The sequence below is a fragment of the Nitrospirillum amazonense genome (genome assembly GCF_007828045.1).
Classification (GTDB): Bacteria; Pseudomonadota; Alphaproteobacteria; order Azospirillales; family Azospirillaceae; genus Nitrospirillum; species Nitrospirillum amazonense_C.
Map to the genome: position 1 here is coordinate 167,218 of NZ_VITN01000006.1, position 112,619 is coordinate 279,836.

General features: G+C 68.7%; 94 protein-coding genes and 1 riboswitch (1 of these 95 running past the window's edge). Of the genes, 40 read left to right on the forward strand and 54 right to left on the reverse strand.

The annotated features are described in order from the left end of the window. Window positions 1-1,040 carry the 3' portion of an MFS transporter gene (gene tcuC, locus FBZ89_RS12305; protein ID WP_145750267.1) on the forward strand. Its footprint begins 247 nt before the window's first position, so the window shows 1,040 of its 1,287 coding nt (coding positions 248-1,287); its start codon lies beyond the left edge, outside the window; it ends in the stop codon at window positions 1,038-1,040. Window positions 1,041-1,084: 44 nt separating this feature from the next. On the opposite strand, the gene FBZ89_RS12310 is transcribed toward tcuC, so the two are convergent. From FBZ89_RS12310 to FBZ89_RS12320, 3 genes are all read right to left on the reverse strand, one after another. After that, window positions 1,085-1,366: a helix-turn-helix domain-containing protein gene (locus FBZ89_RS12310; RefSeq protein WP_145750268.1), complete on the reverse strand. Its 282-nt coding sequence runs from the start codon at window positions 1,364-1,366 to the stop codon at window positions 1,085-1,087. Further along, window positions 1,363-1,758: a type II toxin-antitoxin system RelE/ParE family toxin gene (locus tag FBZ89_RS12315; RefSeq protein WP_145750269.1), complete on the reverse strand. Its 396-nt coding sequence runs from the start codon at window positions 1,756-1,758 to the stop codon at window positions 1,363-1,365. The genes FBZ89_RS12310 and FBZ89_RS12315 overlap by 4 nt, the downstream gene beginning before the upstream one ends. 64 nt (window positions 1,759-1,822) lie before the next feature. Continuing rightward, window positions 1,823-2,434, reverse strand: coding sequence for a class I SAM-dependent methyltransferase (locus tag FBZ89_RS12320; RefSeq protein WP_246172147.1), 612 nt, complete (start codon window positions 2,432-2,434; stop codon window positions 1,823-1,825). A gap of 192 nt (window positions 2,435-2,626) precedes the next feature. Between FBZ89_RS12320 and FBZ89_RS12325 the strand changes: the two genes are divergently transcribed. Further along, a complete protein-coding gene (locus FBZ89_RS12325; protein ID WP_145750270.1) occupies window positions 2,627-5,338 on the forward strand; it encodes a glycoside hydrolase family 38 N-terminal domain-containing protein in 2,712 nt (903 codons plus the stop codon). Window positions 5,339-5,365: 27 nt separating this feature from the next. Here the strand turns inward: FBZ89_RS12325 and FBZ89_RS12330 are convergent, their stop codons facing one another. From FBZ89_RS12330 to FBZ89_RS12345, 4 genes are all read right to left on the reverse strand, one after another. After that, the gene (locus FBZ89_RS12330) at window positions 5,366-6,799 is read right to left on the reverse strand and encodes a sensor histidine kinase (protein WP_246172148.1); all 1,434 of its coding nucleotides are present in this window, start codon (window positions 6,797-6,799) and stop codon (window positions 5,366-5,368) included. Next, window positions 6,784-7,458, reverse strand: coding sequence for a response regulator transcription factor (locus tag FBZ89_RS12335; protein WP_145750271.1), 675 nt, complete (start codon window positions 7,456-7,458; stop codon window positions 6,784-6,786). Before FBZ89_RS12335 ends, FBZ89_RS12330 begins: the two co-directional genes overlap by 16 nt. A 108-nt stretch (window positions 7,459-7,566) precedes the next feature. Beyond that, window positions 7,567-9,060, reverse strand: a complete 1,494-nt coding sequence (locus tag FBZ89_RS12340; protein ID WP_145750272.1) for a Do family serine endopeptidase — start codon at window positions 9,058-9,060, stop codon at window positions 7,567-7,569. A 126-nt stretch (window positions 9,061-9,186) separates the two neighbouring features. Beyond that, the gene (locus FBZ89_RS12345; protein ID WP_145750273.1) at window positions 9,187-9,981 is read right to left on the reverse strand and encodes a DUF2076 domain-containing protein; all 795 of its coding nucleotides are present in this window, start codon (window positions 9,979-9,981) and stop codon (window positions 9,187-9,189) included. A 225-nt stretch (window positions 9,982-10,206) separates the two neighbouring features. Between FBZ89_RS12345 and FBZ89_RS12350 the strand changes: the two genes are divergently transcribed. From FBZ89_RS12350 to FBZ89_RS12375, 6 genes are all read left to right on the forward strand, one after another. Beyond that, window positions 10,207-10,971, forward strand: a complete 765-nt coding sequence (locus FBZ89_RS12350; RefSeq protein WP_246172149.1) for an RluA family pseudouridine synthase — start codon at window positions 10,207-10,209, stop codon at window positions 10,969-10,971. Between the two features lie 820 nt (window positions 10,972-11,791). Further along, on the forward strand, window positions 11,792-12,817 hold the full coding sequence (locus FBZ89_RS12355) for a glycosyltransferase family 2 protein (protein WP_246172150.1): 1,026 nt from the start codon (window positions 11,792-11,794) through the stop codon (window positions 12,815-12,817). 5 nt (window positions 12,818-12,822) lie between these two features. Further along, window positions 12,823-14,595 carry a hypothetical protein gene (locus FBZ89_RS12360; protein ID WP_145750275.1) on the forward strand — a complete coding sequence of 591 codons (1,773 nt, stop codon included), beginning with the start codon at window positions 12,823-12,825 and terminating at the stop codon, window positions 14,593-14,595. Between the two features lie 138 nt (window positions 14,596-14,733). Next, window positions 14,734-15,267 carry a molybdopterin-guanine dinucleotide biosynthesis protein B gene (mobB, locus tag FBZ89_RS12365; RefSeq protein ID WP_145750276.1) on the forward strand — a complete coding sequence of 178 codons (534 nt, stop codon included), beginning with the start codon at window positions 14,734-14,736 and terminating at the stop codon, window positions 15,265-15,267. Window positions 15,268-15,282: 15 nt separating this feature from the next. Then, complete coding sequence (locus FBZ89_RS12370) at window positions 15,283-16,518, forward strand: molybdopterin molybdotransferase MoeA (protein WP_145750277.1); 1,236 nt, start codon at window positions 15,283-15,285, stop codon at window positions 16,516-16,518. Window positions 16,519-16,594: 76 nt separating this feature from the next. Beyond that, window positions 16,595-17,686, forward strand: a complete 1,092-nt coding sequence (locus FBZ89_RS12375) for an alpha/beta hydrolase (protein ID WP_145750278.1) — start codon at window positions 16,595-16,597, stop codon at window positions 17,684-17,686. A 370-nt stretch (window positions 17,687-18,056) separates the two neighbouring features. On the opposite strand, the gene FBZ89_RS12380 is transcribed toward FBZ89_RS12375, so the two are convergent. The 8 genes from FBZ89_RS12380 to FBZ89_RS12415 form a co-directional block, all read right to left on the reverse strand. Then, window positions 18,057-18,386 carry a protealysin inhibitor emfourin gene (locus FBZ89_RS12380; RefSeq protein ID WP_145750279.1) on the reverse strand — a complete coding sequence of 110 codons (330 nt, stop codon included), beginning with the start codon at window positions 18,384-18,386 and terminating at the stop codon, window positions 18,057-18,059. 14 nt (window positions 18,387-18,400) lie between these two features. Then, on the reverse strand, window positions 18,401-19,444 hold the full coding sequence (locus FBZ89_RS12385; RefSeq protein ID WP_211115202.1) for a M4 family metallopeptidase: 1,044 nt from the start codon (window positions 19,442-19,444) through the stop codon (window positions 18,401-18,403). 110 nt (window positions 19,445-19,554) lie between these two features. Beyond that, window positions 19,555-20,202 carry a molybdenum cofactor guanylyltransferase MobA gene (mobA, locus tag FBZ89_RS12390; RefSeq protein ID WP_246172151.1) on the reverse strand — a complete coding sequence of 216 codons (648 nt, stop codon included), beginning with the start codon at window positions 20,200-20,202 and terminating at the stop codon, window positions 19,555-19,557. Between the two features lie 76 nt (window positions 20,203-20,278). Next, window positions 20,279-20,965: a YbhB/YbcL family Raf kinase inhibitor-like protein gene (locus FBZ89_RS12395; RefSeq protein ID WP_211115204.1), complete on the reverse strand. Its 687-nt coding sequence runs from the start codon at window positions 20,963-20,965 to the stop codon at window positions 20,279-20,281. Window positions 20,966-20,967: 2 nt separating this feature from the next. Next, on the reverse strand, window positions 20,968-21,810 hold the full coding sequence (gene hexR, locus FBZ89_RS12400; RefSeq protein ID WP_145750280.1) for a transcriptional regulator HexR: 843 nt from the start codon (window positions 21,808-21,810) through the stop codon (window positions 20,968-20,970). Window positions 21,811-21,948: 138 nt separating this feature from the next. After that, a complete protein-coding gene (locus FBZ89_RS31535) occupies window positions 21,949-23,073 on the reverse strand; it encodes a HupE/UreJ family protein (RefSeq protein WP_246172152.1) in 1,125 nt (374 codons plus the stop codon). Then, the gene (locus FBZ89_RS12410) at window positions 23,070-23,906 is read right to left on the reverse strand and encodes a DUF4198 domain-containing protein (RefSeq protein ID WP_186457320.1); all 837 of its coding nucleotides are present in this window, start codon (window positions 23,904-23,906) and stop codon (window positions 23,070-23,072) included. The genes FBZ89_RS31535 and FBZ89_RS12410 overlap by 4 nt, the downstream gene beginning before the upstream one ends. Beyond that, window positions 23,906-25,096, reverse strand: a complete 1,191-nt coding sequence (locus FBZ89_RS12415; RefSeq protein ID WP_186457321.1) for a hypothetical protein — start codon at window positions 25,094-25,096, stop codon at window positions 23,906-23,908. Before FBZ89_RS12415 ends, FBZ89_RS12410 begins: the two co-directional genes overlap by 1 nt. A gap of 281 nt (window positions 25,097-25,377) precedes the next feature. On the opposite strand from FBZ89_RS12415, the gene FBZ89_RS12420 reads away from it, so the two are divergent. The 5 genes from FBZ89_RS12420 (at window position 25,378) to FBZ89_RS12445 (ending at window position 35,819) form a co-directional block, all read left to right on the forward strand. Then, entirely contained in the window at window positions 25,378-27,903 is a 2,526-nt protein-coding gene (locus FBZ89_RS12420) for a hypothetical protein (protein ID WP_145750282.1), read from the forward strand. 91 nt (window positions 27,904-27,994) lie between these two features. Next, window positions 27,995-29,965 carry a GMC family oxidoreductase gene (locus tag FBZ89_RS12425; protein ID WP_145750283.1) on the forward strand — a complete coding sequence of 657 codons (1,971 nt, stop codon included), beginning with the start codon at window positions 27,995-27,997 and terminating at the stop codon, window positions 29,963-29,965. 19 nt (window positions 29,966-29,984) lie between these two features. Then, window positions 29,985-32,960, forward strand: a complete 2,976-nt coding sequence (locus FBZ89_RS31190; protein ID WP_211115205.1) for a patatin-like phospholipase domain-containing protein — start codon at window positions 29,985-29,987, stop codon at window positions 32,958-32,960. A gap of 169 nt (window positions 32,961-33,129) precedes the next feature. Continuing rightward, complete coding sequence (locus FBZ89_RS12435) at window positions 33,130-34,422, forward strand: NRAMP family divalent metal transporter (protein ID WP_145750284.1); 1,293 nt, start codon at window positions 33,130-33,132, stop codon at window positions 34,420-34,422. Between the two features lie 191 nt (window positions 34,423-34,613). Then, window positions 34,614-35,819, forward strand: coding sequence for a hypothetical protein (locus FBZ89_RS12445; RefSeq protein WP_145750285.1), 1,206 nt, complete (start codon window positions 34,614-34,616; stop codon window positions 35,817-35,819). Window positions 35,820-35,826: 7 nt separating this feature from the next. Here FBZ89_RS12445 and FBZ89_RS12450 read toward each other — a convergent pair whose 3' ends face one another. The 5 genes from FBZ89_RS12450 to cysG are packed head-to-tail and all read right to left on the reverse strand — an operon-like array spanning window position 35,827 to window position 40,619. Beyond that, complete coding sequence (locus FBZ89_RS12450; protein WP_145750286.1) at window positions 35,827-36,543, reverse strand: phosphoadenylyl-sulfate reductase; 717 nt, start codon at window positions 36,541-36,543, stop codon at window positions 35,827-35,829. Continuing rightward, window positions 36,540-37,052 carry a DUF934 domain-containing protein gene (locus tag FBZ89_RS12455; protein ID WP_145750287.1) on the reverse strand — a complete coding sequence of 171 codons (513 nt, stop codon included), beginning with the start codon at window positions 37,050-37,052 and terminating at the stop codon, window positions 36,540-36,542. The genes FBZ89_RS12450 and FBZ89_RS12455 overlap by 4 nt, the downstream gene beginning before the upstream one ends. After that, window positions 37,039-38,760 carry a nitrite/sulfite reductase gene (locus tag FBZ89_RS12460; RefSeq protein ID WP_246172153.1) on the reverse strand — a complete coding sequence of 574 codons (1,722 nt, stop codon included), beginning with the start codon at window positions 38,758-38,760 and terminating at the stop codon, window positions 37,039-37,041. The genes FBZ89_RS12455 and FBZ89_RS12460 overlap by 14 nt, the downstream gene beginning before the upstream one ends. A 52-nt stretch (window positions 38,761-38,812) precedes the next feature. Next, entirely contained in the window at window positions 38,813-39,115 is a 303-nt protein-coding gene (locus FBZ89_RS12465) for a DUF2849 domain-containing protein (protein WP_145750288.1), read from the reverse strand. A gap of 13 nt (window positions 39,116-39,128) precedes the next feature. Next, the gene (cysG, locus tag FBZ89_RS12470) at window positions 39,129-40,619 is read right to left on the reverse strand and encodes a siroheme synthase CysG (protein WP_145750289.1); all 1,491 of its coding nucleotides are present in this window, start codon (window positions 40,617-40,619) and stop codon (window positions 39,129-39,131) included. A gap of 539 nt (window positions 40,620-41,158) precedes the next feature. Between cysG and FBZ89_RS12475 the strand changes: the two genes are divergently transcribed. The 6 genes from FBZ89_RS12475 to dnaE all read left to right on the forward strand — a co-directional run bounded on the left by FBZ89_RS12475 (window position 41,159) and on the right by dnaE (window position 49,870). Beyond that, window positions 41,159-42,166, forward strand: coding sequence for a sulfate ABC transporter substrate-binding protein (locus tag FBZ89_RS12475; protein ID WP_145750290.1), 1,008 nt, complete (start codon window positions 41,159-41,161; stop codon window positions 42,164-42,166). A 163-nt stretch (window positions 42,167-42,329) separates the two neighbouring features. Beyond that, window positions 42,330-42,848 (forward strand): DUF2059 domain-containing protein, encoded by a 519-nt coding sequence (locus tag FBZ89_RS12480; RefSeq protein ID WP_211115206.1) that lies wholly within the window; start codon window positions 42,330-42,332, stop codon window positions 42,846-42,848. A gap of 133 nt (window positions 42,849-42,981) precedes the next feature. Then, the gene (locus FBZ89_RS12485) at window positions 42,982-43,491 is read left to right on the forward strand and encodes a DUF2059 domain-containing protein (RefSeq protein WP_145750291.1); all 510 of its coding nucleotides are present in this window, start codon (window positions 42,982-42,984) and stop codon (window positions 43,489-43,491) included. 296 nt (window positions 43,492-43,787) lie between these two features. Continuing rightward, a complete protein-coding gene (gene ahpC / locus FBZ89_RS12490; protein ID WP_145616703.1) occupies window positions 43,788-44,351 on the forward strand; it encodes an alkyl hydroperoxide reductase subunit C in 564 nt (187 codons plus the stop codon). Window positions 44,352-44,638: 287 nt separating this feature from the next. After that, window positions 44,639-46,201, forward strand: a complete 1,563-nt coding sequence (ahpF, locus tag FBZ89_RS12495; protein WP_145750292.1) for an alkyl hydroperoxide reductase subunit F — start codon at window positions 44,639-44,641, stop codon at window positions 46,199-46,201. 174 nt (window positions 46,202-46,375) lie between these two features. After that, a complete protein-coding gene (gene dnaE / locus FBZ89_RS12500) occupies window positions 46,376-49,870 on the forward strand; it encodes a DNA polymerase III subunit alpha (RefSeq protein WP_145750293.1) in 3,495 nt (1,164 codons plus the stop codon). A 66-nt stretch (window positions 49,871-49,936) separates the two neighbouring features. Here dnaE and FBZ89_RS12505 read toward each other — a convergent pair whose 3' ends face one another. After that, complete coding sequence (locus tag FBZ89_RS12505; protein ID WP_145750294.1) at window positions 49,937-50,512, reverse strand: hypothetical protein; 576 nt, start codon at window positions 50,510-50,512, stop codon at window positions 49,937-49,939. Window positions 50,513-50,880: 368 nt separating this feature from the next. Between FBZ89_RS12505 and FBZ89_RS12510 the strand changes: the two genes are divergently transcribed. Continuing rightward, window positions 50,881-52,200, forward strand: a complete 1,320-nt coding sequence (locus FBZ89_RS12510; protein WP_145750295.1) for an acetyl-CoA hydrolase/transferase family protein — start codon at window positions 50,881-50,883, stop codon at window positions 52,198-52,200. 7 nt (window positions 52,201-52,207) lie between these two features. Here the strand turns inward: FBZ89_RS12510 and FBZ89_RS12515 are convergent, their stop codons facing one another. Then, window positions 52,208-52,783, reverse strand: a complete 576-nt coding sequence (locus tag FBZ89_RS12515) for a MarR family winged helix-turn-helix transcriptional regulator (protein ID WP_145750296.1) — start codon at window positions 52,781-52,783, stop codon at window positions 52,208-52,210. 207 nt (window positions 52,784-52,990) lie between these two features. Beyond that, the gene (locus FBZ89_RS12520) at window positions 52,991-53,947 is read right to left on the reverse strand and encodes an MlaA family lipoprotein (protein WP_246172154.1); all 957 of its coding nucleotides are present in this window, start codon (window positions 53,945-53,947) and stop codon (window positions 52,991-52,993) included. Between the two features lie 438 nt (window positions 53,948-54,385). On the opposite strand from FBZ89_RS12520, the gene FBZ89_RS12525 reads away from it, so the two are divergent. Together FBZ89_RS12525 and FBZ89_RS12530 are read left to right on the forward strand one after the other, a co-directional pair. After that, window positions 54,386-55,159, forward strand: coding sequence for an EF-hand domain-containing protein (locus tag FBZ89_RS12525; protein WP_186457322.1), 774 nt, complete (start codon window positions 54,386-54,388; stop codon window positions 55,157-55,159). A gap of 114 nt (window positions 55,160-55,273) precedes the next feature. After that, on the forward strand, window positions 55,274-55,780 hold the full coding sequence (locus tag FBZ89_RS12530; RefSeq protein WP_145750298.1) for a TIGR00645 family protein: 507 nt from the start codon (window positions 55,274-55,276) through the stop codon (window positions 55,778-55,780). A gap of 90 nt (window positions 55,781-55,870) precedes the next feature. Here the strand turns inward: FBZ89_RS12530 and FBZ89_RS12535 are convergent, their stop codons facing one another. Continuing rightward, on the reverse strand, window positions 55,871-57,823 hold the full coding sequence (locus FBZ89_RS12535) for a tetratricopeptide repeat protein (protein ID WP_186457323.1): 1,953 nt from the start codon (window positions 57,821-57,823) through the stop codon (window positions 55,871-55,873). Window positions 57,824-58,028: 205 nt separating this feature from the next. On the opposite strand from FBZ89_RS12535, the gene FBZ89_RS12540 reads away from it, so the two are divergent. The 3 genes from FBZ89_RS12540 to FBZ89_RS12550 are packed head-to-tail and all read left to right on the forward strand — an operon-like array spanning window position 58,029 to window position 62,173. After that, window positions 58,029-59,528 (forward strand): glycosyltransferase family 9 protein, encoded by a 1,500-nt coding sequence (locus FBZ89_RS12540; RefSeq protein ID WP_145750300.1) that lies wholly within the window; start codon window positions 58,029-58,031, stop codon window positions 59,526-59,528. Window positions 59,529-59,543: 15 nt separating this feature from the next. Continuing rightward, a complete protein-coding gene (locus FBZ89_RS12545; protein WP_145750301.1) occupies window positions 59,544-61,025 on the forward strand; it encodes a glycosyltransferase family 9 protein in 1,482 nt (493 codons plus the stop codon). Then, complete coding sequence (locus tag FBZ89_RS12550) at window positions 61,022-62,173, forward strand: glycoside hydrolase family 99-like domain-containing protein (RefSeq protein WP_145750302.1); 1,152 nt, start codon at window positions 61,022-61,024, stop codon at window positions 62,171-62,173. Before FBZ89_RS12545 ends, FBZ89_RS12550 begins: the two co-directional genes overlap by 4 nt. Here the strand turns inward: FBZ89_RS12550 and FBZ89_RS12555 are convergent. Then, window positions 62,159-63,313 carry an FAD-dependent oxidoreductase gene (locus tag FBZ89_RS12555; RefSeq protein WP_246172155.1) on the reverse strand — a complete coding sequence of 385 codons (1,155 nt, stop codon included), beginning with the start codon at window positions 63,311-63,313 and terminating at the stop codon, window positions 62,159-62,161. The two genes, FBZ89_RS12550 and FBZ89_RS12555, sit on opposite strands and share 15 nt — an antisense overlap. Before the next feature lie 76 nt (window positions 63,314-63,389). Between FBZ89_RS12555 and FBZ89_RS12560 the strand changes: the two genes are divergently transcribed. Next, window positions 63,390-64,052, forward strand: coding sequence for a TetR/AcrR family transcriptional regulator (locus tag FBZ89_RS12560; protein WP_145750303.1), 663 nt, complete (start codon window positions 63,390-63,392; stop codon window positions 64,050-64,052). A gap of 69 nt (window positions 64,053-64,121) precedes the next feature. Here FBZ89_RS12560 and thiC read toward each other — a convergent pair whose 3' ends face one another. The 20 genes from thiC to FBZ89_RS12660 all read right to left on the reverse strand — a co-directional run bounded on the left by thiC (window position 64,122) and on the right by FBZ89_RS12660 (window position 84,286). Then, window positions 64,122-65,978, reverse strand: a complete 1,857-nt coding sequence (gene thiC / locus FBZ89_RS12565; protein WP_246172156.1) for a phosphomethylpyrimidine synthase ThiC — start codon at window positions 65,976-65,978, stop codon at window positions 64,122-64,124. Between the two features lie 173 nt (window positions 65,979-66,151). After that, window positions 66,152-66,262, reverse strand: a riboswitch (TPP riboswitch). A gap of 187 nt (window positions 66,263-66,449) precedes the next feature. Beyond that, window positions 66,450-67,793, reverse strand: coding sequence for a lysozyme inhibitor LprI family protein (locus FBZ89_RS12570; RefSeq protein ID WP_145750304.1), 1,344 nt, complete (start codon window positions 67,791-67,793; stop codon window positions 66,450-66,452). Between the two features lie 80 nt (window positions 67,794-67,873). Further along, window positions 67,874-69,211 carry a lysozyme inhibitor LprI family protein gene (locus FBZ89_RS12575; protein ID WP_145750305.1) on the reverse strand — a complete coding sequence of 446 codons (1,338 nt, stop codon included), beginning with the start codon at window positions 69,209-69,211 and terminating at the stop codon, window positions 67,874-67,876. A gap of 86 nt (window positions 69,212-69,297) precedes the next feature. Next, window positions 69,298-69,651, reverse strand: a complete 354-nt coding sequence (locus FBZ89_RS12580; RefSeq protein WP_145750306.1) for a cytochrome c — start codon at window positions 69,649-69,651, stop codon at window positions 69,298-69,300. 16 nt (window positions 69,652-69,667) lie between these two features. After that, window positions 69,668-70,882: a molybdopterin-dependent oxidoreductase gene (locus FBZ89_RS12585; protein ID WP_145750307.1), complete on the reverse strand. Its 1,215-nt coding sequence runs from the start codon at window positions 70,880-70,882 to the stop codon at window positions 69,668-69,670. A gap of 168 nt (window positions 70,883-71,050) precedes the next feature. Further along, window positions 71,051-71,356, reverse strand: coding sequence for a hypothetical protein (locus FBZ89_RS12590; RefSeq protein WP_145750308.1), 306 nt, complete (start codon window positions 71,354-71,356; stop codon window positions 71,051-71,053). 49 nt (window positions 71,357-71,405) lie between these two features. Next, window positions 71,406-71,837 carry a protein tyrosine phosphatase family protein gene (locus FBZ89_RS12595; RefSeq protein ID WP_211115207.1) on the reverse strand — a complete coding sequence of 144 codons (432 nt, stop codon included), beginning with the start codon at window positions 71,835-71,837 and terminating at the stop codon, window positions 71,406-71,408. A 203-nt stretch (window positions 71,838-72,040) separates the two neighbouring features. Beyond that, on the reverse strand, window positions 72,041-73,363 hold the full coding sequence (locus FBZ89_RS12600) for a Xaa-Pro dipeptidase (RefSeq protein WP_145750309.1): 1,323 nt from the start codon (window positions 73,361-73,363) through the stop codon (window positions 72,041-72,043). 375 nt (window positions 73,364-73,738) lie between these two features. Continuing rightward, window positions 73,739-74,149 carry an anti-sigma factor gene (locus FBZ89_RS12605; RefSeq protein ID WP_145750310.1) on the reverse strand — a complete coding sequence of 137 codons (411 nt, stop codon included), beginning with the start codon at window positions 74,147-74,149 and terminating at the stop codon, window positions 73,739-73,741. Beyond that, on the reverse strand, window positions 74,139-74,834 hold the full coding sequence (locus tag FBZ89_RS12610) for a sigma-70 family RNA polymerase sigma factor (protein ID WP_186457324.1): 696 nt from the start codon (window positions 74,832-74,834) through the stop codon (window positions 74,139-74,141). Before FBZ89_RS12610 ends, FBZ89_RS12605 begins: the two co-directional genes overlap by 11 nt. 215 nt (window positions 74,835-75,049) lie before the next feature. Continuing rightward, the gene (locus FBZ89_RS12615) at window positions 75,050-75,430 is read right to left on the reverse strand and encodes a flagellar export chaperone FliS (protein WP_145750312.1); all 381 of its coding nucleotides are present in this window, start codon (window positions 75,428-75,430) and stop codon (window positions 75,050-75,052) included. A gap of 80 nt (window positions 75,431-75,510) precedes the next feature. Beyond that, window positions 75,511-77,220, reverse strand: coding sequence for a flagellar filament capping protein FliD (gene fliD / locus FBZ89_RS12620; RefSeq protein ID WP_145750313.1), 1,710 nt, complete (start codon window positions 77,218-77,220; stop codon window positions 75,511-75,513). Between the two features lie 78 nt (window positions 77,221-77,298). Next, on the reverse strand, window positions 77,299-78,126 hold the full coding sequence (locus FBZ89_RS12625; protein ID WP_145750314.1) for a flagellin N-terminal helical domain-containing protein: 828 nt from the start codon (window positions 78,124-78,126) through the stop codon (window positions 77,299-77,301). Window positions 78,127-78,267: 141 nt separating this feature from the next. Next, on the reverse strand, window positions 78,268-79,182 hold the full coding sequence (locus FBZ89_RS12630; protein ID WP_145750315.1) for a flagellin: 915 nt from the start codon (window positions 79,180-79,182) through the stop codon (window positions 78,268-78,270). 11 nt (window positions 79,183-79,193) lie between these two features. Next, window positions 79,194-80,930, reverse strand: a complete 1,737-nt coding sequence (gene flgK, locus FBZ89_RS12635) for a flagellar hook-associated protein FlgK (RefSeq protein WP_145750316.1) — start codon at window positions 80,928-80,930, stop codon at window positions 79,194-79,196. 14 nt (window positions 80,931-80,944) lie between these two features. Further along, entirely contained in the window at window positions 80,945-81,472 is a 528-nt protein-coding gene (locus tag FBZ89_RS12640) for a hypothetical protein (RefSeq protein WP_145750317.1), read from the reverse strand. After that, window positions 81,469-81,831: a hypothetical protein gene (locus tag FBZ89_RS12645; protein ID WP_145750318.1), complete on the reverse strand. Its 363-nt coding sequence runs from the start codon at window positions 81,829-81,831 to the stop codon at window positions 81,469-81,471. Before FBZ89_RS12645 ends, FBZ89_RS12640 begins: the two co-directional genes overlap by 4 nt. Window positions 81,832-81,844: 13 nt before the next feature. Then, window positions 81,845-83,116: a flagellar hook protein FlgE gene (gene flgE / locus FBZ89_RS12650; protein WP_145750319.1), complete on the reverse strand. Its 1,272-nt coding sequence runs from the start codon at window positions 83,114-83,116 to the stop codon at window positions 81,845-81,847. A gap of 61 nt (window positions 83,117-83,177) precedes the next feature. Next, window positions 83,178-83,837 (reverse strand): flagellar hook assembly protein FlgD, encoded by a 660-nt coding sequence (locus FBZ89_RS12655; RefSeq protein WP_145750320.1) that lies wholly within the window; start codon window positions 83,835-83,837, stop codon window positions 83,178-83,180. A gap of 170 nt (window positions 83,838-84,007) precedes the next feature. Then, a complete protein-coding gene (locus FBZ89_RS12660; RefSeq protein WP_145750321.1) occupies window positions 84,008-84,286 on the reverse strand; it encodes a hypothetical protein in 279 nt (92 codons plus the stop codon). Between FBZ89_RS12660 and FBZ89_RS30865 the strand changes: the two genes are divergently transcribed. Then, window positions 84,285-85,976: a tetratricopeptide repeat protein gene (locus FBZ89_RS30865; protein ID WP_186457325.1), complete on the forward strand. Its 1,692-nt coding sequence runs from the start codon at window positions 84,285-84,287 to the stop codon at window positions 85,974-85,976. The genes FBZ89_RS12660 and FBZ89_RS30865 overlap by 2 nt on opposite strands. A 101-nt stretch (window positions 85,977-86,077) precedes the next feature. On the opposite strand, the gene FBZ89_RS12670 is transcribed toward FBZ89_RS30865, so the two are convergent. The 3 genes from FBZ89_RS12670 to FBZ89_RS12680 form a co-directional block, all read right to left on the reverse strand. Then, window positions 86,078-86,668, reverse strand: a complete 591-nt coding sequence (locus FBZ89_RS12670; RefSeq protein WP_186457326.1) for a MarR family winged helix-turn-helix transcriptional regulator — start codon at window positions 86,666-86,668, stop codon at window positions 86,078-86,080. Window positions 86,669-86,861: 193 nt separating this feature from the next. Further along, window positions 86,862-87,071 carry a cold-shock protein gene (locus FBZ89_RS12675; RefSeq protein ID WP_040849967.1) on the reverse strand — a complete coding sequence of 70 codons (210 nt, stop codon included), beginning with the start codon at window positions 87,069-87,071 and terminating at the stop codon, window positions 86,862-86,864. A gap of 296 nt (window positions 87,072-87,367) precedes the next feature. Continuing rightward, the gene (locus FBZ89_RS12680) at window positions 87,368-88,384 is read right to left on the reverse strand and encodes a patatin-like phospholipase family protein (RefSeq protein ID WP_145750323.1); all 1,017 of its coding nucleotides are present in this window, start codon (window positions 88,382-88,384) and stop codon (window positions 87,368-87,370) included. Between the two features lie 193 nt (window positions 88,385-88,577). Here FBZ89_RS12680 and FBZ89_RS12685 point away from each other — a divergent pair, with 193 nt between their 5' ends. The 3 genes from FBZ89_RS12685 (at window position 88,578) to FBZ89_RS12695 (ending at window position 92,207) form a co-directional block, all read left to right on the forward strand. Further along, complete coding sequence (locus FBZ89_RS12685) at window positions 88,578-89,306, forward strand: fumarylacetoacetate hydrolase family protein (protein WP_145750324.1); 729 nt, start codon at window positions 88,578-88,580, stop codon at window positions 89,304-89,306. A gap of 141 nt (window positions 89,307-89,447) precedes the next feature. After that, complete coding sequence (locus FBZ89_RS12690) at window positions 89,448-91,295, forward strand: ABC transporter ATP-binding protein (RefSeq protein ID WP_246172157.1); 1,848 nt, start codon at window positions 89,448-89,450, stop codon at window positions 91,293-91,295. 27 nt (window positions 91,296-91,322) lie between these two features. Then, on the forward strand, window positions 91,323-92,207 hold the full coding sequence (locus FBZ89_RS12695) for an alpha/beta hydrolase (RefSeq protein ID WP_145750326.1): 885 nt from the start codon (window positions 91,323-91,325) through the stop codon (window positions 92,205-92,207). On the opposite strand, the gene FBZ89_RS12700 is transcribed toward FBZ89_RS12695, so the two are convergent. Then, window positions 92,204-92,671 (reverse strand): GNAT family N-acetyltransferase, encoded by a 468-nt coding sequence (locus tag FBZ89_RS12700; protein ID WP_145750327.1) that lies wholly within the window; start codon window positions 92,669-92,671, stop codon window positions 92,204-92,206. The two genes, FBZ89_RS12695 and FBZ89_RS12700, sit on opposite strands and share 4 nt — an antisense overlap. A 160-nt stretch (window positions 92,672-92,831) precedes the next feature. Here FBZ89_RS12700 and FBZ89_RS12705 point away from each other — a divergent pair, with 160 nt between their 5' ends. Together FBZ89_RS12705 and FBZ89_RS12710 are read left to right on the forward strand one after the other, a co-directional pair. Next, the gene (locus FBZ89_RS12705) at window positions 92,832-93,056 is read left to right on the forward strand and encodes a hypothetical protein (protein ID WP_145750328.1); all 225 of its coding nucleotides are present in this window, start codon (window positions 92,832-92,834) and stop codon (window positions 93,054-93,056) included. A gap of 13 nt (window positions 93,057-93,069) precedes the next feature. Beyond that, a complete protein-coding gene (locus tag FBZ89_RS12710) occupies window positions 93,070-94,689 on the forward strand; it encodes a RimK family protein (protein ID WP_186457327.1) in 1,620 nt (539 codons plus the stop codon). Between the two features lie 70 nt (window positions 94,690-94,759). On the opposite strand, the gene FBZ89_RS12715 is transcribed toward FBZ89_RS12710, so the two are convergent. Both FBZ89_RS12715 and FBZ89_RS12720 read right to left on the reverse strand, forming a co-directional pair. Beyond that, window positions 94,760-95,143, reverse strand: a complete 384-nt coding sequence (locus tag FBZ89_RS12715) for a helix-turn-helix domain-containing protein (protein ID WP_246172158.1) — start codon at window positions 95,141-95,143, stop codon at window positions 94,760-94,762. Between the two features lie 2 nt (window positions 95,144-95,145). Next, window positions 95,146-95,442: a type II toxin-antitoxin system HigB family toxin gene (locus FBZ89_RS12720; RefSeq protein WP_145750331.1), complete on the reverse strand. Its 297-nt coding sequence runs from the start codon at window positions 95,440-95,442 to the stop codon at window positions 95,146-95,148. A 238-nt stretch (window positions 95,443-95,680) separates the two neighbouring features. On the opposite strand from FBZ89_RS12720, the gene secD reads away from it, so the two are divergent. Together secD and FBZ89_RS30870 are read left to right on the forward strand one after the other, a co-directional pair. After that, window positions 95,681-98,206 carry a protein translocase subunit SecD gene (gene secD / locus FBZ89_RS12725; RefSeq protein WP_145750332.1) on the forward strand — a complete coding sequence of 842 codons (2,526 nt, stop codon included), beginning with the start codon at window positions 95,681-95,683 and terminating at the stop codon, window positions 98,204-98,206. 362 nt (window positions 98,207-98,568) lie between these two features. After that, on the forward strand, window positions 98,569-99,261 hold the full coding sequence (locus tag FBZ89_RS30870) for a hypothetical protein (RefSeq protein ID WP_186457328.1): 693 nt from the start codon (window positions 98,569-98,571) through the stop codon (window positions 99,259-99,261). A 158-nt stretch (window positions 99,262-99,419) separates the two neighbouring features. On the opposite strand, the gene rnd is transcribed toward FBZ89_RS30870, so the two are convergent. After that, window positions 99,420-100,571: a ribonuclease D gene (rnd, locus tag FBZ89_RS12735; protein WP_145750333.1), complete on the reverse strand. Its 1,152-nt coding sequence runs from the start codon at window positions 100,569-100,571 to the stop codon at window positions 99,420-99,422. A 313-nt stretch (window positions 100,572-100,884) separates the two neighbouring features. On the opposite strand from rnd, the gene FBZ89_RS12740 reads away from it, so the two are divergent. The 4 genes from FBZ89_RS12740 (at window position 100,885) to FBZ89_RS12755 (ending at window position 105,679) form a co-directional block, all read left to right on the forward strand. Continuing rightward, complete coding sequence (locus tag FBZ89_RS12740) at window positions 100,885-103,044, forward strand: TonB-dependent receptor (RefSeq protein WP_145750334.1); 2,160 nt, start codon at window positions 100,885-100,887, stop codon at window positions 103,042-103,044. Between the two features lie 152 nt (window positions 103,045-103,196). Beyond that, window positions 103,197-105,017: an aspartate--tRNA ligase gene (aspS, locus tag FBZ89_RS12745; RefSeq protein ID WP_145750335.1), complete on the forward strand. Its 1,821-nt coding sequence runs from the start codon at window positions 103,197-103,199 to the stop codon at window positions 105,015-105,017. Window positions 105,018-105,141: 124 nt separating this feature from the next. After that, window positions 105,142-105,396, forward strand: coding sequence for a type II toxin-antitoxin system ParD family antitoxin (locus tag FBZ89_RS12750; protein WP_211115208.1), 255 nt, complete (start codon window positions 105,142-105,144; stop codon window positions 105,394-105,396). Then, window positions 105,389-105,679 (forward strand): type II toxin-antitoxin system RelE/ParE family toxin, encoded by a 291-nt coding sequence (locus FBZ89_RS12755; RefSeq protein WP_145750336.1) that lies wholly within the window; start codon window positions 105,389-105,391, stop codon window positions 105,677-105,679. The genes FBZ89_RS12750 and FBZ89_RS12755 overlap by 8 nt, the downstream gene beginning before the upstream one ends. A gap of 71 nt (window positions 105,680-105,750) precedes the next feature. Here FBZ89_RS12755 and FBZ89_RS12760 read toward each other — a convergent pair whose 3' ends face one another. Then, entirely contained in the window at window positions 105,751-107,904 is a 2,154-nt protein-coding gene (locus FBZ89_RS12760; RefSeq protein ID WP_186457329.1) for a TonB-dependent siderophore receptor, read from the reverse strand. A gap of 311 nt (window positions 107,905-108,215) precedes the next feature. Here FBZ89_RS12760 and FBZ89_RS12765 point away from each other — a divergent pair, with 311 nt between their 5' ends. Next, complete coding sequence (locus FBZ89_RS12765) at window positions 108,216-111,143, forward strand: M16 family metallopeptidase (protein WP_145750338.1); 2,928 nt, start codon at window positions 108,216-108,218, stop codon at window positions 111,141-111,143. Between the two features lie 15 nt (window positions 111,144-111,158). Next, entirely contained in the window at window positions 111,159-111,656 is a 498-nt protein-coding gene (locus FBZ89_RS12770; protein WP_145750339.1) for a DUF1579 family protein, read from the forward strand. A gap of 22 nt (window positions 111,657-111,678) precedes the next feature. Here the strand turns inward: FBZ89_RS12770 and FBZ89_RS12775 are convergent, their stop codons facing one another. Beyond that, window positions 111,679-112,356 carry a GGDEF domain-containing protein gene (locus FBZ89_RS12775; RefSeq protein ID WP_246172159.1) on the reverse strand — a complete coding sequence of 226 codons (678 nt, stop codon included), beginning with the start codon at window positions 112,354-112,356 and terminating at the stop codon, window positions 111,679-111,681. Window positions 112,357-112,619 lie beyond the last annotated feature (263 nt).

Sequence of the window (112,619 nt, forward strand, 5' to 3'; positions counted from 1 at the left end):
AGGGGCGGCGCGACGGCCTGTTGCTGACCCTGGGCCTGATGTCGGTGGGCACCATCACTATCGCGCTCATGCCGGGCTACGCCACCATCGGCCTGTTGTCGCCCCTGCTGGTGCTGCTGGGCCGTCTGGTGCAGGGCCTGTTGGCGGGGGTGGAACTGGGCGGCGTTTCCGTCTACCTGTCGGAGATCGCGACGCCGGGCCACAAGGGTTTCTACGTCAGCTGGCAGTCGGCCAGCCAGCAGGTGGCGGTCATGGTGGCGGCGCTGATCGGCGTGGCGCTGACCTTCTACCTTCCACCCGACACCATGCAGGCCTGGGGCTGGCGCATCCCCCTGGTGGTGGGCTGCCTGATCGTGCCCTTTCTGTTCCATATCCGCCGGTCCCTGACCGAGACGGAGGTCTTCCTGGCGCGCAAGCACCGGCCCACGGTGGGGGAAATCCTGGCCTCCCTGGCGGCCAACTGGGGGGTGGTGCTGACGGGTGTGGGCCTGGTGCTGATGACCACCGTGTCCTTCTATTTCATCACCGCCTACACTCCCACCTTCGGCCGCGACGCCCTGCACCTCAGCGACATGGACGCCCTGCTGGTGACCTTGGCCGTGGGCGCCAGCAACCTGTTGTGGCTGCCCCTGTCCGGCGCGCTGTCCGACCGCATCGGGCGTCGGCCCATCCTGGTGGCCTGCACCGTGCTGGCGCTGGCCACCGCCTATCCAGCCTTGAGTTGGCTGGCCGACGCGCCCAGCTTCGGCCGCCTGCTGGGGGTGGAGCTGTGGCTGTCCTTCCTCTACGCCTGCTACAACGGCGCCATGGTGGTCTACCTGACCGAAATCGTGCCCGCGGCCGTGCGCACGGCGGGCTTTTCGCTCGCCTACAGCCTGGCCACGGCGGCCGGCGGCTTCACCCCCTTCGTCAGCACCTACCTGGTGAAGCACGGCGGCAACGCCGCCATGCCGGGCCTGTGGCTGTCGGCGGCGGCGTTCTGCGGCTTGGTCGCCGTGCCGGTCAGCGCGCGCTTCGCCAAGCGGCATGCGGAGGGGTGAGTGGGGAGGGCGGTTTGCCGGGCAAACGGTGGCCGGGAAACCACTCAAGCCGCTTCCAGGATGGTCATCTCAATGCGCAGGCCGGCGGCGCTGGCCATGGTCACCAAGGCGTCCAATCCGAAGAGGTCGATCTTGCCCCGCACCAAATCGGAGATGCGGGGCTGCGTCACGCCGAAGGCCTTTGCGGCTTCCGCCTGGGTCAGGCCCTGGCGGGTGATGTAGTCCTTCAAGGTCATCGCCAGTTTCGAGCGGAGCTTCATGTTCTCAGCTTCGGCAGGCGTGTCCTCCAAGGCGTCCCAGACGCTGGAGAAGCGCTCGTCGGTCATGTGCGTTTGCCTTTCCGTTCGTCAGCCTTGTGGCGTTTGAGCCGATCAACGAGGGTATTGTAGCGGTCCCTCGCTATTGCGACGTCCGCCGGATCCGTCTTCTGGGATTTTTTCTGGAAACAATGCAGCACGTAAATGGCGTCTTCGAACTTCGTCACGTAAAGCACGCGGAAGATGCCGGCCGGGTCGTTGATCCTGATTTCCTGAACGCCGGGGCCGACCGTTTTCATCGGCTTCCAATCATCTGGCAATCTTCCATGCTGAAGACTGTCGATCTGGTGACCCGCCTCCCTTTTTGCGGCCAAAGGGAAGCTCCGTAGCGCCTCCAGGGAATCTCCCAGGAACTCCACATCTTTCGGGGTGCTTGGTTGACGGGTCCCAACGTCTCTCATGGATGTGTTTATATAGAATCTTGTATATCGCGGCAAGGGGAGGCCCGGCCGCCGCCACCGAAGGCTACCGCCCCCGCGCCAGCCACACGGTGTGCCGGCCGCAGTCCGGGTCCTCGGCGCGATAGTCCACGACGTCGAAGCCGTGCGCATCCAGCAGGGCGCGGTATTCGGCCGGGTCCAGGCTGGCGTGGTACAGCGGTTCGCCGGCATAGCGGCCCATGGCCACGCCGTGGCGGGGGCCGCTGGTGAACATCAGGGCTGCACCGGGCAGGGCGTGTCCTTGGAAGGTGGCGAACAGGGCCCGCTGGTCGTCGAAGTCCAGGTGGAAGAAGCTGTTCCAGGCCAGGATGCCGGCGTAGCGCTGGCCCAGATCCAGCCCGCGCATGTCGGCCAGCCGCCAGTCCTGGTCCGGCATGCGGTCGCGGGCCAGGTCCAGCAGGGCGGGCGCGGCGTCCACGCCGGTGACGGCGCGGCCCCGGGCCACCAAGTAGCTGGCCATGGGATCACCCCCGCCGCAGCCCAGGTCCAATATCGGTCCGGGCGGCGCCAGGGCCAGGAAACGGTCCAGCCAGGGGCCCTCCATGTCGGGGCGGTGCCGCTGGCTGGCCTGGCGGTCGGCCTCCCACGCCAGGCCGTGGCGCCGGTACAGGTCGATGATGCGGTCGGCGTCGCTCATGATCTCGTTCCGGGAAACGGGGTAGCGTTTATTGGGTACGTCGGCCGGGCAGGGGTGCGGTTCCGTGCGGCGACGCTGGATATCCTGAAGGTAGAGCTGCAATAAATTAACAGAATATCGACTCTGGGTTGTGGTCTGCTGGTCAGGATCAGACGCCCCGAAGAGGGCGCCGTTTGGCGGTGGAGGCCCCCCATGTCGATTTCGCCCTACACCCTGTATCTCGACCAGTCAGCCCACCTGGACTGGGACTGGCTTTACACCTTCGAACAGAACTTCTGGTACTACAAGTATGGGCAGGGGGTGAAAGCCATCCTGGACCAAGCCATCGCCAATGTGTCCGCCCCCACGGTCGATGACGTCACCTATTATTACACCATCTGCGAAATGGGGTATTTCAAGCGCTACATCGACGTTTCGCCGGACCAGGTCAGCGCGCTGCAGCAGGTGCTGGAGAGCGGCGACACCTTCCAGGTACTGGGCGGCGGCATCACCTCGCCGGATTGCCTGGTCTGCGCGGGGGAAGCCTTTCTGCGCAACTACCTGATGGGCCATGTGTGGCTGTCACAGGCGCTTCCCTTCATCACGCCCAAGCCGCACTGCTGGATCCCGGACGATTTCGGTCAGGATCCGGAACTGCCGGTGCTGACCCAGGCGCTGGGCTTCACCGGTATCGGTTTCTCCCGCCTGCCGGGAAGCAACAGCACCTGCCCGGTGCCCGACCCGACCCAGTCGCCCGCCGGCCAGGACTGGCCGGCCACCCATTTCGACTTCACCTGGCAGGCCTCGGACGGATCGACCGCCATCACGCATTGGATGCCCGACAGTTACGCCTTCGGCAACCAATTGGGCAGTCCCGCCCAGGCCACCCAAATCTCGCTGTTCACCAACGCCTATTTGCCGACCCAGGACAGCGACCCGGTCCAGTACGGTGCGGCGGCCACCCCTTATCTCTACATCCCCATCGACAACGATTTCAGCATGCCGCTGACGGGGCTGCAGGCGGCCGTCACCCAGTGGAACGACAACCAGGTGTTCGGCGGCGGCGCCCAGGCGACCAACACGCAGGTGACGCTGGGCACGTTCGATACCTTCATCACCCAGCTGCGGCAGAACCAGGACAGCTATCCTCTGCCGCTGTTGGCGCCCTACAACGGCACACCGTATTGGACCGGCTATTACGCCAGCCGCATGGCGCTGAAGACGCTGCACAACCGGGCACTGCGCGCGCTGGTGGCGGCCGAGGTGTTCGGGCTGCTGACCCGGCCCAACGACACCACCTACAACAACGCCCTGCCCACCGGTTTCTGGGACGATGTGGCGGCGGCCTGGATGGCCTTCCTGCCCAGCACGCATCATGACTATGTCTGCGGCACGGCCAACGACGCCGTCTACGCCACCGAACAGCTGCCCCTGCTGCGCGGCGTGGCGGGGACCGCCGCCGGCCTGCGCGCCACGGCCCTGAACGCCCTGGCCTCGATGATGGCGCCCAGTGACGAGACCTATCCTGTGCTGGTGGCCAATTCCCTGGGTTTCGCCCGCACGGGCCTGGTCGCCATATCCGACGTGGCCGTGCCCGGCCTGGACCAGGTCACCTTCGACGGCATGCAGGGCGCGGCCCAGATCTCCTCGGAGGGGGAGATGTTGTTCATCGCCACGGTCGACAGCCTGGGCTATGACGCCAGCGGCAGCCTGTCCGCCGCCGTCTCCAGCGGGGCTGGGACGAAGGGCACGCCCCCCGTCAGCATCACACCGGCCACCAGCGGCGGCGGTTACGTGCTGCAGAACGACTATCTGATCGCCACCATTTCGCCCGCCGCCAACTGGGGTGTGGAATCGCTGGTCGACCAGTCGACCAGCACTGACATTCTGTCCGGCACGGGCAACGACATCGCCTTTTACGCCGACGGCGGCGGCCTCTACCAATTCGGCAACGAATATGTGGACGGCGACTATCCTTTCCACATCGACACCGGCGTCACGGTCGCCACCTCCGGCCCATGCCTGGGCGCCGTGATATTGGAGACGGGGCCCGTGCGGGTGCGGCTGCGCACGGTCGTGGCCTACACGGTCAACGGCGCCACGGTGCGCTATAGCCGTGATTATGAACTGGTGGCCGGGGAACCCTTCCTGCGCATGGTCACCACGGGGCCGGCGCCCTCCCTTTATTCCGTCATGACCCGCTTCCCCCTGTCGGCGGCGGTGACCGGCCTAGTGCATGGCACACCCTATCATTGGACCAGCCAGCAGCCGCTGCAGAACGGCAAGGGCCAGCCCTTCTGGGGACCGCCCACCTTCCAGGCCACCCATAACTTCGTGCTGCCCCAGGACCAGGGCGGCGCCACCCTGGCGGCCCTCTACCATGGAGGCATTCCGGCCTGGGCCTATGACGCGGACGGCGCGCTGATCGGCTGCCTGATGCGCAACACGCCCACCAGCGGCGGCCACGGCGCGGACGGGACGGACACCGCCGTCCACACCCAGGCCTATGCGCTGCGAGTGCCCAGTGGTTTGGGCACGCCGGACAGCGGCGCGCCCTTGCAGGAGGCGCTGTCGTACAACACGCCGCTGCAGGGCGCCCTGCTGCCCAGCAAGACCGGGGTCACCAAGGGCCTGCCCAGCCGGGACAGCGTCGCCACTGTCACCACCGGCACCGCCATCCTGACCGCCGCCAAACCCGGCAGCTTCGCCGCCAATTCGGACAGCGTCGTGCTGCGGCTCTACACACCCGCCAACCAGTCGCAGGACGTCGCCCTGGCGCTGGGTGCCGGCCTGGCGCCGTCGCAGGCGGTGGCGGTCACGGCGGCGGAGGGGCCATGGACGGGCCCCGACCAGGGGGTGATCCTCAGCGGGGGGACCGTCACCCTGACGATGACCAACGCCCTGGCCACCCTGCAGCTCACCTGAGGCCGCCGGTTCCCCGGGTGGGACACCTCACCCCACCGGCAGCAGCAGCTGGGCCTTCAGGCCCGGGCCGTTGTCGCTCAGCACCAGGGTGCCGCCGTGGCGCTGGGCCACCGCGTCCACCAGGCTGAGGCCCAGGCCGCTGCCGGGGCGGGCTTGGTCGCGGTCCAGGCGGAAGAAGCGCTCGCGCACCCGCTCGCGGTCCTCCGCCGGGATGCCGGGGCCGTTGTCGGCCACGGTCACCTTCACGCGGAATGGGCCATCGGCGGTGACGGTCAGGCTGACATGGCCACCCTCGGGCGTATATTTCAGGGCGTTGTCCAGCAGGTTGGCCAGCGCCTGGCCCAGCAGCTGGCGGTTGCCCTGGACCGTGGCGGCCGGGCCGGTCGCCTCCACGGCCATGGTGAAGGTGATGCCCTGGTCCTCCGCCACCGCGTCGTACAGCTCGCCGGTGCTGAGCGCCAGGGTGTCCAGCGGCACGGGGGCGATGGGCAGGTTGCCGCCCGACTCCACCTCGGCGATGGCCAGCAGGGCGCGGAAGGTGGCCAGCAGATGGTCCACCTCCTCGATCGCGGCCTCCAGCACCTCGCGCGGGTTCTCCACCGTGTCGTGCATCAGGGCCAGTTCCAGGCGCGTGCGCAGGCGGGTGAGGGGGGTGCGCAGGTCGTGGGCGATGCCTTGGCTGACATGGCGGATGCCGGCCACCAGCGCTTCGATGCGGTCCAGCATGGCGTTCAGGGTGTGGGCCAACTGGTCGAACTCGTCGCCGCTGCCCGTCAGGGGCACGCGGCTGACCAGCATACCCTCGCGGATGGCCTCCGCCGTGCGGGTCACGCCGTCCAGGCGGCGCAGCCAGACGCGGCTCATGGCCAGGCCGCCCATCAGGCCCAGCACCAGGGCCAGGCCCATGCTCCAGCCGATGACGCGCTCCAGCCGCTCGCGCAGCACCCGCACCTCGCCCAGGTCGCGGCCCACCAGCACGCGATAGCCGCCAGGCAGGACCGCGATCAGGGCGCGCACGTCGCCGGGCCGCACCTGGCCGGTGCTGGGATCCTTCACCGGCAGGTTGGCCCATCCGGCCTCATCCACGCCCTTGGGCCAGAACTGGTTGCCGGCCAGGGTGGCGCCCGAGCCCGCCGACAGGATGTAGATGGAGGAGGCGTTGCCCATGCCGCGTTCGTTCACCGCCTCCGCCAGGCTGGCCATGCCGCCGGTGCGGTAGCGGTCGGCCAGGGCCTGCATGTCCTCGCGGATGCCGGTGTCGGCCTGGCCCGCCAGGAAGCCCGCCGTTGACCAATAGATCAGCCACAGCACCAGCAGGACGGAGCCGATGAACAGCCCGAGATAAATCAGGGCGAAGCGGAAGGTGGTGGTGCGCAGCAGCCGGCCCAGATGGCGGTGCCGGTCGGACGGCAGGTCGCCGCCCGCCGCCTTTGACGCCGGGCGTTTCAGGGACGTAAGCAATACCCGGCCCCCCGCACGGTCTGGATCAGGGGCTGGTCGAAGCCCTTGTCCACCTTCTGGCGCAGGCGCGCGATGTGCACGTCGATGACGTTGGTCTGCGGGTCGAAGTGATAGTCCCACACCTGCTCCAGCAGCATGGTGCGCGTCACCACGCTGCCGGCGTTGCGCATCAGGCATTCCAGCAGCTGGAACTCGCGCGGCAGCAGGTCGATGACCTTGCCGTCCCGCTTCACCGTGCGGGCCAGCAAATCCATCTCCAGGTCGCTGACCACCAGCTTGGTGGCCTGGGCTTGCGGTGCCGCCCGGCGGCGGCCCAGGCTTTCCAGCCGGGCCAGCAGCTCGGAAAAGGCGTAGGGCTTGGTCAGGTAGTCGTCACCCCCCGCGCGCAGGCCGGTCACCCGGTCCTCCACGCTGCCAAGGGCGCTCAGCACCAGCACGGGCGTGTCGTTGCCGGCGGCGCGCAGCAGGCTGACCAGGGACAGCCCGTCGCGGCCGGGCAGCATGCGGTCCACCACCAGGGCGTCGTAATGTTCCGCCCCCGCCAGGTACAGCCCCTGCGTGCCATCGGGCGCATGGTCCACGGCGTGCCCCGCCTCCTTCAGGCCTTTCAGCATGTACGCGGCGGCCTGGGCGTCGTCCTCGATGACTAGGATCTTCATTGGGCGGGAACCTGGGTTGGAGAGGCGCTAGACAAAGGGCCGGGCGGTGGTGTTCCGCCCGGCCCCGTCAGGTCTTCATGGATCGGGACTTGGCATCCCGGAGAGGCATCAGCCCTTGGGGGTGACGGGCAGGGGCAGGAACATCTGCTGGTCGCCGCGGCGGACCAGCAGCAGGACGGACTTGCGGCCGTCCTTCTTGGCCTTTTCCACCTGGCTGTTCACGTCCGCCGGCGCCTTCACGCTCTCGTTGTTCACGCTGGCGATGATGTCGCCGGGACGCAGGCCCAGCTCGTCCTTGCCGGGATCGACGATGACGACGCCCTGGGCGTCGCCGTCCAGGCCCATGCGCTCCCGCGTGCGGTCGTCCAGCTTGCCCAGCTTCAGGCCGGCCACGGAGGCGTTGTCACCCTTGCCGTCCGGCGAGGTGGAGCCGCCGGGGCCGTTGTCCTTGTCGCCGCTGGGCGCCTCGCCCAGCTTCACGGAGACGGTGACGGCCTTGCCGCCGCGCAGCACGCCCAGGTCCACGGTCTTGCCCGGGTCGATGCCGGCCACGTTGCGGGCCAGGTCGCGCTGGTTGTCGATGGACTTGCCGTTGATGCTCTGCACCACGTCGCCCTGCTTCAGGCCGCCCTTCTCCGCCGGGCTCTTGGGCGAGACGGCGTTGATGATGGCGCCCTTAGGCTCCTTCAGGCCCAGGCTGTCGGCGATCTCCGGCGTCACGGCCTGCAGGGTCACGCCCAGGTAGCCGCGCTGCACATGGCCGGTGGCCTTCAGCTTCTCGATCACCGGCTTGGCCACGTTGGACGGAATGGCGAAGCCGATGCCGACCGAGCCGCCGGTGGGCGAGAAGATGGCGGTGTTGATGCCGATGACCTCGCCATTGGCGTTGAAGGTCGGGCCGCCGGAATTGCCCTTGTTGATCGAGGCGTCGATCTGCAGGAAGTCATTCAGGTTGGCGGCGTCGATGTCACGGCCGCGGGCCGAGACGATGCCGGCGGTGACGGTGCCGCCCAGGCCGAAGGGGTTGCCCACGGCGATCACCCAGTCACCCGGGCGCATCTTGTCGCTGTCGCCGAAGGCCAGGGCCTGCAGCGGCTTCTTGGGCTCGACCTTCAGCAGAGCCAGGTCCGACCGCTCGTCCTGGCCCACGATCTTGGCCGGTACGTCGTCGGTCTGGTCCTGGAAGTGCACCTTTACCTCGTCCGCGCCCTCGATGACGTGGCGGTTGGTGACGATGTAGCCGCTGGGGTCGATGACGAAGCCCGAGCCCAGGGCCGATTCGATGCGGGGGCGGCCGTTGCCGCCGCGGCCGCCGGGCAGCGCCTCGTCCGGCAGGCCGAAGTGGCGCATCATCTCCTGCAGTTCCTGCGGCACCTGCGGCGTCGTCACCTTGTGCGCGGCGGTGATGGTCACCACCGCCGGCGTCACCTTCTCCACCAGGTCGGCGAAGCTGGGCAGGGAGGCCGGGCTGGCGGCGTGGGCGGTAATGGCGGCCGGCGGCGCCACCAGGGCGGTGCCGGTCATCAGGCCGATGGCCAGCGCGGTGACGGCCAGACGGGGAAAGCGCTTCTTGGCGGTGCGAACGGTGGGCAGGGAGGTCATGGTCTCAAGCTCGCTTTCACGAAGATATTTCTTGGTCTTTTGGCGTCCGGAACCCGCCCGGGCGGGCCGGGTCCCGTGGGATCAGGTCAGGGAATTGCGGCCGGATTGCGGATCGGCCGGCAAGGCTCAGGTATCGATGGAGCCATCGTCGAAACCGCCGTCGTCGGCGCTGTCGTAGCTGGCGTCCTGGTACCCGCTGTTGTCGTCGCGGTAGTTGGCATCCTGGCGGCCGGAGTCGTAGCGGTCGCCATTTTCGTTCACGCCATTTTCGTTCACGATGGTCTCGTTGACGGTGGTGTTGTTGATCACCGTTTCCTCCACCCGGTCGCCACCGTAGCCGGCACCCCAGGGGGAACCGCCTCCGAAGCCGCCGCCCCCGAGGCCGCCATGGCCGCCCCGGAACAGGGATTCCACCGCGTCGGCCGCCAGCACGCCGCCGGCGACGCCGGCCATGGTCTCGAACATGCCGCGCATGAAGCTGCGGGGCTGGGCGTAGGCGGGCGGCGCGCCGTAGGTGGGCTGGCCGTATGCCGGCTGCGGCGCGGCGTAGGCCTGGCCGTAGGGCGGCTGGGGCTGCTGCTGCGCCGGATAGGAGGACTGGCCCCAGGGGCCGGACGCCTGACTGGCGGGCTGCCCCGAGGGTTGGTTGAACGACTGGCCGCTGGACTGGCCGGTGAAGGGCGGGGGCCCGCCCTGCGGCCGGCTGGCGGCGTTCTGCTGCAGGTCGGCCAGGCGGCGTTGCGCGTCCACCAGCGCCTCCTGCTGGGCCAGCAGGGCCTGGGCCATGATGTAGGGCAGGGCGGGCTGGCGCGACAGCGCCTCACCCACCAGGCGGTCCGATTCAGGGTCGCGGGGCATGCCGTCCAGTCGGGACACACGCGCCAGCAGGGCTGTCAAATCTTCGCGGTCCTTCGGGGTCATGATGGTTCCTCGACTGCTTTCCTTTGTTACCGTCTTAACACGGCGGCCCAACTAACATGGGGCGATCATCGCCCGCCGCAACGAGGATGATCATGGTCGGGACAGACTTTCCAGCCCGTGGCAGCAGGATTAAGTTTTTTTCATGAGGCGGCGGGCCTAAAGCGATAGGGGCGCCCCGTCCTTTTGACTTGTCGAGGGTGTCTTCTTGGGGCATGCCGTCTGCCCATGGCCATCATGCTCCCCCTGGCGCCGCCCGCCTATACGCCTGACGAGATGCGCGCCCGCGTCCTATACCAGGACGCCGACGTCCTGGTCGTGGACAAGCCCTACGGCCTGCCGGTGCATTACGGCACCAAGTCCACCGACCATCTGGAACGCTACCTGCCCTGGCTGGTGGCCGAGGGGGCGCCGGCGCCGCGCTTGGCCCACCGCCTGGACAAGGACACCACCGGCTGCCTGGTGCTGGGCCTGAACGAGACGGCCTCCACCCGCCTGGGAAAGCTGTTCCTGGCGGGCCGCGTGGGCAAGCGCTACTGGGCGGTGGTCAAGGGCCGGCCGGAGACGGCGGAGGGCCGCATCGAGCTGCCGCTGATCAAGCGTCCGGTGCCGGGATGCTCCCGCATGATGGTGGATCATGAGGAGGGCAAGCATGCCCTGACCGAATGGCGGCTCATGGCCACCGGCACCGATTCGGACGGGCGGGTCCTGTCCTGGCTGGAGCTGACGCCGCGCACCGGGCGCATGCACCAGCTGCGGGTGCATTGCGAGGTCATGGGCTGGCCCATGCTGGGCGATCCCATCTATGGGCGTGACTGGCGGGTGGAAGGCGGTCGCGACCCGGCACCGGCCATCCCGCTGCACCTGCACGCCCGCTGGGTGGCCTTGCCGTGGTGGGCCCCGTCTGAGCCGCCGCTGGAGGCCACGGCGCCGTTGTCCCCGCACCTGGCGGCAACCTTCCAGCGCGTCGGATTCTCCGTCGGGAACAACTGACCGAATGCCACGACGGGTTGGCGCGGGGGGCGGCGTATAAGCACTGTCGCCGGCGTCGCCCGGCGGCCAAATAGAGAAAAGGTCGGTGGCATGGCACCACCGACCCGAGGTTTGGAAGGAATTCAAGACAGGACGGCAGCAGGCCGCCTTGGCTTGAGGTAGATCCACTACGCGACCGGACAGGCCAGGACGCCGGCCCGATCTCCGCAGGTACGGGGAACGTCCGCCGGGCAGGGTGGTCTAGAACCCCAGCCCGGGTACTTGCCGGCGCCGTTCCCGCCCTCTCGGTTGGGGCAGAAGGGACGGGAAGTCGCTCGCGGTCTAGAACGAGCGGGCGCCGGTGCCACCAGCCAAGGAGACGGCGCCGCGGGCGGGGGGTTGGGGCTCCCGTCCGGGGCTGTCGCCGTCTCCATCGGCTGGCGACAAGGGGATAGTGCCACGCCAAGCTGACCGCATCCTGACAAGGATGCCGGGCATAACGATTTCCAGGCGGCGTCACATTTTTGCCCTTCGGTCGTGCCATAAGCCGCTATAAGCCATCGCCGTGCCCCGCCGGCACCCTGCCGTTCCCGCCGATTCCGACTCCGCCGCCTTCGAGGGGCGCCCTGCTTGACTGTAGACGGGGCGTTAACCTTCCTGGGATAGGGTTGTCGCCGCGGGGGAACGCCCTGGGCGCCCGCGGCGTGGCTATTTGGGGTGCCGTTTGGCGCCGTTTGCGTCCGGAACCCTTCCGCATCGCCGCGGATGATGCGATAGAGTTTCGTGAGGCGGACGCCGCTGCATGATCACGTTGTCAGAACCCGAGTCAGATACCGCTCCCATGTTGACCTCCCTCTCGGCCGCGTCCGGTTCAAAAGCGCAGCAGGCGGCGGCACCTGCGGCCAAGCGCCTGTCCATCGTCATCCCCATGCATAATGAGGAAGGCAACCTGGCCACCCTGTTCGAGCGCCTGGTCCCGGTGCTGGACGGCATCGGCCTGCCGTTCGAAATCATCTGCGTGGACGACGGCTCACGCGACGGCACCTTCGCCGCCCTCAGGGGCCATCAGGCGCGCGAACCCCGGTTGAAGCTGCTGCGCCTGTCGCGCAACTTCGGGAAGGAGGCGGCCATGTCCGCCGGCCTGCGCCACGCCATCGGCGACGCCGTCGTGCTGATGGACGGTGACCTGCAGCACCCCCCCGAAACCATCGCCATTTTCGTGGAGCAGTGGCGCCAGGGCATGCAGATGGTTTATGGCGTGCGCGCCAGCCGGTTGACCGACCCGTGGCTGCGCCGCTTCCTGACCAAGATCTATTACCGCCTGCTGGACAACCTGTCCGAGGTGACGCTGCCGCGCGGCGCCGGTGACTTCCGCCTGCTGGACCGCAGCGTGGTTGACGCCCTGAACGCCATGCCCGAGCGCAACCGCTTCATGAAGGGCCTGTTCAGCTGGGTGGGGTTCCGCCAGGTGGCCGTGCCGTTCGAGGTGGCGCAGCGCCACGCCGGCGCCACCTCCTTCAACTTCTGGCGCCTGTTGCGCTTCGGCCTGGACGGCGTCGCGTCCTTCAGCAACGTACCCCTGCGTGTCTGGTCCTGGCTGGGCATCGCCCTGTCGGTGCCCTCCTTCTTCTATGGCCTGGTCATCATCACCAAGACCATCATGTTCGGCCGTGACACGCCCGGCTACGCCTCGCTCATGGTGGCGGTCCTGTTCCTGGGGGGGGTGCAGCTCATCGGCCTGGGCGTCCTGGGGGACTATCTCGGCCGCGTCTTCACCGAGGTGAAGGGTCGCCCGATGTACCTGGTAAACGAGAAGGTGGGCTTCGATGACGCGCCACTCGCGGGTGGCGCCGGGGGGCATCCCTGACCTCCATGCCCCTTCTCCGTTCCCCTGACGCCTCGGCCGCCGCCCGTCCGCACACCGCCCCCGCGGCGCCGTCTATCGGTACCCGGTCCATCGGTGCGGGACCCATCGGCGCTGGACGCATGGTGCCGGCCGGCGCGCGGCTGGGTCCACCGCTGTGGCGGCGGCTGTCGCCCTGGGACGTGGCCTTCTGGCTGGTCATGGCGGTGGCGGTCGCGGCCGTGTCCTGCACCTTCCCCGACTTCGGCATCACGTTTGACGAGCCGCTGCACGTGGAATACGGCCAGCGGGCGCTGGAATGGTATGCCTCGCTGGGCAAGGACCGCGCGGTCCTGGAATTCCAGAACCTCTACCTCTACGGCGCCCTGTTCGACACGGTCGAGGCGCTGTTCGAAAACCTGCTGCCGCTGGATGTCTATGCCACCCGCCGCCTGATCGGCGGGCTGACCGGGCTGCTGGGCGTGCTGGCCGTGCGCCGCATCGCCAGGGATATCGCGGGGAAAGAGACGGGGGCGCGCGCCGGGCTGATCGCCGGCCTGTGCCTGCTGCTGATCCCCGACTGGTGGGGCCATTCCTTCGCCAACCCCAAGGACGTGCCCTTCGCCGTCGCCGCCGCCTGGACCCTGTCCTGGCTGGTGCGGGTGGGCCGCAGCCTGGACACCGACGCCAAGGGGCCATCCCTGGGCTCCGTCGCCATGCTGGGCCTGTGCTTCGGCATGGCGCTGGGCATCCGTGTGGGCGGCGTGCTGCTGGCCGGGCCCATCATGCTGACGCTGCTGGCCCATCTGGCCAAGCGCGTGCTGGCCGGTGACGGTGCGCGGCAGACGGGTGCCGAGGCCTGGCGCCTGGTGCGTCGCCTGTGGATCGCTGTTCCCATCGCCTATGCCGTCATGATCGCCGCCTGGCCGTGGGCCCAGGTGAACCCGCTGCGCCACCCCATGGAAGCGCTGGCCGAGTTCTCCAAGTTCCCCATGGATTTCACCTTCACCTTCGCCGGGGTGCAGGTGCGCACCACCAACCTGCCCTGGTGGTACCTGCCCGTGGGCTTCGGCGTGAAGCTGCCGGAGGTGGAGCTGCTGGGCCTGGCCGCGATCGTGGCCTTCGGTGCCGTGGCCGCCCTGCGCCGGCCCTTCCCGGCGGGCGTGCGCCTGGACGGCGTGGCGCTGACCACCGCCGTGCTGCTGCCGCCGGCCGCCGTGGTGGCGACGGACGCCGTGCTCTACGACGGCATCCGCCACATGCTGTTCCTGATGCCGCCCCTGGCCACGGCCGCCGGCCTGGGCCTGAACGGCCTGCTGACGCGCCTGCCCCTGCGCTGGCCGCGCAATTTCTGGCTGAACCCCTTCATGGCCGCGCTGCTGGTCGCCTGCGCGGCCGTGCAGGTCGGGTTCATGGCCCACCTGCATCCCTATGAGACCATCTGGTTCAACCGCTTCGTGGGCGGCGTGCGCGGCGCGGCTCCGAAGTTCGAGCTGGACTACTGGGGTAGTTCCCTGTCCGAGGCGGCCAAGCGCCTGACCGACACCATGGTGAAGCTGGAGGGCCCGCAGGCCTTGACCCAGCCCTACCGCATCCGCGTTTGCGGCCCGCCCACGTCGGTGTTCCACTACCTGCCGCCGGCCTGGAAGCCGACGCGCCGCAACACCGGCCCGGTCGATTTCTACCTTGCCTTCACCCGCTGGGCCTGCAAGGAAATCCCGGCGGGCCAGGACATCGTGCGCATCGAGCGCGATGGCGAGGTGCTGGCCTATGTGCGTGATTTGCGGGAGCCGCCGCAGTAAGCGAGGCGGCCCCCAAGGCCGCCGGCCCGGACCGGCCAGGTCCGTGAGCCAAGGCCACGGATGTGGCCGCCCGGCGCCTGAGGGCATTTGACCGATCAGGATCAAATGCCGACGCGTGTGAAAGGGAAGGATCGCCAGATGAAACTGTTCGGCCTTGCGGGGTGGAGCGGTTCGGGCAAGACCACCTTGATGGTCCAGCTGATCCCGGAATTGGCGGGGCGCGGCTATGGCGTCTCCACCCTCAAGCATGCCCACCATGATTTCGACGTGGACCAGCCGGGCAAGGACAGCCACCGCCACCGCACCGCCGGCGCCACCGAGGTCTTGGTGGCCTCGTCCCGGCGCTGGGCCCTGATGCATGAACTGCGCGGGACGGCCGAGCCGACGCTGGCCGACCTTGTCGCCAAGCTGTCGCCCGTGGACCTGGTGCTGGTGGAAGGGTTCAAGCGCGACCCCATTCCCAAACTGGAGATCTGGCGGGCGGAGAACGGCAAGGCGCCGCTGTTCCCGGACGATCCGACCATCGTGGCGCTGGCCGCCGACGATCCGCTGCCGGTGGAGGTGCCGGCGGGCTTGCGGCGTTTCCCCCTGGACGCGGTGGCCGACATCGCCACCTTCATCCTGGCCCATGTCGGCCTGCCCCCGATTGGCTTGCCGTCCCGGGCGGACTGAGGAACGGCCATCCCCATGCCAGGCGCCGCCGACTGCTACCCCGACACCTTGCTCAGCGTTGACCAGGCGCGCGATCGCCTGTTGCGGGCGCTCGGGCCCGTCACGGGGGTGGAAACGGTGGCGCTGGATGCCGCCGACGGCCGTGTCCTGGCCCGGGACGTGGTGGCGGCGCGCAGCCTGCCGCCCTTCGCCCAGGCCGCCATGGACGGCTATGCCCTGGACCACCGCGATGTCGCCGGGGCGGCGGGCCCCGTTCGCCTGCCCCTGTCGGGCCGGGTCGCGGCGGGGGATGCGCCCGGACCCCTGGTGCCCGGTACCGCGGTGCGCATCTTCACCGGCGCGCCCTTGCCCGATGGCGCCGACACCGTGCTGATGCAAGAGGATGCGGACCTGGACGGCGACGTCCTGCTGGCCCCGCGCGGCCTTGCCCCCGGCCGCCATTGCCGCGCGGTGGGGGAGGATATCGCAGCGGGCGCGGTGGCGCTGCCGGCCGGGCGCCGCCTGTCGCCGGCGGCCGTGGCGCTGGCCGCCGCGCTGGGGGAACGGGTCCTGGCGGTGCGGGTGCCCCCGACCGTCGCCCTGCTGTCCACAGGGAACGAGGTGCGGCCCGCCGGCGCCCCCTTGCCCCCCGGCGCCATCCATGACGCCAACGGCCCCCTGTTGACCGCCCTGCTGTGCCGCCTGGGTTGCCGCGTGGTGCCGGCCGGCATCGCCGGCGATGATCCCGCGGCCCTGGCGGCCACCCTGTCCAGTCTCACGGCCGACCTGATCCTCAGCAGCGGCGGCGTCTCCGCCGGGGAGGAGGACCATGTGAAGGCGGCGGTGTCGGCCCTGGGCGGCATCGATTTCTGGCGCCTGGCCCTCAAGCCGGGCAAGCCGTTGGCGTTCGGCCATGTCGGGAACACCCCCTTTCTGGGGCTGCCCGGCAACCCGTTCGCCGCCTTCGCCGCCTTTCTCGCGCTGGGCCGGCCGTTGGTGCAGCGCCTGTCGGGCGAAACCGTCGCCGATCCGCCCCGCATCACCGTGCGCTGTGGCTTCGCCCATGGCCGCGCGCCGGGCAAGCGCGAATACCTGCGCGTGGTTCTGCGGCAGGAGGGCGCCGACACCGTGGCCTACCTGGCCGGCGCCGGCGGCAGCGCCGCCCTGTCGTCCCTGGCCCTGGCCGATGCCGTGGCGGAGGTGGAGGAAGCGCGCGACAGCCTCCGGCCCGGCGATCCGCTGACGGTCATCCCCCTGCACGGGCTGTTCTGAGGGCGGCGCCAAGTAAGCGCTATGGTATCGATGTCATTTCCCCTATCCTGTGGCAAAACAAGCCCAGGGAGGGGACATGACCAGGACGACATACATCCATGCCATCGCACGCGCCGGCCTTATGGCGGCGGCATTGCTGTTCAGCGGGACGGCCCAGGCGGCCGATGCCCCGCCCTCACCCGTGGGCGCGGATGGCAGCGTCACCCTGCCGCTGGCGCCCGGCAGCCTGGTTCTGCCCTTCTCCTCCTACGCGTCGCCGGAGGCGCGGGACTGGTTCAAGCGCTATGCCGACGTGCATGCCCCGCCCATCACCGACGTGCCGGCCAGCCGCGCCTTTTACGATCGCATGAACACCGACCGCGCCAACCGGCTGCGGGCGCTCTACCCCGTCACCGTGACCGACCAGACCATGGGCGGCGTGCCCACCCAGGTCGTGGCGCCGGCCAAAGGGGCGGCGGTGGCGGACCGGGTGCTGATCAACCTGCACGGCGGCGCCTTCCTCTGGGGGGCGGGGGCCGGCGGGTTGGTGGAGGCGGTGCCGGTGGCGGCCCTGTCCAAGATCAAGGTGGTGACGGTCGATTACCGCCAGGGGCCGGAGCATCGCTTCCCCGCCGCCAGCGAGGATGTGGCTGCCGTCTACAAGGATCTGCTGAAGACCTACAAGCCGCGGAACATCGGCATCTACGGCTGTTCCGCCGGCGGCATCCTGACGGGGGAGGCGGTGGCCTGGTTTCAGACCCACGGCCTGCCCCGGCCCGGCGCCATCGGCATCTTCTGCGCCGGCGTGCTGGACGGCGGCGGTGATTCCCAGGCCTGGTCGGCCCTGTACGGCGGGCAGCTGCCGGGCCCCGGCCTGCGCCTGATCGACCTGCCTTATTTCCAAGGCGCCAACGTCCAGGATCCGCTGGTGCTGCCGGGCGTGGCGCCGGAGGTGCTGGCCAAGTTCCCGCCCACCCTGCTGATCACCGGCACGCGCGACTTCATGCTCAGCGACACGCTGCGCAGCCAGGATCTGTTGGAACGGGCCGGCGCGCGGACGGAGCTGCACGTCTGGGACGGCATGGTCCATTCCTTCTTCTCCGACCCCGAATCGCCAGAGGCGCGGGCCGCCTACGACGTTATGGCCCGCTTCTTCACGCGGGAACTGGGCCGGCCGAACGACAGGTAAGGCCCGGCGAAAGGGCTCAGGCGACCAGGGCCAGCAGGGCCAGCAGCAGGAACAGGGTCTTGCGCAGCATCGCGGGGTATCTTTCGTCCGGCTCGGGCCTTCGTCGTGCATCCTATGGGTAAGCGGATCGGCTCCAGTCCGCCACCCTTGGTGATGGCGCCGAGCATGCCGGTGAATAGAGGCGGCCGCAACCTGCCGCGCGTGCGCTACCCTGTTGGTTGCCTGTGACAATTTGGTGGTCGAGGCTTGGTGGTCGAGGCCTGCCGGCCCATGCCCGGCCCTCCTGTTCCTCGGTTGCGGACAGGGAGTGGTCGACAGGAGGCGGGGGTGCACCCTACCGCGCGTGTCGCGTCAGCTTGTTCGCCTGGATTCAGCGCTTATGCCGCAGCACCCAGCCGGCCAGCTCATCCAGCGGAGCGGGGTGGCCGTCGCCGTCGCGGAAGTGCACGGTGGTGCTGTGGTCGGGCCAAGCCACGGTCAGCTGGGTTTCCAGGGCGTCGGGGTGGCCAGGGGCGGGGAAGGCGGCGGGCTGTGACGCGAGGTCGGCCGCCTGCACCAGGTGCAGCAGGGCCTGGCGGTCGGCCGCGTCCAGGCCCGCGACCTCCACGCTGATCTTGGGGCGGCGCAGGGGGAAGGCCATGCCGCCCTGGCGCTGGCATTCGATGAGGACGGGCGGCGCCGGGGTCTGGTCGGTGCTCATGGCGGCAGCATGGGTTAAAGCCCCACGGCCGTCCAGGCGTCGTCCACCGCCTTGGTGGCGGCGTCGCCGTATTTCCGCGCCACGTCGCGTGTCGCGGCCGCGGCGTCCTTGAACTCCGACCACAGTTGCAGGCGGGTGGTCAGGGCCTCGTACCAGATCGGGCCCGCCGTTTCCCAGGCCTGGCCGCCCAAGGCGGTGGCGGCCAGGTAGAAAGCGTGGTTGGGGATGCCGGAATTGATGTGGACGCCGTAGTTGTCGTCGGGGCCGCTGTAATAGTCCTTCATGGTCGCCGGCTGCGGGTCCTTGCCCAGGGTGGGGTCGTCATAGGCGGTGCCGGGCGCCTTCAGGGACCGCAGGGCCGTGCGGTTGGTGCCCGCCTTGGGGATCAGCAGGCCCTCGCCGATCAGCCAGTCGGCCGTATCCGCCGTGTCGCCGGCGGCGTACTGCTTGATCAGCGATCCGAAGACGTCGGAGAAGGATTCGTTCAGGGCGCCCGACTGGCTGGAATAGGTCAGCCCGGCGGTGAACTGGGTGACGCCGTGGGTCAGTTCATGGCCGATGACGTCCAGGCACTTGGTGAAACGGTCGAAGATCTCGCCATCCCCGTCGCCATAGACCATCTGCTGGCCGTTCCAGAAGGCGTTGTCGTAGTCGGTGCTGTAGTGCACCGTGGAATCCAGGCGCATCCCCTTGTCGTCCACGGAGTTGCGCTTCATCACCTCCAGATAGAAATCATAGGTCTGGCCGGCGTAGGCGTAGGCCTCGTTGACGGCCACGTCCTGGCCATCCGGCTGCCCCTCGGACCGCACCAGCGTCCCGGGCAGGTCGCCGCCGTGCTGGGCGTCATAGACGGTGCGCTGCTTGGTGCCGGTGCCCAGGCCCGCAAAGGCGAACTGGTTCATGCTGGCGCGCATGCCGCGCAACTGCCCCTGGTGATAGAGGTTGTGCAGGGCCCGCTTGCGCATCGTCGGATCGCTGGCGTTGGTGGCCACATGCTCCATCATGTGCGGCGGGATGATGAAGCAGACATGCGGGGGGCAGCCGGCGTGCTGGCACATGGGGCGGGCCTTTCAGCGCTGGATCGTGGGAACCAGCGTGGCACCGCGCGCGCGATGCCGGAATAGCCGCCAATGATATATCCACGCCCCGATCGGCGCCCGGATCGGCCCTATCCCTGCATCGGGGGGGCTAATCCCTTGGAGAGAAAGGCCGCCGCCGCGTCCAGGTCGGCGGGGGTGTTGACGTTGAAGAAGGGGTCGATCGGCTGGACCGGGAAGTCCACCAGAGCCAAGGGCTGGCGGGCCAGGAAGGCGCCGACCTTGCGCAGATCCTCCCCCACCAGCGCCTGGCGCAGGCGGCCGGCCAGGCCCACGGGCCACAGCGCCACCACGGGATGCCGCCGCCCGCCCGAGGTGGCGCAGGCCACCCCATCCGGGGCCACCGCGCCCGCCAGGCGCGCGGCCAAGTCCAGGGGCAGGAAGGGGCAGTCGGCCGGCACGCTCAGCACGTGGGTATGGCCGCCCTGGGTGCCGGCGTATTCCAGCCCCGCCAGCACGCCGGCCAGCGGGCCGGGATGTCCCGCCACGCTATCGGCCAGGACGGGCAGGCCCGCGTCGCGATAGCGGTCGGGGTCGCCGTTGGCGCTCAAGGCCAGGGCCGACACCTGCGGGGCCAGGCGCCCGCGCACATGGGCCAGCAGGGGCCGGCCAGCCAGGTCCAGGCGCGCCTTGTCCACCGCCTGGACCTCATCGCCGCCGAAACGGCGGGCCAGGCCGCCCGCCAGAATCAGGCCCAGAATATCGATCGTTTCGCTCACGGAATGTAAAACGCGGGGATGTCGGCGACGGTGATGCGGATGGCGGCCGTCACGGCCAGGCCGTCCCGGGCCTGGGTCATTTCGGGGTGTCTCCCGGCGCCGGCTCCGCCGTCTTTCCCGGCGCGGGCTTGGCCTCGGATTTCGCCGGTTCCGCCTTGGGGGGCGGTTTTTCATCCGCCGGCTTGGCCTTCTCCGCTGTCTTTTCCGGCGCCGCCTCGAAGCGGGGGGACTTGGCCAGCAGGCGGCCCTTGTCCAGCGCGTGGGTCAGCACCAGCGATTCCAGGGCGCCCGCCGGCTGGTCCGGGTTCAGGTCCAGCGTGTCCTTGTTCAGGGCGTAGAGGGTGAAGACATAGCGATGAGTCTGCCCCGGCGGCGGGCAGGGGCCGCCATAGCCCTTGGGCCCGAAGTCGTTCAGCGCCTGCACCGCCCCCTTGGGCAGGGCCTTGCCGTCGGCCGTCCCGGCCCCGGCGGCCAGGCTGTGCACGCCGGCCGGGATATTGAACACCATCCAGTGGCGGAAGCCCTTCTTGACGTCCGCATCCATGATGATCAGGGCGAAGCTCTTGGTCGTCGGCGCCTCCCCGCCCCAGCGCAGGGCGGGGGAGAGGTTCCTGCCACCGCAGCCGTCGCGGTCCCAGGCCTGAGTCTGGGTCAGCGTGCCGTCGGTCGCCAGGTCGGGGCTGCTCAGCCACATGCCGGCCTGCGCCGCGCCCGCCGCCAGGCCGGCGGCCAGGGCCGAGGCTATCGCCAGGCGGCGCCTCATGCTCACACCCGTTCCGACAGGCGCCGCTCGCGCAAGGGGCGCTTCACCCGGGCCAGGTTCTCACCCATCGCGGTGCCCTGGCGCAGGGCCACGGCCACCTGCAGCACGTCGATGACGGCCAGGTGCGACAGGCGCGAGGTGCGCGGGGTGTAGATGCTGGTGTCCTCATCCACGTCCACCAGCAGGGGCACGGTCGCCCGCTCCGCCAGCGGCGACCCGCCCGAGGTGATGGCCACCACCGGCGTCCCGCCATCCAAGGCCAGATCGACGGAGCGCAGCAGTTCACGCGTGCGGCCGGTGTGGGAGATGGCGATAACGGCGCCCTCCGACCCCAGGATGCTGGCCGCCATGGCCTGCACATGCACGTCGCTGTGGGCGATGACCGGCACGCCCAGGCGGAAGAACTTGTTCTGCGCGTCCTGCGCCACGATGCCGGAGGCGCCGAAGCCATAGATCTCGATACGCCGGGCGGCGGCCAGGATGTCCACGGCCCGGCTGAGGTTTTCCGTGTTCAGCTGGTTGCGCATGCGGGAGAAGGCGCTGATGGCGCGGCCGATGACCTTGGCCGCCACCTCCGCCACCGGGTCGTCGGGCATCAGGTCGGCATCGACGAAGGGCGTGCCCGTGGCCAGATCCTGCGCCAGGCGCAGCTTGAAATCCTGATAGCCGCTGCAGCCGATGGAACGGCAGAAGCGCACCACCGTGGGCTGGCTGACATCGGCCTCGCGCGCCACCTCCGCCACCGAGGCGGTGACGACGGCATGCGGCCGCTTCAGGACGATTTCCGCGATCTTGCGTTCCGACGGACGCAGACCGTCCATCATCCCGCGTATGCGACCCAGCATGAAGCTAACCCCCGACCTGCCGATGCGTAGATGAAGGAACAGAGCGCGCCGCGACGGCGCGGTTCCTTCCCATTGTAGTGAAATTACCGGAAATGACGCATCCGTGTCACGCGTGCCGTGGCACCGGTTCCATCAGAGTTAAAGGCCGACCGCCCGCTGCACCGTCCAGAACAGGCCGGTGGCGGCGATGAGGGAGGAGGCGGGGATAACCACGCGGCGGCGGTACCAGGGCTGGTCCTTGTTCCCCCCTGAAACGCACACGAGAGCGACGGCGCCATAGGCGGCGGCGATGATGGACAGCTGCGCCAGTTCTATCCCGACATTGAAGCTGACCAGGGCGGGGATGACGTCGCGCCGGGCCAGGTGCAGGTCGGCGAGCGCGCCGGCGAAGCCCATGCCATGCAGCAGGCCGAAGCCGAAGACCACCAGGGGCCGCCAAGGCGTCAGCCGCGCCGTCAGGATGTTCTCCACCGCCACATAGGCGACCGACAGGGCGATCAGCGGCTCCACCACCCGTGCGGGCAGGCTGATCACGCCATACATGGTCAGGCCCAGGGTGACGGAATGGGCCAGGGTGAAAGCCGTGACCTGCACCAGGATGGAGCGCAAGCGGGTAGTCAGCAGGAAGATGCCCAGCACGAACAGGATGTGGTCCAGCCCTTCCGGCAGGATGTGCAGGAAGCCCAGCTGTAGGTACTGCGCCGCCAGCCGGGGCCATGAGATGGGGGCGGCGTTGGCGGCCAGGGCGAAGGGCGGGCTGGCGGCATCGCCCTCCAGCCATTGGGTCTGCGGCGCCCCGCCGGCGGCATCGGTGAAGACGACGCCATAGGTGCTGTAGACCAGGCCGTAGCGCCAGGTGATGGTGCGCGCGCCGGGTGGCAAGGGGCCGCTGGCCCGCAGCACCACGAAGGCCGGCAAGGTGATGTCGCTGGGCATCTCCACCCGTTCCACCACCACCGTGGCCGGCATGGGGGCGCCGTCGGCCCTGAGATCCACCTGGGCGGCGATGGCGCCGGCATAGGGCGGCAGCAGGGTCTGCACCCGGTCCGCCGTCAGGTCGCGGCTCAGCGGCCCGCCGCCCGCCGCCTCCAGCTTGTTCACCAGGGCGGTGGGGGCGGTGGTGATGGTGGCGGACCAGGTGTCGCCCGGTCCGACGATCAACTGCACCTGGGTGGTGCCGATCTCATGCGCGTGGGAGGGTTGGCCCAGGCGCAGCGCCAGCAGCAGGCCCCCCAGCAGCAGGGTACACTGCCAGCGCCTCATGGCTGCGCGCCCGCGCCGCCGCCGGCGGGGCCCGGCCAGTCGAAGGTCAGCGAGGCCCAGTGGCTTTCCCAGTCCCGGTGATGCAGCCAGTGGGCCAGGGTGCCCGCCCGGACCATGTGCACCGACCGGATCAGCCACACCCCGCCCTGGGACAGGGGGAACGCGAAGGCGCCCTGGGCGTCGCTGCGCGTGGCCAGGCGCGCGGCCGGCTGGCCCCACAAATGCGCCGTGACCACGGCCCCCGCCACCGGTTGGCCCAGGAACAGCACATGGCCGCGCATCGGGCCGGCCCCCGCCGCCGTGGGGTCGGCGTCGGGCACGATCTCATAGGTGTAGCCTTGAGGTTGGGTCACCGCCGGGTCGGCCTTGGTGCCGGCCAGCAGGGACTTGGCGTAGCGGTAGAAGCATTCGCGGCCCGGCCGGGCGCTTTCCCCCAGCCGCTCCCGCTCCGCCACGATGCCGTCCAGGCCGTATTGGCGCAGATAGGCGGTGAAGCGCTCGGCCGGCAGCTCGATATAGCTGCCGCCGCCGGTATAGCCGATCAGGGCGGTGGTCCGGCCGTCGGCGCGCAGGAAGCCGGCCGGGTCGATGTTGTCGGCGCCGCCCACCGCCTGCTCCTCCCCCGCCTGGCGGACGAAGAAGCGGTCGATCAGGCTGGCGGTGCGGGGCACCGGGTCGCCGATGAAATTCTCCCCCACCCGCAGGCCCACGGCCACGGCGGTGCCGGGGCCGGGGCGGAAGGTGGAGGGCTCGATCCAGAAATCATGCGCCAGGGCGCCGGCGGCCCAGCACGTGGCCGCCAACCCGATCAGCGCCCCGCGCAACGCGACCATCAGGCGTCGACCCGGCGCCACCACCAGCGCAGCAGATGCCGGAGCAGCAGGCGGATGATCTCCACGATCCCCCAGCTGACCAGCAGCAGCACGATCACGCCCAGGATGACCCAGGGCAGGACGCTGTGGGCGTTGGACGGTGCCGGCGTCTGATCGGGCCATTGCGGCGCCAGATAGGGCCATTCGGCGGAGAAGGGCTTGTCGTTCACCGTGGCGCGTGGCCAGGGCCCCTCGATGAAGGAAATCTCCTGCAACAGGCAGTCGCCGAAAGCGCAGGTCTGCGCCACCACGTCGTCGGTCAGCAGGCGGCCGTTGGGGTAACCGACGGGGAAGCGGTCGGTGTAGACCATGACATCGGGTTGCAGGTCGTAGGGCCGCAGCTGCAGGGTGAACTGCAGGAAGTCGGCCGCCGCCACCGCCCACCATTCCTTGGCGCTGTGCAGGTAGTTGTAGATGTTGTCCAGCTTGGCCTTGCGGGTCATCAGCGCCTTCAGCTGGTCCTTGGGCGGCATCGTGTTGATGAAGCCGAAGCGCGGCAGCTGGGTGCGGATGGACCGGCCGACATGGTCGATTTCCGTCCCACCCTTGGCGGTGGTGCCCCACAGGATGAAGTCGTGCTGGTCCGCCGGGAATGCGGTCTTCGGGATGCGCATCACCATGGCGATGACGTTCTTCTTGAAGAAGCGCGGGAAGATGAAGGGATCGTCGCGCACGCCGAAGTAGGTCTTGATCTTGTCGGTGTCCTTCAGCCCCGTGTAGGTGACGCTGTTCACCGTCACGTCGTCCTGCAGCTTCACCTTGATGGTGACGTCGGGGTGGATCTGGTCGGGCACCAGCACCGTGCCGCCATAGCGGGCGCGGATGACCGGGTCCTGGAAGGACACCGGCGTGGTGAGGTCCATGTGGATCTCATAATCGTACGGCGCCAGGTCGTAGGGCTTGGGCGCCAGCAGGGCGCGGTTGACGTCGAAGATCAGGATCATGTCGTCCCCGTCCGGGTAGAAGAACAGATCCGTGATATTGGCCGTCGGGTCGGTCAGGTTGGTCGGGTCGGCATGGTCCGACGCGCGCCCAGGTTGTGGGGTTGCCAGGCCCAGGCATGCAACCAGCGCGAGACCGGCCAGCCGCGCCCTCGGCAGCGCTTTTTCCAGGATGTTCAGGCCCGTGGCCCTGTTGAAGATGCGCCCCATCGTCTCCCTCCGTTGTCCCGCCAGTTTCGCGTGATGCGACATATCACATTGATTTTGAACGAAAATTAAGCCTGTTCGGAAGCTGTGCGCTATCGGAAGGGTTACGCCCTTCCTAAGGGTGCCCCTACACTTTAGGGGTGGAGCCCGACTATCAAATTCGAGATAAACGGTGCAACAACAGGTATTATATTTCCTGTAGGTTGTATCTTTGGCTTGAGACTAGTTGGCCTAGGATATAATGTCCAGACCAACGAACAACTTTTCAGGGCGCGAGGTGGGGCATGGCGCGGATCGGTCTTGGGGTCTTTGCGACCCTGGTGGCGGCGGTGCTGCTGCTGTCTGGCTGCGGTGACAAGCAGGTGAAGGATGAGGCGATGCGGGCCGATCGGGCCGCCGACACCTTCCCGGCCGCCGACGAGGACTATTTCAAGGACATGGACGGCGGCGTTCAGCTGAAGCCGGATGAGGTCAAGGGCCGCAACAACTGGGTGGTGTGGACCGGGGGCAACGACCGCTTCTGGGATGCCATCACCAACAGTGCCTTCGGCAACTTCGACCTGCTGAAGACCATTTCCAGCTATAAGACTTTGGCCTATGGCCGCCACAACCGGTTCGAGCAGCTGGGCCTGATGAACGAGCCCTGCTTCGTGGAACCGAAGGATGGCTCGAAGGACCCGTACGGTCTGTGGCTGGATCAGCGGGTGAGCGTCAAGGACGACCCCAACTGTCCCGACGACCCTTTCGCCAATGAGAAGAAGTATCCCGGCGTCAAGATCGGTGCGCGTGGCGTCACCGTGCCGGTGGGCTCCTTCTACGGCTATCCCACGGGTATCGTCGGCCTGCGCCTGTTCCCCAATCCCGACTTCGACGAAAAGGCGAAGAAGCATTGGGACGCGGAGAAGTATTACAACGACCCCGACTACTACAACGACAAGAACCTGGTCCGGCCTTACCGCGTGGGCATGGCCTGTGGCTTCTGTCATGTGGGGCCCAGCCCGACCCATCCCCCGGCCGACCCGGAAAACCCGAAGTGGGAGAACATGAGCGCGGTGGTCGGCGCCCAGTATTTCTGGATCGATCGCATCTTCGGCTGGAACTACGGCAAGCCGGGCTCGCCGGAGCGCAAGACGAGTGAGCAGAACTACCTGATCCAGCTGGTGCACACCTCGCGCCCCGGCGCGCTGGACACCTCGCTGGTCTCCACCGATTACATCAACAATCCCCGCACCATGAACGCCGTCTATGGCCTGCCGTCCCGCGTGCAGATCGCCAAGGAGCGGGGGCAGGAAACGCTGAGCGGGCCCGAGCTGAACAACGAGTTCCTCAAGGGCAGCCTCGACGGCAAGCAGGTGATCACCCCGCACGTGCTGAAGGACGGTTCCGACAGCGTGGGGGTGCAGGGGGCGCTGAACCGCGTCTTCATCAACATCGGCCTGTTCAGCGAGGAATGGCTGCGCCACTTCAACCCGTTGTTCGGCGGCGTGCCCAACACGGCCATCCAAATCGAGGTGGGCCGCAAGAACTCCAGCTATTGGCAGGCGACGGAGGCGCAGACGGGCTTCCTCGCCGCCTACTTCCTGAACGCCGACATCGCGAAGGGCCACAAGCTGGCCGACGCGCCGGGCGGCAAGGAACTTATGACCGCCGGGCCCGCCACCCATCTGGAGCGGGGCAAGGAGGTGTTCGCCGAGACCTGCGCCGGCTGTCATTCCAGCAAGCAGCCACCGGTGCCCAAGGAAATCGACTTCAAGACCTGCAACGGCCCCAACTACCTGGCCTGCTGGAACCAGTACTGGGCTTGGGTGAAATCGGACGAGTTCAAGGCGCAGATGAAGGAGATGGTGAAGGCGCCGGACTTCCTGGAAGGAAACTATCTTTCCACCGACATGCGGGTCCCGGTGACCCTGCTGCAGACCAACGCCTGTAGCCCGCTGGCCACCAACGCCATCGCCGGCAACATCTGGGACAATTTCTCCTCCACCTCCTACAAGCAGCTGCCGTCCGTCGGCACCATCAAGATCCACGACCCCTTCACGGGTGAGGAGAAGGACTACGTCATGCCGGCCGGCGGCCGCGGCTACACCCGTGTGCCCTCGCTGGTGGCCCTGTGGTCGACGGCGCCCTACCTGGTGAACAACACGGTGGGCTGGCCCGGTGGGTCATTCTACGCGCAGCAGCCACTGCCGCCGCCGCCGCCCAACCAAAAGCCTTATTACCCGTTTAATCCGTTGGACCCCTCGGTCGGGGAGCGCGTGAAAACCTTCGAGGTCTCGATCCGGCAGATGCTGTGGCCCGAGACGCGTCCCCACGACAAGCTGCTGGGCGACAAGGGGGTGTTCCTCATCGACCGCACCAGTGTCGGCAGCTATCTGAAGGTGCCCGGCGGCTACCTGCCCGGCTTCCTGAAGCCGCTGCTCAGCCCGCTGCACCGCTGGCTGCCCAGCATCTTCGGTGACGGCGACCTGATGGTGGGGCCCATCCCCAAGGACACGCCGGTCAACCTCATCTCCAACACCGAGCTGTACAAGGACGACGCGACCCTGGCGGAGAACCTGCCCCGCTATGTCCAGCTGCTGCAGCTGCTGAAAAAAGCGACCCACGACTTGTCGCAGCTGCCCAAGAACGCGACGGACGAGGAGGCGCGCAAAGTGTTCGCCAACCTTCGGAAGCCGCTGCTGGACTTCAGCAAGTGCCCGGATTTCGAGGTCAATCGCGGCCACTACTTCGGGACCAGCTTCACGTCCGAGACGACGGCGCTCAGCGACGACGACAAGGAAGCGCTGATCGAGTTCCTGAAGACCTTCTGACCACCCCGCCCTTCAAATCCCGTCCGGCCGCGTGCTCCGCGGCCGGCGGTTGGGGGCGGCATTCCCACGGGCCAGGCATGGGGGACAGGCTATGGCAGATGTAAATGAGGCATCCGTTCAATCCGCTCAGTACGATTTCATCGTCGTCGGTTCCGGCGCCGGCGGCGGCACGGTGGCGGCCCGCTTGGCGGAGGCGGGGTATTCGGTGCTGGTGTTGGAGGCGGGCGGAGACCCGCGCAAGTCCCATGGGGGCGATCCCTATTATCCGAACGAGAACCGTTTGCCGGACGATTACGACGTACCGGTACTCCACGCCTTCGCCTCGGAAAACACGGGCATGCGCTGGGACTTCTTCGTGCGCCACTACAGCAACCAGGCGGTGCAGACCTCCGACCCCAAGTATAGGGCGGTGTATCCACCGCTTGACGGACGGCCGGTCGATGGCGTCCTCTATCCCCGCGCCGGCACGCTGGGGGGGTGCACGGCGCATAACGCCCAGATCATCATCTATCCCAATAACGAGGACTGGCAGTTCATCGCCGACCTGACGGGCGACGTCAGCTGGCACCCCAAGGCCATGCGGCGGCTGTTCCGCAAGCTGGAGAACTGCCACTACCGTTGGTTCTACCGCCTGCTGTACTGGCTGAGCCTGGGCCTGATCAATCCGTCGGGCCACGGCTTCCGGGGCTGGCTGCACACCCAGAAGGCCATCCCGCTGCAGGCGCTGGGCGACAAGCCCTTGATCCAGGGCTTGCTGGATTGCGCCAAGGCCGTGCTGCAACGCGACCCCAACCCCGACCAGGGCTTCGAATGGCTGCTGGAGGGGGAGGGGGATGCGAACGACGTTCGGTTGGTGGACGCCGACGCCTTCGGCCTGCGCTACGTTCCCCTGTCCAACCGCAACCATGCCCGCACCGGCACGCGCGAGCGCCTGCTGGAGGTGGCCGAGAAGCATCCCGACCGGCTGCATATCGAACTTGATGCCCTGGTCACCCGCGTCCTGTTCGATGAGTCCACAGACGGACCGCTGGGGGGCGAGCCGCGCGCCATCGGCGTGGAATATGAGAAGGGGGAGAAGCTGTATTCCGCCTCCTTCGCCCAGGGCACGGGCGGGGAAAAGCGCGCCGTCTACGCCAAGCATGAGGTCATCCTGTCCGGCGGCGCCTTCAACACGCCGCAACTGCTGATGCTGTCGGGTATCGGGCCCAGGGAAACGCTGGAGAAATTCAACATCCCGGTGCGGGTCGACAGCCCCGGCGTGGGCCGCAACCTGCAGGACCGGTACGAGGTCGGCGTCGTCAACGAGATGACCACGGACTGGGAGGTGCTGAAAGGCGCCAAGTTCGCCGCCGGCGATCCCCAGTACCAGCAATGGAAGGAAAAGCGCGAGGGCGTCTACACCACCAACGGCGCCGTGCTGGCCGTCACCAAGCGCTCGGCACCCGAGCGGCCCATGCCCGACCTGTTCTGCTTCGGCCTGCTGGGTGAATTCCGCGGCTACTACCCCGGTTATTCCAGCCTGTTCCCGGAGCATCTGAACATGCTGACCTGGGCGGTGCTGAAGGCCCACACGCTGAACCGCGGCGGGGAGGTGACCCTGCGGTCGGCCGACCCGCGCGACACTCCCTACATCAATTTCCATTACTTCGAGGAAGGGACCGACAAGTCGGGCGAGGACCTGGACAGCGTGGTGGAGGGCATCCGCTTCGTGCGCGCCGTCACCAAGCAACTGTACGACCAGGGCATCGCCAAGCAGGAACTGCTGCCCGGCCCCGACGTCCAGACGGACGAGGAGTTGAAGCACTTCGTGCGCACCCACGCCTGGGGGCACCACGCCTCCTGCACCTGCGCCATCGGCAGCGCCACCGGGGGTGGCGTGCTGTCCAGCGATTTCCGTGTCCATGGGGTCAAGGGTTTGCGGGTGGTGGACGCCTCCGTCTTCCCGCGCATCCCCGGCTACTTCATCGTCAGCGCCGTCTACATGATCGGCGAGAAGGCGGCCGAGGTGATCATCGAGCAGACCCGTTGCCAGCCGAACCGCCGCCATCAGGCGCGGGCGTGAGATTCAGGGGGCTAGACCAATGACCAATCCGCTCAGCACCATCGAGGTTCTGCGGGCCGAGGCCGAGAGCATCCATGGCGACCACGTGCTCGACGGGGTGCAGGACGAGGACCTGACCCTGGCGCTCAACAATCTGGAATCCACCGCCCTCTGCCTGTCGGGCGGCGGCATCCGCAGCGCCACCTTCGGCCTGGGCGTCATCCAGGCGCTCGCCGCCCGGCCCCGGCCCTGCAAGGACTTCCGCCTGCCGCCGCCGGACAAGGCGCTGTTGGGGCAGTTCAACTACCTCTCCACCGTCTCCGGCGGCGGCTATATCGGCAGCTGGCTGTCGGCCTGGCTTTCCCGCCAGCCCTATGCCGACGTGCTGCCGCAGCTGAACACCCGCGGCCATGATGTCAGCGCCGTTGAGCCGACGGCCATCGGCGACCTGCGGCGCGACAGCAACTACCTGACGCCCAAGGTGGGCCTGGTCTCCGCCGACACCTGGGCGGCGGCGGCCATGATCCTGCGCAACCTGCTGCTGAACTGGGTGCTGCTGATCCCGCTGTTCCTGCTCAGCCTGGTGGTGGTGAAGCTGGCGGCCGTGGGCGTGGCCTGGCTGTCGCACCCCTTCGGCGACCAGAAATACGGCCTGGCCCTGTTCATCCTGGCGGCCATCTCCCTGGTGCTGGTCCTCATAGGACTACGGTTCACACTCCGTGCCATGAGGCTCAGCGGCACGGCCAGTCCAACGCAGGGCCAGTTCCTGAAAGGCAATCTGTTGCCCATGTTCCTGGGTGGCGTCGCCTGGACCGGGGCGCTGGACACCACCATCGGCTATCAGTTGCTGATCGTCACGCCGCTGGCCGACCTGCTGGTCTTCGGCGGCATCCTCGGCTTTGTCGTCTATGGCGCGGCCCAGCTCATCACCCTGCTCACGACGGGGGAGCTGTTCACCGCGCTGCTGGATCTCAAGCGTTGGGCGCGGCTGAAGCACCGCACCACGTGGGGCTGGCTGGTGGCGGGCATCGCCTACGGCGCCTTCCTGGGCTTTGGCGCCCATATCATCGGCTCCGGCGGCGACCCGGCCGTGCGCCTGTTGCTGCTGCTGCTGTTCGCGCCGCCGTGGTTGCTGCTGTCGCAGTTGATGGCGGAGACCTGCTACGTGGCGCTGACCAGCAACACCCCCCGCTCGGATGAGCAGCGCGAGTGGTTCGCGCGGTCGGCGGGCTGGTACCTGGCGACCTGCATCGCCTGGATCGCCGGCGTGGCCCTGGCCCTCCTGGGGTCGTGGACGGCCGGCCAGGTGGAATTGGGCACGCAGGCCCTGTTCGACTGGCTGGTGGCCGGCGGCGGCGCCACCGCCATGGTCGGCTGGCTGACCGGCGGCAGCGGCCGCACCTCGGCCCAGTCGTCCAGCCAGTCCCCCAACCGCAGCCCGGTCGCTATCGCCTACAATGTGGCGGCCAGCCTGTCGGCCCCGCTGTTCTTCGCCCTGCTGCTGGTCCTGGGATCGGCCATCATCGATCTGGTGGTGCTGCGGGACTCCCTGTTCGCCTACCTGATCTCGTACGGCAACTATCTCATCCTGCCGGACAGCACCGGGTCGGTGGTGTTCCAGAGCGGCATGGTGGAGGCGCAGGAGCGTGGCATGGTGGTGCCGCTGCTGCTGATCGCGGGGGCGATCCTGGGCATCATCGCCCTCTTCGCGTCCAAGTACATCAACATCAACCGCTTCTCCCTGCACGGCCTCTACCGCAACCGCCTGGTCCGGGCCTTCCTGGGGGCGTCGCACATCGGCCGCAAGCCGGACCGCTTCACCGGCTTCGACATGGATGACAATCCGACCATGCAGTCGCTGTGGCCGGCGAAGCGCGAGGACCGGACGGGCGACAACTGGCGGCCCTTCCATGTCCTGAACACGACCTTGAACGTCATCTCCACCCGCAATCTGGCGTGGCAGCAGCGCAAGGGCATGTCCTTCACCATCACGCCGCTGCACAGCGGGGCGGCGTCGCTGTGCCCCCTGCTGGATCAGCCGGGCGGCACGCTGGTGGCGTATCGCGGCGCCTTCCGTCCGTCGTCCAAGTACGGCGGGTCGTCGCACAGCGGCCGGCGGTTCCGCCTGTGGCCCTTCGCGCGCCAGCCGAAATGCCCCCCCCGCCCGGAGGATGATCCCAGCAACCCGGGCATCTCGTTGGGCACGGCCATGGCCATTTCCGGCGCCGCGGTGGATCCCAACGCGGGCTATCACTCATCGCCCACCGTGTCCCTGCTGCTGACCCTGCTGAACATGCGGCTGGGCTGGTGGCTGGGCAATCCGGCGCCGGTGGGGGACAAGTCCTGGTACCGCAATGGCCCGCCCACGGCGGCGGCGCCCCTGGTCAAGGACGCCTTCGGCCTGACGACGGACGACCAGCCCTATGTCGCCCTGTCGGACGGCGGCCACTTCGAGGATCTGGGGCTGTATGAAATGGTCCGCCGCCGCTGCCGCTATATCGTGATCAGCGACGCCGGCGAGGATCCGGACTTCACCTACTCCGATCTGGGCATGGCCGTGCGCAAGATCGGCATTGACTTCGGCATCCCCATCCGCTTCCACGAACTGCAGAAGATGCAGCCGCGCCCGGCACCGGGGGTGACGCTGACCGATGTGCCCTATCACGCCATGGGCGTCATCGACTATGCCATGGCCGACGGGCCGGCGGCCAAGCCGGGCATCATCCTGTACGTCAAGGCCAGCTTCCATAATTGCGACGAGGGGGCGGGGGTCAAGGCCTATGCCAACAGCCACCCCACCTTCCCGCACGAGTCCACCACCGACCAGTGGTTCTCCGAATCCCAGTTCGAGAGCTACCGGTCGCTGGGCTTCCAGATCATGGACAGCATCCTGGCGGAGGCCCAGGGCTGCGCCACCGATCTCGCCACCCTGAAGCAGATCATGGACAGCCTGGCGGAAGCGGCGCTGAAGGAAGAGTGTGAGGAGTGTGATCCGCCGATCCTGCAGGGCGCCTGAGTGGCCTAGCCGGGAAGCACGACGGAACAAGGCATCTTCGCTGCATCTTTTAAAGGGCGGGGCGGGTTGGCACGTGGGACGTGCGGCCCGCCTCCGTTTCTAAAGGACGGCGGGGAGGCTAGCCTTGGACACTTTGGAGCCGGGATCGGCGCCATCCGAAACCACACCTGTGCTTGAAGATCGGCCGGCGGGGGGCGGGCCGCCGAAGAAGCCCCGCACCATCTGGCAGTGCCTGGGGCCCGGCCTGGTCACCGGCGCCTCCGACGACGACCCCAGCGGCATCGCCACATATTCCCAGGTGGGGGCGCAGTTCGGCTACGGCCTGGCCTGGACCCTGATCCTGACCTATCCGCTGATGGCGGCGATCCAGGAAATCAGCGCCCGCATCGGCCGGGTGACGGGCCATGGCATCGCCGGCAACCTGCGCCGCCATTACCCGCCGCTGACCATCAACGCCATCGTCTTCCTGCTGGTGGCGGCCAACGTCATCAACATCGGCGCCGACCTGGGGGCCATGGCGGCGGCCCTGGGCCTGCTGATCGGCGGGCCGCAATGGCTGTATGTCCTCCTGTTCGGGGGGGCCTCGGCCGCGCTGCAGATCCTGGTGCCGTACTGCCGCTACGTCTCCATCCTGAAATGGCTGACGCTGTCGCTGTTCGCTTATGTCGCCACCGTGCTGGTGGTGCCCATCCCCTGGGCCGAGCTGGGCCGTGCGGTGATCCACCCGCCCATCTCGTTGAAGTCGGAGTACCTGGTGGCCGTCGTCGCCGTCTTCGGCACCACCATCAGCCCCTACCTGTTCTTCTGGCAGGCGGACCAGGAGGTGGAGGAGGAAAAGGGCGATCCCGGGGCCCAGCCCCTGAAGAAGGCGCCGGAACAGGCGCCGGACGAACTGCGGCGCATCCGGCTCGACACCTACATCGGCATGCTGCTGTCCAACGGCGTGGCGCTGTTCATCATCATCACCACCGCCGCGACCCTGCACACCCATGGCGTCACCGACATCCAGACCTCAAGCCAGGCGGCGGAGGCGTTGCGCCCCATCGCCGGCACCTTCGCCTTCGCCGTCTTCGCCTTGGGCATCATCGGCACCGGCCTCCTGGCCCTGCCGGTGCTGGCGGGGTCGGCAGCCTATGCGCTGGGCGAGGCGCGGCGCTGGCCGGTGGGCCTGGCGCGGCCCTGGCACAAGGCCAAGGCCTTCTACGGCGCCATCTTGCTGGCCATGGCCGTGGGCTCGGTCATGAACGTCATCGACATGGACCCGGTGAAGGCCCTGTTCTGGAGCGCGGTGGTCAACGGCCTGGTGGCTGTGCCGGTGATCGTCATGATGATGCGCATGGCGGCCAAGCGCGAGATCATGGGCGACTTCGTCCTGCCGCCGGCCTTGCGTGTCCTGGGCTGGGTCTGCATGGCCACCATGGCGGTGGTGGACACCGCCATGGTGGTGACCTGGGTGATCTAAGGATCACCCGTGCGCCAGCTTCAGGCCCGCGATGCCGGCCACGATCAGGCCGATGCAGGCCAGGCGCAGGGCCGTCGCCGGTCGATGCAGCATGGCCGCCGGCGACCTGAATGGCAAGATCGCAAAAAAGAGAAAGACTTCCGGTAAATATATCTCTTTAATTGAGGCCTGGCAGGGGGAGGGGGCAGGCCATGAGCGACGGAACGGACACGCAAGAGGGTGACGATGGGCCAGGTACGGCCAAGGCCGACACGCGCGACCATCGGCGGTGGGAGGAGTGGCAGGATGATGTCCGCATCATGCTCGGTTACGCCGCCGGCCGGGGCTTGGCGCTGGAGCGGGCGGTGATCGACGCGGCGGTGCGCGTCACCGCCACGCCGCCCGAGCATCTGAGCCTGGAGGACAAGCAGGTATTGTGGGGGACCTACCAGGCGCTGTCGGTGGTGATCGCCCCGGCCACCAGCGGCAGCCTGCGCCATATCCGCGAATTCCGTCGCGAACTGGGTCTGCTGGGGTGGTGGCGGTCGCTGACCCGTGCCGGCCTGGTGCAACGGACCATACGCAGCGGCGTCCTCTGGCTGGTGGGCGTGGCCCTGGTGACGGCCATCATCCAGATCCATGCCGCCAACGGCACCAACCTGCTGGCCCAGACCGGCGTGCGCAAGCTGCTGTTCATCGAAGGGGTGGCGGCGGAGCGGCCCTTGGCCGGCAGCCCGGCCGCCGTCCAATCCGCCGCGTCCAGCCCGTCCTCCCCCGGCGGCGCGGCCACGGTCGTGGACCAGACGGCGGAGGAGCCGCTGGTGCAGCTGCGCCAGCAGGCGGCGGCCAAGCTGCTGCGGCCCTGGATTTGCAGCCTGCTGTCCCGCGCCGTGACGCTCAGCTTCGATGCCCACGGATACTGCCGCGCGCGCGAGCCCCATGCCGACACGGACGCCCCGCAGGAGGAGCCGAACATCATCCTGATGCATACGGTGGAACTGGCGTGGAACGCCTGCACGGCCCTGACGCTGTACGTGCTGCCGGCCCTGTTCGGCCTGCTGGGGGCCTGCGCCTACATCGCGCGGGTGTTGACGGAGGCAGTGGTCAACGCCTCCTTCATGCCGCAGCTGGGCTTCCGCATGGTGCTGCGGCGGGCCCTGGGCCTGACCCTGGGGCTGGCCACCGGCCTGTTCTACAAAAGCGTCATGGCGACGATAGAACCCACGGCCACCGCCCAAATCTCCCTGCTGGGCGCGGCCTTCCTGGCGGGCTACAGCGTGGAGGCGGTTTTCGCCATGTTCGATGCCGCGGTGGACAAGCTGCGCGAGGTGTTCAAACCGCGCGACGCCGCCTCGCGCCCCGCCGCCCTTGGGCCCGCCGCCAGCCCGCAGGCCGCGCCGAAGGAGGCCCAAGGCTGAGACGGGATCAGTTGGAAGGGGCGGCCACGGCGGACAGCGGCAGATGGATGCCGCATTCCGTCTTGCCCATGCCGGCCCAGCGGCCGGACCGCACATCGTCGCCGGGGGCGACGCGGTCGGTGCAGGGCATGCACCCGATGGACAGATAGCCGTCGGCCTCCAGCGGGTGGCGCGGCAGGTCATGGCGGTCCAGATAGGCCACCAGATCGTCGCGGTCCCAGTCGGCCAGCGGGTTGATCTTCAGCCGGCCCTCGGCCACCTCGATGGTCACCAGGCTGGCGCGGGTGCTGGCCTGGAAGCGCTTGCGGCCCGTGATCCAGGCGCCGAAGCCTTCCAGCGCGCGGTTCAGCGGCTCCACCTTGCGAAAGTGGCAGCAGGCGTCCGGATTGTTGCGCCACAGCAGGCCGTCGGCGTCGCGCGTCGCCACATCCTCGGGCAGCGGCTTGATCTCCCGGGCGTCGGTCAGGCCCAGCCGCGCCACCAGCTCACGGCGGTAGCGCAGCGTCTCGCCGAACAGCTTGCCGGTGTTCAGGAAGATGACCGGCGTGGCCGGATCGATCTCCGCGACCATGTGCAGCAGCACGGCCGATTCCGCCCCGAAGGACGAAACCAGCGCGATCTCGCCCTTCAGCTCCCGCGTCAGCAGGGGTTCCAGCAGCGCCGGGCCCGTCAGGCCGGCATAGGTCCGGGCCAAGTCGGCCGCCCGGTCGCCAGTCGCGGTCACGCTGCGTGCTCCGTCTTCTTGTGGCGGGCCAGGCGCGCCATGGACAAAGGCCCGGCCACCGACACCTGGTAGGCGGTGCTGATCTCGGCCAGGGCATGCGCCCACAGCGCCGGATCGCGGCCTTCGGGGATTTCCACCTGGGTCACGCCACAGCGGACCAGGGCCAGATATTGGTCGGGCAGGGTGTGACCCACGGCGCGGATGATGCCGCGATAGCCCAGATGCTCCCGCAACTCGCGGGCGATGGTGAAGCCGCGCCCGTCGCGGAACTTGGGGAAGTCCAGCGCCACCAGGGCGAAGTCCGCCAGGTGGTCGGCGATGTCCTTGGGGTGTTGGCTGCTGGCCAGGAAAATGCCCAGGCCGCCGTTGCGGCCCACCAGGCTGGCGCGGTCCTTGTGGAACCGGGCCAGGCTGACGATGACCGGCACGTCCGCCGCCGGCAGGGCGTCGTCATCGCCCAGGCGCACCCAGGCGTCGTCGACCAGCTTTCCGGAGTCAATGAGCGGCATAGACCTTGTCCTTGAACGGGGTGTGACCGATGCGGGCCAGGGTGTCGAGGAAGCGTTCCCCGTCCTGGCGCTGGTCCAGATAGACGCCGACCACGGCATCGATGGCGTCGAGCGTCTCATCCGCCGACAGGGCCGGGCCCAGGATGTCGCCGATGGCGCCCGCCTCGGCGGCCGAGCCGCCCAGCGTCAGCTGGTAGGCCTCGACCCCCTTCTTGTCGACGCCCAGGATGCCGATGTGGCCGACATGGTGATGGCCGCAGGCGTTGATGCAGCCGCTGATCTTGATCTTCAGCTCACCGATGTCATGCTGCCGGTCCAGATCCGCGAAGCGCTCCGAGATGCGCTGGGCCAGCGGGATGGAGCGGGCGTTGGCCAGGGCGCAATAGTCCAGGCCAGGGCAGGCGATGATGTCGGTGATCAGGCCGGAATTGGCCTCGCCGAAACCGATGTCGGCCAGCGCCTTCCACAGGGCCGGCAGGTCGTCCTGGCGGACATGGGCCAGCACCAGGTTCTGCTCGTGCGTCACCCGGATTTCGCCGAAGCTGTAGCGGTCGGCCAGGTCGGCGATGACGTCCATCTGATCCGCCGACACGTCGCCCGGGATGCCGCCCGCCGGCTTCAGGGTGATGGTGGCGATGGCGTAGCCGGGCTGGCGGTGGACGGCGACGTTGGTGCGGACCCAGCGGTTGAAGGCCTGGTCCTCCAGCCGCGCGCGGGCCAGGATGCCGGAGATGGGCTCCAGCGCCTCATAGGGCTGGCTGGCGAAGCGGGTGCGGATGCCGTCCAGGATGGCCGGCTCCAGCCGGTACTGGGCCACCGGCATGCGGGCGAACTCGGCCTCCACCTCATCGCGGAAGGCGTCGATGCCCAGCTCGTGCACCAGGATCTTGATGCGCGCCTTGTAGATGTTGTCGCGCCGGCCATAGGCGTTGTAGACGCGCAGGACCGCCTCCAGATAGGCGATCAGCTCATCCTCGGGCAGGAAGTCGCGCAGCTTCTTGGCGATGAAGGGGGTGCGGCCCAGGCCGCCGCCGACATAGACCTCGAATCCGACGGTACCATCAGCGCCGCGCTTGGCGATCAGGCCCACGTCGTGGATGCAGATGGCGGCGCGGTCGGCGCTGCTGCCGGTGATGGCGATCTTGAACTTGCGCGGCAGGAACGAGAATTCCGGGTGCAGGGTCGACCACTGGCGCAGCACCTCGGCATAGTGGCGGGGGTCCACCACCTCGTCGCTGGCCACCCCGGCGAACTGGTCCGAGGTGACGTTGCGGATGCAGTTGCCGCTGGTCTGGATGGCGTGCATGTCCACCTCGGCCAGCAGGTCCAGGATGGCCGGCACGTCCACCAGCTTGATCCAGTTGAACTGCAGGTTCTGGCGGGTGGTGAAGTGGCCGAAACCCTTGTCGTACTGCCGGGCGATGCGGCCGAACTGGCGTACCTGGCGGCTGGTCAGGATGCCGTAGGGCACAGCGATGCGCAGCATGTAGGCGTGCAGCTGCAGGTACAGGCCGTTCATCAGGCGCAGCGGCTTGAACTCGTCCTCCGTCAGCTCCCCGGCCAGGCGGCGGGCCACCTGGCGGCGGAACTGCTCCACCCGCTCCTTCAGGAAATCGCGGTCCACCTGGTCGTAGTGGTAGATGCCGGCGTGGCTGGACAGGCCGTTGGCGGGCGGGTCGATCTGGCGGGCGGCGGCGGTGGGGCTCATGATGCAAGCTCGATATGGTCTTAATTCATGCGGGAATTGGGGTGCGCCGCCGTCACGCCGCCGTGGGAATGGCGTCGATGCTGGGGCCGGCGGCGCGGATCCACTCCCGCGTCTTCAGGGGGCGGGGACCGGTGGCTTCCACCACCACGTCCACGGCGTAGGGCTCCACCACCTCCTGCCGGGCGGCGGACGCGCGGGCGATGCCCAGGGCCGCCTCCGCCGAGGACGCGTCGGTTTGCACCTGGGCATCGGCCACCCGGATCGACCAGTCGCCGGCGGCGGTCAGCCAGACGACGGCGCCGTCCTGCAGGCGGTTGGCGGTGACGACCTTGGGGGCGTCGGTAACGCGGGCCATGGTGCGGTTCCTCTCAGACGGCGGCTTTGAAACCCGTGCCCGGGGGGATGTCCGCATCGCGGCCCGGAACGGGAAGGGTGGTCAGGATGTCGGTCGCGACCTTGGCGGGATCGGCCAGCGTCACGACCTCCCCCACCAGGATCAGGGCGGGGCCGGTCAGGCCGGCGGCCAGGGCTCCCAGCCGATCCAGCGACCCTACGATCAGGGTCTGGTCCGGCCGGGTGCCATTCTCGATCACCGCGACCGGGGTGCCTGGCGCCTTGCCGGCGGCGATCAGGCGATCAGCCACCAGGCTGGCCTTGCTCAGGCCCATATAGATGGCCAAGGTGTGGTCCAGGCGCGCCAGGGCCGTCCAATCGATGACGGGTTCCGACGGTGATCCATCGCCCTGCCCGCCGTGCGCGGCGCCATGCGCCGTCACCAGGGTGATGCCCTGGGCCAGGCCACGATGGGTCAGGGGAATGCCGGTGGCGGCGGCGCAGCCCACGGCGGCGGTGATGCCGGGCACCAGCTCCACCGCCACGCCAGCGGCGCGCAGCACGGCCATCTCCTCACCACCCCGGCCGAAGATGAAGGGGTCGCCGCCCTTCAGCCGGACGACACGGTGGCCGGCCTGGGCCTCGCGCACCAGCAGGGCGTTGATCTCATCCTGGCTGACGGTGTGGCAGGACTTGGACTTGCCGACATAGACGCGGCGGGCGTCGCGGCGGACGTAGTCCAGGATGCGGTCGTCCACCAGCTTGTCATGCACCACCACGTCGGCATTCTGCAGCACGCGCAGGGCGCGCAGGGTCAGTAGATCCGGGTCGCCCGGGCCGGCGCCCACCAGGGCGACGGCGCCGCCTTCGGCAGCGTCGCCGGCGGCGTCACCGGCATTCAGGGACTTCACCAGTTGCTCGTGCGCGCCAGCCTCGTCCCCGGCCAGGAAACGCTGGGCGATGGGGCCGTCGATCACCCGCTCCCAGAAGCGGCGGCGCGCGGTCTCGTCGGATTTCACAGTGCGGACGGCGGTGCGGAAGCCGTCGAGGAAGGTGGCCAGCCGTCCCAGGCCCGGTTCCAGCGCCGCCTCGACACGGGCGCGCAGGCGGCGGGCCAGGACGGGGGAGGTGCCGCCGGTGGAAATGGCGACCGTGACGGGGCCCCGATCGACGATGGCTGGCATGATGAAGGTGGACAGGGCAGGGCGGTCCGGCACGTTGACCAGCAGGCCCCGGGCGCGGGCGAGGTCGGCCACCTGGGCCGCCTCATCCTCACCCTCGCCGGCGGCGAACACCAGGGTGACGCCGTCCAGATCATGGGCGGCGAAGGGGCGGCGGCGCACCTCGGCGGCCAGCACGCCCAAGTCGGGATGAACCTCGGGCGCCACCACCACCAGGCGCGCGCCCCGGCCGTCGCCGCCCGCGCCCGCCACCAGGCGCGCCTTGCGCAGGGCCAATTCCCCGCCACCGACGATCAGCACCGTCTGGCCGGACAGCGTCAGGAACAGGGGGAAGGCGGCAGGCATTGTACGGAATATTCCTGTGAAAGACTCAATGTTCTCTCATAATGTGTTCGTAAACGACATGTTTGTCGAGGTTCAAGCATCCTGGCATTCGGATAGCCCCAGGCCCCGCGCCACGGTTGGGGTGGCGGCCTCGGATTATGGAAAACCATTTCCCTTCAAGCTTCTGTGACAAAATTGCGGGAAGGGCGACGGTGACGGCGCGGAGAACGGATGGTGGGCCGCAACACTGCCATGCGCCGACATGGTGTGATCTGCTTTCAATTCCACAGCGGCGTTTTGGCTAATTGGTGCGGATCCAGGCAAGGCCTTGGCCTGGCGGCGCAATCGGGCGCCAGGGAATCAGGGCGCCTCATAATAACATAAATTATTTGTTATTAATGTTTCGGTTGACACAGATTGCGGTGTCGTTTGTCATGGGCGTCAACAGCGCGGGTGGGGTGCGATGTCCTGTCGCAGGGACGACGTCTTCCTCCGCCGGGGCCCCGGGGTCAGGACATCGGACTCCGGGCCGGGGCTCGCACTACCTAGGGGGAATCCGAATGCATCGCAGAACACTATTGACCGCCATGGCGGGTGCCGCCGGCGTGGCCCTGCTGGGGTCGGTGCGTGCGCGCTCCGCCTCGCAGTTGCTGAACGTCTCCTATGACCCGACGCGCGAGTTCTACAAGGAATACGCCGACCTGTTCGCCAAGGAATGGGCCAAGGCCTCGGGTGGTGACCAGGTCAGCGTCAACACCTCGCACGGCGGGTCGGGCAAGCAGGCGCGCGCCGTCATCGATGGGCTGGAGGCCGACGTGGTCACCCTGGCGCTGGCCTACGACATCGACGCCATCGTCGAGAATGGCGGCCTGATCGATAAGGATTGGCAGAAGCGCCTGCCCTTCAATTCCACGCCCTACACCAGCACCATCGTGTTCCTGGTGCGCAAGGGCAACCCCAAGGGCATCAAGGACTGGCCGGATCTGCTGAAGCCGGGGGTGGAGGTCATCACCCCCAATCCCAAGACGTCCGGCGGCGCCCGCTGGAACTACCTGGCGGCCTGGGGCTACGCCCGCGCCAAGGGTGGCGACGCGGCGGCCCGCGACTTCATCAAGGCGCTGTTCAAGAAGGTGCCGGTGCTGGACACCGGCGCGCGCGGCGCCACCACCACCTTCGTGCAGCGCGGCCTGGGCGACGTGCTGCTGGCCTGGGAGAATGAGGCCTACCTGGCCATCCAGGAACTGGGCCCGGGCGAATTCGAGCTGGTGACCCCGTCCGTCTCCGTCCTGGCGGAGCCGCCGGTCGCGGTGGTGGACAAGGTGGTGGACCGCCACGGCACCCGCCGGGTGGCGGAGGCCTACCTGCAGACGCTGTACACCCAGCCGGCGCAGATCCTGGCCACCAAACACTTCTACCGCCCGCGCGACCCGGTGGTATTGCAGGAGGTGGTGAACAAGTTCGCCAAGGTGGAACTGTTCGACATCACCAGCTTCGGCGGCTGGCACGACGCCCACAAGGCCCACTTCGCCGACGGCGGCAGCTTCGACCAGCTGTACCAGCCGGGCTGAACCGACGCGCCATCGCGGCACTGATCAGCGACGCCGCCGTCCGGGATGCCGGGCGGCGGCGTTTGCCATTTAGATGTAGACGGCCGTCCCCGTCTTCCGGACCCCGCCTTCCCGGCGCTAAACTCGCGGGCATAAAGCCCGCAGGGCACGGGGAAGGGGAGGAATGGGAGTGCGCAAGGAAATCGCCGCTGGCGTGGCCGGCCTGTGCATGGTCATCATGATGTGGGCTGGATCCGGCCTCGCCCAGTCCCCCACGCCCAAGGCCCTGGAACTGGCCCGGGCCTTGGCGGACAGGGTCAACGCCGACGACCTGATGCAGCAGGTCCTGGGCGCCACCGTCCAGCCGCTGACCTTCAACCTGAAGGCCGCCAACCCGGGACGCGAGGCCGATGTCGATGCCCTGTTCGAGCACACGCTGCTGCCGGATTTCCGCAAGGCCATGGCGCCGGTCATCGACGGTTACGCCCAGGCCTACGCCGCGCGCTTCACCGAGGCGGAACTGGCGGCCATCCTCGCCTTTTACGATTCGCCGGCGGGGGCCAAGATGCTGAAGGAGATGCCGGGCCTGCAGCAGCGGGGCCGCGCCCGGGCGCAGGCCGTCCTGCCCCAGGCCCTGGGGCCCGTGCTGGGGAACTTCGTCACCGCCTGCAAGGGTAAGGGCCTCACCATTCCCCAAGGGTGATCGGCGGCCCCTACCGATGTAATCTTCCCTGCGACATTCAGCCATAAGTGGCGGTTGGCCATCGCGCCGCGCGGGGCGACGGGGTAGGCTGGCGGCGCTGAATCCAGCATCACCAGAAGGGGAAAGCGCTTTGTTGAAGGGAATTGCCGCCGGCCTGGTCGGCGCGTGGGTCGTGGTGGCCACTCCGGCCTTCGCCCAAAACGCCGGTACGCCATCGCCGAAATCGTTGGAGCTGGCGCACAAGCTGATTGAGAAGACGCACGCCGGCGACCTGATGCAGCAGATACTGCCCGTGGCCATCGATCCCCTGGTGCAGAAGCTGAAGATCGCCAACCCCGGCCGGGAAGCGGACGTGCAGGGCCTGGTCGACAAGCGGCTGCTGCCCGATTTCAAGAGGGCCCTGGCCCCCATGACCGACGCCATCGCCACGACCTATGCGGAGCTGTTCACGGAAGCGGAGCTGGAGCAGGTGCTGGCGTTCTACGACACGCCGGCCGGGGCCAAGCTGATCACCCAGATGCCGCTGGTCATGCAGCAGACCATGGCCAAGTCCAGGGCCATGGTGCCGCAGGTGATAGGCAAGGTGATGAATGACTTCATCGCCACCTGCAAGGGTGAGGGCCTGACCATCCCCCAGGGGTGAGGGGCTTAGCGATGGCGCTTCACCGCCGCTGCTTTTAAGATGGGACCCGGCCGGCCCGCACCGGTTGGTCCGGGCCATCGCCCATGCCAAGGGGTGGGCCCCATCGCGCATCGCGACGCTGGCATGCTGCGACTGCAAACAGCTCTCAATTTTTATAATTGGAATTATTCTAAGATGCCGGTATGGTCCTGTTCGTCGGTAGGGCGAACGCCGCGGGGCCTCGGATGGGGATCGCGGCCGGGGCGCCCCGCCGAAACCAACCGCTATTCATTAATTCAACAGCCAAGGAATTAACGATGTCCCTCATCAATACCGAAGTGAAGCCCTTCAAGGCGACCGCTTACCACAACGGCAAGTTCGTGCCCGTGACCGAAGCCGACCTGAAGGGCAAGTGGTCGGTGGTGGTGTTCTACCCGGCCGACTTCACCTTCGTGTGCCCGACCGAGCTGGGCGACCTGGCTGACAACTACGCCGAGTTCAAGAAGCTGGGCGTGGAGATCTACGGCGTGTCGACCGACACCCACTTCGCCCACAAGGCCTGGCACGACACCTCCGACACCATCGCCAAGGTCGAATACCCGCTGGTCGGCGACCCGACCGCCACCCTGGCCCGCAACTTCGACGTCCTGATCGAGGAAGAGGGCTTGGCCCTGCGCGGCACCTTCGTGATCAACCCCGAAGGCCAGATCAAGCTGTGCGAGATCCACGACAACGGCATCGGCCGTGACGCCGGTGAGCTGCTGCGTAAGGTGAAGGCCGCCCAGTACGTCGCCGCCCACCCCGGCGAAGTGTGCCCGGCCAAGTGGACCGACGGCGCCGAGACCCTGAAGCCGTCCCTGGACCTGGTCGGCAAGATCTGATCCCCCGGGATTTGATCCGCATCCGTTGATGCCGGGACCGGGACGGTGACATCCCGGTCCCGTCCGGGGGCCTCATCCGCCCCCGGACGCCCCGGGCCTGTTGCCTGGGGACTTAGCACCGGGCCCGCGACTCCGCGAGAGGCGCGCCCGCTTGAACAGTCCGCCTGTGACATTACGTTTCAAATCGCACCTGGCCGCCGCATCCCGGCGCCGGTGACCGCCCCCTCCTTGCCCGCCCTTTCCCCCAATCGCCCTTTCCCCCAATCTCCGCCAGAAAGCCCGCCCCGATGTTGGACGCCAATCTCAAGACCCAATTGAAGGCCTATCTGGAACGGGTGAAGCAGCCGATCGAGATTGTTGCTTACCCGGACGATAGCGCCACCTCCCGCCAGATGATGGAGCTGCTGGCCGATATCGCCGAAGCCTCCGCCCTGGTGAACATCAACGAGAACGTGGACGGCGCCGGCCGCCGCCCGTCCTTCACCGTCAACCGCCCGGCCGGCGACATCGGCATCCGCTTCAGCGGCCTGCCCATGGGCCACGAGTTCACCTCGCTGGTGCTGGCGCTGCTGCAGGCCGGCGGCTATCCGCCCAAGGTCAGCGACGAGGTTATCGCGCAGATCAAGGCCATCGAGGGCGACTACCACTTCGAGACCTTCATCTCGCTGACCTGCCACAACTGCCCGGACGTGGTGCAGGCCCTGAACCTGATGGCGGTGCTGAACCCCCGCATCCGCCATGAGATGATCGACGGCGGCGTCTTCCAGGACGAGGTGACCAAGCGCCAGATCATGGGCGTGCCGGCCATCTTCCTGAACGGCGAGCCCTTCGGCCAGGGCCGCATGGATCTGGAGGAGATCCTGGCGAAGCTGGACACCAGCTCCGTCGCCCGCGAGGCCGCTAAGATCGACGCCAAGGATCCGTTCGACGTGCTGGTGGTGGGCGGTGGCCCCGCCGGCGCCGCGGCCGCCATCTACGCCGCCCGCAAGGGCATCCGCACCGGCATCGTGGCGGAGCGCTTCGGCGGCCAGGTCATGGACACGCTGGGCATCGAGAACTTCATCTCCGTCACCGCGACGGAGGGGCCCAAGCTGGTGCGCAGCCTGGAAGAGCATGTCCGCACCTATGAGGTGGACATCATGAACCAGCAGCGCGCCAAGGCGCTGGCCACGGTCGACGGCCTGCACGAGGTGACGCTGGAAAGTGGCGCCAAGCTGAAGGCCAAGGCCCTGATCCTGGCCACCGGCGCCCGCTGGCGCGAGATGAGGGTGCCGGGCGAGGAACAGTACAAGACCAAGGGTGTCGCCTTCTGCCCGCACTGCGACGGTCCGCTGTTCAAGGGCAAGCGCGTGGCGGTGATTGGCGGCGGCAACTCCGGCGTCGAGGCGGCCATCGACCTGGCCGGCATCGTCGCCCACGTCACGCTGCTGGAGTTCGACAACCAGCTGCGCGCCGACGCGGTGCTGGTGACCAAACTGAAGAGCCTGGCCAACGTCACCATCCTGACCCAGGCCCAGACCACCGAGGTCACGGGCGACGGCAACAAGGTGAACGGCCTGGTCTACAAGGACCGCGCCACGGGTGAGACGCACCGCCTGGCGCTGGAGGGCATCTTCGTGCAGATCGGCCTGCTGCCCAACACCGACTGGCTCCGCCGCACGGTGGAGCTGACCCAGCGCGGCGAGGTGATCGTGGGCCACCATGGTGAGACCTCCGTCCCCGGCATCTTCGCCGCCGGCGACGTCACCACCGTGCCCTACAAGCAGATCATCATCGCCATGGGCGAGGGTGCCAAGGCCTCCCTGGGCGCCTTCGACCACCTGATCCGCAGTTCCGTCCAGGCCGCCTGAGTCGCGACGGCCTGAAGTACAGCGCCCACCTGGGGTGGAGTCGGCCAACGCCGGCGCCCTCTCCAGGTGGGCGTTTTCATTGGGGGAATCGGGGTTGCCGACAGGACAGGTGACGCGGCCTTCACGGCCTTCGTAAACTACCCACCTCACCCCTGTCCCGGACCATCCGCCCCCATGTCCCATCCCGGCTTCATCCACCTGCGCACCCACTCCGCCTATTCGCTGTCCGAGGGGGCGATCAAGGTGAAGGAGCTGGTGAAGCTGTGCACCAAGAACGCCATGCCGGCGGTGGCGGTGACGGACACTGGCAACCTGTTCGGTAGCCTGGAATTCGCCATGGCGGCGTCGGACGCGGGCGTGCAGCCCATCGTCGGCTGCCAGATGTGGATCGGCCGCTGGGGTCCCGCCGCCACCACGCGCGGGGCGCAGCGCCCCGGCACCTTCGGCGCCGACCAGCTGGTGCTGCTGGCCCAGAACGCCACCGGCTACGCCAACCTGATGGAGCTGATCAGCAAGGCGTACATGGAGACGGAGCCGGGGCTGGAGCCCCAGGTATCCATGGCGGCGCTGGACGGCCACAGCGACGGCCTGATCGCGCTGACCGGCGGCATCCACGGCGGGGTGGGGCGCCTGCTGCTGGAGGGCCAGGCACCGGCCGCGGCCGAGCTGCTGCTGGACCTGAAGCGCCTGTTCCCCGGGCGCCTCTATGTCGAGCTGATGCGGCATGACAAGGACAGCCCCATCGGCCGGGCGGAGCAGCGCATCGAGGGCGCGCTGATCGATCTCGCCTACGCGCACGATTTGCCGCTGGTGGCCACTAACGATTGTTACTTCGCCACCGCCGACATGTACGAGGCGCACGACGCCCTGCTGTGCATCGCCGATGGCGCCTTCATCATGCAGGACGACCGCCGCCGCCTGACGCCCGACCACTACTTCAAGAGTGCGAAGGAGATGCGGGAGTTGTTCGCCGACCTGCCGGAGGCGGTGGACAACACGGTGGTGGTCGCCCAGCGCTGCGCCTACATGCCGCGCAAGATCAACCCCATCCTGCCCAACTTCCCCACCGTGGAAGGCCGGACGGAGGCGGAGGAACTGCGCGCCCAGGCCCATGACGGCCTGACCTTCCGCCTGAACCGCTATGTCTTCACGGCGGAGATGGGGGAGGAGGAGAAGGCGGACACGGAGAAGCGCTACCGCGAGCGCCTGGACTATGAGCTGTCCGTCATCGAGCGGATGAAGTTCCCCGGCTACTTCCTGATCGTGTCGGATTTCATCAAGTGGGCGAAGGACAACGGCATCCCCGTGGGGCCGGGCCGTGGCTCGGGCGCCGGCTCGCTGGTCGCCTGGTCGCTGCTGATCACCGACCTGGACCCCATTCGTTTCGGCCTGCTGTTCGAGCGTTTCCTGAACCCTGAACGCGTGTCCATGCCCGACTTCGACGTGGACTTCTGCCAGGATCGCCGTGACGAGGTCATCCGCTACGTCCAAGCCAAGTACGGCCATGACCGCGTGGCCCAGATCATTACCTTCGGTAAGCTGCAGGCCCGCGCCGTGCTGCGCGACGTGGGGCGCGTGCTGCAGATGCCCTACGGCCAGGTCGACCGCATCTGCAAGATGGTGCCCAACAACCCGGCCAACCCCGTCACCCTGCAAGAGGCGCTGGACGGCGAGCCGCTGTTGCAGGAGATGCGCCGCCAGGATGAGACGGTGGACCGCCTGATCGGCGTGGCGCTGAAGCTGGAAGGCCTGTACCGCCACGCTTCCACCCACGCCGCCGGCGTGGTGATCGGCGACCGCCCGCTGGACCAGCTGGTGCCGCTGTACCGCGATCCCCGGTCGGACATGCCGGTCACCCAGTTCAACATGAAGTATGTGGAACTGGCCGGCCTGGTGAAGTTCGACTTCCTGGGCCTGAAGACCCTGACCGTGTTGCAGAAGGCGGTGGAGCTGATCCGGCCGCTCAATCCCGACCTGGACCTGCTGAATCTCGACCTCTACGACGAGAAGACCTACAGGCTGCTGGGCCGGGCCGAGGCGTCGGGCGTGTTCCAGCTGGAAAGTTCGGGCATGCGCGACGTGCTGCGCCGCATGAAGCCCAACCGCATCGAGGACATCATCGCGCTGGTCTCGCTGTACCGGCCGGGCCCGATGGACAACATCCCCAAGTACATCAAGGTCAAGGACGGGCAGGAGGAACCCGACTACATGCATCCTTCGCTGGAGCCCATCCTGAAGGAGACCTTCGGGATCATGGTGTACCAGGAACAGGTGATGCAGATCGCCCAGGTGCTGGCCGGCTACAGCCTGGGCGGCGCCGACCTGCTGCGCCGCGCCATGGGCAAGAAAATTAAAGAGGAGATGGAGAAGGAACGCTCCAAGTTCGTCGATGGCGCCACGGCGCGCGGGGTGGACGCGGACCAGGCGGGCCTGATCTTCGACCAGGTGAACAAGTTCGCGGGCTATGGCTTCAACAAGTCGCACGCCGCCGCCTATGCCCTGATCGCCTACCAGACGGCCTACCTCAAGGCCAACTACCCGGTGGAGTTCATGGCCGCGTCCATGACGCTGGATCTGGGCAACACCGACAAGCTGAACCAGTTCCGCCAGGAACTGGACCGGCTGAAGATCAAGCTGCTGCCGCCGGACATCAACCGGTCGGGCGACATCTTCCGCGTGGAGATGCTGCCCAGCGGTGAGCGCGCTGTGCGCTACGCCCTGGCGGCGGTGAAGGGCGTGGGCGGGCCGGCCATGGCGGCGGTGGTGGCGGAGCGCGATGCCAATGGCCCTTATCGCGACCTGTTCGACTTCGCCCGCCGCCTGGACAACAAGGTCATCAACAAGCGCCAGCTGGAGAATTTGGCCGCCGCCGGCGCCTTCGACAGCCTGGTGCCCAACCGTCACCAGGTTCATTCCGCTATCGAAATCATGTTGCGTTACGCCCAGGCCGAGGCGGCGGAGCGCGAGAGCGGCATGAACAGCCTGTTCGGCGCGTCCGCCCCGCTGAAGGCGCCTGAGCTGCCGCGCGTGGTGGATTGGGAGCCGCTGGAAAAGCTGCGGCACGAGTTCGAGGCCATCGGCTTCTACCTGTCGGCCCACCCGCTGGATGCCTTCGCCGCCCCCTTGGCCAAGCTGAAGGTGGTGCGTTTCGCCGACCTGCCGGGCATCGTGGCGCGCGGCGGCGGATCCACCCGCTTCCGCATGGCCGGCATCGTCGTCGCCCGGCAGGAGCGCACGGCCAAGAGCGGCAACCGCTTCGCCTTCATCGGCATGTCGGACGCCTCGGGTGTCTATGAGGTGACGCTGTTCTCCGAGGCGTTGGCCCCGGCGCGGGAGCATCTGGAGCCGGGCAAGGCCGTGCTGATGACGGTGGACGTGCAGCAGAACGGGGAGGAACTGCGCCTGACCGGCAGCGGCGTTCAACTGCTGGAGGACGAGGTCGCCAAGGTCGCGTCCGGCCTGCGGGTGACGCTGAAGGATCAGGCGCCGGTGGAAGGCCTGCAGACGGTGCTGAAGCGCCTGCCCGCGGGCCGGGGCAAGATCCACCTGATGGTGGAGATCGATCGGCTGGAGGTGGAACTGGTGCTGCCCCAGGCCTACCAGATCAGCAGCGCCAGCCGGTCCGCCCTGCGTTCCATCCCCGGCGTCATCGATGTCCAGGACATCTGATTCCCATAAATGAGAAGGGCGGCCCCGACTTGGGGCCGCCCTTCGCGCGCCAGACATGGAACAAGATTAATTCATGGCGCCCTGCATGGCGCCGGCCTCACGCTGGCTGTCGGTCACGCCGGGCAGGGCGCACATGGTGCTGACCTCGACCCAGCCGCCCTGGCCCTTGTCGCTGACCGGGGCGTCGCCCTCGCCGGCGCGCATGGCGGACTTGATCACCCACTGGCCGCCCTGGCTCTCGACCCAGGTGTCGATGCCTTCCACCCGGCCCTTGCCCTGCGGCATGCCGAACACCACCGGGGCGGTCCACACGCGCGGCTCCGTGCCCTCCAGGCAGGTGGGCTTGGGCACGGTGTCGCCCGGCTTCATCGCGGTGTTCACCTTGCCGGTGCCGGTCGAGATCATGCCCTTGGGCCGCACGATGTAGGTGCGGCTCTCGGTGCTGTAGGACTGGGAGGAGGTCGTGGTGGTGGTCGCCGGGCCGATCATGCCCTCGTCACCCATGGGGGCGGGCGGCGGGGAATTGGCCTCGGGCGGGGAAATCGTGTCGTTCGGGGTGTCGCCCGGGTTCATGGCGGTCTGGGCCAGGGCCGTGCCGCCGATCAGACCGGTGGCCAACAGCGTGGCCGCAAGCAAATGCATCCGCATGTCCATCTCCTTCGTCTTCGATCAGCCGGACCCGCATGGGGCGCGCCGCGTGTGCCTTAACCCCAAAGACCAGGGGAAGGTTCCCGCAATGCCCAGGGCGGCGGGAAGGCGGCGCCATCAACCGGGATCAGGGTCCGGTCTCGGTGAAACTTAGTGCTTCGATACGCGGGCGTGGATAATACTCAAGTTTGCCCTGCGGTTACTTGTGCCGCCGGATTGTGTCCGCGATTGGGCCGAATCTGGATGGTGATGGGGCTTGTTTGTTACAGCGGCTGGCCCGGTGGCGGGGACCGGTGAAAACCGGGTGGCGCCGGCCGGGCTTCATGCCAGGATGGTCCGAATAAGCCGGACGGGAGGATGAAATGGGACCATACGCCGAGGCCTATGCCGCACGCCGCATGGCGGCGGAGGCGGCCGTGGGCCTGATTCCCTCCGGTTCCCGCATCGCCATGGGCCTGGGCGTATCGCAGCCGCCGGCCCTGCTGCGCGCACTGGCCCGGCGGGCCGAGGCGGGGCAGGTGGGTGAGATCTCGCTCTACTATCTGTTGGCCTTCGCCAACGCCGCCCCGCTGCTGCGGTCCGACCTGCGCCACCGCGTCCGGCCGGTCAGCCTGTTCCACGGCGGGCTGGAACGCGCGCTGGACAGGGAGGCGGGGTCGCACGACCTGCCGGTCGTGGATTTCATCCCCACCGCCTTCAGCCAGGCGCCACACGTCCTCAGCCGGCAGGTGGACGTGGATGTGCTGCTGACCACCGTGGCGCCCATGGACGCGGAAGGCTGCTTCAGCCTCGGCACCAACACCGACTACGCCCTCGCGGTATCACAGAGCGCCCGCCAGGTGATCCTGGAGGTGAACCCGGCCATGCCGCGCACCCTGGGGAACTGCCGTATCCCCCTGGACCGGGTGACGGCGCTGGTGGAGAACCCGGTACCCCTGCTGGAGGTGCCGCCCGCCAAGATCAGGGAGAATGACAGGGCCATAGGCCGCCTGATCGCGGGCCTGGTGGAGGATGGCGCCTGCCTGCAGATGGGCATCGGTGCCCTGCCCGACGCCGTGTGCGCCGCCCTGCACGACCGCCGGCACATGGGCATCCACACCGAACTGATGACCCCCGGCCTGGCGGAGCTGATGCGCCGGGGCGCGGTGGATAACAGCCGCAAGGCCATCCATGCCGGGCGGACGGTGTTCACCTTCGCCATGGGGGACCGGGCGCTGTACGACTTCCTCGACGGCAACCCGGACTGCGAGGCGCAGCCGGTGGACTATGTGAACAACCCGGCGGTGATCGCCCGGAATGACACCGTGGTCTCCGTCAACGCGACGCTGGAGGTCGACCTGCAGGGCGCCTGCAATTCCGAATGCCTGGCCGGTTGGCAGTACAGCGCCGCGGGCGGGCAGCTTGACTTCGTGCGCGGCGCCTCGGCCTCGACGGGCGGCAAGTCCATCATCGCCTGCCACTCCACCGCCGCCGGCGGCACCGCCTCGCGCATCGTCCCGCGACTGACGGGGCCGGTGACGACGCCGCGCAACGATGTCCAATACGTCGCCACCGAATTCGGCGTGGTGAACCTGCGCGGCCTGACGCTGGCGGAGCGGGCCCGGGCGCTGATCGGCATCGCCCATCCCGACTTCCGCGAGGGGCTGGAACGGGCGGCGCATGCCGCCGCCCGGGGGTGCTAGCAGGCGCTTACGAGGCTTTGGCCGGCTCCCCGGTCCCTGCCGGCGGACCGATCTCCTCCGGCGTGGGATCGTAGGCGTTGACGTGGGGGATGCGGGCCTGCAGGCGGCCCAGCAGGTTGATCAGGGTATCGACCTCGCGCGGGCTGAGGTCGGCCAGCAGGCGCCGCTCCCGCTCCAGCGCCATGACCAGGATACGGTCGTGCAGATCGCGGCCGGCCACGGTCAGGGCGGCCTCGCGGCCCCTCGGCTCCGCCGGGCGGAACTGGATCAGGCCGCGATCCTCCATCAGGGCGTAGCTGCGGCTGACGGCGGCCTTGTCCATGCCGATGATCTGGCAGATGCGGGCGGCGGTGCACCATGGCTCCGCCACCAGGTGGACGATGATGCGCCACTCCACCACCCCGATGCCGAAATGCTTGAAGTACAGGCGCGAGGCGCCGCTGGACAGCTTGTTGGCGATGGAATTCAGGAAGGCCGGGACATAGCGCTCCATATCCAGCTTGGGGCCCATATCAGGGGGGCCCATATCCAGGGGCAGGTTGCTGACCGGCAGCGCCAGCGGCTGCGGGCGGGGAAGGGGCATGGTGGGTCCTGTCCTCATGCGCGACCCCGTCTTCGGGGGGTCTTGTTCCCACTAATGCCCGGGGTGTGGCGTCCGCGTCGTCCCATCCCCAGGCTTGTGATCACAATGACCTTGGCACCATGGGCCCAAATGCACAAGGCCTGGTGCGCGGATAGAACCATGCACCAGGCCTTGAGGATTAAGCGGGTTTAGCCCGAATGGGAGGGCTTACTTGCCATCGTAGTCCGGGATGGACGGGAACTGGTCCGGGTCCGTCTTGCCATTGCGGATGTAGTTGTTCTGCCGCTGGCGGTACAGGGAGCGCATGGTGGCGTAATAGTCCACGCTGTTGCGCTTCATGTCGTCCAGCACGTCCAGGTACTGGGCGCGCAGGTCAACGGCATAGACGCCGGTGCGGGTGTAGCTGGCCCAATCGTCGTGGGTGTTGCTGAGGTAGCGCGACACGGGGTCGCCATAGGCCTCGACGCCGAAGCCCACGGCGTCACGCAGGGTGGAGGAGCCCAGGACGGGCAGCACCAGGTAGAAGCCCTCGGGCACGCCCCAGACCGCCAGCGTCTGGTCGAAGCTCTCATACTCGTAGGTCAGGCCGTGGTCGCCCGCCACGTCGATCAGGCCGCCCAGCCCGATGGTGGAATTGATGAGGAAGCGCTCGGTGGCGACCTCGGCGCCCTCCCAGTCGCCCTGCAACAGCTTGTTGGCCAGGGTCAGGGGGGAGCGTAGGTTCCATAGCACGTTGCGGATGCCCGTCTGGGCGAAGTCCGGCATCACCGTGCGGTAGACCTTGGCGGCGGGGCGCAGCAGCACCGTGTCCACGCCCTCGTTAAACCAGAAGATGGCGCGGTTCATGCCTTCCAGCGGGTCGTTGGCGTCCTCCTCCTGGGCGGCGGCGATGGCGGCACGCGCCTCCGCCGTCTTGGCCTCGGCCACCTCGGTGCGGGCGCCGTCTCCGTCCGGCGCGGGGGCGTCGGCGGGGGCATCGGCGGGGGCGTCGGGCGTAACCGCCGCCTGCGGCGGCTGCGGCAGGGTTTCCTGGGCGTGGGCGCCGATGGACAGCGGCATGGGCAGGGCCAGCATGCCCAGCAGGGCGGCGGCCTTCAGGCCCAGGCGCTGGTGGGACCGGGCGGAAACGGTGGTGGACGCGACGGGGGAACCGGGACGCAGCATCGGGGGGATGCCTCCAGCAGCGGGATAGGAACGGCCGGAACCGGCCGGAGGGGCGGGACGCCGACTGGACGGGGCATACGCGCCCCGCTCAATGCGGATGGGACGACGCGATCCTATCTCGCCGCCACCAACTTAACCATAACGGCGCGCCCGCCCGGCAAAAATGGGAAAATTAGGCGCCCTGTTGCCGCGTGCGCATGGCGGCTTTGCCATTTAGGGGGCGTTGTAAAAGCCTTGTTTACCAACGGGGCAGGCCAAATCATGCTGTGGACGGTCTGCATTGCCGCGCGAAGCCCGACAGTTTGCGGGGCTTCACGCGTGCAAGGGCCGGATTACCCGCGCCGGTCCGGTGCCGGCGTCCCGTGCCGCCCGGGGCCGGCGACGGGGCCCGGGACGGTTTCAGGACAGCGCGTACCGCGCAACATGAAGGAACACCCGATGCATCGCCACCCAGCACTTCGCCGCACCCTGATTCGCCCGGCCCTGCTGGGCGCCTTGGCGCTGGCGGCGGCGTGTTCCAGCCACAAGACCTTCTACACGGTCACCACGCCCCTGGGGCAGACGCTGGGTCGCACCACATCGGAGGACGCGGCCAAGGTGTCGCTGCGCGCCTGGTTCAACCGCGTGGACAGCAACCAGGACGGCAAGCTGTCGCGAGAGGAATTCCAGGCCGAGGCCGACGCCGTCTTCACGCATTACGACCTGAACGGCGACGGCGCCCTGAACGTGACCGAGCTTGAGAAGGTGCGGAGGGCCGACCGCATGGCCCTGATGGGGCATGGTGGTCCAGAGGGCGGCCCCGAGGGCGGCCCCCATGGCGGGCCTGACGGGGGACCCGGCGACGCCCCGGGCGCCGGTCCCGAGGGCGCCCCGCCTGACGCCCCTCCCGGCGGCGGTCGCGGGCCGGGCGGCATGGGTGGGGGCATGGGCGGTGGCGGCCGGGGTGGGGTCGACCCCATCATGGCGGCCGACACCAACCTGGACTTCCGCGTGACGCGTGATGAGTTCCGCGCCTATGCCCGCGCCCTGTTCGAGGTCATCGACGCCAACCACGACGGCCAGCTGACCGTCGAGGAGATTGAGAAGGTCGACCTCAGCACCCAGGAGCCGGGCGGCGGTGGCCGGGGCGGCATGGGCGGCGGCATGGGTGGGGGCGGCCGGCATGGCGGCGGTCGCGGCGGCATGGGGGGTGGTGGTCCCGGCGGGATGTAGGTCCCGGCACCCTCTCAACGAAGGCGGTCGAAATCGGCCGCCGGAATCGGGTAATGTCGTCGCCGATCAAGCATTTGGCCGCCCGCCGGGCGGTCGCCCTTCGGAAGGACGCCCATGGACCGGTGGATCGAAAGCGTGCTGTTCGCCAGCCGCTGGCTGCTCGCCCCCCTCTATCTTGGCCTGGTGGTCGCCCTGCTGCTGCCCCTGGCGGGCTTCGTCCATGAGCTGTGGGAATTGGTCAATCACCTGGCCAGCGCCACCTCGCATGAGATCATCCTGGGCCTGCTGTCGCTCATCGACCTGTCGCTGATCGCCAACCTGGTGCTGATGGTGATCTTCGCCGGCTATGAGAACTTCGTTTCCAAGATCAGCGTGGCCAGCCACCACGACCGCCTGGAATGGATGGGCGAGGTGGATTTCGGCGGGCTGAAGCTGCGCCTCATCGCCTCCATCGTCGCCATTTCCGGCATCCAGCTGCTGCGCGCCTTCATGAGCGTCAGCGACTACAGCGACCGCGACCTGATGTGGTCCACCGTCATCCACGTGGTGTTCGTCATGTCCGGCGTGCTGCTGGCCCTGATGGACTACCTGACGGAAAAGGCCCACAAGCTGGGGAATTGATACGCTGACGCTGGTTCCTTGTATCTGGAACTAAGCCCTGTCTTGTGAGGGACTGGAACTGCGAGGGGACCGGTGGCCACCGGTCGGGGCCTACAGCGGCACAGGATGCGTGCCGCTGGGGGTGTCGGGGGCTGGGCGTGCCGATTCCTGTGCCTTCAGGGCGGCCACCACCTGGCGGATGACGGGGGCCCAGTCGCCCTGCCGTTCTTGCCGGAACAGGCGGGTGGCCGGGTACCAGGGGGTGTCCTGGCTGTTCAGGCGCCAGCGCCAGTCGGGGGCGTAGGGCAGCAGCAGCCAGACGGGCCGGCCCAGCGCCCCGGCCAGGTGCGCCACCGCCGTGTCCACGGTGATCACCAGGTCCAGCCCGGTCAGCAGGGCGGCGGTGTCGGTGAAGCCGTCCAGCGCCACATCGGCCACGCCCAGGGCCGCCAGTACCCCCTCATCCCCCCGCCGGCGGTCGGCCTGCACCGGCCACAGCGTCACGGGCAAGGCCGCCAGCGGGCCGGCCAGGTCGGGCAGGGACATGCTGCGCAGCCGGTCGGCCCGATGCCTGGGGTTGCCGGACCAGGCGAGGCCGACATTGAGGGCGCCGGCGCCCAGCCGTCCTCCACCCAGCCGCCCTGCCCAGGCGCGAACGCGATCGGCATCGGCCTTGAGGTAGGGCGCCGGCATCGCCAGCCCGGCGGCATCCTGAATGCCCAGCGCCGCCGGCAGGCTCATCAGCGGCACATGCAGGTCGAAGGCGGGCAGGGGGCGCCCCCGCGCCACCACGTCCACGTTGCTATGAACCAAGCCGTCGCGCATCAGGGCCAGCAGGGGCGGCTGCACCTCCAGCACGACGCGGCCATCGCCGGGCAGGCGGCTCAGGAAGCGCACGAATTGCAGGGTGTCGCCCAGTCCCTGCTCGGCGTGCACCAGCAGGGTGCGCCCGGCGAGATCCTCCCCCCGCCATTCGGGTACGGCGAAGCCCCGATCGGCCAAGTCCTCGACCCCGCCGCGCCAGCGCCAGGCGTAGGCCGGCCAGCCCCGCGCATCGTCGCCGGCCAGCAGCCAGGCCAGCGCCTGGTTGAAGCGCACCACGCCGTTGTCGGGGGCCAGCGCGGCCGCCTGGGCATGGACGGCCCGCGCCTCCGTGACTTGGCCTTGCTCCGCCAGGGCCTGACCCAGGTTGGACAGGCAGGTCGCGTCATCGGGGGCCAGGGCCACGGCACGGCGATAGCTGTCCACCGCGGCCGCCCCCTGTCCCGCCAGTTGCAGGGCGGTGCCCAGGTTGACGTGGACATTGGCGGCGTCGGGTGCCAGTTGGGCGGCGCGGCGGTGCAGGGCCAGCGCCTGGTCCACCTGGCCGTCGGCCTGCAGGGCCAGGCCCAGGTTGGTCAGGGCGTCCGGCCAGTTGGGCGCCAGGTGCAGGGCGCGGGCGTAGGCGGCCATGGCCTCCGCCCTGCGGCCCTGGTCGGCCAGCACGTTGCCCAGGCCCAGGAAGGCCGGGGCGTTGTCGGCGTCGCGGCGGATGGCGTCGGCATAGGCGGCCAGGGCGGCGGCCGTGTCGCCGGCCGCCTCCAGCGCCATGCCCAGGGTGACGCGGACGTCGGCGTCGGCGGGCTTCAGGGCGGCGGCCATGCGGAAGGCGGCGATGGCGCCGGGCAACTGGCCAAGGGCTTGGCGCGACAGGCCCAGGCGCAGATGCGCGTCGGCGTCGCCCGGTTGCAGGAACAGGATGCGCTGATAGGCGATGACGCTGTCGGTCAGGTGGCCCAGGGCGTGGAAGGCGTCGCCCAGGGCGCGCAGGGCCGGGATGTTGCCCGGCTGGGCCGCCGCCACGCCGGCCAGCATCTCCGCCCCCTCCACCAGGCGCCCGGTGCGGCAGAGGATGACGCCCAGCAGGTGCAGCACGGCCGTCTCGTTGGGCAGGCGGCGCAGGATGGCGCGGCACAGCCTTTCCGCCTCATCCAGGCGGCCGGCACGGTCATGGTGCTGCGCCTGCCCGAACAGGGCCGCCAACTCCGGCGACACCATCAACCGTTCCTTGGATACCGCCGTCATGTCGTCGCCCCCCGAGTCCCCGATGCTGGCACTGTGGCGGGAAGTCGGACGGCCCACCACCGGCGGGGCGGCGGCCACCCTCCGCGCAAATACCGCGCCTGTTTTGGCGGCCCCGTCCGTGTAGCTAAAATTGAATCTATTTTTGCCGGTACCACCTGGGGGCACCACCCGGGGGCGGGGCGCCGGCTGACCCGTGGGGGCGGCGATGCTGAGCAGTCTGGCGATAACGGCCGGCGGGGTGGAATCCTTCGACTTCCGCTTTTCCACCGGCGCGCTTACGCCCAACGACATCCTGGACAGCGCCACCACGCCCCCCGGCCGCTATGTGTGGGAGGTGGCGCGCCGCACCCTGGCCGCCTGTCCCGCCGCCGACGCCGTGGTGGTCAGCAACCCCATCCTGCCCATCCGCGCCAGCCGCCTGGCCAAGCTGGTGCTGCCGGGCGGGCCGTTGCCGGCCCCGGCGGTGGTGACGGACGAGGGCACCTTCCCCATCGCCTACATCCTGCCGCGCCGACTGCTGGCTGAGGGCCTGGGCCGCTTCCTCTGCCTGCTGTCGGTCAGCCGCTCCGCCGCCGACGCCCAGTTGCTGTCGCGGCTGACGGGGGGCGGTTTCGTGCCCCGACGGCCCACCCCCCTGCGCGCCATCGGGTCCCTGCCGGAAAGCACGCCCCAGGGCTTCGTCCTGGGGGATAACCTGGAGGCCTGGCTGGTCCAGTGCGTCAACGCCGTGAAGCTGATGCGGGCGCGGGACGATTGGCGCGACCTGCCCTTCGCCGCCCACCACCCGGGCCATGCCGGCGACGTGCTGTTCTTCAGCCTGGCCTCGCGCCTGGTGCCGGACGAGCATCTGGCCTTCCAGTCCCAGGTGGTGTGCCGGGCCTATCTGGACATCTTCCAGGACTGCGGCAACCGGCTGGCGCCCATCGTGCTGGACATCCCGCCGGCGCCGCGCAACACCGACGTGGGCGACGGCCGCTATTTCATCGACAGCCTGGCCCACCTGCCGCCGGGCGTGGATGAGGAGACCTTCATCGTCTTCTCCCGCTATTCCAAGGCCTACGCCAAGTCGCCCTTCAACCTCATCGACCATGCGCGGTTCAGCCTGGGCGACCCGGTGTCCACCGTCGCCGACACGCTCTATGCACGCCCGCCCGCCGTCCAGCACCGCCCGGCACCCCTGCCGCCCGGCGGGCCCGTGCGGGTGCTGATGCAGCTGACCGGCGGCTGGGACCTCAAGACCTATCCGGCCCGGGACAGGCGCGTGCTGATCCGTGCCCTGACCGATCTGGGCTGCGCCGTGACGGTCATCGATCTGCCCGACGCCGCGGCCGACGGCGCCACAGTGGTCACGGCCGGCAGCACCAGCGCGTTGAAGGCCCTGCTGGCCGACCATCACGTCTTCCTCAGCGTCGACAGCTTCCCCCTGCATTTCGCCAGCCAGATCCTGGGGCATCCCACCGTCGCCATCTTCGGCTGCACCGCCCCCGGCAATTCCGATGCGCCCCGGCGCCCGGGCTACCGCCTGCCGGCCCCCGCCTTGCCCTGCGGTCCCTGCGGCTGCCTGGATTATTGCCCCGTGCTGATGACCCGCGACTGTGCCAACCAGCCCCCCCCGGCCCAGCTGGTGGCCGCCATCCTGGAGGTGGCGGCCGAGGTCTACGGCGCCGGCCCGCCCTCCGTCCTGGGCCTGGGCGACGCGGCGTAGGAAGGGGCAGGGGCCATGCTGGGCGGTGTCGCGATCACCGGTGGGCGGATGGAGGCGTTCGACTTCCGTTACTCCATGGGCTGCCTGTCGTGGGGGGAGCTGCTGGACAGCGCCACCTCACCCCCCGGCCGGTATGTGTGGGAGGTGGCGCGCCGCACCCTGGCGCGCGTGCCCGGGGCCGACGCGGTGGTGGTCAGCAACCCGCTGCTGGCCTCGCGCGGCGCCCGGCTGGCTGACCTGCTGCGCGGCGGCGACACGCTGCGCTGTCCCTGCGTGCTGACGGACGCGGAGACCTTTCCCGTCGCCTACGTCCTGCCGCGCGCCCTGTTCGACCAGGGCCTGGGCCGCTTCCTCTGCCTGCTCTCATCCAACCGGGCGGCGACCGACGCGCAGCTGCTGTCGCAACTGACCGGCCAGATCGTGCCCCGGCGCCAGACGCCGCTGAAGCCGCTGGTCCCGCTGCCCAAGATCACCGCCCAGGGCTATATCCTGGGCGACAACCTGGCCGCCTGGCGGATGCAATGCGCCGATGCCGTGCGGCTGATCCGCACGCGGGCGGACTGGCGCCGGCTGCCTTTCGCCGCCCACCACCCGGGCCATGCCGGCGACGTGCTGTTCTTCAGCCTGGCGTCGCGCCTGGTGCCGGCGGGCCATCTGATCTTTCAGCGTCAGGTGGTCTGCCGCGACTATCTGGACATTTTCCACGACTGCGGCAACCGGCTGGACCCCATCGTGCTGGACATCCCGCCGGTCAGCCGCACGGGCGAGGTGTCGGACGGGCGCTATCACCTGGACAGCTTGGCGCACATCGACCCGGCGGTGCGGGCCGGCACCTTCATGGTCTATTGCCGCTTCTCCAAATCCTATTCCCGCACGCCCTTCAACCTGGTGGACCAGGCGTGCTTTGCCCTGGGCGATCCGGTGGCGACGCTGGACGACACCCTCTACCGCCGCGCCCCCGTGGTGGTCAGCCGCTGCGCCCGGCCGCCGGCCCCCTTGCGGGTGCTGATGCAGCTGTCGGGCGGCTGGCCGCTGAAGGCCTATCCCGGCGCCCAAGCCCGCGTGCTGGTCCGCGCCCTGGCGCGCCTGGGCTGCGCCGTCACCGTGCTGGACGCGCCGGACCTGGCGGCGGACGGCGCCACCCCGGCCACGGCGGGCAGCACTGGGCGGCTGGCGGCCCTGATCCGCGACCATCATGTCATGGTCAGCGTCGACAGTTTCCCCCTGCATTTCGCCAGCCAGATCCTGGGCCATCCCACCGTGGCGGTGTTCGGCCCCACCTTTCCCGGCAATTCCGACGCGCCCCGGCGCGCGGGCTATCGCCTGCCCACGCCGGCGCTGCCCTGCGCCCCTTGCGGCGGCTACAAGGCCTGCCCGCTGGACAATGGACCGGTATGCGGGAACCACCCGGCGCCCGCCGACCTGGTGGCCGCCGTCCTGGAGGTGGCGGCGGAGGCCTATGGCACCCCCGTCCGTGAAAGAGGAGACGCGGCATGATCCCGCCCCTGAACCTGCGCGTCCTGGCCTTCTTCGACGCCCGCTTCCAGTCATCCGGCCCGCTGTGGCAGGCGCTGGGCGGCGGCGATCCCTGGGCACGGGCGCTGGACGCCTATCCCGCCCGGCGCCACCACAGCCCGTTGCTGCAGCCGGGCAAGGTGCTGGGGCGCTACGATCTGGCGGACGCGGCCGGCGCCGGGCGGGTGGTGGCGGTGGCGCGGGCCACCGGCATCGGCGGTTTCGTCCTGGACTGCCACCGGTTTAAGGGCGGTTACCTCACGGGGGCGGAGTGCCTGGACGCCTGGTGCGATGACGATTTCGGCCTGGCCTTCCGCTGGACGCCGGCGCCGGCGGAAGACCCGGCCTCCGATGCCGCCACCCTGATGGCGTCCCTCGCCGGTTTCAGCCCCCTGTTGGCCGACGGCCGCCAGCTGCTGGTGGTGAACGAGCCCTATACGCTGACCGACCCGGCGGGCACGGTGGCCTTGCTGCGCCGGGCGGCCGACGCCGCCGGCCTGGGCGGCCTCTACCTCGTCGCCACGGCGGCGGAGGCGCGCGGCGGCTTGCTGGACGCCGGCTTCGACGCGCTGCTGGATCCCGGCCCGGCGCAATGGCGCTCCTGCAAGCCGGCGGAACTGCTGAACGGCTATACCTTCCTGCAGGCGGAGGCGGGGCAGGCCGACAGCGGCATGTTCGACGACACCATCATGAGCTATGCGCAGTTCGTGAACAGCCGCATGATCGACCGCCCCAGCCGGGGCAAGGTCTTTCCCCGCGTGGTGCTGGACTTCGCCGACTGGCCCGACCATCCCCAGGGCGGGGCGACGCTGTTGGCCAGCACCAGTTCCGTGCTGTACCGCCGCTTCCTGGCCGGGGCCATGGCCCATGTCGCCCAGCATTTTCCGGAAGCGGAGCGGCTGGTCTTCATCGACAGCTGGAACCATTGGCGCCGGCGCAGCCAGATCGAACCCACCACCCAGTTCGGCAGCACCGTGCTGGATGAGACCGCCAACGGCATCCGCCAGGGCGGCTACGTCGCCTTGACCCGGGTGGGCGAACCCACCCCCGGCCGCGCGCCCGGGGTGGATTACGACGCCATCGCCGCCCTGTGCCGCCAGATCGAGGAAGATCTGTCAGCCTTCCCCTGAGGCATCCCGGCGTGAGAAGGCGCCGGCGAAGAAGTCGAGCAAGCCGAAGGGCGCGCTGTCGCCCAGGCAGAGATCCAGGATGCGGTGCGCGCCGGTGGCGGCCGCCGCGCTGCGCGGGAACATCACGAATTCATAGGCGGCCAGGGCCGCCTCTATATCACCCGGGTGCGCCGCGATGGCCTGCGCCAGCTCGGCACCGTCCAGCATGGCCAGGTTGGCGCCTTCCCCGGCCGGCGGGGCCAGGTGGGCGGCGTCGCCCAGTAGCGTGACGCCCGGCACGCGGGGCCACTGGTGGCCGCTGGGCAGGGTGTGCAGGGGGCGCGGCACCGGTGGCGTGTCGCTGTGGGTGATCAGCGCGGTCAGCGCCGGCGCCCATCCGTCGAATTCCGCAGCGAGCCGTGCCTTCGCGGCGGCCGCGTCACCGAAGTCGATGGCGGCGATCCATTCGGCCGGCCGCCTCAGACCGATATAGGCGTGCAGGGTGCCGCCAGGCTCACGATGGGCGAAGATACCCCGGCCCGGCGTCATGGCGAACAGCGCTCCGCCGCCCACTGCCTGGGCCGTTGCCGGATATCGCGCGTCGGCGTCGAATAGATAGGTGTCAATGAAGGTGGCGCCGACATAGGCGGGCGTGGCGTCCGACAGCAGCGGCCGGACCTTGGACCAGGCGCCGTCGGCCCCGACCAGCAGATCGGTGGTCACAGTCGATCCGTCCGTGAAGCTCAGCGCGTGCCGGCCGTCGCCCAGCGCCGCGACGCCGGTCAGCTTCCGGCCCCACCGGACGGTTTCCGCCGGCAGGCTGTCCAATAGCAGGCGCCGCAATTCCCCCCGCAGGACCTCGGGCCGGCTGCCCGTGCCGTCGTCGGGCTGATCCAACAGCACCCGCCCCTGCGGGTCCAGCACCCGCGACGCTTCCCCACCGGGATGGATCAGGGCGCGGAACGGGTCGAACAGGCCGGCGGCCTTCAGCGCCCACTGCCCGTCCCGCGCATGGATGTCCAGCATGCCGCCCTGCGCGCGGGCGCCGGCCGACGCCTCCGCCTCATAAATCGTGGCGGGGATGCCATGGACATGCAGGACGCGGGCGAGGGTGAGGCCGCCTAGGCCGGCGCCGACAATAGTGACCGGTGTCGTCATCATGCTTCCTTCAGAAGATTGGAACGACGTTCCATGGATATTAATTGGAGCGCCGTTCCAGTGCTGTCAAGGTGTGTTCATGACGACCAGGACCCACCGGCGCGCGGATGCGCTTTCAAAAGAAAAGATCGTCGAGGCCGCGATCGCGATCCTTGATGAGGGGGGCGAGGGCGCCTTGACCTTCCGGGCGCTGGCGGCCCGCCTGGCGACGGGCAGCGGGGCGATCTACTGGCATGTCGCCGACAAGGGCGACCTGTTGGCGGCGGCCACGGACACGATCATCACCCAGGCCCTGGCCGGCGTGGCCCTGGACCTGGATCCCCGGCAGGGCATCCGGGCCCTGGCGCTGCGGCTGTTCGACGCCATCGACGCGCACCCCTGGGTGGGCGCCCAGGTCTCGCGTGAGCCATGGCAGCCGGCGATGCTGCGGATATTCGAGGGAATAGGCGGCCGGCTGATGGCGTTGGGCGTGCCGGAACGCGCCTGGTTCGACGCCTGGTCCGCGCTGGTCAACTACATCTTCGGCGTTGCCGGGCAGAACGCGGCCAACGCCCGCCAGCATGCGCCCGATACCGACCGCTCGGCCGCCCTGGCCGCCATCGCCGCGCGCTGGGCGCGGCTGGACCCGATCGAGTATCCTTTCCTGCGCCAACTGGCCGACCCCCTGCGGGACCATGACGACCGCGACCAGTTCCTGGCCGGCCTCGACCTGATCCTGGCCGGCATCGCGACGGTGCGATAGAAGTTCCCCGCCGGCGTGGCAACCGGCGGGGATCAAGCAGGGATCCCAAGCGGGGATCCCAAGCTGGGATCAGGGTGCGGAGTGATAAATCTCCGCGCCCTGCGCCAGGAAGGCCTCCGACATCTCGGCCATGCCCTTTTCCGCTTCCACGAAGCTTCCCTCCACGCCGGCCAGGTCGCGCACCTCCTGGCTGATCTTCATGGAGCAGAACTTCGGCCCGCACATGCTGCAGAAATGCGCCAGCTTGGCGCCGTCGGCGGGCAGGGTCTGGTCGTGGAACTTCTCCGCCGTTTCCGGATCCAGCGACAGGTTGAACTGGTCGCGCCAGCGGAACTCGAACCGGGCGCGGCTCAGGGCGTCGTCGCGCAGCCGGGCGGCGGGGTGGCCCTTGGCCAGGTCGGCCGCGTGCGCCGCGATCTTGTAGGTGACGACACCCACCTTCACGTCGTCGCGGTCGGGCAGGCCCAGATGCTCCTTGGGCGTGACGTAGCAGAGCATGGCGGTGCCGAACCAGCCGATCTGGGCGGCGCCGATGGCGCTGGTGATGTGGTCATAGCCGGGGGCGATGTCGGTGGTCAGGGGCCCCAGCGTGTAGAATGGCGCCTCGCCGCACCACTTCAGCTGCAGGTCCATGTTCTCCTTGATCTTGTGCATGGGCACATGGCCCGGGCCCTCGATCATCACCTGCACGTCGTGCTTCCAGGCGATCTGCGTCAGCTCGCCCAGGGTCTTCAGCTCGGCGAACTGGGCGGCGTCGTTGGCGTCGGCGATGCTGCCGGGCCGCAGGCCGTCGCCCAGCGAGAAGGCCACGTCATAGGCCTTCATGATCTGGCAGATTTCCTCAAAGCGGGTGTAGAGGAAATTCTCCTTGTGATGCGCCAGGCACCACTTGGCCATGATGGACCCGCCGCGCGAGACGATGCCGGTCACGCGCTTGGCGGTCAGGGGGATGTGGGCCAGGCGCACGCCGGCGTGGATGGTGAAGTAGTCCACGCCCTGCTCGCACTGCTCCACCAGGGTGTCGCGGAACACCTCCCACGTCAGGTCCTCGGCCTTGCCGTTCACCTTCTCCAGCGCCTGGTAGATGGGCACGGTGCCGATGGGAACCGGGCTGTTGCGGATGATCCATTCGCGGATGGTGTGGATGTTGCGGCCGGTGGACAGGTCCATGACCGTGTCGGCACCCCAGCGGATGGACCACACCAGCTTGTCCACCTCTTCCGCCACCGATGAGGTGACGGCGGAATTGCCGATGTTGGCGTTGATCTTGACCAGGAAGTTGCGGCCGATGGCCATCGGCTCCGATTCCGGGTGGTTGATGTTGTTGGGGATGATGGCGCGGCCGCGCGCGACCTCATCCCGCACGAACTCCGGCGTCACAAAGTCCGGGATGGCGGCGCCGAAGCTTTCGCCGTCGCGCTCCAGCCGGTCCTTCAGCGCCTGGCGGCCCAGGTTCTCGCGGATGGCGACGTATTCCATCTCCGGCGTCACGATGCCGGCGCGGGCGTAGGCCAGCTGGGTGACAGCCCGGCCATCCTTGGCGCGCAGGGGCAGGCGGCCGGCGCGGTCGAACACCGGCACGGGGCTGCTCTCCCCCTCCCTCAACCCGTTGTCCACCGCCTGGATGGCGCGGCCGTCATAACGCTCCACATCACCCCGGCCCTCGACCCAGCTGCGGCGCAGCTCGGCCAGGCCCTGGCGAATGTCGGTGGTCACGGCCGGGTCGGTATAGGGGCCGGACGGGTCGTAGACGCGCACCGGCGGCTCATTGGCGCTGGGGCTCAGGTCGATCTCGCGCATGGCCACGCGCAGGTCGGGGTGCAGGGTGCCCGGGATGTGGACCTTGCGAGAGGCGGGCAGGGGCCCGGTGGTGACGGCGAAGCCGTCGCTTCCCGGAATCGCGGCCGGGGTCAGGGTATCGGGCATAGGGTCGTGCTCCTCCGTAGTCCGGCGCCCTTGGCTCTCTGGCCGTTGATGCGTCCGGCACGTCACATGTCGCCAACCCGGGGCAACGGACGATGGGGAGGAGGAAGGCGGCCGCTTGCGGTTCGCGGTCTACAGGGCGGATGCGCGTGTGGTCCCCAATGGCGGGTGGATACGCGAAGGCCCCTGTTCCCATCCCTACGCCGGTACGATCCGGATCAGGTTCAAAGGGTCCCCGCGTCTCTCCGCGGATCTCAGCGCCCTCCGGCGCACCCCTGGAACGAAAGCCGCACTGTGCGCGCCCCAGGGCACGGGTGTCAATGGGCGGGAAAATGGGGAGGTGGGGGAATGGTTGGGGTGGCGTTTGGCTCCGCCGGCTGGAGAGCATCAGTCGGTTTCGACGGCGGAGACGGTCTTGATGCTGGGATGACCAATACGCACACGGTCAATGATGTAGCCGGCCACGGGGGGTAGTTAAGGCTTCTCCGCCTCGGCCGGGGTCACGGTGGCTTTCACGGTTGGCGCACCGATGGCGTGGGGGCTGGTGATGAACCCGGCGACCGGCTTCCACTTGCCATCCTTCTGGTGCCAGGCACTGATGAGGAAATCATCCAGAGGTTGGTCATGGGATGTGGCAAGGCCATTGATGCCGATCACCAGCGGTTCTTTGGTTTCCCGCCAAAGATGATGGGGTCCGCCCTCGACCTGGACACTTGCCCAGCCCTTCAATGCAGGGAAAGCGTTTAGAACCGGATTGTCCATCATCGTGTCGTCGTCCAGGTCGATGGCCGGCATCTCCAAACCCGGAAAGCGATAGCCGGGGCCGGGCCCCTGCGTGTCGGGCTCCGGCCCGCCGAAGATGCGGGACCAGTCCAGAGCGCGGCGCTTCAGGGCCTCGCATGTCACCGCGTCCGCATCGCAACCGAAGTCCGCCACCGAATAGTCGTGGTCATAGGTGATGTCGATGTCGCAGACATCACCCCACTGCACGCCCTGCGCCTGGCGAATGCTCAGACTATCGTCATTCCACATCACCAGCGCCGGCCGGCTGATAGCCTCGCCGGCAAGGGTGATCATGTCGAAGCCGGCTTCGTGCCTGCCGTCATGACAGAAATCGTCGTCGGTCCCTTTCGGCTGGGGCAGCGCCTGGAAAGCGCCACGGGGTGTTCGTCGGAAGACTACGAAATTGGAACACGAGGCCCATATTCCGCCAGTAATGTTGATTTGGGCGAAGGCGTAATCCTTGCCGATGGGTTTGGCCGAACCGGTAGGAATTGTGTCGCCACCGCGCATGTCCTTGGTTTTTTGGATAAGCTGTATCTCCAGATCCTCGGTGAAGGATTGCTCCGGCGTTGGTCGGGATGTGAGTCCGGCTTTCAGCAACTGATCCGGCCAGGGGCCGCCCTGGACCTGGCTGCCGGGTGCACGCAGGACGCGAAGGGTGGCCGCTACCCGTTCGCAGATGGGCAGTGGCGCCTTTTGGGTGGCCAACACGGACAGCGCGGCGCGGCGGGCGGCCAGCCAGTCGGCCAGTCGCTCCTTGCTGAATGGGGGCTGGCCGGGTGGGGTATCCCGGCCCTGCAGCCAGCGCCGTTGCTCGACCTTCAGGCCGTCGGCCGCCGGCCCGGCCTTGCCCAGCGCATTTTTGTAGAGCGCCGCGATGTCCGCATCCAGCGCCGCCAGCTTGGGGTCGGCACAGATGGCCTTTTCCGCCGGTTTAACGGCGGCGGCGCAGTCGAAGCTGGGGTTGGCGGTGGCCGCCTGCGCGATGCCGGAGAGAAACAGGGCGGTGGCGCTCAACAATGGCAGGCGGTTCATGGTGGCAGGCAACCGATGGTGGAGATTGCCGACAGGATTAAGCATCCCTGCCAGGAACGCCACTGGATGTTAGGCGGACATCAGGGCTGGCGCGTCGCAACCGTCACCGTCGGCACCCCCACCCGCACCTGGTTGATGGTGTAGGCGGCCAACGGCACCAGGGTGCCGCCCTCGCGGCGCCAGGCGCCCAGGATCATGGGGCCGGGGCGCCAGTTCAGCATGCCGGGCGACAGGCGCAGGATCAGGGGGCCGCCGGGGCCGTGCCACGCCAGCAGGGGGGCCTCCTCCTCGAAATTGGGTAGGCCGGTGTAGGTCCAGCCTTTCACGCTGGGGATGGCCAGGAAGGCGGGGACGAAGCTGCCCGTATAGGGGGCCAGGCCGTCCAGGGCAGGATAGTCGGGGCGGCCCGGGGGATGGTCGGCGCCGATGGACCAGGGGCTGGCGGCCAGGGCGGTGGCCCAGCGTGGGGCCGCCTCGGTCAGCGCCTTGCAGGTGGCGGCGTCGGCGGCGCAGCGGCCGTCGCCCAGTCGGAACTCGGTCTGGTAGGTCGCCTCGATACGGCAGGCCGCGCCCCAGCGGTCGCGGTGCGCTTGGCGGATGCGGATCTCGGGCCGGGTGGGAAGCGCCATGGGCCGGCTGGGGCCGGAATCCTGGGCGAAGAAGACCGCGGCGCCGGTGGCATCCAGGCCGAAGCCGGCGCTTTCCGACCAGCAATAGGCGGGCTTGTCCGCCGGCCGGGCCTCGGGCGGCGGCAGGGCGGGGCCGCCGTTGCCGGCCGTGTCCAGCCAATGGACGCTGAAGCTGGTGCAGTCAGCGGCGTCGTCCAGCGCCGTCACCGCCACATGGGCGCGGCCGAAGGGCACCACGGCCATCTGGTCGCCCGCGTCCTGCGTCGCCTCCGGCGGCAGGCGGTCGCGCCACGCCGGGGTCAGTTCCTGCTCCGGCGCCGGGGTCAGCAGGCCGGCCCCGATGAGCTGCTCATCCAAATCGCCCACGGGCGGGCCGCCATCCAGCCCGCGCGCGGCGGCCAGGGTGGCGGCGGCGCGCGCGCAGAAGGGCTGGTCCGGCTTGGCCGCCCGCACGGCCAGGGCGGCGCGGCGCAGGGGCAGGGCGCGGGCCAGGCAGGTGCGCGCCCGCTCGTCATCCGCCGGGGCCAGGTCGCCGCACAGCCGGTCGCGCGTCGCCAGCCAGCGCGCCTGCTCGGCGATCACGGCGGCCGCGTGCGCCCCCGCCCTGGCGACGGCCTGCCTGTACAGGCGCGCGATTCCGGCGTCCTCGGCCCGCAGGGCCGGGTTGGCGCAGATCATCCGTTCCGTGCGCTTGCCCGCCGTCGCGCAAGGGGTGGCCGCCAGGGCCGGAGATGCCAGCGACAGCACGATGGCGGCGGCTGCGGGCAGCAGGACACGGTGTCGGATCACGGGACTGGGCAACCTGCGTCGTCGGCGGGGCCGACAAGATCAGGCATATGGGCCGCGATTGCCACAGGATCGTTGGCCCCGCCGTCCTAGCGTTGGGCCAGATAGTCGATGATGGCCGGGATGTCGCCGGCGTCGATGGGCGCCTTGTAGGTCTGGATCATCTTGTTCACGATCTCCGCCCACTTCTCGCGCCGGAAGGGGGGCTGCCTCAGCACCATGCCGGCCGAATGGCAGGTTAGGCAGTTGTTGTTGACGGCCGCCGCGTCGGCGCCGGGGAACTCCCGGTCCGACTGGGGCAGGTCCACGGTCACGGACCGCAGGGTGACGCCCCCGGGGCCCGTCACGGTGGTGGTGTCAGGTGCGGCCAAAGCGGATGCGGTGAAGGCGGGCGTGGCGAGGCCGGCGGCGGCGATGGCCAGAAGAATCCCGATGCGGGTCATGGTGCGCCCTCCTCCGTCACGCGGCCGTCAGCGTGGTCGTCTCGACCACGTTGCGCATGAAGCCGTTGGGGTTCCAGTTGGCCACCAGGGGCTGGACCTCCCCGGCGGTGTTGGTGCAGCGGGCCATCAGCCGCACGGATCCTGCGGCCGGGCCGGGGGCGGTGAACCGCCATTGGCGGAAGCTGTAGCGCCCCTCATCCCGCTCCAGTTGGGCCCGCCCCCAGGTGGTGCCGCCATCGGCGGACACTTCCACCCTCGCCACCCCCTGGTCGCCGCCGAAGGCCAGGCCGCGCAGGGCCAGGGGCTTGCCCGCCGCCACCCGCGCGCCGTCCGCCAGGTTGGTGATGAAGGAACGCGGCACCATGCGGTTGATGGGAACCTGGGCGTAGCCGGTTTCCCCCGGCGTCACCGAGGCGTGCGGCGTGTCGGGGATGCGATAGGCGGTCTTGGTCCAGTATTGGTCGTCGGCCGCGGCCAGCACCTCGATATCGCTCAGCATCTTGACCCAGTAGGTCGAATACCAGCCCGGCACCACCAGCCGCAGGGGGAAGCCGTTCAGCAGGGGCAACTGCTCGCCGTTCATCTGGAAGGCGATCATGACCTCGCCGTCCCGGGCATGATCGATGGCCAGGGACTTGCCGAAGGCGGGGGCGTCGGGCACGACCGGCTCATCCAAACCCCGGGCGCGGATGGCCACGGCGCCGGCCTTGACGCCGGCCCGGTCCAGCACGGCCTTCAGCGGCACGCCCACCCAGCGGGCGTTGCCCATGGCCCCATGCCGCCACTGGGCCCCGGCGACGCGGGGGCTGAACAGGCCGCGGGAATTGCCGGAGCATTGGTTGACCGCCGCATACTCGAGCCGTGGCATGGCCAGCAGCTCCCCCAGGCCCAGCGTCAGGGGCCGGTCCACATGGCCATGCACCTTCAGGGTGAAGGTGGCCACGTCCACCTGTTCGGGAATGCCCGCCCAGTGCCAGCGCACGAAGAACCGGTCGTTGGGGGTGAAGACACCCTGGTCGAACACCTCGAACGGCGTTTCCAGCAAGGGCGGGCGGGTCCGCTGCAGGATCATCCGCCCCTTTTGCGGGAAGGCCGTGGTGAACACGGCCTCGTCCACATTGCGTACCAGGGCGCCCAGCGCCCCGGTGGGGTGTTGCAGCGCGCCCAGGGCGGCGGCCCCCGCGATGAACCCCCGCCTGCCGATCATGGGAACCCGATGGCCTTGGTCCATGGTCCCGGACCTCCTCGCTTGGATGGCGCCAGGGCCGGGACTGTCGGGCCCGGCCTGGTTGTCCGCCCTATTGAGAGGCAGGATGACCGATCCATCCAACGCTTTGTTGGCATTGTACCGTTCGGCCTAATGGAACGGTCGTGGCCAAGCCGGCGGTGGGACCGTTGCTCAGCCGGGGTTCTTCTTGTAGGCGTCGATGACGCCGTTCCATTCTTCGATCACGCCCTTGTGCTCGGTCATGGCGTCGGTCTTGGCCTTGTCCAGGCACTTCAGGTAGGCGGTCATCTTGGTGGTGTAGTCGCCCACCTTCTTCTCCGCCGCCTCCATCTCCGGGCCCTTGGACTTCTTGCCGGGGGGCAGCTTGGGGCGGTCGGGCCGGGTGCAGGCGGAGTCCGCCGCCGCCGGCAGGGCGGTGGCGACGACGGGGGCGGCGGCCAGCAGGGCCGCCAGCGCCAGGGGGATGCGGCGGGTCATGTCGATATATTGATCAATGTTGACGATTAGTCGGCGGATGGGATCACGCTCAGCCGCGCGCCAGGCTTTCCAGGGCGCCGGCATAGGGGCTCAGGTCATAGCCCTGGCGGCCGGCGGCCTCGATGATCTCGGTCACCGGCGTGCCGTTGGCGGCGGCGCCCAGCGACCACAGGATGGTGCTGCGCGTGCCGGACCGGCAGTGCGCCAGAACCGGGCCCGGCAGCTTGGCAAGGGCCTCGGCGAAGGCGGCGGCCGTCTGCGGGCCCAGGTTGGACTGGTTGACCGGCAGGTAGACGTAGTCCAGGCCGGCCTCCTTGGCCAGCTCGGCCCCCCGGGCGGAGGTCAGCTGCCCCGGCTCTTCCCCGTCGGGGCGGTTGTTGATGATGGTGCGGAAGCCCAGCGCCTTGGCCTGGGCGAAGTCCGCCTCCTTGATCTGCGGGGCGACGCTGAGGTTGTCGGTCAGGGGACGGGGGGTCAGCATGGGGCTCTGGCTCCGGAAAGCGGACGGGAACGGCTGAAGAAACTACCCCCATTCCCCCGCCCGGTTCCAGCGTGCGTTACATCTTTCACAGGCTGGCGCGGGTTTCACAGGCCGGCGGCCGCCGGCCCGGGCCGGCCAAGCCCGTGAGGCAAGCGGGCGGATGCCCGCGCCCGCCGCCTGAGGGAACTGGAAGACTCAGCGCGTTAGCGCTGATCCTTCACCACCTCGCCGCCCTTGATCACCACGGGGATGTGCTCCAGCAGGGTGACGTCGGCCAGCGGGTCGCCCTTCACCGCCACCAGGTCGCCATAGCGGCCCACGGCCACGGCACCGATGTCCTGGGCGGTGCCCATGGCCTCGGCGGCGTTGCGGGTGGCGGCGCGGATGGCCTCCAGCGGGGTCATGCCCCACTGCACCATCTTGGCGAACTGCCTGCCGTTGTCGCCGTGCGGATAGACGCCGGCGTCGGTGCTGTAGATCATCTTGGCGCCCGCCTTCACCGCCTTGGCGAAGTTCTCGCGCTGCACGCGGCCGATCTTGCGCTCCTTCTCCAGGCTTTCCGGCAGCATGCCCACCTTGGCGCCCTCCGCCAGGATGTAATCGTCGTTGTAGATGTCCATGCCCAGCCAGGTGCCGCGCTTCTTGGCCATCTCGATGCCCTCGTCATCGATCAGGCTGGCATGCTCGATGGTGTCGATGCCGGCGCGGATGGCGGCCTTGATGCCATCGGTGCCGTGGGCGTGGGCGGCCACCTTCATGCCCAGGGCGTGGGCCTCCTTGGCGATGGCGTCCAGCTCCTCCTGCGACAGCTGCTGCGCGCCGGGGCTGTCGCCCTTGGACAGCACGCCGCCGGTGGCGCAGACCTTTACCAGGTCGGCACCGAACTTCTTCACCCAGCGCACCTTCTGCACCATGCCCCAGGGGCTGTCGGCCACACCCTCGCCCACGCGGCCATAGTCGGCCGGCAGCAGGTTCTCGTCGCAATGGCCGCCGGTGGCGCCCAGCAGGGGGCCGGAGACCTTCATGCGGGGGCCGGGCACCAGGCCATTGTCGATGGCGTTGCGCAGGGCCACGTCGGTGAAGGCGTCGGCGCCCACGTTGCGCACGGCGGTGAAGCCGGCCATCAGCGTGACCTTGGCGTTGGCGACGCCGGCGATGGCCTTGTCGGCGGTGGTGACGCCCAGCGATTCATAGCCGTTCCAGGTGGGCTGGCTGGTCATGTGGGTGTGCATGTCGATCAGGCCCGGCAGCAGGGTCAGGCCGGGCAGGGCCACCGTGCGGGCGTCGGCCGGCGCGGTCACGGCCCCTTGCGTTCCCACCGCCGCGATGCGGCCGTCGACGATCAGCACCGCCGGCCGGTCCACCACCTTGCCGGCCAGCACGTCGACCAGATGGTCGGCCGTCACCAGCACGGTGTCGGCCTGGGCGGTCCCCGTCGCCAGCAGGGCGCCCAGGCTGAGGCCGGCCAGCAGGCGCCGGGCCAGGGGGCCCAGGTGGGGGATGGATGCGGTTACGCGATTGGACATGATGCGGGGCCCCCGTTCTTTGGATTTTGCATACAGCGTCGGCGGGGAAGGTGCCCATGGCGGCTGGCCGCGTCAACGTGACAATCACGGGCGCCGGGTCCCGGCGGGCCGCCCGAAGCTGACGGAATCCTGGCATGAAAAAAATGTAAGGAATGGGCGACAGGTTGCCGACGTCCGCGCGTGCAAGGGATCGTGGCGTTTAAAACGACCACCCGGCAAAGCCCGGCGCCAAAGGCGCGGGCTCACCTTCCTCCTCCCAAATTGGGGTTCCATATCCGTCCGGATGCCGTCACGGCGCGACCGGGCGCGACGGGGCATTCCACCGACCGGCCAGTGGCGAGAGGGCCGGCGGGTGGCGCCCCGAGGCGCCGGGGATCAGTCGCGATGGGGTTCGGGGACCTGCCGCCGCCCACGGGCGGGCGGGATCTGATCCGTGTCGCTGTTGGCGGCGGCGGACGATGGCGGCTGGGCGGGGGCCGCCCCGGAAGACCCAAAAAAAACGGACGTGGACGCGCCCTGTGCCGATGCCGGGGCGGGCGGCTTCCAATCCTTGAGCGCTGCGCCCATCAGCGTCCGCTCCACCCGCTCCAGCATGCCGGGCGGCGGTTCCAGCTCTGGCGCGTCGGCGGCGATCATCGCCTCCAGGCGGCGCATCTCGCGCACGCGCGCCCTGGCCTGGGGGGAGGCCCGCAGCAAGGCCGTGACGGCCCGCTGGTGCTCGACCGGCCAAGCGCGTAGCTGGGCCCCGTACTGGCACAGCAGGTCGTCGAGTTCCTCAGGCGTCATCAAAAGCATCCCGGGGCCGTATGGCGGTCTTGCGGAAGGCGGTGCGAAGGCGCTGGCGCGCGCGTTTCAACAGGGCTTCCGCCGCCACGACGGTGGTGTTCATAGCCGCCGCCACTTCGGCGGCGGACATCGATTGGTCGTAATATAGGGCCAGCGCCACCTGCTGACTAGCTGGAAGTCGTTGCCGCGCTGTGTGCAAAACTGTGGCCAATTCCTTTTCCAGGACGATTTCATCAAAGCTTTGACTGTCGTCCATGATGTCTTCGGTCAGTTCCAGCGTGTTTTCCGCTGGCCGACGCCGATAATCGATACAGCGGTTGATGACGATGCGATGGATCCAGGTGGTGAACTTGGCGCTGATGGGCTGCCAGGTCTCGCGGTGGTTCCACACCTGCAGGAAGGCGTCCTGCACCACGTCCTCGGCGTCGCTGTCGTTGGGCAGGATGCGGCGGGCCACGGCGTACAGGCGGCGGAAGTATCGGCGGATCAGCAGGCGGTAGGCATCGACGTTCCCCGTCTTCAACAGGGCCATCAGCGTCTCGTCCGTGGCGTTGGCCAGGTCGCCGCCGTCCAGGATGGGCGACAGCACGGTCAGGGCGCCCGCGTCCCGGCCCCGTGCGTCCAAGGTCCCGGGGTTCAGGACCGCGCCGGCGGGGCCGCCGCGTGAGTAAGGGGAGCTTGTCATCGTCACCGCCATCTCTTCTTTTGGCCCCCCGGGGCCGCTGCCGCCGCCCCTGGGTTTTCATTGCTCGACACGCCTTGCCCGAAGGCGGTCCCCATGTCCCCGGGCCCCATCCAACGGTCCCGCGCGCCCCGCGCGGACCTACGGACGGTGTACGTTAAACGGGGCGGAAGCCCGTCGGTTGTTCCCCAAAACGGCATACCCTGGCCGCATATTCCTCAATTCTTGGGCGGCTTCGCCCACAGCCGCCGGTGCAGCGCCAGGCGCTCCTGAATGCGGCGCACCCGGCCGGGCACGTCGCGCCCGCCCGCCGCCCGGCCCAGCGCCAGGATGAAGGCCCCGTACAGCTGGCTCAGCGCCTTGCCGCTGGGGCCGCCCACCTGGTTGGTCATGACCACCTGCAGGCCGGTGTAGATGCGGATCGCATGCACGATATCGGCGTGGAAGCGGTCGAACTGGCCGGCGGTGGCGTGGCGCTCGGCCGAGGTGCACAGCTGCAACGCCCGATCCTGCAGCGCCTCCACCAGCTTGTGGGGGGGCAGGGTCTGCTTGGCCGATCCGTAGGCGCTGGAGGCGCGCTGGAACGCGGTTTGGTTCATGGCCGCTCTTTTCACTTTCTGGAGGGGAAGGGTAGGGTGCTGGGGTCCCTCCGGCCGGCGCCGGCGGGACCGCCGGCGCGTCAACTGTTGCTGTTGCTGGCGTCGGAATACGCCTTCAGGGTCTTCAGCAAGGTGGCCGCCGTCTGCGCCTGGGCTTCCAGCTGGGCGTAGTAGGTGGCCAGCTGGGTGCCGTAGGCTTCCGCCTGGCTGCGGATGTCGTCCGCCTTGCTGGTCAGATCCGTGTCGTAGTCCGTCAGCGTGTCGATCTGGTTCTGTAGGGTGCCGCTGTCCGTGTCCCCTGCATTGTCCGAGGTATTGTAGATGAGGTCGGCCAGCCCGCTGCTGGTGCTGACGCTGACCGTCTGGTTCTGGGATCCCAAGTAGACCAGCGTCATCCCTGCATATGCCGTGCCATCCTTGCCGATGATGCGGGTGCCGCTGATGGTGAACAGGGAGGTGTCGCCCCCGACGCCGGCGGACGCGATGCTGCCGTCCTCGTTCATGGTGATGTCCAGGTTGAAGTTCAGGCTATCGGTGCTGTCGGGGGAACGCAGCATCGACAGCTCGGTCGAGGAGGTGGAGTAGTTGAAGCCCAGCAGGGTCTCCAGATCGTCGAGATTGTCGCTGAGCGCGCTGTCCAGCGTGGTGCTGTCGATGGCCAAGGTGTTGTCGCTGTTGAAGGAAAGCCCCAGGGACGAGATGGAATAGGTGCCGTCGGTCAGGTTCAGGGCATTCTGCAGCGCGGTGGAGATGGACCGCACCTGGCTATCGGCGAACAGCACGGCGGAACTGGCCGGGCTGCCGTCGGTGGCCGTGGCCTGCTGGGTGGAGATGAAGTTGCGCACGGCGTTGTAGGCCGTGACGAAGGTGGAGATGCCGCTCTTGATGGCGCTCAGATTGGCCGTCAGCTCCATGGTGATGGTGGAGCCGGTGCCCGTGCCGCTGTCGTAGTCGCTGGAATAAAGGTCCAGCGTCACGCCCGACAGCACGTCGCTGATGACGTTGCTGGTGCGCTGGATGTCGATGCCGTCGACCTCGATCTCCGACCCCTGCGCCGCCGTCAGCTCGTCGGCATAGCTGCCGTCGCTGTTGGTGACGCCCAGCGACGTCAGGATGCCGCTGTCGTCGTTGCTGAATTCGATGGCCTTGCCGGTGTCGTTGGCCGTCAGCACCAGTTCATAGGCGCCGTCGGACACCTGGATGATGCTGGCGGAGATGTCGGTGCTGCTGGTCTGCTTGTTGATGGCGGCGGCGATGTCCTTGAGGCTGTCGGTGCTGGCCACGCTGATGGTGGCGGTGGACCCGTCGGCCAGGCCCAGGCTGAAGGTGCCCGACAGGTTCAGGGCGCCCGTCTGGCTGGTCTGGGTGCCGCTGCCCAGCTTTTCCGCCGTCGCCAGCTGCTTGATGACGACGGTGTGCGTACCGGTGGCGGTGCCGTCGTCCACCGATACGCCCAGCATGTCGTCGGCGGAGACGCTGGAACTGCCGCCCGACAGATAGGCCGTGCGTTCGGAAAACAGGTTGGTGCTGGCGCTGTCGACCGGGTTGGACAGGGCCTCCGCCGCCGTCGCCAGGGTGTTCAGCAGCGTCTGGAAATTCTCATAGGCCGAGATCTTGGACTCGTTGTCCGAGATTTCGCTGTCGATGGTGTCGGCCGGCGCCTCCTTCGCGGCGACGGCCGCCGCGACCAGGGCGGAATAATCCAGCCCGGTGACGGATGACGCGGATGAGGACGTGCTGGCCGTCGACGAACTCGACGTGCTGCTGCCGATGGTGGACACCGATGTCATGACTTGCCCCCTGGACTTACCCTTTCACCCCCTTTGGGAAACGGGGGACGCCCGGCGAGGGGCGCCCCCGTTCAGTCCTTACTGCAGCAGCTTCAGCAGCTCGGACGGCAGTTGGTTGGCCTTGGCCAGCGCGTTGATGCCGGCCTGGACCAGGGTGTCCTCGTTGGACAGCTTGGTCTGTTCCGACGCCACGTCGACATCCATGATGGCGGACTGGGCCGCTTCCTGGTTCTCGATCGAGGTGGAGATCATCTCGCCCTGGTATTCGAAGCGGGAGATCTGGGCGCCCACCTTGGCGCGGGCGGTCGACAGCGCGCTGATGGCCGACTTGATGGTGGTGATGGCCGAGGTGGCCCCGTCGGAGGTCGAGACGCTGGAGCCGGTCAGGCCCAAGGCGCTGCTGTCCACCGTGGTCAGGGTGATGGTGATCGTGTCCGTGGTCGCCGTGCCCACCAGGAAGGTGACGCCCGAGGACCAGGAGCCGGTGCCGTCCAGCAGGCTCTGGCTGTTGAAGCGGGTGCCTGTGGAGATGCTGTCCACTTCGTCCGTCAGCTGCTGATATTCGGCGTCGATGTAGCCGCGCTCCGTATCCGTCACGGTGCCCGAGACGGATTCGGTGGCCAGCGATTCCATGCGCTGCAGGATGTCGGAGATGCGGGCCATGCCGCCGTCCGCCGCCTGCAGGATGGATTCGCCGTTCGAGGCGTTGGTCGACGCCTGGTTCAGCATGGTGACGTCGGACTGGATCTTGGTGCCGACGGCCAGGCCGGCGGCGTCGTCCGACGCCTTGGTGATGCGGGAACCGGACGCGATCTTGGAAACCGAGGACGCTTCCGCCTCGGAATTGGTGTTCAGGTAACGCAGGGCGGAATTCGCCGCTGTGTTGGTGGTGACGACAGGCATCATGGACCTCCATGTGGTTGGCGAGAGGTTCGTGGGGCGGCCGCCTTTTGCGGCCGGGCCGTACTCCCCCTCACACGGTTCAACGGCAGGTCAGATGAAAGCGGGCGCACTTTTTTTCGCTATTTTGCGAAAAGTTTTGAGTCGTCACAGGTAGTTCACGAGACTCATTTTCTGTGAGGCGGCAATAGCCTGCATCGTCGCTTCTAATGATGTCTGTAGTGTCGTCACCGTTGTTGACACTTCTGCCAGATCGACACTTTTCAAGTCGCTACTTTGTGTGGTGGCGAAGGAATTTATATCGGATAGATGGCTCGACGCCTTCTGTATTCTCGACGACGTGTCCGACAATGTTTGACCGATGTCGCTCAAGCCGTCGGATGCGTCGTTCACCAGGTCCAACGCGGTGGTGAGCGCGGTGTCGTCCAGCGGGTTGGTGTTGCTGACCATATTCAAGGCCCGCATCAGTTTCTCGATGGACGGGTCGTCGGCGGTGACGCCGTAGCTGACGCTCTGGGTGGACGACAGGCGCACCGTGGCCAGGGTGTCGTTGCCGCTGTAATAGCTGGTGTTGGCGCTGCTGGACGATGTCTGCGCGGGGTAGGTGGAACTGTCCACCGACACCGGCGCGTGGTTGGTGTCGCTGCCGCCGAACAGGTATTGCCCGCCATAGGTGTCGTTCAGGATGGACGCCACATCCTTCAGCCAGCCCGACGCCTCTTCCTGATAGGTCGACCGGCTGGACTGGTCGGTGGACATGGCCTCGCTGATGGCCGTCTTCAGGCTGGTGGCGATGCTGGAGATGCTGGTGATGTCGGAGGAGATGGCGTCGATCTTGGTGACGGCGTTGTCGGCGTTGGTGATCAGGGTGTTGGAATAGCTGACCTCGCTTTCCAGGTTCACCAGCAGCTTGACGTTGCCCCCGGCGGTGGACAGGCCGGCGTAGGTGGTGGACTTGGCGCTGGTCGATTCCTGCACCTCCGCGCTGTTCAGCGCGGATTCGTTCTTCAGCATGTACTGGACCAGGGCGTTGTGCGCGCCGGCGGTCGATATCCGGTTCATCGGTGGGCCCCTCAGTTGACCATCTCGATGGTGGCGGTGAACATTTCCTGCAGCGTCGACATGATCTTGGCGGCTGCCTGGTAGGCCTGCTCCAGGGTCGAGACCATGGCCGTTTCCTCATCCAGGCTCACCCCGGACTGGGAGCTGAGCGCCGTGGTGGCGTCGTCCAGGCTGGAACTGGCGGTGTCGGCCTTGGTGCTGGCGGTTGACGCGGCGGTGGCGGCACTGCTGATGATGGTGGAGGCATAGCCCGACAGGGTGGTCGTGGCCTTGGCCAGGCCACCGGCGCTGCTGAAGCCCTGTGTGCCGGTGAAGGCGTCCTCCAGCGCCGTGATGGTGCTGACGTCGCCCGAGGTGATGGCGCTGTCGCCCACGGCCAGGCTGTTGCTGTTAGACAGGGTGCCGGTGGGCAGCAGCGAACTATCGGCGCCCAGGCTCTTGTTCACCGCGATGTCGCTGGCGCCGGTGCCGGTCAGCACGTCGTTCAGCCCGAAATAGAGCGAGGCGCCCTCCTTGTCGGTGCCGATGCTGCTATTCATCTCGTTCACGGCGATGCCGTCGCTGCTGTCGGCGGCGGCGATGGTCAGGTGGCCGTCGCTGGTGATGCTGGCGGTGAAGGTGCCGCTGGCGTTGATGGTGTCCAGCAGGTCCTGCACCGTGGACACCCCGCTGAGATCGACGTCCAGCACCGCGGCCGCGTCGTCGCTGCTGTCCACCGCCACCAGGCGCAGCGTGCCGCTGGCCGACAGGCTGTCGCTGGCGCTGACGGTCGCCGTGCCGGTCAGCGAGGTCGCGGCCGGATAGCTGGTACCCTGGTTGGACACGGTGTTGACCGTGCTGATGATGGTGCTGGCCAGGTTGTCCAGGCGGGTCTGCTGGTCCACCAGCGTGTTGTCGCGCAGGGTGATCAGGGCGCCGATGGCGCCGGATTTCACGCTGCCGGTGATGTCGCTGCCGTCCACGCTCAAGGCGCTGAAGCCCGTGGGGTAGGTCGTGCCGGCGCCGACGCTGCTGGCCGCGGTGTAGCTCAGCGTGTGCGCCGTGCTGCCCACCAGCACCTGGCCGGAGGTGGTCGATACCTGCATGGCGCCGCTGCTGTCCACCGTGTAGCTGACACCCAGATAGCTGGACAGGGTCTTCAGCTGGGTGTCGCGCTGATCCTCCAAATCGGCGGTGGATTGGCCGGCGGCCTGGGCGGCGACGATCTGCCTGTTCAGGCTGGCGATGGTGGTGATGGCGGTGTTGGCCGAATCCACGTCGCTGGCGATGTCGCTGTCCGCCTGGGCCCGCAGGCTTTGCACTGTGCTGGATGCCCCGGAGATGGTGCTGGCCATGGTTTCCAGCGCCGTGACGGTGGACGCCTTGTCCGTGTCGGTGCCGTTGCCGGACGCCAGCGTGGATAGGTCGCTGGTCACACTGTCGATGACGTCGGCGATGGAGGTGCTGCCCGACACGGTGCCGTAGGCGCTGTCCACATCGGTCATGTAGCTGCTGAGCGTGCTGGCCTGGCTGTTGGCCGAGGTGGAGGACACCACCTGGCGCAGCAGATACTGGTCCACGTCGCGCGTGACGCTGCTGACGCTGACGCCGGACGCCTGGCCGTTGACGGTGACGGCGGTCTGGTTGGCCGTCTTCTTGGTGTAGCCGTCGGTGCTGGAATTGGCCGTGTTGGCGCTGGTGACGGTGATGGCCGTCTGCGTCGCGGTCAGGGCGGATTGGGCGATTGCGCCGGCGGTGCGGAGCGACATGGGATGGCGTCCTCTCAGGCGGTGAACTGCACGCAGTGGCGCGCCTGGTGGGCGTCCACGCGCACCTGGCGGCCGCGCGCGGGGTAATAGCCCCGCACGTCCTGCGCCCGTTCCCGCGTCACGTGCAGCAGGCCCTGCAGGCGCGAGCGCCGGCCTTTCAGCTCCGCCGCCATGCCGGCCTGCAGCGCCGCCATTTCCGCCATCAGGCCCTGCAGCTGCGGCGCCCAGTGCCGGCCGGTGGCGGCGCGGCCCTGGCCGCCCTTCTGGGCCGCCACCTGGGACAAGGTCACGCGGGCCACGGCCTCCGCCTCGCGCAGGTGCTTCAGGGCGTCGTACATGGCGCGCCGCCGCTGCAGGCTGGCCTCGGGCTGGGCGGCGGCGGCCTGGAAGGCGGCGAAGGCCTCGATCAGCGCCACCGGGAACTGCGTGCCGCCGGGCGGAGGGGCCGGCAGGATGGGGGCCGTCTCCGGCACCGGCTCCGCCACGGTGATGGCGGGCCCCGCGGCCGGAGTGGCGAACAGGCGGGAAAGGAAGCTGGTCATCGCGTACCCCGGCGGCAGGAGGGCAGATAGGCGTTGCTGAGCGCGCGCGAATAGAGCGTCAGGGCCTGGGCCCGCTGCTGCTGCACCTCGATCAGGGGGCGCAACTCGGCCAGGGCCTGTTCCAGGCGGTCCTGGTAGCGCATCAGGTCGTCGATCAAGGCCAACTGCGCGGCGCGACGGATATTGCCGCCCACCCTCACGCCCGGCGTGAGGGCGGAGCGCACGGCGGCGTTCAGCCGCTTGCCCTCGCGCAGCAGGCGGTCCAGGCGCGTGGGATCGAAGACGGAAGATCCGGGGGCGGGGCTGTCCGCCGCCGGCTGGTGGATCGACTGGGCCAGGAGGGGGGCGTAGTGGTTCATGGCCGGTTCCCCCTCACCGCTTGGCCTGCAACAGGGTGTCCATCATGTCCTGTGCGGTGGACACCACCTTGGCCGCCGCGGAATAGGCCTGCTGGGCATAGATCATGCGGCTCAGCTCGTCCGATGTATCGACGTTGGAACTTTCCAGCGACTTGGACTCGATGATGCCGGCCCCGTCGCTGCCCGCCTCCTTCAGGGAGTAGGCGCCCGATGCCGTTGACTGGGCGTAGGTCTGGCCGGAGACGGCGGTCAGGCCATCGGCGTTGGCGAAGGTGGCGACCGGGATCTTGTAGACCGTCTTGGACTGGCCGTTGTCGAAGTTGGCGACGACGCTGCCGTCGGTGTTGATGTCGACGCTGCTCAGCGTGCCCTTGGCATAGCCGTCCTGCTTGGGTGTGCCGGTGGTGGTGACGCTAGGCGTGGTCGACCCGCTGGCGTACTGGGTGATGGACCCGCTGCCGCTGTTCTCGCCGTAATCCAGGGTGATGGTGCTGTCGGTGGCGCCGCTGCTCCACCCCGTGATGCTCAGTTGCATGTCGGTGGTGGGGGAGGCCAGCGAGCCGTCGCTGTTGAACACCAGGCTGACGGGCGTGCCGCTGGTGGTGCCGGTGACGGTGGACCCATCGGTGGCCGACACAGGGTTGGAGGCGTCCAGCTCCCAGGTGTTGGTGCCGGTCTTGCTCCAGGTCAGGGTGACCGTGCTGCTGTTGCCCAGGCTGTCGTACACCTCGGTATCGGTGGTGTAGCTGCTGCCCACCGTGGCGTCGGACGGCAGATTCAGGCTGCTGGTCACCTTGGTCGTCGCCTTGGGCGAGCCGGAGATGTTGTCGAGGTTGATCTTTTCCAGGCTGGCCGTGTCGCTGCGGTTGGTGGCGAGGATGTTGCCGCTGTCGTCGGTCGCCCAACCTTCCAGGTAGAAGCCCTCGGTGTTCACCAGGTTGCCGCTGTTGTCTTCGCTGAAGCTGCCGTCGCGGGTGTAATAGGACTGGCTGCTGCTGCCGTCGTTCACCACGAACATGCCGTTGCCATCCAGCGCCAGGTTGGTGGTGACATCGTTGGAGGTGATGTCGCCCTGGCTGCTGACCGACTGGGTCGTGCTGGCGGTAACGCCGCCGTAGTCGGCCGAACTGCTCTGACTGTCGGTCAGCAGGGCGGTGAACGACGTGTCGGTCGCCTTGTAGCCCGTGGAGGACGAGTTTGAGATGTTGCTGGAGATCGAGGTGAACGCCTTGGACTGGGCGTACAGGGCCGAGGTGGCGGTGTTCAAGGCGCTGAAGATGCTCATTGCCGTGTTTCCTTGCGGGCGAGGCGGCGGTGCGGCCGGAAGCTGGGAAGGTCGTTGTGGATCAGAGGATTGACGTCACGTCGTCCATGGCGATCTCGTAACTTCCCAGCGTCAGCTTGGCCGTGCCGGTGGAGGTGTCGACGCCCGTGACCTTGCCGACGCCGTAGGCGCTGACGCTGCTGGCGGCGCTGTCGGTGGTCGCGGTGATGGACAGGGTGTAGGTGCCGGAGGTGGCGGTGCCGCCATCCGTCTCGGTGCCCTTCCAGGTGATGTAGTTGGTGCCGGCGCTGGTGCTGCCCGTGCCGGAGTAGACGACCTTGCCGCTGCTGTCGCTGACCGTGTAGCTGACGCTGTCGGCCTCCGACGGCAGGGTATAGCTCCAGACGGCGGAACCGTCCTGCATCGGCGCCTCGTCGCTGTCGGTCGACACCGTCTGGCCCAGGTAGCTATAGGCGGGGTAGCTGCTGGTGAAGCTGCTGAGCGAGCTGCTGATGCCATCCAGATAGGTGTTGGTCGCCTGCTGCGCCTCCAGGCTGGACATCTGCACCAGCTGGGTGGTGAAGGTGCTGGTGTCCATGGGGCTGGTCGGATCCTGGGTCTCCAGTTCCTTCAGCAGCAGCGTCAGCATGGTCGTGAAGTCGCCCAAGGTGCTGGAGGACGACGATGACGAAGTGGTGCCCGTCGTGCTGCTGCTGGAACTGGTGCTGCTGACCGTCGTCATGACCCGACCTCTCCGTCCGCCGCCGCTTCCCCGGACCCTGGAATGGGACCTCGGGCCGGAATTGGCTTTCGATCGGTTCAACGCCGGCCTTCACAGAAGCGGGCGCACTTTTTTTGACGGTTCCAAAAAAAAGTTCCGGGCCATGAAGTCGTCGGCCGGCTTATATGCTTTCAGTCCGCTTGGTTAATCTCAAACAAGAAGACTTTCAGTATTTGAGTGGGCAGAAATTTACTGGGCATGTATTGCCGATCGGCAATTTCTTCCTGGTGGGCCTGCCGCCTTCGCGGCGGACGTTCGCAAAAATGGCGGAAATCCTCGGGTTTGCGGATCCGGCCTTCGTTGGGGTGCCCGGCAGATTTTACCCACCCGCGCCGGGCCTCCTCCAGGTCCGGCGACGGCTTGCCCGCCGCCGCGCGTGGGGGTAGGGCATGGATGATGAGGGGCGGCATGCCTGAAAACCTGACACGACCGCGCAACGATGAGCGGGGTGGCGACGCCCCCCCGACGGGTGAGGCGGCGGGGGACGACCCGTCCCTGGCCGCGGCGGCTTCCCTGCTGGCGGCGGGGCGGGCGGACGCGGCCTGGGTGCTGTGCCGCCCGGCGCTGGCGGCGGGCGCGCGCACGCCCGGCTGGCTGGCGCTGGCCGGCCGCGTGCTGCTGGCCCTGGACCGACCGGCGGCGGCTGAGCCCGTGCTGGCCCTCGCCGCCGCCACGGCGCGTCCGGATGAGGCGGCGGACCTGGGCCTGTTCACCCTGTGGGGCGTGGCCCTGCGCCGCCTGGGCCGTGTGCCCCAGGCGGAACCTGTGCTGCGCATGGCCCTGCGCCTGTCACCCCGGGACGCCCTGTGCCACAGCAACCTGGCGGCGGTGCTGCGCGCGCTGGACCGGCTGGCGGAGGCGGAGGATGCGGCCCGCGCCGCGCTGACCCTGGACCCCGGCCTGATCAACGGCCACGTCAACCTGGCGTCCATCCTCCTGGCGCAGGGCCGCCCCAGCCTGGCGCTGGCCGCCAGCCGCCGGGCCCTGGCGGCCGAGCCGGCGCAGGCGGAGGCGCTGTACACCCAGGCCGCCGCCTTGCAGGCGCTGGGCGATTTGCCGGGCGCCGCCGAGGCCTGGGCGGCCGGCGTGCAGGCCCATTCCACCGATGCCCGCCTGGTGTTCGGCCGGGCCAACCTGGACCTGGCGCGGGGGGATCTGGCCGCCGGCTGGGCCGGCTACGCCGCCCGCCTGGCCGCCGAACCACAGCGCTTCCGCGCCGTCCCCGACCTGCCGGCGTGGCGGGGCCAGCCCCTGGACCGCCCCCTGCTGATCTGGCGGGAACAGGGCCTGGGGGATGAGTTGATGTTCGCGACCTGCTACGCCGCCGCGATCGCGGCCGCCGGATCGGCGGTGGTGCGCTGCGACCCCCGCCTGGTGGGCCTGTTCAGCCGGGCCTTTCCCGGCGCCCAGGTGGTGGCGGAGGCCCGGGGTCAGGAGACGGGGGGCGAGGGGGCCGCGCCGGATCCGGTGGAAGGCCGGGCCGTGGCCCAGGCGGCGGCGGGCTCCTTGCCCGGCCTGCTGCGCGGCCACTTGGCGGATTTCAGGGGGGCGGCGGGTTACCTGCGGGCGCGGGACGATCTGGTGCCCCCCTGGCGGCGGCGCCTGGCGGATCTGGACGGGGATGGGCCACGCACCTTGAAGGTGGGCCTGTGCTGGCGCAGCGGCCTGGCCGTCGAAAGCCGCGCCGGGCGGCAGTCGGATCTGGCGGACTGGACGCCCCTGCTGGCCTTGCCGGGGGTTACCGCCATCACGCTGATGTACGGCGACACGGAAGGGGAGCGTGCGGCCCTGCGTGCCTTGGCGCCGCGCCATTTTGCGGACCTGGACCAGCGTGACGACCTGGACGGGCTGGCGGCCTTGCTCTCATGCCTCGACCTGGTGGTTACCGCGCCCACCGCCACGGGTGAGCTGGCCGGCGCCCTAGGGGTGCCGGTGTGGCGACTGGCGGGGGAACTGGATGTCACGTGCCTGGGCACGGGCGCGCGGCCCTGGTTTCCCAGCATGCGCGTCTTCCGCACCGGGGCCCGCGACCGCCGGGACGTCATCCATGACATGGCGGGCCAGGTCGCCAGCGGCATGAGGCTTGGCCTCGTACCGTAGGACGCGACCGCGTCCGCCGCGATGGAGTCCGCCGCGATGGAACCGACGGCGGCACAAAGCACGCCCCGGCATCGGCTGGGGCGTGCTTTGGCGGCGCGTGCTCAGGACGCGTGGCGCAGGGCGTGCGGCCGGTCGGCGTAGGGGCGCACATGCTCCGCCCGGCGGGACCGGTCACGGATGATGCGCAGGGCCTCCAGCAGGGTGCGGCGCTGGTGGCTGTCCAGGTCGGCCAGCAGCAGGTCGTTGACCGACTGGCGCAGCGGCTGCAGCCGGCGCAGCACGGCCAGGCCTTCCGGCGTGGCGGACAGCAGCTTGCGGCGGCGGTCGCTGGGGTCGTCCTCCTGCCGGATCAGGCCCTTGCGCAGCAGCTCCGTCACCGTGGCGCTGATGTGCGGACGGGAAAGGCCGCGGGCGGCGGCGATCTCGGACGAGAAGATGCAGCCTGGGCGGCCCCCCTGGCGATCCAGGTCGGTGCCGGCGTAGGCGTCGGCATGCGGGTCGTTGGCCGGCTGGGTGGGGCCGTCGTTGAAGTTGCGGTCACCCGCCACGTTCATCAGCACGGTCCACTGCGGCGCCGTCAGTCCGGCCTCTTCCAGCAGGGGCTCGCTGTGGCGCACCAGGGCGTTGGCCACGTCGATGACACACAGCGCGATGGCGTCTTCGGCGCGGAAATGGGCAAGGGCGTCGGGCATGGAATGGAACCCCCACATAACTGTTTTCACGCCCCCACCATGATCCCTCCGACCCACCCCGGCATTGACCAGGATCAATCACGCGCCGCCTTATCCAAAGGGAGTGGTTCAAAACAAAACGGGCGGCCGTCCGGGGGCGGCCGCCCGTTCTGAAATCAACCGTGAGCGGGGTCCCGAAGGCCCCCGCGGGGGATCACAGCGTGCGCAGGTTGCCGGCGGCCGACTTGCCCTTGCGGGGGTCGTGCTGCAGGTCGAAGCTGACCTTCTGGCCCTCGTTCAGCGAGCGCAGGCCCGCCTGTTCGACGGCGCTGATGTGCACGAACACGTCGGCGGTGCCATCTTCCGGCTGGATGAAGCCGTAACCCTTGGTGCTGTTGAACCACTTAACGGTGCCGATAGACATGGTGTCTCCTTAGACGGGTAGTTCCCGGTCCAATGTCGCCCGGCCGCGGGTATGCGACGGCGGGCATCAAATCATGACGGGAGCGAACCGGTGGACCGGGCAGGGCTCCGCGACAAATTCGATGCCATAGTCATGGAATCCAACTCGCCCGAGGACAAGCAAGAAAATCTGAACAATACTTAAAGTGATTGGCGAGCTGTACTGATGGATGAGGAGAGCCAGTGGCCGTATATGACCTTTGGCCTTTCGGATGAGGGGGGTACGCCGCCACTCACCCGGTGGATGGTTGGCGGATATTAAGATGCCATTCGCACCGGGATGCCGAAGACGCGCAGGGCCTCGCGCAGCTCGGGCAGGGCGCGCTCCACCACCGCCTTGCCCTCGGCGATGGCCTCCTCCGCCCGGTCGAATTCCAGCAGGCCGATGTGGCCCAGGCGCGGCTTCAGGTGGATGTCCGGCGGCTCGCCGGCCAGGCGGGACCGGGTGATGCGGTCCAGCGCGATGCCCAGCGAGGTCGCCATGACGCCGAACATGCTGGGCCCCTCGTACTTGGGCGGCTGCGGCCGGGCGCGGCGGGATTGCAGGAAGGTGGATAGGAATTCGAAATTATGTTTCTGCGGCACCTCGCCCCCCAGGTCCGCCGGCGCCTCCATGTCCTCGGTCGCGGGGGCGGCGTCGGGCGGGGCGGCGGCGCCCGCCTCGCCATCATGGCGGCCCCGGGTGCGGCCGATGATGTCGGCGTTCAGATCGACGGCCACCACCATGGCGGCGCCCATGGCGCGGCAGGCGGCCACGGGCACGGGATCGACCAGGGCACCGTCCACCAGCCAGCGGCCATCGACATGGGACGGCGGGAAGATGCCCGGCATGGCGTAGGAGGCGCGCATGGCCTCCACCACCGAGCCGCGGCGCAGCCACACCTCCTTGCCGGTGGCCAGGTCGGTGGCCACGGTGATGAAGGGGCTGGACAGGTCGTCGAAGGTGGCGTCGCCCAGGTGCTGGTTCAGCTCGGCCAGCAGCTTCTCGCCGCCGATCAGGCCGCCGCCGCTGCGCAGGCGCAGGTCCAGCAGGCCCAGGATGCGCATCTTGGTCAGGTTGCGCGCCCAGTGCTCCAGCGTCTCCAGGTGGTTGCCGAGGTAGACGCCGCCCACCAGCGCGCCGATGGAACAACCCGCCACCACGTCGGGGTGGATGCCGTGCTGGGCCAGGGCCTGCAGCACGCCGATGTGCGCCCACCCCCGGGCGACGCCACCGCCCAGCGCCAGGCCTAAGGTGGGGCGGGGGGGATGGCGCTCAGGATGGCGGTCGGGCATGGCGATCTACTTTCTGCAGGCGGGGACGACACTGATCTAGGGGGCGGGTCCGGCGGGAACAGCGTACCGGCTTCTGTTAGACGGTGAAAGTGGCACGGGATGGGCCGGCTTGGGGGCGAAATGGGGCCGGGCTGGCGCGCGTGCGCCGCTCTGCTATGGTGGCGGCCCTTGCCACCGCCCGGATGACCAGGCCATGACCAGCGCGCCCCGGCTTCTGTTCCCCGTTCCCCAGCCCACCGTGCCGGTGGCCGGGCCGGCAGGGGGGGATGGTGCCGTCTTCCCCGTGCATCGTATCTATTGCATCGGACGCAACTACGCGGCGCACGCCCGCGAAATGGGCTCCGACCCCGCGCGGGAGCCGCCGTTCTTCTTCCAGAAGCCGGCCGACGCCGTGCAGGTGGTGATGCCGGGAACGGTGGCGGACCATCCTTATCCCACGCTGACCAGCAACTACCATTATGAGGTGGAGCTGGTGGCCGCCATCGGCTTGGGCGGCCGGAACATTCCGGTGGACCAGGCGCTCACCCACGTTTTTGGCTATGCCGTGGGCCTGGACATGACCCGCCGCGACCTGCAGCGCGCCATGGGCGACATCAAGAAGCCGTGGGAGATCGGCAAGGCCTTTGACCACAGCGCCCCCATCGGCCCGCTGCACCCCGTGTCCCAGGTGGGGCACCTGGCCGCCGGCGCCATCACCCTGGCGGTGAACGGCGAGGTGAAGCAATCCTCCACCCTGGACCAGATGACCTGGAAGCTGGCGGAGCAGATCGCCAACCTGTCCCAGGCCTTCGCCCTGCAGCCCGGTGACCTGATCTTCACCGGCACGCCAGAGAATGTGGGCCCGGTGGTGCCGGGCGACCTCATCACCGCCCACATCGACGGCCTGCCCGGCCTGTCGCTGCGCATCACCGACCGGGTGTAAGGGCGGGGGCGCCGGCCAGGGTGCGCCGGGCAAGGGGGGCGCCGGCCGGTTCTGGCTGGCGGGGCCGCCTTCGTGCTAAGCATGGCCCCGTCTTTTCCCCTGCCGGGCGCCCGCGCCCGCAGTCCGAGGTTCGCCGGTCCCTTGTCCAAGAAGCCTAAGCCCCAGCCGCGACACACCGCCACCCTGCCCCTTGTGAAGCGCCTGGCCGGCAACTACCTGCGGCCCTATATCGGCATGGTGCTGCTGGCCAGCGTCCTCATCGCCATCAATGCCGGCAGCTCCGCCGTGCTGGCGCAGAAGCTGGTGCCCCTGATCGATGAGGTGCTGAGCGGCAAGAACCCCGGCTATCTGCGCACCTTCGCGGTCATCGTCTTCGCCACCTTCGTGGTGCGCGGCTTTTCCGGCTATTTCTCGGCCGTGCTGATGAACAATGTCGGCCAGCGGCTGGTGGCGGCGTTGCAGAAGCAGCTCTACAACCACCTGATCAAGGCCGACCTCGCCTACCTGCACTCCCTGCCGTCGGGCCAGCTGGTCTCCAGCCTGGTGAACGACGTGAACCAGGTGCGCCAGGGCACGGCGGAGGTGTTGACCAACTACGGCCAGAGCGTGCTGACGCTCCTTTTCCTGGTGGGCGTGATGTTCCAGCAGGATTGGCTGCTGGCCACCATCTCGCTGACCGTGGTGCCCTTCACCACCGTCATGCTCAGCCGCATGACCGGGCGGCTGCGCCGGGTGGCGGGGCGCACGCAGGCGGCACTGGGCACCTTCGCCAGCATCCTGACCCAGACGTTCCAGGGTGCGCGCCATGTGAAGGCCTATGGCATGGAAGAGTATGAGATGCGGCGCGTCGCCGGCATCGCCGACGATCTGCGCAAGCTGACCAACAAGTCCTTCCGCGTCTCCTCCTCCCTCATTCCCATCAATGAGGTGCTGAGCGGCGTCATCTTCGTCGGCGTCATCATCTATGGCGGGCTGGAGGCGGCGGCCGGGCACAGCACCGCCGGCACGCTGACCAGCTTCACCGGCGCCTTCCTGCTGGCGTTCGAGCCGCTGAAGCGCCTGTCCAAGCTGCAGACCCAGCTGCAGGTCAGCCTGGCCTCGGCGGAGCGGGTGTTCGAACTGCTGGACACGCCGCCGCGCATCGTCGACCGGCCGGGCGCCGCCGACTTGGCGGTCGCCTCCCACGCCATCAAGTTCAATGACGTGCGTTTCGCCTACCAGGACGGCACGGTGGCGCTGGACGGCGTGTCGCTGGAGGTGCCGGCGGGCAAGACCGTGGCCCTGGTGGGGTCCAGCGGGTCGGGCAAGACCACCATCCTGAACCTCATCCCCCGCTTCTACGACGTGACCGGCGGCGCCGTCACCCTGGGTGGCCAGGACATCCGCGACGTGACGCTGGCCTCGCTGCGCAGCGCCATCGGCCTGGTCAGCCAAGAGACGGGGCTGTTCGACGACACCGTGCGCGGCAACATCGCCTATGGCCGCGTCGGCGCCGCGCAGGAAGAGATCGAGGCGGCGGCCAAGGCGGCGGCGGCGCACGACTTCATCCTGGGCCTGCCCCAGGGCTATGACACCCGGGTGGGCGAGAATGGCGTGAAGCTGTCCGGCGGCCAGCGCCAGCGCATCGGCATCGCCCGCGCCATGCTGAAGAACGCCCCCGTGCTGCTGCTGGACGAGGCGACCTCGGCCCTGGACAGCGAGTCCGAGCGGCTGGTGCAGGACGCCCTGCGCCGCTTGCAGCAGGGGCGCACCACCCTGGTCATCGCCCACCGCCTGTCCACCATCGTCGATGCCGACCGCATCTATGTCATCGATGGCGGCCGGGTGGTGGAGTCCGGCACACATGACGAATTGCTGGCGCTGGACGGCGCCTACGCCCGCTTCCACGCCCTGCAGGCCGGCGGCGGCCACGGCCCAGTGGTGGACGGCCCGGCGGAACTGGACGCCTCGACCGTGACGGCGGCCGGCGCCCTGTCGGCGGCGGGCTGAACCGATGGGAACGGGGTGATCACGACCATGGTTGCCCTGTTTCTCCTGATCATCGTTGGCACGCTGGGTACCCTGTTCGGCGGCCTGGTGCTGATGCTGGCGCGCCAAGGGGGGGCCGCCCTGTTCGTCCATCCGCGCCTGCCCGATCCCGGCGCCCCGCCGGATGGGTTCGGCCTACGCGCCATCGCCTATCCCACCGCGGATGGTGTCACGCTGGCGGCTTGGACGGCCCCGCCCACGGGTATCACCAAGCCCCTGGTCCTGATCCTGGCGGGCCCGGGGCAGCGCCGGGCCGACCTGTCGGCACTGGCAACGGCCTTGGTGGCCGCCGGCTATGGCGTCATGGTGACCTGCCGCCGCCCCCTGTCCCTGACGGTGGGGGACTGGGGGGAAACGGCCTTGCTGGCCGATGCCCGCGCCGCCCTGGATCATCTGACGGCGCAGGGCGTCTCCGGCTCCCGCCTCGTCATCCTGGGGGTGTCGGCGGCGGCGGCCCTGGCCCTGCACATGGCCTGGGAGCGGCGGCCGGCCGCCGTGGTGCTGGCGGCCCCGCCCACTTCGGGCGCCGATCTGCTGGTGGGCCGTTGGCATCTGTCGGCACTGGCGGGCATGGCCAGCAACCCGCTGGCCGTGGTGGGCCGCTTGACAGTGGCGCCGCCGGCCTGTCCGCTGCTGGTGCTGCACGGCCTGGCGGACCGGACGGTGCCGCCGGCCATGGGCCAGGCGGTGTTCAAGGCAGCGCCGGAGCCCAAGCACGCCGCCTGGATCAAGGGGGCGGGCCATGCCGACCTGTGGGCTAAAGGGGGCACCGACGCGCTGCTGGACTTCCTGGCCGGCCGCCGGGGCCCGGCGGCGACCCTGGACCAGGAGGCGCCGTGGCGGGCGCCGGGCCTGCCCGCCGTCAGGACCTAACCGACATACCGCCGCAGCCGGAAGGCGTGGGAGCCGTCGGCGTAGTAATCCTCCTCCACCGAGGTCTGGTGGAAGCCCAGGCGCTCGTACAGCGCGCGGGCGGCGTCGTTTTCCGGATGCACCTCCAGCGACAACCACTGGTGGCCGGTGGCGCGCACCAGCTCCAGGGCGGCGGCCACCATGGCCTTGGCCAGCCCACGGCCGCGCAGGTCGGGATGGGTGGCCAGGGAATAGAGACGCATGCCCCGGGTGCCCTGGCGGGACAGCAGCACGGCGCTGGCCGCCAGCGTGCCGTCGGCACCGTCGATCACCAGGATGTGGGCGGACGGCCGCTCCAGCAGGCGGCGGAAGCTGCGCCGGCCCATGCGGTTGAACTCGAAACAGAGCTTCTCCAGCGCCAGCAGGGCCTCCAGGTCGGCCGGGGTGGCGGGGCGGGGGCGGGGAGCGGGGGCGGGGGTCTTCATGGTGCCTTGAAGGTAAAGGCCCGCGCGCTGGGGCGCCAAATCAAAAACCCTTTATCATCCGGCCCCGGCATTGGCATGGAGATTTAATGCGGGTGCCCCGGACACTGGGGGCACCACGGCGGACTTGGGTGCCGTGGGGCCTTTCCTGAAGGACAGCACCATGGCACGCATCATCGTCATCGAACGCGGCCCCGGCGGCCTGTGGGCCGCCCACGACAGCGCCGGCCTGATCGGCGGCGTCTTCACCGAGCGCCGCGCCGCCGTGACCTTCGCCACCTTCCAGCCGGACCACCCCACCGTGCTGCTGCGCGCCGGCGCGGGTGGGCCGGGGGTCGATGGCGGGGGCCGCGCGCCCGCCGCACCCCTCCCCAGTACCCGCTTTTGAGGGGAGGGCCGCCATGCCGGACTGTGCCACAGCCGCCCCTTCCCATATTCCTGTGCGCCCCCTGGCGCAGGCCGCGTCCGACCTGATCGTGGTGGTGGAGCGGCGGCGGGATTTCCGCTGGCCCGACCCCGACGGCCGGGTCATGACCGCCGGCGCCTATGTCGCCGCCCAGCCGGGCCGCCCGCGCCGCGTCATCAATTTGTGCCGGCACGCCGACTATCTCTCCGCCGGCTACTACGCCTCGCTCCTGGCGGAGGCGCGCGGCGACCGGGTGACGCCGGCGCTGCGCACGCTGGCCGACCTGGTCGGGGCCGGAACGGGGCAGGCCGACCTGGCCGACAGCCTGGCGGACCTGAACCCCCGCCTGGTCCATCTGCCGCCCCCGCCGGCGGGGGCGGCCCGGCACGCCGCCAACATCTATTTCGGCCGCACGCCCGATACCGGGCTGACCGATGTCGCCGCCCGCCTGTTCCAGCGTCTGGACTACCCGCTGATGCGCTTGACCCTGGCGTATGGGGAGGGCGGGTGGCGCATCGCCGGCCTGGTCCCCCTGGGCACCGACGCCGTGCCCCGCATGCACGACGTCTTTTTCCTGAACGCGCTGGAGGCCTATGCCCGCCGGCGCTGGCAACGGCCCCGGGGGCCGGCGGCGCCGTCCTTCACCTTGGGCGTCCTGCACGATCCGGACGATCCCCTGCCGCCCAGCAACGCCGGCACGCTGGCCCACCTCGCGCGGGTGGGCGACGATCTGGGCGTGCGGGTGGAGGTCATCGGCCGGCGCGACTACCGCCACTTGGCGCGCTTCGACGGCCTGTTCATCCGCGAAACCACGGCCGTGCCCCACCACACCTTCCGCTTCGCCCGCCGGGCGGAGGCACTGGGCATTCCCGCGGTGGACGACACCACCAGCATCCTGCGCTGCACCAACAAGGTCTTCCTGGCGGAAACGCTGGCCGGTCACGGCGTGGCCACCCCGCGCACCCGCCTGGTGACACGCGCCACCCTGGCGGAGGTGGCGGCCACGCTGACCTTCCCCGCCGTGCTGAAGGCGCCGGACGGCGCCTTCAGCCGGGGGGTGGAGCGGGTGATGGACATCGACGCCTTCCACCGCGTGGCGGCGGCCCTGCTGGCGCGGTCGCAGATCATCCTGGCGCAGGACTACCTGCCCACCGCCTTCGACTGGCGGGTGGGCGTGCTGGGGGGCGAGGTGCTGTTCGTGGCGCAATATTACATGTGCCCCCGGCATTGGCAGATCGTGCGCCACGCCGCCGACGGCAGCCATGACGAAGGCGCCACCCGCGCGGTGGCCGTGGCCGACACCCCAACCGCCGTTCTGGCCGCGGCGTTGGCCGCCGCCCGCCTGATGGGCAACGGCCTCTACGGCGTGGATCTGAAGCAACTGCCCTCGGGCGAGGTCGTGGTGATCGAGGTGAACGACAATCCCAACCTTGACGTGGGGGCGGAGGATCGCGCCGCCGGTCCCCTGCTGTGGCGCCGCGTCATCGGTCACTTCCTGACGGCCGCCGGCCGCGCGCCCATGCCCGGCAGCGCCGCCGTCTCCGCCATTGACCTGCCCACCGCCGAACGCGCGGCCCTGGCCCGCGCCGCTGCCGTGCGGGCGGCGGTGGCGTGAGGCTCGGGAGCGCCCAGTTCCATCCTGTGAAAAAGCCGCGCCCGAAAGTGATTCCGGGCGCGGCGCCTTTTTATTCGGCGCCGATCTGTCCGCGCAAAGGGTAGGGACGGACCAGGATGTCGGCCGAGATGCCGAGGTGCTCGCTCAATGTCCGGATCATGGGCAGGGTCAGCGGGCGCACGCGGTTCAGCACCTCCGCCACCCGGCCGCTGCCTCCGATCAGACCTTTCAGGGCGGCCCTTCCCGATCCCATCTGGTCCAGGCGGAACAGGATGGCCTCGATGGGATCCGGCGGCGTCATGGGGCTGGTCGCCCGTTCATAAGCCTCCGCCAGGGTGATCAGCACGTCCAGCCGGTCGCCTTCCGGGGTGCCCGGCTGGGCGTTCCACAGCGTCTCGATTTCCATGTGGGCGGCCGCAAGGTCGTCGTCGGTGCGGATGGGCTTGATATCCATGGTCAAATGGTCTCCACGTCGATGGCGTCATATTCAGCGTGGCTGCCGACGAAGCGTATGTAGACAGTCTTGAAGTCGTAGTTCACCCAAACGACAAGGCGGTACTTGTTGCCGCCGATGTTGAAGATGACGCGCTGGCCGACAAAGCTGGCGGTGGCGTAACGGGCCTTGATGTCCGCCGGACCGGTCCATTGGGCTTTGGCCGTTTCGGCGTACCAGGTTTCCAAAGGCCCACGGCTGTCTTCCCGCCCACGTTCGCCCCAATGGGCCTGCAAGGTTTTGTGGGCGATGATCCGCATGGCCAAAGGATAGCCCGCTCCCACCATGGGAGCAAACAAAAACTCCCATGGCGGGAGCGGCCGTGGCGGTGACGCCCATCGTATGCTTTTTTGGTTGGAAGCGTGCGGGGGTGCGGGTATTCAAGGCGCTTGGTTTAACCGGCCCGTGGTGGGTGTTTCCGCCGGGGCCGTCTGTTTCCTGCGGCGGACGTCCCCACATGAAGGGGGCCCGCGCCAGGTTCCAAGGACGTCGTACCCTATGCTGCGCTTTTCACCGCTCAAGTCCGCGTTGATCGCCCTGGTCTGTTTCCTGGGCGTGGTCTTCTCCCTGCCCAGCCTGATATCCAAGGATTACCTGCCCGGCTGGATGGCCGACCGGCACGTCAACCTGGGCCTGGACCTGAAGGGCGGCTCCTACCTGCTGCTGCAGGTGGACAGCGACGCGGTGGCGAAGGAACGCGTGGAGAGCCTGGTCGATGAGGCGCGCACCGCCCTGCGTACCGCCAAGATCCAGACCAGCAGCGTCACGCCCGCCGGCCGGTCCGTGACCATCACCGTGGCCGACGGCGGCGACGTGGACGCGGCGCGCAAGGCCCTGGGCCCCATCGCCACGGCCACCACCGGCGGCGGCGTGCCCGAGGTGGACCTGCGCACCGACGGCCAGGCCATCGTGCTGACCCTGACCGACGCCGGCTTCAAGGACCGCATCGACAAGGCGATGGCGCAGTCGCAGGAGATCGTCCGCCGCCGTATCGACGAGACGGGCGTGAACGAGCCGGTGGTGGCCCGCCAGGGCGGCGACCGCATCCTGGTGCAGCTGCCCGGCGTGGAAGATCCCGGCCGCATCAAGCGCCTGATCGGCCAGACCGCCAAGATGACCTTCCGCCTGGTGGTGACGGACGAGGCCCCCCGCGCCGATGGCGCCGCCCCCCCGGGCACCCAGGTCCTGACCGTGGCCGACGGCCGGGGCGAGCGCAAGATCCTGGTGCGCAAGAAGGTGGAGGTTGACGGCGCCAACCTGACCGACGCCAGCCCCACCACCGACCAGAATGGCCGCTGGGTCGTGGCCTTCCGTTTCGACAGCATCGGCGCCCGCCGCTTCGCCGAGACGACCACGAACAACGTGGGCAAGCCCTTCGCCATCGTGCTGGACGACAAGGTCATCAGCGACCCGGTGATCCAGGAGCCGATCACCGGCGGCCGTGGCCAGATCAGCGGCAGCTACACCGCGCAGACGGCCAACGACCTGGCCGTGCTGCTGCGCGCCGGCGCCCTGCCGGTGCCGCTGACCGTGGTGGAAGAACGCACCATCGGACCGGAGCTGGGCGCCGACAGCATCCATGCCGGCCTGACCGCCGTGGCCGTGGGCTTCGTCCTGGTCGTGGCCTACATGCTGATCAGCTATGGCATCTTCGGCGTGTTCGCCAACATCGCCCTGCTGTGCAACCTGTTCCTGACCCTGGCCCTGCTGGGTATCCTGCAGGCCACGCTGACCCTGCCCGGCATCGCCGGCGCCCTGCTGACCCTGGGCATGGCCGTCGATGCCAACATCCTGATCAACGAGCGTATCCGGGAAGAGCTGAGGAAGGGCGCCACGCCACTGGCGGCGCTGGAGGCCGGCTTCTCCAAGGCCTACGCCACCATCACCGACAGCAACCTGACCACGCTGATCAAGATGGCCATCCTGTTCTCGGTCGGCACTGGCACCATCAAGGGCTTCGCCGTCACCATCAGCCTGGGCATCCTGACCTCGATGTTCACGGCCACCGTGGTGGCGCGCGCCATCACCGCCAGCTGGTTCCGCCGCTTCCGGCCCAAGACGCTGACCGTGGGCACCCGCCTGCGCCCGGCGCCCGACCATACGAACTTCCACTTCATGCGCGGCCGGCACATGGGCATCGGCCTGTCGGTGTTCCTGTCGGTGGCCTCCGTCGTGCTGTTCTTCAAGCCCGGCCTGAACTACGGCGTGGACTTCGCCGGCGGCGTGGTCATCGAGATCCGCACCGACGGCCCGGCCGACTTCTCCAAGCTGCGGTCCAAGATGGAAACCCTGCACCTGGGTCCCGTCCAGTTGCAGCAGTTCGGCTCCCCCTCCGACGTGCTGATGCGGCTGGAGCAGCAGGCCGGTGGCGACGCCGCCCAGCAGGGGGCCGTGAAGGCGGTGCAGGAGGAACTGAACAAGGACTTCCCCGGCGCCGTCATCCGCCGCCAGGAAGCCGTGGGCGCGTCCGTCAGCGCCGAGCTGTTCCACGACGGCATGCTGGCTTTGGGCCTGGCGGCCATCGCCATGCTGGCCTACATCACCTTCCGCTTCGAATGGCAGTTCGGCATCGGCGCCGTGGTCACCATGCTGCTGGACGTGACGAAGACCGTGGGCTTCTTCGCCATCACCGGCATGCAGTTCAACCTGACCTCCATCGCCGCCATCCTCACCATCATGGGCTACTCGATCAACGACAAGGTCGTGGTCTATGACCGTGTGCGTGAGAACCTGCGCCTTTACCGCAAGATGCCCCTGCGCGAGCTGATCGACCGCAGCATCAATGAGACGCTGAGCCGGACCATCGGCACCTCGCTGGCCATCTTCCTGGTGACCGTGCCCCTGGCCCTGCTGGCGGGCGAGCAATTGCGAGAGTTCGCCTGGGCGCTGCTGTTCGGCGTGGTGCTGGCGACCTCGTCGTCCATCTTCATCGCCGCCCCCATCCTGCTGTTCCTGGGCGAAAAGAGCCTGCGCCGGCCCACGCCGGCCGACGGCTCCGCCGCCCCACCCGCCCCGGCGGAGTAAAGGGTGCTGGCTGTCGCTTGCCCCGGGGGCGCCCTTGGGCAAGCGACATGCCAAACTAAAAACCTAGTAAAACCATATAGTTGCAAAACAGCATCGAACTGATTTGCAACTGATCAGGAATAAGATTCCTGATGGCCGGCAGAAAATGCCGGCTCATTTCTGCCGATTTAGTCGCAGGTTTGTTAGCCTGTTCTGGCCATTTCAATGAAAATCCAGGTTTATCAGGCGTTTGCCTGCTGGTCCCGGGCTTGCGACAGGCCGCGGGTGCGCGCGCCATTGCGCCACCCGTGGGTACGGCTGGCCGGGGGGCAGCCCAAGGCCGGCCCCGCCCAGGGTTCATGGCCACCGGGGAGAACCCTTCCATGAGTTCCATATCCTCCGTGGGCTCGTCCCAGGCGTCTTACGGCGCCTGGAAGGCCCAGCAGGCGTCATCGACATCAAGCGCCGATGACACCTCGTCCACCGACTCCACCTCGTCCGCCGCATCGCTGCTTGGCGGTGACGGCACCACGACCAACGGCACCAGCAATCCCTTCAGCTTCCAACTGAGCGGCGACCTGCTGTCGGCCCTGCAGGGCGTCACGCCCGCGCAGGGGACGACGACCACCGCGGCCGATTCCACCACCGACCCGACGGTCGATCCGGTCACGGGCCAGCCCATCGACCCGGCCACCGGGCTGCCGATCACGACGGCGGCGGACGGCACTGGCACGGACGGCACCGGCACGGGGGCCGCGGATAGCGCCGACGCGTCCCAGGGGGCGTCCCAGGGAGCGTCCAAGGCCCATCACGGCGGCCACCATGGCCACCACGGCGGTGGTGGCGGCATGAAGACGGACGATAGCCTGTTCGGCGATCCGGCCGCCGCCTCCACCAGCACCACCGCCACGGCCAGCGCCGACGCCACCGGCACCGATGGCAGCGGCACCGGCACCTCCACCGGCGGCACAACGGCCAGCAGCGATTTCATGAGCCTGCTGAACAGCACGACGCCGGTCGCCGGTTCGTCCACCGCCTTCATGGCCCAGTTGCAGGGTTCCCTGATGGCCGCCTGAGGCGGGTGTCGGGCAACGCCGCCGCCCAAAGGGGCGGGCGTTCCAGGTTGACGATGTCGCGCGGCGGCGCATGAAACCATGCGCGCCGGCGTGTCCCCTCTCTGGAGAAATGTCCTGGCCAGCCGACGCCGGCCCAACCCCGGACCCGGGCTGCGGCCTCAGCCCAGCTTCACCAGCTTGACCTTGCGGTTCTCCATGGCCAGGGCCAGCTTGCCATGCTTCAGCGCCAGGGCCTGGCTCCCGAACAGGTCGAAGCGCCAGCCGGTCATGGCCTGCACCTTGGCGTCGTCATCGGCGGCGATGGCCTCCAGGTCGGCGGCGTTGGCCACCAGGCGGCTGGCCACATCCTCGTCATCGCACACCAGCTTCAGCAGCACGCGCAGCAGTTCCACCGTGGGGGCGATGCCGGCCGGCAGTTCGGCGCGCGGCTCCGTCCGGGGCAGGGCGCTGTCGGGCAGGCTGCGCGCCTTCTCGACGGCCGCCAGGATTTCGGTGCCGTAACGACCCGCGGCCATGCTGGGGCCCAGGCCGCGCGTGCGGCCCAGGTCATCCACCGTGCTGGGGGTGTGGGCGGCGATTTCCATCAGGGTCTCGTCGCGCACCACGCGGTTGCGCGGGATGTCCTTGCGCTGCGCCTCGCGCTCGCGCCAGGCGCACAGCTCCTTCAGCACGGCGATGAAGCGTGGCTTGTCGGTGCGCGGCTTCAGCCGGCGCCAGGACTCGTCCGGATCCTGCCGGTAGGTGTCCGGGCTGGTCAGGATGGCCATCTCATCGGCCAGCCATTCCTCGCGCCCCGTCTTGTCCAGGCGGCGGCGGATCTTCTCGTACGCCGGGCGCAGATGGGTCACGTCCGACAGGGCGTAGGTCAGCTGCCGGTCGGTCAGCGGCCGGTTGGACCAGTCGGTGAAGCGGCTGGACTTGTCGATGCGGGCGTTGGTCAGCTTGGTGATCAGCGTCTCATAGCCCACGCTGTCGCCGAAGCCGCAGACCATGGCCGCGACCTGGGTGTCGAACAGGGGGGTGGGGACGGCACCTGTCAGGTTGAAGAAAATCTCCAGATCCTGGCGGGCGGCGTGGAAGACCTTCAGCACGGCGGGGTTGGCCAGCAGGGCGAACAGCGGCGACAGGTCGATGCCGTCGGCCAGCGGGTCGATGGCGGCGGCCTCGTCGGGGCCGGCCACCTGCACCAGGCAGAGCTGCGGGTAGTAGGTCTTCTCCCGCATGAATTCGGTATCGACGGTGACGTACGCGGCGGAGGCCAGGCGGTCACAGAAGGCGGCGAGGTCGGCGGTATTGGTGATCAGCGTCATGGGGCACTTCACATACTATAGCTAAGCGCGCGTGCATAGGGCCTGCTGTCCCGCCGCCCGGGAATAGGGCCGCCGGCTGTCGAGTCGGGCGGGGCGGGGGCGGAGTTTCCGCCGCCCCGCCTGGGTGCGACGGGCAATGCCGAAGCATGGCAGCCATTCGCATCCTAAAAATCGCAGTTTTGCCATCGATACGGCGTTACCCGCGGGCGGACCCGGCAAGAGGGCCGGGAGGGCCCGCTTGACAGAATGTCGCAGGCTGAATATGCGAGTGATTATCAAAAACATTCGCATAAGAACAAAGGGGACCTCTGTGATGCGCGCCCGCCTGCTGCTTTCCGTCTGCCTGTTCACGGCTCTGCCGCCCCTGGCCCTGCTACCCGCGACGGCCATGGCCGCCGGCCCGGATGAGGCTGGCGCCGCCGAGGGGGCCAAGTCCGGTGGTGCCCTGCCCGAGGTGGTGGTCAGCGCCGACCGCCAGGCGGCCATGGGTTACAACCCCAAGGACGCGGTCAGCGCCACGCGCATGGACATGGCGCTGCGCGACGTGCCGCAGACGGTGAACGTGGTGCCCCTGGCGGTGATGCGGGACCAGGGCGCCCTGTCGCTGCAGGACGTGATGCGCAACATCCCCGGCATCGGCCTGTCCACCGGCGATGGCCAGCGCGACCAGGTTTCCATCCGTGGCTTCTCCGCCATCACCGACCAGTATGTCGACGGCCTGCGCGACGACGCCCTTTATTTCCGCGACCTGTCCAACCTGCAATCGGTGGAGGTGGTGAAGGGTCCGGCCTCTGTCCTCTACGGGCGTGGCTCCTCCGGCGGTCTCATCAACCGCATCACCAAGAAGCCGGGCATCGACCTGGCGGAGGCGAGCTTCCGTTATGGCGGCTGGGACGACCGGCGGGGGGAGGTGGACCTGGCCCACGTGCTGCCCGATACCGGCATCGCCCTGCGCCTGACCGGCGCTATCGAGGCGGCCGACAGCTATCGCCAGCAGCAGTTCCTGGACCGCAAGGCCGTGGCCCCCTCGGTGGAATTCAACCTGGATGAAAAGACCAAGCTGCTGGTTCAGGCCGATTACCTGGAGGACAAGCGCGTCACCGACTTCGGCATCCCCGCCTATCACGGCCTGCCGGTGGACGTGGCGCCCGGCACCTATTACGGCGCCGCCAACGCCCGGGACGCGGACTACAGCCAGTCCCGCGTCCGCTCCACCACCGAGACGCTGACGCACGAGGTGAACGACAGCCTGTCGCTGCGCAACGCCTTCCGCTACTACCGCTACAACCTGGACCGCCGCAACACGCTGGTCGGCTCGGTCAACGAGGCGGCGCGGACCGCGGCCCTGACCCGTTCCATCGTCGGCCGGTATGAGCACGGCTGGTTCAACCAGAGCGAGGCGGTGCAGAAGTTCAGCGTGGCCGGGATCGACAACCAGCTGCTGCTGGGGCTGGAGGTGGGGCACCAGACCAAGGACGCCATCACCTATTCCCAGGGCACAGTGGCCACCGTCGCGCTGTTTAACCCGGTGCTGCCCACGCTGAACCCCGGCACCTTCGGCACCATCACCGCCAACAACCGCGGCCTGTTCGACACCACCGGCGTCTATGCCCAGGACATGGTGACCCTGCTGCCGCAGCTGAAGGCCCTGGTCGGCATGCGATTCGACAAATTCGAGCAGCGCACCCTGCAACATGTGGCGGGTCTGGCCAACCTCAGCCGCACGGATAGGAACTGGAGCCCGCGCGCCGGCCTGGTGTGGCAGCCCACGGACGCCCAGGCCGAGGTCGCCCAGTCCTACTACGTCTCGTGGAGCCGCTCCTTCCAGCCCTCGGGCGAGGCGTTCTCCGTGGCCGCCAACAACGCCGACATCGCGCCGGAAAGCACCCGCAATGTCGAGGTGGGGGCCAAGCTGGACTTCTGGCAGGGCCGGCTCAGCACCACGGCCTCGCTGTTCCGCCTGGAACGCAGCGGCATCAAGACCACCGACCCGGTGACGCAGAAGCTGCTGCCCATCGGCGTGCAGCGCACCGACGGCGTGGAGCTGACCGGGGCGCTGGACCTGTCGGACGGGTGGAAGGCCATCGCCGGCTATGCCTACCTGGATGCCCGCGTCACGGAATCCGTGGCCAAGGATGCCGGCCAGAATGTGCAGGGCAAGCGCGCCACCATCACCCCGCGCCACAGCACCAACCTGTGGCTGACCAAGGCCTTCGGCGACCGCTTCGGCCTGGGCGGGGGCATGAACTATGTCGGCGACCGCTACGCCAACCCGGGCAACACCGTGACGCTGCCGTCCTATGTGACGGTCGATGCCATGGCCTGGTACCGCCAGGGGCCGGTGACCCTGCAGGTCAACGTCTACAACATCGCCGATGAGCGCTACATCGTCTCCGCCCACGGCACCAGCCCCAACCTGAACCTGCCGGGCAGCCCCCGGTCGGTCATGGGCAGCGTCAAGATCAGTTATTAAGGGGGAATGTGGCGGATGCGGGCGGGTCATTCCGACCCGCCCGTCTTGACAATCCGCCCCCGTCCGGCCCTAGTGTCCGCCGGTCCGTCAGTCCGCGTTTTCGCGGATCGGCGGCGCTATTGCCCAACCCGCACTCGTCAAGGCCCGGCCCCATGCATCCCTATCGTACCCACACCTGCGGCGCCCTGCGTCAGGAAGACGCCGGCCAGACCGTCCGCCTCTCCGGCTGGATCCACCGCAAGCGTGACCACGGCCAACTGCTGTTCGTCGACCTGCGCGACAATTACGGCCTGACCCAGTGCGTGATCGATATCGACAATCCCGGCTTCAAGGTGCTGGAATCCGCCCGCCTGGAATCGGTCATCACCGTGACCGGCCGCGTGGTGGCCCGCACGGCCGACACCATCAACGACAAGCTGCCCACCGGCCATATCGAGGTGAAGGCGGATGAGATCGTGGTGCAGAGCCTGGCCGACCAGCTGCCCCTGCAGGTGAATTCCGACCAGGACGCGGGCGAGGACATCCGCCTGCGCTACCGCTTCCTGGACCTGCGGCGCACCAAGATGCACCGCAACATCCACCTGCGCTCCAATGTCATCGCCTCGGCCCGCCGCCGCATGATCGAGGCGGGGTTCACCGAGTTCCAGACCCCCATTCTGACCTCGTCCTCGCCCGAGGGCGCCCGCGACTTCCTGGTCCCGGCGCGCAACCACCCGGGCAAGTTCTACGCCCTGCCGCAGGCGCCGCAGCAGTTCAAGCAGCTGCTGATGGTGGCGGGCTTCGACCGCTATTTCCAGATCGCCCCCTGCTTCCGTGACGAGGACAGCCGCGCCGACCGCTCCCCCGGCGAGTTCTACCAGCTCGACTTCGAGATGAGCTACGTTACCCAGGACGACGTGTTCGCCGCCATCGAGCCCGTCATCCACGGCATCTTCACGGAGTTCCGTGACTTCACCGGCGTCGCCAAGACCGTCAGCCCCTATCCGTTCCCGCGCATCCCCTATGCCGAGAGCATGCTGAAGTACGGCAACGACAAGCCGGACCTGCGCAACCCGCTGGTGATCACCGACGTGTCGGCCGTGTTCCGCCGCGATGACGTGGAGTTCAAGGCCTTCCGCGGCGTGCTGGACAAGGGCGGCGTGGTCCGCTGCGTCAAGGCGCCGGCCGTGGGCGACAAGCCCCGCAGCTTCTTCGACAAGCTGAACGACTGGGCCCGCGGCCTGGGCGCGCCCGGCCTGGGCTACATCCTGTTTGAGAACGGCGCCGGCAAGGGCCCCATCGCCAAGTTCGTGCCCGAGGCCGCCCAGGCCGTGCTGCGTGAGCTGACCGGTGCGGTGGACGGCGACGCCGTGTTCTTCGTCTGCGACCTGGAAGGCCCCGCCGCCAAGCTGGCCGGCCAGGCCCGCACCCGCATCGGCGAGGAACTGGACCTGATCGAGAAGGACGCCTTCCGCTTCTGCTGGATCGTCGATTTCCCGATGTACGAGAAGGATGAGGAGACGGGGAAGATCGACTTCTCCCACAACCCCTTCTCCATGCCGCAGGGCGGCCTGGAGGCCCTGACCGGCATGAACCCGCTGGACATCAAGGCCTTCCAGTACGACATCGTCTGCAACGGCATCGAGCTGTCCTCGGGCGCCATCCGCAACCACAAGCCCGAGATCATGTACAAGGCGTTCGAGATCGCCGGCTACAGCGCCGAGGACCTCGAGACCCGCTTCGGCGGCATGCTGTCGGCCTTCAAGCTGGGCGCTCCGCCGCACGGTGGCTCCGCGCCCGGCATCGACCGCATCGTCATGCTGCTGGCCGATGAGCCCAACATCCGCGAGGTCATCGTCTTCCCGCTGAACCAGCGCGCCGAAGACCTGCTGATGCAGGCCCCCAACGCCGTCGATACCGCGCGGCTGAAGGAAGTGCACATCAAGCTCGACCTGCCCAAGCCCAAGATCACCACCGAGGCCAAGGAAGGCTGAGGCTCAGGTTTTCAGGATTTAAGCGAAGCGGGCGGCGTTCGAAAGGGCGCCGCCCGTTTTATTTTGGGGGTGGGGGCGCGGGGAATACCAATCTTTGGTAAGATGCGCGCCGGAGGTGCCGATCATGGGCAAGAACACATCGGTCAGCTTGGGCGACCATTTCACCCATTTCGTGGAAACGCAGGTCGCCCAGGGACGCTACGGCAGCGCCAGCGACGTTATGCGGGCAGGCCTTCGCCTGCTGGAAGAGCATGAGGCGAAACTGGCGGCCCTTCGCGCAGCCTTGGACGAGGGGGAGGCCAGCGGCGTCAGCGACCAGAACGTCTTGGATATCTGGGCTGAAGTGAAGGCCGAGGCGGATCAATCCCGAAATGGGTGAGTACGCGCTTTCCGGCAAGGCGCGGGATGACCTGAAACGCATCGCCCAGCAATCATTGGCACAGTGGGGGATGGTTCAGGCGGAGCGCTATATATTTGGGCTGCACGAATTGTTTGGGCGGTTAGTCACGCTCCCCGATCTGGGGCGTGACGCCGGGGGGATACGCCCAGGCTATCTGCGGATTGAGAGCGGTAGTCACGTCGTCTTTTATCGCAAGACGGCGAACGGCATTCTGATCGTCCGCGTCCTGCACGCCCATATGGACTTTTCCCGGTACCTGTAGGCCGGCTGGCCGAGGCACCAGAGGGGTGTCACGCAAAAGCACGTGGGGGCCATAGGCCCCCACGCGGGCCCTCACCACCGATAGCTCACGTTCGCCTTCACGTCGCGCCCCGGGCCGTACCAGCACCAGATGGTGCTGTAGCACGAGGAGATGTAGCGGCGGTCCAGCAGGTTGGTGGCGTCGATGTTCAGGGTCAGGCCGTCCAGTTGCGGGGCCAGGTGCTTGAAGTCGTAGCTGCCCATGAGGTCGAACAGGGTGGCGCCGGGGATGGGCAGGGCGGCGTCGCCGGCCGCCCCGTTGAAGCTGCGGCCGATGTAGCGCACGCCGCCGCCGAAGCCCAGGCCGGCCAGCGGGCCGTCCTGGAGGGTGTAGTTGGCGTAGGCGTTGGCCGTGGTCTGGGGCACGGCGTAGGGGCGGGAGCCCTCAAGCCCCGCGTTGTCCTTGGTCACTTGGTTGTCGATGTAGGTGTAGCTGGCGTGCAGCTGCAGGCCCTGGATGGGGCGGGCGGAGCCCTCCAGTTCCACGCCGCGCGACCGCACCTCGCCCGCCGCGATGGAGGCGGTGGGGAAGCTGGGGTCGGTGGTGGCGACGTTGGTCTCGCGCAGCTCATACAGGCTGGCGGTCAGCAGGGCGTTCCACACCTTGGGCTGGTACTTCACGCCCACCTCGACCTGCTTGCCCTCCGTCGGGGCCAGCACGTTGCCGTTCCGGTCCACCGTGGTCTGCGGCAGAAAGGAGGTGGCGTAGGAGACGTAGGGCGCCACGCCGTTGTCGAACAGATAGAGCAGACCGGCGCGGCCGGTGAACTTGCTCTCATCCTTCGATGTCGTGCCGTTGCTGAGATGGTCCAGCTGGCTGATGTCCAGCCAGTCGTTGCGGCCGCTCAGCACCAGGCGGAAGCCACCGAGGGCGATCTGGTCCTGGGCGTAGACGCCGGTCTGGCTCATGTGCAGACGCACGTCGAAGCTGGTGGCCGGCAGGGTCAGGGCGGAGCCGTAGACGGGGTTGAAGACGTCGATGTCCGCGACGCTGCCGCCGAAGCCCGAGGCCTCCGTCTGCACGGTGTTCTGGAAGTCCACGCCGAAGATCAGATTGTGGGTCAGGGCGCCGGTGCGCACCACGCCGGTCACGTTGTTGTCCAGTGTGACGTTGTTCAGTTCCTCCCGCGCCACGGCCAGGGCGCGGGCCAGCTTGGTCTCATTGGCGTCGGTGAAGTAACCGGCGTTGTAGACGCTGTTGTACAGCGTCGTCAGGTGCATGTAGCGGGTGTTCTGGTGCACCGCCCAGTCGTCGTCGAACTTGTGGGTGAACAGCGAGGTGACCATGTTTTCGGTGCGGTTGAACCGCTCGAAATCCGGCTCGCCATCATAGAAGTCGCGGGCGATCTGGCCGTTCGGGTTGGGCAGCAGCGAGCCCTGGACCGGCACCGCGCCATAGCCGCCGCTCTTGGGGTCCTGCTGGTGGACGTACAGCACGGTCCAGCTGGTCTTGTCGTCCGGGCGGTAGGTCAGGCTGGGGCTGATGCCGAAGCGCTGGGATTCGGTGTGGCTGATCTGGGTGTCGGACCGGTCGTTGACCCCCACCAGGCGATAGCTCAGCACGCCGTTGGCATCCAGGGTGCCGCCGATGTCGGCCGTCTCGCGCACGGTGCCATAGCTGCCGGCGGTCACGCCGACCTCACCGAAGGTCGTCCCCGTGGGCAGCTTGCTGGTCAGAGCGGCGATGCCGCCGGGGTTGGCGTTGCCGTAGAGGACAGAGGCGGGGCCCTTCACCACCTCCACCCGCTCCAGGAAGGACAGGTCGATCTGCGGGATGGCGTAGCCGTTGAGCGAACTGATGAGGTGCAGGCCGTCCAGGTACTGGTCGGCGTTGAAGCCGCGCACGGTCATCAAATCATAGCGGCCGGCGGTGTTGCCGCGCGTGTCGGTGGCGACACCGGCGGTGTAGTTCAGGGCGTCGTTCAGGTTCTCCGCCACGCGCAGGTTCAGCTCATCCCGGGTGATCACGCTGACCGACTGCGGCGTTTCCACCAGCGGGGCCGCGGTCTTCAGGGCGCTGGCGGCATCGGTGGGGGAACGTTCGCCGAGGATGACCACCTCGTTGGAGGCGGTGGCGTCGGCTGCCGCGTCATCAGCCCGGGCGGTGCCGGCGGCCAGGGCGACCACCGAGACGGCCGAGGCCAGTGCCAAGGGATACACAGAGAGGAACTGCCGCAGGTTGCTCACGGTATAGGCTCCGAAACTAATAATTATTCTCATTTTCCAACCGGATGGTTATGCGTCGGTGTTGTGAATGCAAGTGACTTTCATTCGTGCATGGCAGCGTCCCGCCCGCCGGCATGGGCCCCGGGGGCGGGGCCGCCTCACACCCCGCTTCCGGCCCTCGGGGCAAGGGCAAGGGTGGCGGGATCGTTTTGTTACAACGAATTAACCAAATGCCCCGCCTCAGCCGGCCGGTTTTGGGCTATGTAGGAACCAGGCCCATTCCCGGACGCCGCAGTCGCGCGGCCGGCAGCCCAAGAAGGAAGACGGCACCCATGATGCGCTTCACCCGCACGCTCTCGGCCCTGGCCCTGTCCACGGCCCTCTGCTCCAGCCTGCCCGCGCTGGCAGGGGGGATCGGGGCGGCCGACACGCCCATCGTGCCGGGGGCGGAGGTACCGGGTGGCAAGGTGTCGGTGCCGCCGTTGGCCATCACCGAGCGCACGCTGGCCAACGGCCTGAAGGTCATCGCCCTGCCGGACACCACCACGCCCACCGTGTCGGTGCAGGTGTGGTACAGCGTCGGCTCCAAGGACGACCCCAAGGGGCGCAGCGGCTTCGCCCACCTCTTCGAGCACATGATGTTCAAGAGCACGCGCGACATGGCCGCGGAGCAGTTCGACCGCCTGACGGAGGATGTGGGCGGCTACAACAACGCCTCCACCAACGCCGACTACACCGATTACTTCGAGACCGTGCCCGCCAACCACCTGGAGCGCATCCTGTGGGCGGAGGCGCAGCGCATGGGCTCCCTCGTCGTGGATGAGGAGAACTTCAAGTCCGAGCGCGACGTGGTGAAGGAGGAATTGCGGCAGCGGGTGCTGGCCCAGCCCTACGGCAAGCTGTTCTACCTCATGTTCCCGCAGGTCAGCTTCAAGGTGCACCCCTATGGCCGGCCCGGCATCGGCAGCATCGAGGATCTGGACGCCGCCACCCTGCAGGATGTGCAGGCCTTCCACGCCACCTATTACCGGCCGGACAACGCCACCCTGGTGGTGGTGGGCAACTTCAAGCCGGAGGAGCTGAACGCCTGGGTGGACAAGTATTTCGGCCCGCTGACCCATCCGGCCACCCCCATCCCGCGCGTGACGGCGGTGGAGCCGGCGCGGACCGCCCCGCAGACCCTGACGGTGACGGAGGCCAACGCGCCGCTGCCGGCCGTGCTGCTGAGCTACCCCTTCCCCAAGGCGACCGACAAGGACCTGCCGGCCCTGCTGGTGCTGGACAGCATCCTGGGCCATGGCGACAGCAGCCGCCTCAACCAGTCCCTGGTCTATGAGAAGCAGGTGGCCAGCCAGGTCTTCACCTTCCAGGAGGTGAACCAGCAGCCGGGCGCCTACGCCATCGGCGCCATCCTGGCCGGCGGCGCCACGGCCGAGGCGGGGGAGAAGGCTCTGCTGGAGGAACTGGACAAGGTGTCCAAGGATGGCGTGACGGAGGCCGAGCTGGCCGCCGCCCGCAACCAGCTGGTGACCGATGAGCTGGAGGAGCGGGAGACGGCCAACGGCCGCGCCAGCCTGCTGGCCCGCGCCGCCGTCATCTTCGGCGACCCCAAGCGCGCCGACACCCTGCTGGCCGACGTGCAGGCGGTGACGGCCGACGATGTGAAGCGGGTGGCCGCCACCTGGCTGAAGCCCGAGACCAAGATTTCCGTGCGCTACGTTCCGGCCGATGGTCCCGAGAAGGGGACGGACACGGTGGCGACCTCCACCGGCATCGACGCCGCCCCGCTGGTGGTGCCGGCCGACCTGAAGGTGGTGCAGCCGGCCCCGGCCGACCAGCGCCAGGCCCCGCCCACCGCCGGCCCCGCCGTGGACGCGGCCCTGCCGCAGCCGGTGGAAAAGCGCCTGGCCAACGGCCTGCGCGTCATCGTGGCGCCCACCCATGGCGTGCCGCTGATCCAGGCCAGCCTGCGCATCGGCGGCGGCGGGGCGGTGGATCCGGCGCGCCTGCCCGGCACCGCGGCCATGACGGCTAGCGTCCTGACCAAGGGCACGGCCAAGCGCTCCGCGCCCGAGATCGCGCGCGATGTCGAGGCGCTGGGCGGCACCCTGAACGCCGCCGCCGGCTGGGACGGGTCGGAACTGTCGCTGCTGGTGAAGGGCGACGTGCTGGCCCCGGCGATGGAGATCTTCGCCGATGTGGCCCGCAACCCGGCTTTCCAGAAGGAGGAGCTGGAGCGGGAGCGGCACCAGGCGCTGGACGGCCTGTCGGTCGCGCTGAAGGACCCGGCCGGCCTGGCCAAGCTGGTGGGCCCGCGCGTGCTCTATGCCGACGCCGCCTATGGCCATCCCCTCACCGGCACGCCCAAATCGCTGGCGGCGCTGAAGCCCGCCGACCTCTCCGCCTATCACCACACCTGGTGGCGGCCGGACAACGCCACCCTGGTGTTGGCCGGCCCGCTGACGGCGGAGCAGGGCTTCGCCATCGCGGAAAAGCTGTTCGGTGACTGGGCCAAGCCGGCGGCGGCCCTGCCGGCGCTGCCGTCCTCCCCGGCCCAGCCGGCCGGGCGCGCCGTGGTGGTGGACCTGCCCAAGGCGGGCCAGGCGGCGGTGCTGGTGGTGCGGCCGGGCCTGGCGCGGTCGGACAAGGATTATTACCCGGCCAGCGTCGCCAACGCCGTGCTGGGCGTGGGCTATTCCTCGCGCCTGAACCAGGAGATCCGCATCAAGCGGGGCCTGAGCTACGGCGCCGGCTCCGCGCTGGATTTCCGCCGCGTGCCGGGGCCCTTCGTGGCCAGCACCCAGACCAAGAACCCCTCCGCCCCCGAGGTCGCCGGCCTGATCATGGCGGAGATGGGCAAGCTGGGCACCCAGGCGCCGGCGGAGACGGAACTGGCCGGCCGCAAGGCCGTGCTGATCGGCAATTTCGGCCGCACGGTGGAAACCACCCACGGCGTGGCCAGCCTGGTCGGCAGCCTGGCCCTGCAGGGCGTCGATCTGGCGGAGATCGGCCGCTACATCGCCAGCGTCCAGGCGGTGACCCCCGCCCAGGTGCAGGCCGCCGCCGCCCGCACCCTGTCGCCGGCCCAGAGCAGCCTGGTGGTGGTGGGCGACAGCGCCCAGTTCCTGCCCGCCCTGAAGCAGAAATACCCCAAGGTGCAGGTCATCCCCGCCGCCCAGCTGAACCTGGACAGCGGCAGCCTGAAGGCGGCGCCCAAGAAGGACGCGGGCAAGGCCGACGCCAAGGCTGGGCAGCCGTAAGCCGGGGGGAAGGCCATGCATGAGGAGATGCGGCGGCTGACCGCCGCCTTCGCCGGCGAGTGGGCGGGCACGGAGGCGGTGCAGCCCAGCCCCTTCGGTCCCGGCGGCCCTGGCCCAAACAGTGTGGGGGTGGCGCGCATGACCGTGCGTTCCGCGCTCAACGGCCACCACCTGGTGCTGGACTATGTCTTCGACCGGGGGGAGGCCGGCGCCTTCACCGCCCACGGCGTCCTGACCTGGGACCCCGACGTGGCCGTGCACCTGCTGTTCTGGTTCGACGACATGGGCTATGTGCCGGCCAGGCCGGCCCCCGGCCTATGGGGCCCGGTGGAGGGGGTGGATGAGGCGGGCGCCGAAGGCTACACCTTCATCCGCACCTCCCCGCGCGGCCGCGCCCGTCATCGCTATTGGTGGCCGATGCCGGACCACATGGAAACCACCATCGACCGCTCCACCGACGGCGGCCTGACCTGGACGCCCTTCCTCAAGGGCAGCTACCGGCGGCAGGCATAAGAAACGCAGGGAACAGCTTAACTCAGGCCGCCTTGGACGCCGCCTTGGTCTGGTACATCAGCACGTCGGCGCGGTGCAGCACCTCGTCCTCGCGGTCGTCGGCGCCATAGGCCTGGCAGCCGAAGCTGGCCTTCAGGGGCAGGCTGTGGGTCTGCCAGTCCAGCGCCATCTGGTGCAGGGTGGCGGACAGGGCCTCGGCACGCTGCATGCCCTGGTCGGGCGCCACGCGGGTCAGCAGCACGGCGAACTCGTCACCGCCCAGGCGGGCCACGATGTCCTGGGCGCGCACATGGTCGGCCAGGGTGCGGCCCACCATGCGCAGGTAGGCATCGCCGGCCTGGTGGCCGTGCACGTCGTTGATGCGCTTGAAGCCGTCGAGGTCGACCATCACCAGCACGCCGCCCCGGCCGCCGCGCCGCGCGCCCGCCAGCTCGCGCCGGAACGCGACTTGGAAGCCGCGCCGGTTCAGCAGGCCGGTCAGCTCATCCGTGGTGCTCAGCGTTTCCAGGTAATCGATGCGGTCGCGCTGTTCGGTGATGATGCGCTCCGCGTCCGCCAGGCGCATGGCCAGTTCCTGCACCAGCAGCTGGTTCAGGCTGGCCGCCGCCTCGGGACCGCGCAGGCCCACCGGCATCTGGCCCCGGGGCAGGGTCAGGTTGATGGCGGGCATCAGGGGCAGGGCGGTGTCCGGCGGGGTCATGGGCGCTACTCCGTTTGGGGCGTCGGGATGACGTGAACCGGAGATCGCAAGGGCCATGCCGCTATCTATATCATTGAAATAAAAGGATTTGCGTTTTGCAGGGGTAGGTCGCGCCCCGCCTGCGGCAGTTTTTGCCGACCCCCTTTCGGCAGGCTCCACCGGCAATGTCTGCCCCCTATTCCAAACGGTAGGGGATCGAGGACGACGACGGGGGGCGGTGGGGCCGTATCACCCAAAGGTTCCCCAGGCGTCCGTTGGCGTGC

Excerpts from the sequence above, each read along its gene's own strand:
- FBZ89_RS12740 (WP_145750334.1), top strand. The coding sequence starts at position 100,885 with ATGCGCGCCCGCCTGCTGCTTTCCGTCTGCCTGTTCACGGCTCTGCCG.
- FBZ89_RS12605 (WP_145750310.1), bottom strand. The coding sequence starts at position 74,149 with ATGACGCCTGAGGAACTCGACGACCTGCTGTGCCAGTACGGGGCCCAG.
- FBZ89_RS12480 (WP_211115206.1), top strand. The coding sequence starts at position 42,330 with ATGGGAGTGCGCAAGGAAATCGCCGCTGGCGTGGCCGGCCTGTGCATG.
- FBZ89_RS12670 (WP_186457326.1), bottom strand. The coding sequence starts at position 86,668 with ATGCCCGACGCCCTTGCCCATTTCCGCGCCGAAGACGCCATCGCGCTG.
- flgK (WP_145750316.1), bottom strand. The coding sequence starts at position 80,930 with ATGTCGCTCCGCACCGCCGGCGCAATCGCCCAATCCGCCCTGACCGCG.
- ahpF (WP_145750292.1), top strand. The coding sequence starts at position 44,639 with ATGTTGGACGCCAATCTCAAGACCCAATTGAAGGCCTATCTGGAACGG.
- FBZ89_RS12530 (WP_145750298.1), top strand. The coding sequence starts at position 55,274 with ATGGACCGGTGGATCGAAAGCGTGCTGTTCGCCAGCCGCTGGCTGCTC.
- FBZ89_RS12765 (WP_145750338.1), top strand. The coding sequence starts at position 108,216 with ATGATGCGCTTCACCCGCACGCTCTCGGCCCTGGCCCTGTCCACGGCC.
- FBZ89_RS30865 (WP_186457325.1), top strand. The coding sequence starts at position 84,285 with ATGCCTGAAAACCTGACACGACCGCGCAACGATGAGCGGGGTGGCGAC.
- FBZ89_RS12510 (WP_145750295.1), top strand. The coding sequence starts at position 50,881 with ATGGGACCATACGCCGAGGCCTATGCCGCACGCCGCATGGCGGCGGAG.
- FBZ89_RS12750 (WP_211115208.1), top strand. The coding sequence starts at position 105,142 with ATGGGCAAGAACACATCGGTCAGCTTGGGCGACCATTTCACCCATTTC.
- FBZ89_RS12580 (WP_145750306.1), bottom strand. The coding sequence starts at position 69,651 with ATGACCCGCATCGGGATTCTTCTGGCCATCGCCGCCGCCGGCCTCGCC.
- secD (WP_145750332.1), top strand. The coding sequence starts at position 95,681 with ATGCTGCGCTTTTCACCGCTCAAGTCCGCGTTGATCGCCCTGGTCTGT.
- FBZ89_RS12555 (WP_246172155.1), bottom strand. The coding sequence starts at position 63,313 with ATGATGACGACACCGGTCACTATTGTCGGCGCCGGCCTAGGCGGCCTC.
- FBZ89_RS12560 (WP_145750303.1), top strand. The coding sequence starts at position 63,390 with ATGACGACCAGGACCCACCGGCGCGCGGATGCGCTTTCAAAAGAAAAG.
- FBZ89_RS12395 (WP_211115204.1), bottom strand. The coding sequence starts at position 20,965 with ATGAGGCGCCGCCTGGCGATAGCCTCGGCCCTGGCCGCCGGCCTGGCG.
- FBZ89_RS12695 (WP_145750326.1), top strand. The coding sequence starts at position 91,323 with ATGGTTGCCCTGTTTCTCCTGATCATCGTTGGCACGCTGGGTACCCTG.
- FBZ89_RS12610 (WP_186457324.1), bottom strand. The coding sequence starts at position 74,834 with ATGACAAGCTCCCCTTACTCACGCGGCGGCCCCGCCGGCGCGGTCCTG.
- FBZ89_RS12720 (WP_145750331.1), bottom strand. The coding sequence starts at position 95,442 with ATGCGGATCATCGCCCACAAAACCTTGCAGGCCCATTGGGGCGAACGT.
- FBZ89_RS12335 (WP_145750271.1), bottom strand. The coding sequence starts at position 7,458 with ATGAAGATCCTAGTCATCGAGGACGACGCCCAGGCCGCCGCGTACATG.
- FBZ89_RS12445 (WP_145750285.1), top strand. The coding sequence starts at position 34,614 with ATGAGCGACGGAACGGACACGCAAGAGGGTGACGATGGGCCAGGTACG.
- FBZ89_RS12550 (WP_145750302.1), top strand. The coding sequence starts at position 61,022 with ATGATCCCGCCCCTGAACCTGCGCGTCCTGGCCTTCTTCGACGCCCGC.
- rnd (WP_145750333.1), bottom strand. The coding sequence starts at position 100,571 with ATGACGCTGATCACCAATACCGCCGACCTCGCCGCCTTCTGTGACCGC.
- FBZ89_RS12600 (WP_145750309.1), bottom strand. The coding sequence starts at position 73,363 with ATGTCCAATCGCGTAACCGCATCCATCCCCCACCTGGGCCCCCTGGCC.
- FBZ89_RS12755 (WP_145750336.1), top strand. The coding sequence starts at position 105,389 with ATGGGTGAGTACGCGCTTTCCGGCAAGGCGCGGGATGACCTGAAACGC.
- FBZ89_RS12590 (WP_145750308.1), bottom strand. The coding sequence starts at position 71,356 with ATGACCCGCCGCATCCCCCTGGCGCTGGCGGCCCTGCTGGCCGCCGCC.
- FBZ89_RS12385 (WP_211115202.1), bottom strand. The coding sequence starts at position 19,444 with ATGTGCCAGCACGCCGGCTGCCCCCCGCATGTCTGCTTCATCATCCCG.
- FBZ89_RS12505 (WP_145750294.1), bottom strand. The coding sequence starts at position 50,512 with ATGCATTTGCTTGCGGCCACGCTGTTGGCCACCGGTCTGATCGGCGGC.
- FBZ89_RS12420 (WP_145750282.1), top strand. The coding sequence starts at position 25,378 with ATGGCGCGGATCGGTCTTGGGGTCTTTGCGACCCTGGTGGCGGCGGTG.
- FBZ89_RS12675 (WP_040849967.1), bottom strand. The coding sequence starts at position 87,071 with ATGTCTATCGGCACCGTTAAGTGGTTCAACAGCACCAAGGGTTACGGC.
- FBZ89_RS12380 (WP_145750279.1), bottom strand. The coding sequence starts at position 18,386 with ATGAGCACCGACCAGACCCCGGCGCCGCCCGTCCTCATCGAATGCCAG.
- FBZ89_RS12570 (WP_145750304.1), bottom strand. The coding sequence starts at position 67,793 with ATGAACCGCCTGCCATTGTTGAGCGCCACCGCCCTGTTTCTCTCCGGC.
- FBZ89_RS12710 (WP_186457327.1), top strand. The coding sequence starts at position 93,070 with ATGCCGGACTGTGCCACAGCCGCCCCTTCCCATATTCCTGTGCGCCCC.
- FBZ89_RS12715 (WP_246172158.1), bottom strand. The coding sequence starts at position 95,143 with ATGGATATCAAGCCCATCCGCACCGACGACGACCTTGCGGCCGCCCAC.
- FBZ89_RS12340 (WP_145750272.1), bottom strand. The coding sequence starts at position 9,060 with ATGACCTCCCTGCCCACCGTTCGCACCGCCAAGAAGCGCTTTCCCCGT.
- FBZ89_RS12685 (WP_145750324.1), top strand. The coding sequence starts at position 88,578 with ATGACCAGCGCGCCCCGGCTTCTGTTCCCCGTTCCCCAGCCCACCGTG.
- mobB (WP_145750276.1), top strand. The coding sequence starts at position 14,734 with ATGAAACTGTTCGGCCTTGCGGGGTGGAGCGGTTCGGGCAAGACCACC.
- FBZ89_RS12360 (WP_145750275.1), top strand. The coding sequence starts at position 12,823 with ATGCCCCTTCTCCGTTCCCCTGACGCCTCGGCCGCCGCCCGTCCGCAC.
- FBZ89_RS12630 (WP_145750315.1), bottom strand. The coding sequence starts at position 79,182 with ATGAACCGGATATCGACCGCCGGCGCGCACAACGCCCTGGTCCAGTAC.
- FBZ89_RS12595 (WP_211115207.1), bottom strand. The coding sequence starts at position 71,837 with ATGCTGACCCCCCGTCCCCTGACCGACAACCTCAGCGTCGCCCCGCAG.
- FBZ89_RS12325 (WP_145750270.1), top strand. The coding sequence starts at position 2,627 with ATGTCGATTTCGCCCTACACCCTGTATCTCGACCAGTCAGCCCACCTG.
- FBZ89_RS12310 (WP_145750268.1), bottom strand. The coding sequence starts at position 1,366 with ATGACCGACGAGCGCTTCTCCAGCGTCTGGGACGCCTTGGAGGACACG.
- FBZ89_RS12700 (WP_145750327.1), bottom strand. The coding sequence starts at position 92,671 with ATGAAGACCCCCGCCCCCGCTCCCCGCCCCCGCCCCGCCACCCCGGCC.
- FBZ89_RS12680 (WP_145750323.1), bottom strand. The coding sequence starts at position 88,384 with ATGCCCGACCGCCATCCTGAGCGCCATCCCCCCCGCCCCACCTTAGGC.
- aspS (WP_145750335.1), top strand. The coding sequence starts at position 103,197 with ATGCATCCCTATCGTACCCACACCTGCGGCGCCCTGCGTCAGGAAGAC.
- FBZ89_RS12660 (WP_145750321.1), bottom strand. The coding sequence starts at position 84,286 with ATGCCGCCCCTCATCATCCATGCCCTACCCCCACGCGCGGCGGCGGGC.
- FBZ89_RS12425 (WP_145750283.1), top strand. The coding sequence starts at position 27,995 with ATGGCAGATGTAAATGAGGCATCCGTTCAATCCGCTCAGTACGATTTC.
- FBZ89_RS31535 (WP_246172152.1), bottom strand. The coding sequence starts at position 23,073 with ATGAGGCGCTGGCAGTGTACCCTGCTGCTGGGGGGCCTGCTGCTGGCG.
- ahpC (WP_145616703.1), top strand. The coding sequence starts at position 43,788 with ATGTCCCTCATCAATACCGAAGTGAAGCCCTTCAAGGCGACCGCTTAC.
- FBZ89_RS12350 (WP_246172149.1), top strand. The coding sequence starts at position 10,207 with ATGGCCATCATGCTCCCCCTGGCGCCGCCCGCCTATACGCCTGACGAG.
- FBZ89_RS12520 (WP_246172154.1), bottom strand. The coding sequence starts at position 53,947 with ATGCTGCGTCCCGGTTCCCCCGTCGCGTCCACCACCGTTTCCGCCCGG.
- FBZ89_RS12615 (WP_145750312.1), bottom strand. The coding sequence starts at position 75,430 with ATGAACCAAACCGCGTTCCAGCGCGCCTCCAGCGCCTACGGATCGGCC.
- FBZ89_RS12770 (WP_145750339.1), top strand. The coding sequence starts at position 111,159 with ATGCATGAGGAGATGCGGCGGCTGACCGCCGCCTTCGCCGGCGAGTGG.
- FBZ89_RS12775 (WP_246172159.1), bottom strand. The coding sequence starts at position 112,356 with ATGACCCCGCCGGACACCGCCCTGCCCCTGATGCCCGCCATCAACCTG.
- FBZ89_RS12415 (WP_186457321.1), bottom strand. The coding sequence starts at position 25,096 with ATGGGGCGCATCTTCAACAGGGCCACGGGCCTGAACATCCTGGAAAAA.
- FBZ89_RS12535 (WP_186457323.1), bottom strand. The coding sequence starts at position 57,823 with ATGACGGCGGTATCCAAGGAACGGTTGATGGTGTCGCCGGAGTTGGCG.
- FBZ89_RS12355 (WP_246172150.1), top strand. The coding sequence starts at position 11,792 with ATGTTGACCTCCCTCTCGGCCGCGTCCGGTTCAAAAGCGCAGCAGGCG.
- FBZ89_RS12345 (WP_145750273.1), bottom strand. The coding sequence starts at position 9,981 with ATGACCCCGAAGGACCGCGAAGATTTGACAGCCCTGCTGGCGCGTGTG.
- FBZ89_RS12515 (WP_145750296.1), bottom strand. The coding sequence starts at position 52,783 with ATGCCCCTTCCCCGCCCGCAGCCGCTGGCGCTGCCGGTCAGCAACCTG.
- FBZ89_RS12410 (WP_186457320.1), bottom strand. The coding sequence starts at position 23,906 with ATGGTCGCGTTGCGCGGGGCGCTGATCGGGTTGGCGGCCACGTGCTGG.
- FBZ89_RS31190 (WP_211115205.1), top strand. The coding sequence starts at position 29,985 with ATGACCAATCCGCTCAGCACCATCGAGGTTCTGCGGGCCGAGGCCGAG.
- cysG (WP_145750289.1), bottom strand. The coding sequence starts at position 40,619 with ATGCCTGCCGCCTTCCCCCTGTTCCTGACGCTGTCCGGCCAGACGGTG.
- FBZ89_RS12370 (WP_145750277.1), top strand. The coding sequence starts at position 15,283 with ATGCCAGGCGCCGCCGACTGCTACCCCGACACCTTGCTCAGCGTTGAC.
- FBZ89_RS12465 (WP_145750288.1), bottom strand. The coding sequence starts at position 39,115 with ATGGCCCGCGTTACCGACGCCCCCAAGGTCGTCACCGCCAACCGCCTG.
- FBZ89_RS30870 (WP_186457328.1), top strand. The coding sequence starts at position 98,569 with ATGAGTTCCATATCCTCCGTGGGCTCGTCCCAGGCGTCTTACGGCGCC.
- FBZ89_RS12455 (WP_145750287.1), bottom strand. The coding sequence starts at position 37,052 with ATGCCGCTCATTGACTCCGGAAAGCTGGTCGACGACGCCTGGGTGCGC.
- FBZ89_RS12540 (WP_145750300.1), top strand. The coding sequence starts at position 58,029 with ATGCTGAGCAGTCTGGCGATAACGGCCGGCGGGGTGGAATCCTTCGAC.
- flgE (WP_145750319.1), bottom strand. The coding sequence starts at position 83,116 with ATGAGCATCTTCAGCGCCTTGAACACCGCCACCTCGGCCCTGTACGCC.
- FBZ89_RS12640 (WP_145750317.1), bottom strand. The coding sequence starts at position 81,472 with ATGACCAGCTTCCTTTCCCGCCTGTTCGCCACTCCGGCCGCGGGGCCC.
- FBZ89_RS12315 (WP_145750269.1), bottom strand. The coding sequence starts at position 1,758 with ATGAGAGACGTTGGGACCCGTCAACCAAGCACCCCGAAAGATGTGGAG.
- dnaE (WP_145750293.1), top strand. The coding sequence starts at position 46,376 with ATGTCCCATCCCGGCTTCATCCACCTGCGCACCCACTCCGCCTATTCG.
- FBZ89_RS12625 (WP_145750314.1), bottom strand. The coding sequence starts at position 78,126 with ATGATGCCTGTCGTCACCACCAACACAGCGGCGAATTCCGCCCTGCGT.
- FBZ89_RS12655 (WP_145750320.1), bottom strand. The coding sequence starts at position 83,837 with ATGACGACGGTCAGCAGCACCAGTTCCAGCAGCAGCACGACGGGCACC.
- FBZ89_RS12475 (WP_145750290.1), top strand. The coding sequence starts at position 41,159 with ATGCATCGCAGAACACTATTGACCGCCATGGCGGGTGCCGCCGGCGTG.
- thiC (WP_246172156.1), bottom strand. The coding sequence starts at position 65,978 with ATGCCCGATACCCTGACCCCGGCCGCGATTCCGGGAAGCGACGGCTTC.
- FBZ89_RS12460 (WP_246172153.1), bottom strand. The coding sequence starts at position 38,760 with ATGAGCCCCACCGCCGCCGCCCGCCAGATCGACCCGCCCGCCAACGGC.
- FBZ89_RS12705 (WP_145750328.1), top strand. The coding sequence starts at position 92,832 with ATGGCACGCATCATCGTCATCGAACGCGGCCCCGGCGGCCTGTGGGCC.
- FBZ89_RS12645 (WP_145750318.1), bottom strand. The coding sequence starts at position 81,831 with ATGAACCACTACGCCCCCCTCCTGGCCCAGTCGATCCACCAGCCGGCG.
- FBZ89_RS12585 (WP_145750307.1), bottom strand. The coding sequence starts at position 70,882 with ATGGACCAAGGCCATCGGGTTCCCATGATCGGCAGGCGGGGGTTCATC.
- FBZ89_RS12545 (WP_145750301.1), top strand. The coding sequence starts at position 59,544 with ATGCTGGGCGGTGTCGCGATCACCGGTGGGCGGATGGAGGCGTTCGAC.
- hexR (WP_145750280.1), bottom strand. The coding sequence starts at position 21,810 with ATGCTGGGTCGCATACGCGGGATGATGGACGGTCTGCGTCCGTCGGAA.
- FBZ89_RS12320 (WP_246172147.1), bottom strand. The coding sequence starts at position 2,434 with ATGAGCGACGCCGACCGCATCATCGACCTGTACCGGCGCCACGGCCTG.
- FBZ89_RS12525 (WP_186457322.1), top strand. The coding sequence starts at position 54,386 with ATGCATCGCCACCCAGCACTTCGCCGCACCCTGATTCGCCCGGCCCTG.
- FBZ89_RS12375 (WP_145750278.1), top strand. The coding sequence starts at position 16,595 with ATGACCAGGACGACATACATCCATGCCATCGCACGCGCCGGCCTTATG.
- fliD (WP_145750313.1), bottom strand. The coding sequence starts at position 77,220 with ATGACATCGGTGTCCACCATCGGCAGCAGCACGTCGAGTTCGTCGACG.